The sequence below is a fragment of the Candidatus Pelagibacter sp. HIMB1695 genome, assembly GCF_052047655.1.
Classification (GTDB): domain Bacteria; phylum Pseudomonadota; class Alphaproteobacteria; order Pelagibacterales; family Pelagibacteraceae; genus Pelagibacter.
Genome location: NZ_JBNAJT010000001.1, coordinates 1,030,199 through 1,145,541, shown reverse-complemented (window position 1 = coordinate 1,145,541; position 115,343 = coordinate 1,030,199). Strand labels below are relative to the sequence as shown.

Below are 115,343 nucleotides of genomic sequence, written 5' to 3'. Positions count from 1 at the left end.
AGTAGAAGCATATGAAAAAAATGAACCCATCATGGGAAAAATTACATCCAAGTGCAAAGGTGGTTGCATAGTCGAACATATTGATACTGGCTCACTTATGTTTTTACCTGGTTCACAGATTAGTGATAAACCTTTAAAAGATATAAGTCATTTAATGAATGAGCCACAAAAATTTGCACTAATCAAACTAGACAAAGTTAGAGGGAACGCCTGCGTATCCAGAAGAGAAATAATTTCATCCTTCAAAAAGGAAGATAAAGCAAAAATAATTGAAAAATACAAAGTTGGTGACATTATAAAAGGTGCTGAAGTAAAAGGATATAGTTCATTTGGTTGCTTCTTTAATGTAAACGGTGAATTAGATGTATTGGTACATTTACAAGAAATTTCTTATTCAAGAGTAAATCATCCTGATGAAGTATTTAATATAGGTGAAAAACATGACCTGAAAGTTATCAGTGTTGATAAAGAAAAATTACAAGTTGGATGTTCGGTAAAACAATTATCTCCAGATCCTTTTGAACATATTGAAAATTACGAATTAAATAAAATTTACAAAGTTAAAGTAGTAAAATTAATGGACTTTGGAGCTTTTTGTGAGCTAGAACCAGGTTTAACAACCTTGCTTCATTCAAGTGAACTAAGCTGGACCAAAAAAAATATTTCAGCAAAAAAAATGTTTAAAGTTGGAGATGAAATAGATTGTATAATTACTGAAATTGATAAAGACAAAAGACGTGTTGCAATATCACATAGATTAACTCAAGATAATCCTTTTGAAACATTTGAGAAAAAATATCCTGTTGGTACAATTGTTGATGGAGAAGTTGTAAATAAAAATGAATATTCTTTATTTGTTAAAATTGAAGATTTAGATATTGATGCTTTTTTACATTGCAATGATTTAACTTATTTAAATAATGGTGAAGAAGAGCTGTCTAAGTATAAAAAAGGTGATAAGCTTAAAGTTAAAGTATTGGAATTAAAATCTTCAGAACAAAAGATTAGAGTTGGTTTAAGACAAACTCAAGCAGATCCATTTGACTGGTTTAAAGATAAGTCAAAAAATCAAATAATAACTGTTAAAGTTGTTTCAACTGATAACAAAGGGCTTATAGTAAGACCAGAAGGTTGTGAAATGGACTTCCAGATTAAAAAATCTGCAATAGCAATTAATGCTGCTGATGCTAGACCGAGTAGATGGACAGGTGGTGAGAAACTAGACTGTGCGATCGCAGATTTGGACATGAATAAGAGAAAAGTAACATTAAGCATTAGGTTACTTGAAGAAATTGAGAAAAAAGAAGCTCTTGAAAAATATGGATCTGAAGGTTCTGGTAAAAACCTACCTTTTTCATCATTATCTGAGGATTTAAAGAAAAAAGAAGAAGAGAAAGAATAATTGAAGAAGTTATAAATTGGCTATTGTAAAATCAAAGCTTTTAAAACAACTCTCTCAAAATTACCCAAATTTCTTAAAAAAAGATTTAGAAAAATTCACTGATATAATTTTAAATGAAATAAAAAGATCACTTCGTAGAGGAGATGGAGTTGAATTAAGAAATTTTGGAACGTTTAGAGTTAAGGTTCAAAAAGCCTCCATTAGAAGAAATCCAAAAACTGGCGAAAAAGTTGCAGTTCCTGAAAAGAAAGTAATATCATGGAAAATGAGCAAGGAAATGTTTAAAAAGATCAATAATGAAGAATAAAATTATATTCGTTGCATGTGATACTTCAAATTCAGATCAAATAAAGAAAATTCTTAAAAATATTAATACAAAAAAATTAAAAATTATTCCAAAATTTGGATTACAGTTTTTTTACTCAAAAAATGGAAGAAAATTTTTAGAAAAATACAAATCAGATTTTTGGTTGGATTTAAAAATAAATGATATTCCACAAACAGCTCTCTCTGCAGTTGATAGTTTGAAGGATTTAAAAAAATGTAAATACATTACTGTGCATGCAAATGGTGGACTTAATATGCTTAAAGCTATCAAAAAAAAAACTAAACAAATTAATAAAAATTTAAAAGTACTCGGTGTTACTGTGTTGACTAGTCTTAACAACAAATCGTTAAAAGAAATTGGTCATACTAAAACAGTTGACCAACTAGTTTTAAAGCAAGCTGGTATTGTTAAAAAATCAGGATGTGATGGGATAGTTTGTTCTGCAAAAGAAGCAAAAATGATTAGAGAAAAATACAAAAATTTATTTATCATCACACCTGGTATAAGATTGCCAGGTGACAGTACAAATGATCAAGCTAGAGTAATGACGCCAAAAGATGCTTTCAAAAATAAAGTTTCAGGAGTTGTAATTGGAAGATCTATTACAAAAGGTAATATTAAGAATAATATAAAAAAATTAATTAATCATTTATACTGATGATTAAGGGTTGTAAAATTTGTGGGATTTCTGATCCTGATACTTTAAATTTTTTAATTAATCACCCTCATCCACCAACATTTATAGGATTTATTTGCAACTATCCAAAAAGTTCTAGATATGTTGAATATGAAAATTTAAAAAAACTTTTAATCAAAAATCCAAAACAAAGTTACTATGTTGCTGTTCTGGTAAAACCAAATATAAATATTTTAGAGAAAATTAAAAACTTACCTTTTGATTACTATCAATTATATGATTGTACACCAGAGGAAATAAAAAAGATAAAAGAAAAATATCAAAAGAAAATTATTACAGCTTTCACAATAAAATCAAAGTCTGATTTGAGTAATTACAAATTATATTCTGATCATACTGATATTTATTTATTTGATAGTAAGGGCTACGAGAAAAGTCAGTCTTTTGATCATGACTTAATTAAAAATATCAAATTAAATAAGGAATTGATGATAGCTGGGAATATTCAATACAATGAAGAGCTTAAAAATTTCAAAAATTTGGCAAATTTTATAGATTTATCTGGTGGTGTAGAAACATCTGGATTAAAAGACCTATCCAAAATAGAATTTTTTTTAAATAAAGTTAATGAAATTAAAAATGAAGCTTAAAAAAGGTGTTCCATTAATTGATCAACACGATCAACAAGGTTTTTGGGGAGGAAAATTTGGAGGAAGTTTTATACCTGAAACTTTAAAAAAACCAGTAGAAGATTTAACAAAAGAATTTAAGAAACTTAGAAAAAATAAAGCCTTTTTAAAAAAAAGAGATTATTATTTTAAAAATTATATTGGGTCTCCAACCTCTTTTGTGAAATTAGAAAATTTGTCCAATCATTTAGGTGGAGCTCAAATTTGGGCAAAAGTAGTTTCTGAAGCAAATGGAGGTGCGCATAAAATCTATAATGCCACTGTTCATGCACTAATTTGTAAAGCTATGGGTAAAAAATATATCGTTGGCGATACTGGTGCTGGATATGCGGGAAAAATGTTAAGTATGGCAGCTAAAAAATTTGGGCTTAAATGTAAAATTTTTATGGGTGCTAAAGACATTAAAAGACAAAAACCAAATTGTGACGCAATGAGAAAAAACGGTGCAGAAATAGTACCAGTTTATTCTGGAAGTCAGACTTTAGTTGATGCAGTGAGTGAATGCATGCGATATTGGGTATCTAATTGTGATAATACACATATGTGCGTTGGTAGTACTGTTGGACCAAATATCTTCGTAAAAATATGTGGTTGGTCAACAGCACAAATTTCTAGAGAATTAAGAACACAGCTTAAAGAGGAGTTTAAAAAAATTCCAAATAAAATTAAGTTAGTTAATTGTGTTGGAGGTGGCAGTTCTGCATATGGGTTTTGGAGTGAGTTTATTGATTTTGATAAAAAACAAATAGAATTAATTGGTGTAGAAGCTGGAGGTCCTAAAAAATCTAAACTTCATGCAGCACCACTAAGTAGAAATGCAAAAGTTGGAATTTTGCACGGATCAGCTTCGTATGTTTGCCAAAATAATGAAGGACAAATTAATGACACAGAATCTATAAGTGCTGGTTTAGATTATCCTGGAGTTAGTCCTATTCATTGCTTTTTAAAAGATACTAAAAGAGCACGATATACTTATGCAACAGATGAGGATGCACTTAATGCACATGTAATGGTTACTAAATTTGAAAAACTTAATCCAAGTTTAGAACCAAGTCATGCTTTTGCTGAGGCAATAAAAATTGCTCCAAAATTAAGCAAAGATACAATTATAATTGTTAACTCTTGTGGTGATGCAAAAAAAGATAGAGATATTTTAAGAGAGAGATTAGGAAAACATTAATGAGCTCTTTACTTAAAAAAGCTTTTTTAAATGCAAAAAAAGAAAACAGACCTGCCTTACTGACTTATACAGTTGCAGGTGATAATACTAAAAAAAAATCTTTAGAAATTCTTAAATCTATTTCAGACTATGCTGATATTTGTGAATTGGGCTTTCCTCACAACACGCCCATAGCTGATGGAGGCCAAATCCAGACTAGTGCCTATAGAGCAATTAAAAACGGTATAAAAATTAACGATGTATTTTCAATTGCAAAAAATTTTAAAAAATCAAAAAAAAATACTCCAATTATACTAATGGGTTATTACAATATGATATTTCAGTACAATGAAAATAAATTTTTAGATAAATGTAAAAAATCAAAAGTAGATGGACTGATTGTTGTTGATTTACCTTATCCAGAAAACAAAAGTTTTGCATCAAAATGTAAAAAGAATGGAGTAAATTTTATACAGCTGGTCTCACCTACTACTTCACAAATTAGATTAAAAAAAATAATAAAAGACTCTCATGATATGGTTTACTATATAAGTATGTTGTCAACTACAGGAGGAAAACTAAAAGTATCTCCAAAAAAGATTCTAGAAAGATACAACAAAATTAAAAATCAAAATAAATCAAAAAATGTAGTGATTGGCTTTGGTATTACAGAAAAGACAATTAAATCTCTTAAAAAAGCTGATGGTTTAGTAGTTGGTAGCGCAATATGTAGAGAAATATCTAAATCAATTGAAAGAAGACAAAATACTGTCACAAATGTTACTAATATCGTTAAAAGATTAAGAAATAAAATTCAATGAACTGGATAACCAAAATTATTAAAGCAGGTGAAAAGATAAAAACTGCTATACGTGAACGAGCTACTAAAGAAGATATCGCAAAAAGTGAATGGACAAGTTGTTGTCGTGGACCAATTCTAAAGAAAGATTTAGAAGCAAACCTTTGGGTATGTCCAGATTGTAATAAACATCATAGAATTAAACCTAAACAAAGATTTGATATTTTATTTGGAAAAAATAATTACGAAGTTTTTAAAACACCTATTCCAAAAGATGATCCTTTAAATTGGACAGACTCTAAATCATACAAAGATAGATTAAAAAGTGCTCGTAAAAAAACTGGATTAGATTGTGGAATGATGGTTGCATCTGGGACAATCAATAATATTAAAATAACAGCTGTTGCATCTGATTTTGACTTTTTAGGAGCTTCAATGGCTGCTGCAGAAGGTGAAGCGTTTTTATATGGAATTCAACATGCAATAGAAAATCAAACACCATTTATATGTATAAGCGCTGGTGGAGGAATGAGAATGATGGAAAGTTTAATTTCACTGTCTCAAATGACAAGAACTACACTTGCAATTAATGAATTAAAGAAAAATGGTTTACCCTACTTAGTTTGTATTACAGATCCTACCGCAGGAGGAATAACTGCTTCCTATGCAATGTTAGGAGATATTCATATCGCTGAACCTGGCGCCTTAATTGCATTTGCAGGTGCAAGAGTTATTCAAGGAACAGTAAAAGAAGAATTGCCTGAAGGTTTTCAAAAAAGTGAGTATGTTGAGAAAACTGGGTTTGTTGATTTAATCGTAGAGAGAAGAGATCTAGCATCTAAAATAGGAACTTTATTATCAATATTGTTAAAACAAAATTCTGCTATAAGTTCTGAGCAAAATGAAACTTCAGAAAATACTCAGCAATTTTCAAAAGTTGCATCCTAAAGAAATAGATTTATCTCTAGATAGAATTCAAAATCTTTGTAAGAAATTAGGAAACCCTCAAGATAAAATTAAGGCCATATCAGTTGTAGGAACTAATGGAAAGAACTCTACCATCCAAGCTATGTATGCAATTCTTAAGGAAGCAAATTTAAAATGCAATGTTTATACAAGCCCACATATACAAAAAATTAATGAAAGATTTGTATTTAATAATCAGGAATTAAATGACGAGGAATTAGCTGATTTATTAGAAGAGGTTGAAAAAGTTAATAATAACGAACCAATAACTGTTTTTGAAATTTTATCAGCTTGTTTTTTTTATAAGGCTGCCCAATATCCTGACAATATCAACTTAATAGAAAGTGGTTTATTCCACCGTTTTGATGCTACCAATATTTTAAAGAGTAATCTTGCAAGTATAGTAACATCTATAAGTAAAGACCATCTCGACTGGCTTCCAAAAGAAAATCAAACAATTGAGCAAATTGTTTTTGAAAAAACATCAGCCTTACTTAATTCAAATATTATTATCGCAAAACAAAATAAAAAAGAGACAATGGAATGTATTAAAAAAACTATTAAACATAACTCTTCAAATAAGTTATTTTTTAATGAAAACTATAGTTATTCAATTCAAGAAAATGGTTTTTTTTACTATGAGGATAAATTGGGAGGTTTGAAACTTCCTCTACCGAACGTTCTTGGTCAGTTTCAACTAGAAAATATATCGACTGCTATTGCAACTATAAGAACTTTAAATCTTGGAATTCAAAGCAATGAAATAGAAAGTGGTATTCAAAATATTAATAATCTTGCAAGATTACAGGAAATTAAATCTGGAAAACTAAAAGAACTTGTAAAAAATAATACATTATTAGTTTCTGGGGATCATAACCCTGATGGAGCTAGAGTGGTAAATGAATACCTCCAAACTTTAGATTGTAATAAACACATAATCTTAGGTATGATGTCCAACAAGGATCATAATGAGTATATTAGTTATTTTAAAAATATCTCAACCTTGACCACTATTGATATTCCAAACCAACCTAATTCAATTGGCGGAAAAGACTTAAAAAACAAACTAAATTCATTCAAAAATGTTCAGTACAAAGAAGATATATTTGATGCAATCAAGTCTATTTCGGTCAAGAAAAACGATATAATCTTAATTACAGGTTCTCTTTATCTAGCTGGAGAAATACTTAATTTGAATTAGATATTTTTTTCTAAAAATTCTTTCATGTGGCTTTCAGGTACCCCACCAACTTTTCTATCTACTTCAACACCTTTTTTGTAAATAATAACAGTTGGTACGCCTCTTATGCCAGCAGCACTTCCAGTGTTTATTCCACCATCTTCTACATCAGCATAATAAAAACCAGCTTTGCCTTTGTATTCATCAGCTAATTTATCCATCACTGGTTTTAAAGCTTTGCAAGGTCCACACCAAGCAGCTGAAAACTGGATTACTGAAACATCTTCATTTTTGATTTTACTATCAAAATCTTCATCTTTAAAATCTATAAGCATAAATCCTTTCTATAAATTAAAGTTTTAAAGTCAACTATGCAATTTCATATTTTTTTTCAATAGACATAATAAATTCATTTATTTCATCCAATTTTTTTAGTTCTTCTTCATCATCTCTATTAGATGCTTGGTCTCTCAAGGTGTCTATTTCAGTGTAAGCCATTGCTATAGTTTGCCACTTTTCTCTGTTTTTACTTAAAATTCTTCTAGCTATCTCACTTTTAATATTTTTATATAAATCAGGTGGCAATACGTGAGGTGCTTCTTGGTAAATAATTTTTTGCCCAAACCATGCACATCTTTTATCTTGAAATTTATCTAATAATCTTAATTTATCTTCCCATGACGAGCTGTGCCATGTTTTAAATAAAGCAGTATCTTTGTTTGGAACAAATTTCTCATACAAAGTCTCCTCAGGAAGTAAATCTTCTTGATTTTGAGTTTGTGCCTTTTCTTCTGCAGCTTCTCTATTAATGATTTGAATATTTTTGCATAAGTTTTCACTAGATCTAACTAATTTAGCTCTTTTTTGAATTGTTTCTAAATCTAGATCTGCATAGGCTTTTTCTTTTAATGCAAATTTTTTATCTAATACAACAGGCGCTTTATTTGTTTTTATAACTCTTAGAGCCTTTGGACTGATTTTTTTAAGATTAGCTTTAAGCTCATTAACTGACATGTTTAGAAAAGGCTCTGGATCTCTTCTTAAATCCCATAGATATCCCCAAGAAGCATAAGATGGATGAAAACAATGCTCTGGATGTAATGTTGATACTAAATACATCATATTTCTTCCTTTAACATTTTCAAAAATTGAATAAATACCCTCTCCTTTTAAAATAGATTCAACACTACTCTTTGTAGAGGTAGTTAAAAATTTTTCCCAATTATCATTATGCTTTTCTTTTATAATTCTTAAAATTTTTAAACTTGTAAACGCATCATGATATGCGGTGTGTTGTTGTGAAGTATCAAATCCTTGTTGTCTTGCTAAACCTTCAAGAGCAAGACTTTCATTTCCAGCATCTGTTAGTTCAGTTTTTAAAGTTTCAGAATTAATTGTTTGTGCAGCTCTTGCAACATGAAGACCGTCGTGTTCTTTATTTGGGGACGAGTGAGTAATATAAGGATATCTGTTACCTTTAAAAAAATTAAAATGGAACATACGTCTGTCAAAATTTAAATTACTCCAGCCCATAAATAATGCTGGTGCAGCTTTTGAGAAGAAGTTTTCAACTGCTCCTAAGAATTCATAATGAGAATAATTTCCTTTAGTCAATAAATCTATACTTGTAGAGTTTACCAATAAAGCCTTAGCACTTGGTACTTCTCCTTCTGGCATTCTACCTCTGATATTTAACTTACCAATTTCATTTAAATTTTTATCAACAACAACTGCTCCAACCTCAATAATTGATCCCCAAATAGTGCTATTAGTCGTTTCAGTGTCGTAGATTACAAATTTGTCCATATTTTCTTATATATTTTAAGTTAAATTAGATAATTCATGAAATTTTTTTAATCTTCCTAAAAACAAATTTTGATAGATGACTAAATCATGTCCTTGAATTTTAAATTCTTGGAATAATTTATCTACAGTGCAGACCAATATAACACAAGAAGTGATATTAGAGTTATACACAACATTATGAGCCAGAGAATAAGCACTGGTTTGTAACAACCACGAATCGATATACTCAGCTTTCTTTGGTTTATTGCTTTGTTTAAAATCTATAATTGTTTCTCTTCCTTCATAAACTCCAACACAGTCCGCAGTGCCAGCATACTTATCTGGATAGTACAATGTACACTCAACACCCCATATTTCTTCCAATCTATTTTTTAAACCATGATCTATTATTTCTTTTGCCATCAATTTATATTGTTCATTATCATCAAAAAAACTTAAATTTTCTCTTCCAAGTAAATAAGATTCTAAGTAGTTATGCATTTGTGAACCTCTACTACTTGCAGCTTTTGTGATAGCTTCAGCTTCTTTATATCCTGTTCTCTCTCTCCAATTTGCTAGTGCTGCTTTATCCTCCTCAGATTTAGTAACATCTAAAATTGAAGTAACACTTGGTAATTTTTCTTCTCCCAAAAGGTATCTTCTAATACCATCAACTGTTGCTCTTGAAGATTTTGGATAATCATATTTACGATTCCATTGCATGAGATTTCTTATAAATGGTATTATCAAAAAAAAGAAATTAATTTTTAATTTGTCTTTGTTTATCAACAAATTTTTCAACGTTGTCTGTTTGTACAGCTTTCTCTACCTGCTCTGGATCTTTTATGCTTTCCAAAGTTCTATTTATTGATCTTGCATCTGTACCAAATTTATCAACCACACCCATAGCATCTTCTAATTTTTTTCTAAGAACTACTATATTGTCAAAGTGTTTTGAAAATCTTGTGCTTATTGTTTTTAAATGATTATAGATTTCAGTTGCTCCCTTTTGAACTTTCAAGGATTGGAAGCCCATGTGTAAAGATTGCAAATATGCTGATAAAGTATTAGGGCCACAAATTACAACTTTATATTTTTTCATTAGTTCTTGGGTTAATAATTCTTTTGTACTTGGGTCTTGATATTCAGTTAATTCTTTGTACAAACTTTCTGTAGGAGCATACACAATTGCAAAGTCAGTAGTTTTTGGTGGTACAATATATTTTTCATTTACACTTTTAGCTTTTGCTTTAAATGCAGTGGCTAATTTTGCTCTAGCATCGGCAACTAACCTTTTATCTTCCGCGTCATGACCATCGGTAATTGCTTTAAATTTCTCCACCGGAAAATGACTATCAACTGGAACTAAAACATCACCTTGTAGCTTGATTGCAAATTCTACATTCTCACTTGTATTTTCTTTCATTTTCACATTTGTCATGAATTGAGAAGCTGGTAGTAAATCTTTAATCAGTGCATCCAAGCTAAACTCTGCAAGAGTTCCATATTTTTTAACCCCAGCTAAAATCTTAGTTATTCCTTCTTGGCTTTGGTTTAATAATTGAACTTGCTGATTAAAATTTCCAACTTTTTCATCTACTTTAGTTAAAGCTTCTGTCATATCTTTTGTTACTCCAGTTGACAGATTGTTAAATGATGTGGACATTGCACCAAGTGAGCTATTGATTGTTGTATTTAAGGTATCCTTTAAACTTGAGATTTCGGATTTTAAATTAGCTATTTCTTCAGCTTCTTTATTTTCCTTTTGATCTTCATGCTTAGATCTCAAATTTAAGTAAAGAATTACCGAAACTACTCCAAGCAACAGAATTAAAATAACTAAAAATATAGCTTCCATGAATCACTTTATATCATATATAAAATATGTAATGGAATTATTATTAATATTTAAAATTATTATTGGTTTAGGGATACTAGTTGGTGTTTATGCAATCCTTCGAAACCTAGATATTATTAAAATTATTCTTATTTATTGGAAAGATTTAATTCTTAGAAAGTAATCTAGCTAAACTTTGAAGAGATTTATTTTTAGAGGATGATTTAGATATCATCATACAAGCCTCTGATTTTAATATTTCACCATCTTTTAAAACTCTTAGATTATTAGCTTTTAAAGTTTCTCCTGTTGAAGTGATGTCAGTAATTATTTCTGATGAACCAGTAAAAGGATATGCCTCTGTAGCACCTAAACTATCTACTAATTTAAATTGAGTAACCCCTTTAGAAAATAAAAATTCTCTAGTTAAATTTGGATATTTGGTTGCAACTCTTAATCTTTTCTTTTTCTTATCTCTAAACTCAAATGCTATTTCTTCTAAATCAGCAATAGTTTGGACATCAATCCAAGGATCTGGAATGGCAACTACCAATGTAGCCTTCCCAAAGTCATATTTTTTAATCACATTAATTTTCTTTTGAATATTTATTTCACTCTCTTTCAACAAATCAAAACCAGAAAAACCTAGATCTAATGAACCATCTCCAAGTCTTTCAATAATTTCTCTTGCATGAAGATATAAAATTTTGAAATTTTTCTTTTGTTTAATTGAACCTAATAAATCTCTTTCTCCTCTTTCTGAAATTAGATTTAATTTATTTTTTTTAAAAATGTTTAAGACATCCTTTCTGAGTCTGCCTTTACTAGGAATTCCAATATTTATCATTTCTTTAGTATTCATATTTTTTAATTTGTTCTTTGAATAAAAAATTCATTTTTTCAATTAAATCTTTTTCTAATAATTTTTTGTAATTATTATCTTTTCCAAGATTAAAGAATTTTATTTTTTCACCTGTAAGTTTGCTTGAAATAGCTTCATTAAAACCAAGTTCATTTTCCATTTTTTTTAATTTATTGAATTCACAGCTTGAAATTGTTTTTTTTGCTTTTTCTCTTTGAAATGAATTTTTTTTATTTGTTAATTTGCTGATAAAACTAATTACTTTTTTTAAAGTAACAAAAGTCTCTAGTTGTAAATCTTCGTATCTAATAGTTAGAACTGGAAATTTTTTACATTCAGACCAACTTTTTTCATGCATAGACCAAGAAAAAAGTGGGTTGAAACCAAGGTATCTATTATCCTTTTTTTCAACAATTGCTTTTTGCTCTTGCAACATGAATTCTAAGGCATCTAATTTTTTAATCTGATAATGATTAGATAAAGAAGTTAACACGTTTCTTGGATCTCTAACTATATGTATTGCTCCTATTGAATTATTTTCATCAGTAAAACTATATCCATCTATTTTGCATAAAGCGTTATGTGTTTTTAAAAATTTAATTCTTTTATCTAAGTTAATAGATCTTTGTTCGCTAATCCAATATTTAGCGGTACTTTCAGGTTCAGAAAAATTGTCTGAATATTTTTCAAAATAAGATGAGCTTGGAAATGATTTAATATTATTTAAAATTTGAAAACTGAAGTTACCATCTTTAGTAAAATAATATGTTGATAATAAAGAACGTAACCACGTGTTTCCACTCTTTGGATAAGATGCAATCCATATAATCATAAGTTTAATGCCGCTCCCACTGCTGGTATTTGTTTTTTTGACCCAAGATCAGAAATTAATCGATCATAACGACCACCATTAATAATATTTTTTAATTTATTTTTTGATTTAATATCAATTTTAAAAACCATTCCTGTGTAATATTCCAATTGTCTTCCAAAAGAAGTTGAAAATACTACGTTAAGTTTTGAAACTTTGTTGTTAGAGACAGGAAAATATCTTTGATCAACTACTAAATTAATTCTATTTTTCTTAAAAAATTTATTTAACTCAGATGCAGCCTCATTGATTGGGCATTTGATTTTTAAAAAGTCTTTAATAATTTTTGAAACACCTTTACCTTTACTAGCTCTCCTTGGATCTTTAATTTTGTTATCAAACCTATTTAATATCTCATTAATAGTTCTACCTGCTATTACTTTTGATAGATCTTCTTTTAGCATTTTTAAATAACGCTTTTTATCAATTTCAACGATAGTTGGATCTACATCAGAGTTTGTCTCTAATCTTTTTAAAAGATCATTAAAGTAATCTTCTCTCCAAAAATGTCTTGATAATCTTAACTTCCATCTTTTCGGGATATCTAATTTTGAAATTAATAAATTAAATATCTCAACATTTCCTATTGTTAATTTACCTGAAGAATATTTAATATTTTGAAGAGATTTCAGTGAGGTATTGATAATTTCTTTATCATCATTTTTTTCATCTTTAGAACCTAAAATTTCAAATCCAATTTGATCTCGAATAATAGAGTCACTTTTATTTTCAGATTTTCTGTATGCTTGACCACTATAAAAAATTTTTTCTTTTCCTTTTAAATTATTCTCTAAGTATCTCAAACAAGATGCAATTGTTAAATCTGGTCGAAGACACAGTTCACTTCCATTTTGATCAGTAAATGAAAAAATAAATTTTCTAAAGTTTTCACCTGACCTTTGAACGATATGATTAGCCTCAATAACTGAGGGTAAATCTATATATTTGTAACCCTTAGATCTTACTGATCTAAGAATGTTTTCAGATAAGTTTTTTGATTTCATCTATTAAATTTGTTTTTGGAAATGTTTTGTTATTTTCACCTTTAACACCTTTAAGATTTTTTATAGTTACTGTGCCTTCATTAAATTCATTATCACCACATATAACTGCTACATTTAATTCACGTTTATTAGCTAAGGTTAATTGCTTACCTAAATTTTTCTTTGTATCTAAAAATATTTCTGCATTAATGTTATTTTCTCTTAATTGATCTACAATTTCGTAATAATTTTTTAGATATTTTTCATCCATCACGCAGACTAAAACTGGCTTTTCATCATCGACCTTAATCTGATCCAATTGTAAAAGTGCAAATAACAATCTATCCACGCCAAAACTAATCCCTGTACCTGGAATATCTACCCCTTTAAATCTTGAGATAAGTTTAGCATAAGAACCTCCTGAACAAATGCTGCCAATATCAACTTCTTTTCCTTTATTATTTGTAACTTTAAAATTTAAGTTAGTTTCAACAATAAAATCAGAATAATAAGCTAGACCTCTAACAATAGTAAAATTGGTTTGTACTTGTTCTAAATTAGAACCAAATCCTAAAATTTCAAAAACTTCCTCAAGCTCTTTAATTCCTTCTTGAGACAGTGGATTTTTTAAATTTTCTTTTAATTGTTTTAAGTCTTTTATTTTTAAAAAATTTAATATTTGTGATGCTTGTTCGTCTGTTAGATCAGCACCTTTTGTAACTGCACCGCTTGCATCTTTTCTCTCTTTTTTAAGAAGATCTTCAACACCTTTTAAACCAAATCCAGGTTTATCTAATTTATCAATAGCTCTAATTACTTTTAATTGCTTATCTTCAGATATTTTTAAATCATCAATTAAACCTTGTACTATTTTTCTGTTACTAATATTGATTGTGAATTGATCTTTATTCAAACCACAATCTAAGAGTGTACTTGAGATTAAATTACAAAGTTCTGCATTAGCTTGAGCTGAATTAACATTTCCAACAATATCAAAGTCAGCCTGCATGAACTCTCTGTATCTTCCATTTCCTGCTTTTTCATTTCTAAAGACATTTTGAATTGCATATCTTTTGTAAATTGATGGAAGCTCTTGGTTGTTTTGAGCAACAAATCTAGCTAAAGGACTAGATAGATCATATCTAAGAGTAATATTTTTATCACCATCTTTGAATGAGAATACATCAGACATAGGGTTATCCTCGTCCTCTGCTAAAAACGAACCAATATTTTCACTGATCTCAAAAGAAGGGGTTTCTAATGGTTCAGCTCCAAATTTTAAAAAATTTTTTTCAATCACTTTTAAAAGTTGTTTTTTTAAAACTAACTTTTTATTCCAACGATCTTCAAATCCAGATGGTAAGGAAGGATTGAGTTTTTTATCTTTTTCCATTTTAGTGGTACTTTGGGTAGGTTACGCTCCTACGACTTCGGATCCACAAACCGACGTGATACTATTTCACCACCAAAGCTTATCCTTTAGTTATTATCTTATTTTATGTGGAATGAAAATTATAATATAAATAAATAGCCTAATGGCTATGGAAACAGTTTCTGTGAGTACTTCTATAAGTAATTCTGTATGTAATATTTATATTCATGGGCAGCTTTTTAGACAAAAATTATTAATATTCAAGACTTAAATAAAAAAAGGACGTTAATCTACTAAATGTAGAAATAACGTCCTTTAGAAATTTTACGAAAATTAGTCTATTTTTTTTAAATTTACTGCTGAAGGACCTTTAGGACCGTCTTCTAATGTGAATTCAAGTTTATCACCTTCATTAAGAAATCTCATTCCAGCAGCTTTTACAGCTGAAGCATGTACAAAGGCATCTTTCTCTTTGTCGTCTCTCTCTATAAAGCCATATCCCTTTTTACCATTATACCATTTTATTTTACCTTGTAGTGTACTCATCTTATTTCTTCGTCCTTTTGTTATTTATTATATTAATTAAGTTAATTTCTTTTACAGGTATTTCAAGATCAAACTTTGTGGTGGTGGCTGAGGAAGGATTCGCACCTCCGACACAAGCCTTTTCAGGGCTCTGCTCTACTCCTGAGCTACTCAGCCTTATTTATCCTCTAAAGATAATTCTTCCTTTAGTAAGATCGTAAGGTGTCATCTCCACAGTTACATTGTCACCTTGAAGAACTCTAATTCTGTTTTTTCTTAACTTACCTGCTGTGTGAGCTGTAACCGTATGACCATTCTCTAGCTTAACTCTAAACATTGCATTCGGAAGTAGGTCTATCACAGTCCCCTTGAATTCAAGTAAGTCTTGTTTTGACAAATTTATTTTCTCCTTATTCTTTTTAATACTGATTGAGCATGCCCAACCAGGCCTTCGTAATTTGCAAGTGTTATAACTGATGGTCCAAGACTTTCAATACCCTTTTTTGATAGGTTTATGTATGAAATTCTTTTGTAGAATTCGTTTACACTTATACCACTTGAATATTTTGCTGATCCGTTAGTTGGTAAAACATGGTTTGAACCAACATTATAATCCGTCATAGCCATAACAGCATATTTTCCTAAACAAATTGATCCTGAATTTTTTATTTTTGAAACAATAGATTTATAATTTTTAACATTTAACTCTAAATGCTCTGGAGCTATTTTGTTAACAATATCGATAATTTTTTTATCTGAATTTACATGCATTAAAATTCCATTATTTTGCAAACTTCTCTTTGCAATAGATTCTCTTGGAATTTCTTTTAATTGTTTAATTATTTCAGATTTAACTTTATTTAATAAGTTTTTATCTTTTGAAATTAATATGCACTGTGCAAGTTTATCATGTTCTGCTTGTCCTATTAAATCACTTGCAACCCATTCTGGATTAGAATGCTTGTCACAAACTATTGTAACTTCAGAAGGACCAGCAGTCATGCCCTCAATTCCAACATCTCCAAAAACTTCTTTTTTTGCAGCTGCAACGTAAGCATTTCCAGGCCCTACAATTTTATTAACCTTTTTAATTTTTTTTGTTCCATAAGAAACTGCAGCAATGGCAGATGGTCCACCAATTGAATAAATTTCATTAATTTTACATTTTTTGGCAGCATATAATACTGCAGGATTTTGTTTTCCTTTATAGCCTGGGTTGATCATAACTATTCTTTTTACACCAGCAACAATAGCTGGAATTGCATTCATCAATACACTAGATGGATAGGATGCAGTTGAACCAGGTACATAAATTGCAACCGACTCTAAAGGTAAATATTTATACTCAAGTTTATTTTTAAATTTATCAGTGTAAGAAATATTTTTAAACTTTTGTAATGAATGAAATTTATAAATCCTGTTGTAAGCAGTATCGATAGATTGTTTTACAATAGAATTTAATGATTGAATTGATTTTTGAATTTGATTTGAGCTAGGCTTGATTACTGAATTTTTATTAAATTTTTTCTCATATTTTAATAAAGCTTTATCACCATTTTTTTTAACATCTTTAATAATGTTAGTGACTGAAACAGAGCTTGATTGAACTTTTCTCTTTCTTTGCAATAACAAATTATCTAATAATTTACCAAAATTTTTCTTACTGCTATCTAAAACCTTCATCTCTAATTTATTTCGCTTTGATCCTCTAATATTGCTTCAATCGTTTCAGCGGTCAAAGCGATATGAGCATTATTACTAAAGAAGAGATTTATTTCATAAACATCGTTATTTTTCAAATAATCTATTCCTACTAATTCTAAAACCAATTCTTGATTTGATTGATCAATATTTTTTGACTTTACCTTATCAACAAAATCAAATCTGCAGATACTATTGACTTTTTTGTCCTCATTTTCATTTTCTACTTTAATACGCTCAATTGATAATAAAAATACTTTATTAGATTCTAGATACTTAATATCTGAAACTTTTACTTTGGCTCCTGAACTACAAGCTGAAATCATCTGTAATCCCTCTTTATCTGTGGCAATAATTTTAGCTAAATATTTGTTCATCTTTTTAATCTTTTTATTTTAACACCAATATTTTTTAATTTATTTTCAATTTTTTCATAACCACGATCTAAATGATAAATCCTATTAATTACAGATTTCCCTTGTGCAACTGAAGCTGCTAAGACAAGTGCCACTGATGCTCTTAAATCACTAGACATTACTTCTGCACCAATAAATTTCGTATTACCTTCAATATAAGCTTTATTATTTTTGGTCATAATATTCGCACCTAATCTCTGTAATTCAGCAACATGCATAAATCTATTTTCAAAAATATTCTCTGTAATTGAACTTTTTCCTTTTGCTTTACACATTAAGACCATTAATTGCGCCTGCAGATCTGTTGGAATTCCAGGAAACTCTTTTGTTTTAATATTTTTAATAGATTTAATTTTTTCTGGTCCATTAATATGAATTTTATTTTTGCTTACTTTTATTTTGGCTCCTGTTTTTTTTAATAAATTAAGTTCTGTATTTATTATTTTTGGGTCTAAATTATTTATTTCTAAATTCCCTTTAGCTAAAGTTGCAGCTACACAAAAAGTACCACCTTCAATTCTATCAGCCATCACTGAATAATTTGTTGAATTTAAAGAACTTACTCCGTTAATAGTGCATGTTCTTCCTTTCCAACTTATTTTTGCACCTGCTGAATTAAGAAAGTTAGTAAGGTCTTTTATTTCTGGCTCGACAGCGCAATTTCTTAATACTGTTTTTCCTTTTGCCAAGCATGCAGCAATTATAGAATTTTCAGTTGCGCCGACAGTAATTTTTGGAAATCTAATTAACCCTCCTATAAGTTTACCAAAAGATTTTGCTAATATGTAACCATCCTTAATTTCATAATTCATCCCAAGTTTTTCTAAAGCTGACAAATGATAATTAACTGGTCTCGCACCAATTAAGCAACCACCAGGTAGTGATGTTTTTGACTTATGATATTTTGCAACTAATGGTCCTAATACTAAAATTGAACCTCTCATTGTTTTAACTAATGAATAACTAGCAAAAGTTTTCATATTTTTATTGTTTGAAATTTTTGCAGTTTTTTTATCTTTAGAAAGTTCGATTTTTGATCCAAGAGATTTAAGTAAATTAAGCATAGTGCTTATATCTTTTACTCTTGGAAGGTTATGAATAGTTACCGGTAAATCAAAAAGTAGTGTAGCTGCTAATATTGGCAATGATGCATTTTTCGAACCTGATATTGAAACTTTGCCCTTTATTTTGCTAGGACCATCAATCAGAAATTTGTCCATAACTTACTTTTTAATTTTAGCAACCTGAATAGTAGTTTGTCCCTGATATTTACCGTTCTTAGATTTATAAGTTGTCTCTGGTTGAGTTTCTGATTTAAAAAATAAAAATTGAGCTATACCTTCATTAGAATAAATTTTTGCTGGATTAGGTGTAGTGTTGCTTAACTCTATAACTATATTTCCTTCAAATTCGTTTTCAATAGGAGTTACGTTACAAATTATACCTGTTCTTGCATAAGTACTTTTACCAACACATATACAAAGTACATCTTTTGGAATTCTGAAATATTCTACTGTTTTAGCTAAAACAAATGAGTTTGGAGGAATAATGCAATGTGGTCCCTTTTTCTCAATAAAATTATCATCAGAAAAATTTTTTGGATCGACTAAGGAATTATTTACATTAGTAAATATTCTATATTCATCAGAGATTCTAACATCATAACCCATGCTACTTAATCCATATGAAATTTTCCCCTCCGCAACTTGATGATCTAAAAATGGTTCAATCATGTTGTGCTCTTTGCACATCTTCTTAATCCACGAGTCAGGCTGAATAGACATTACTTAGATTTTTTTTTATTTTTTTTTTGAAATAGTTTTCTTTTTTTTAAGTTTTTTCTTAAAGCTAAGCTCAAACGCTCATTTTTGTCTTTAGAACTCATTCTTTATTGGGGTTAGTCAAAAAATCTAAAGATATTGGTTTGTTAGGATCTAAGGGTTTTGATGTGGGCTCTTCTTTTTTTGGGCCTTCTTTAGCTAAACGTTTAGCTTTTTTTTCTGCAAGCTTTCTTTCTCTTTTAGCTTGCTTCTCCATAAGCTTGTTGCCTTTTGTAGATTTATAATCGTAGTGAATTCCCATAACATTTTTTTTAGTAGATATAGATCATTATGGTCAAAAAATTAAGGCAATAATTTGAAAAAAATGCTTTATTATCAATAAATTACTAAATGTATTTTAGCTCCTGTAGTTAAATGGCATAACAAGTCATTGGTAATGACTAGTTCCCTGGTCAGTACAGGGTGGGAGCACCATTAATTTCTGTAAAATTTTTTTCTAAAAATAATTGAAATCACAATTAATATAAAAAACGCTAAAAGAGGAACATAGATATCTGGAGAAAAGATAATATCCATTATTCCAGGAACTTCTGAATTTTTATCGATTACTTTTTCAATCCCACTTCCAATTGAAACTGCCAAAAAAATCTGAGGTATTATTCCTAAAAAAGTTGCAAATAGAAAATTTTTTACTCTTACATTAAATAATGTTGGCAATAGACAACTTATTTGCCAAGGAACTCCTCCAATAAATCTGTAAACGAGTAAATAAAAAAATTCAGATTTTTTAAATTTAATTTCAAGATTTTGAAATTTATTAAGAAATTTTTCTCTAATTAAATCTCTTAAAAAATAATTTCCAAATATATATAAAAAAGTTGCACCTACACTTAAACCAGTCACCACAACTAGTGTTCCAATCCATTTGCCAAAGATAAAGCCGCCCATTAAAGCTACAGGAGATCCAAAGCCTAGAAAAGGAAATACCCAAAGCACTGTTAGAAACAAGAAAGAAATTGAAACTAAAAATAAATTAGAATTCTTCAACTCAATTAAATAAGATCTGTTATTTCTCAAAAAATCATAAGATGTAATCTCCTGAAGACTGAATTTTGAAAAGAAAAAATATAAAAATAAACTAACAATTAATAAGTAAGATAAACCTATAAATAGTTTAATTTTTTTTGTTTTTTCCATGAATATTGTTATTTTATTCCTAAATCTTCTATTTGCTATTTTTATTATTGCTAATATAAAGGTGCAAAATTTATAAAATTTAATCAATTTATTTATGAAAAGAACATACCAACCTTCAAATAAAAAAAGAGCAAGAAAACACGGCTTTAGATCAAAAATGAAGACTAAAGGTGGAAAGAAACTTTTAGCTAGAAGAAGAGCCAGAGGAAGAAAATCTTTAACTGTATCAGTGTAAATTAATGAAAAGCAAAATTGTTGCTCTTTCAAAAAACGAAGAATTTAAAAATTTACTTAAACAAAAAAAGTTTTCAAATAAATACGTGACTATATTTTTTGGTAAACTAATAAATAAAGATAATAAAAAGCTCAATATTAGCTTTGTAACGAAAAAGAAATTGGGGAATGCAGTTAAGAGAAATAAGATTAAAAGAAGATTAAGGAATATTTTAAATGAAGCAGTTAAAAAAATATCAATAAATTTTAACTATTCATTCCTTGTTATCGCTAAGTCATCTATGCTAAATAATGAATACAAATTAATAAAAGAAACTCTTTTTCAGGATTTTGAAAAAATAAAATAATGAATATTTTTACAAATATATTAATTAAAATTATCAAAGGTTATAAATATCTGATTAGCCCTCTATTTGGACATTCTTGTAGATATTTACCTACTTGCTCAGAATACAGTATTGATGCACTTAAAGAATTTGGTCTGTTAAAAGGATCTTTTTTAAGTATTAAAAGAATCTTATCTTGTCACCCAATCAAATTTTTGGGTGGTGGTGAAGGTTTTGATCCTGTTAAAAAAAACACAAAATTAAAATAATATGGATACTAAAAATATAGTAGCGGCAATTTCATTATCAGCAGCAGTTATAGTTTTGTATTCACTATTTTTTGCTCCTCCACCAATTACTAAAGAAAATATGGCTGAAGGAAATAAAGTTGAACAAAACAGCGATACACCTTCACTAGATCAAAAAGAAAATGTTGCTGAAATTTCTAGAGAAGAAGCTTTAAATCAAAGTGAAAGAATTAATTTTGAAAATGAAAGTATTGTTGGTTCTATTTCGCTTAAAGGTGGTGTAATTGATGATCTAACTTTCAAGCAATATAATGTCAGTCTAGACTCACAGGAAAAAGTTATACTTCTTTCACCAAGAAATTCAAAAGATGGTTATTTAATTGAAAGTGGTTTTATTACATCTGATAAAAATGTTGAAATTCCAAATTCAAATTCTATTTGGAAAGTTTCAGGAAATAATAAATTAACAGATCAATCTCCTATAAAAATATCTTGGACAAATGATCAAGGTATTACATTTGAAAAAGAGATTGCCTTAGATGACAAATATTTATTTTCAATTAAACAAAGTGTAATCAATCCTACAGATAAAAAGTATGATTTTTATACTTATGGGCAAATCATTAGAAATGAAATGCCTGATATATCTAACTTCTATATCCTTCATGAAGGATTAGTGGCAACACTTGATGATGAACTTATTGAAGAAGATTACGATGATATACAAGAAAAGAAATTCTCAAGAACAGCTCAAAAAGGATGGTTAGGAATTGGAGATAAATACTGGGTAACTTCGCTAATTCCACCTAGAGAAAAAGAATTTAAAACAACATTTGATTATAAAGACAAGTTCAGAGCAAATTTTGTATCAACAGAACCATTAGAACTTAATGAAAATTCATTAATTGAAGAAACCTTACAAATCATTGTTGCTGCAAAAAGAGTTGATGTAATTGATGGATATGCTGAATCTTTAAACATTGATAAATTTGACTTAACAATTGATTGGGGATTTTTATACTTTATTACCAAGCCATTATTTTTTGGAATAGATTATTTCTTTAAATTACTTGGAAATTACGGCTTAGCTATCATAGCAATTACGATTTGTATAAGATTAGCATTTTTTCCACTTGCAAACTTTTCGTTCAGAAGCATGGCAAAAATGAAAGCCTTACAACCTGAAATGGCGAGACTGAAAGAGCTACACAAGGACGATAAAATGAAATTGCAACAAGCGATGATGGCTCTATATAAAAAAGAAAAAGTAAACCCAATGTCTGGTTGTTTACCAATACTTGTGCAAATTCCAGTTTTCTTTGCTTTATACAAAGTTTTATTTGTAACGATTGAAATGAGACAAATGCCTTTTTATGGCTGGATACAAGATTTATCTGAGAGAGACCCTACCTCTTTGTTTAATCTATTTGGATTATTGCCTTATGATGTACCATCATTTTTAGTCATTGGAGCATGGCCTGTTGCAATGGGTGTTTCTATGTGGGTTCAACAAAAATTAAATCCTGCACCAACAGATCCGATGCAAGCAAAAATATTTATGTTCTTTCCATTATTCTTAACAATAATTTTGGCACCTTTCCCAGCAGGGTTGGTAATATATTGGACAGTAAATAATATTTTAACTATGGCACAACAGGTTTTTATAATGAAACGAACCACTGTTAAAACAACAACTTAATGTTGGATATTAAAGAAGAAGAATTAAAAACAATTCTACCACTCGATGGTCCTTCAACTGAAGAAGTAAAAAAATATTTAGAAAAATATAACGATGAATATATTGTTATTAAATGCGGTGGTAGTGTTTTAATTGATCAAAATCTCTTTGATATTTTTATTAAAGATATTTCAACACTAAATAAACTAGGATTTACTCCTATTATTGTTCATGGTGGTGGAAAAAGAATAAGTAATAAACTTAATGAGATAGGTTTAGAAAGTAAATTTATAAAAGGATTAAGGGTAACCGACAAAGAAACTATTAAAGTTGTAGAAGAAGTATTAATTGATTTTAATAAAGAAATTATCAATGCTCTAGATCAGCAAAATTGCGAAAGTCAGAGTATTAATTCCAAGGAAAATAATATTTTAACAGTTGTACAAGAAAATGAAGAGCTTGGTTTTGTGGGCTCTCCTACAAATGTAGATCAATCAATAATAGATAAAATTATAGCAGATAAAAAAGTGCCTATTATTGCCCCCTTAGGTTTAGATAAAAATGATCAAACTTATAACGTCAATGCAGATACTGCAGCTGGCTTTATTGCTAAAAAAATTAACGCAAGAAGGTTAATTATATTGAGTGACGTAGAAGGTGTTTTGGATAACAATAAAAATCTAATTCCAGAAATTAATTCAGTGTCTATAAAAAACTTAATCGATAATGAAACAATTACTGGTGGTATGATTCCAAAAATAAATAATTGCTTAGATGTAGCTAGTAATGGAGTAAAAGGAGTTGTTATAATAGATGGAAGAAAAAATCATTCTGTTCTATTTGAACTTTTATCAGATGAGGGATCTGGAACTTTAATTAGACAATGAAAAATTTAAGCTATATTAAAAATATTCTATTTGATTGTGATGGTGTACTTTATAGTGACCTAGAGGCAGTATTTGGCCAAGTAAGTCGAAAAATGACTGAATATATTTCAAGTAAACTTAATGTAGATTTAAAAAAAGCCAAAGAACTTCAGACAAATTACTTTCACAAATATAACACAAGCTTAAATGGTCTAATGATACATCATGAAATTGATCCTAAAGAATTTTTAGATTTTGTTCATGATATTGATTTATCTTTTTTAGAAAAAGATACGGCATTAAGATATGAGTTAGAGAATATAAATTTAAGAAAATTTGTCTTCACTAATGGTAGCTACAATCATGTAAAGCACATCACTACAACACTAGGAATTGATGACCAATTTGAAGGCATATTTGATATCGTAGATGCAGAATATCACCCAAAACCAGAAGCTAAAGCTTTCGATTTAATGGTAGAAAAATTCAAAATTGATCCAAAAGAAACTTTGTACATTGAAGATATAGCAAAAAACTTATCGATAGGTAAAGAGCGAGGAACAATTACTGCTTGGTTAATTAATGATGAGGAATGGGGCAAAAAAGAATCTAATAAAGAATATATTGATTATAAAATTGAAAATCTTACTTTATTTTTAAAAGAAATAAGGTTATTAAAAAACCAATAAAACTATGAGTATAGAAAACATTATAAATGAAGCTTGGGAAAACAAAGATCAAGTTAATCAAAATTCAGATCAAAAATTAAAAGATACTATTAATCAAGTAATAGAAGATCTAGATAGTGGTAAATCTAGAGTTGCTGAAAAAATTGATGGTGAATGGGTAACTCATCAACACCTAAAAAAAGCAATTATGCTAAGTTTTAGAATTCATGGAATGGAAACTTTAGATGGTCCCTACTCAGCTTGGAGAGATAAAGCTCATTTGTTAAAAGGAAAAACAGCCGGATGGTCAAACGATGATTTTGAAAAAGCAGGTTTTAGAATGGTACCAAATACTGCAATGAGAAAAGGATCATATGTTGCTAAAAATGTTGTTCTAATGCCAAGTTATGTAAATATTGGTGCTTACATAGATGAAGGAACAATGATGGATACATTTAGTCGTGCAGGTAGTTGCTGTCAGATTGGAAAAAATTGTCATATTTCAGCTGGAACTGGTATTGGTGGAGTTTTAGAACCAGCACAAGCACTTCCGACTATTATTGAAGATAATGTTTTTGTAGGTGCTATGTCAGAAGTTGTAGAAGGGGTAATAGTTGGTGAAGGTTCAGTGCTAAGTATGGGTATGTATATTGGCCAATCAACTAAAATCGTTAATAGAAAAACTGGTGAAGTAACTCACGGTAAAATACCTCCTTACTCAGTCGTTGTTCCTGGATCATTACCAGACAAAAACAATCCTGCTGCGCCCTCATTGTATTGTGCAGTGATCATCAAACAAGTAGATGAAAAAACAAGATCTAAAACATCGGTAAACGATCTTTTAAGAGATTAAAATGCAAACCATTAATGAATTACAATTAGCCAAAGAGCTAATTCGTTACCCTTCTATAACACCAATAGATGCTGGGGTAATGAAATTCTTAGAAAAACAATTAAAAAAACTTGGTTTCAAAACTAAAATATTAGAGTTTAAGGAAAAAAACACTAAATCAGTAAAAAATCTTTATGCAAGACTTGGAACCAAAGGTCCAAATTTTTGCTACGCTGGTCACTTAGATGTTGTACCTGCTGGAAACTTAAAAGATTGGACTGTAAATCCTTTTAGACCCTCAATTAAAAAAGGACATTTAATTGGTAGAGGAGCAAATGACATGAAAAGCTCTATTGCAGCCTTTGTTTCTGCTGTCAGTATTTTTGTTAAAAATAACAAAAAATTTAATGGCTCTATAAGCCTACTAATTACAGGTGATGAAGAAGGAATTGCTATTAATGGTACAAAAAAAGTTGTCGAATACTTATTGAAAAGAAGAGAGAAAATTAATTTTTGTTTGGTTGGAGAACCAACTAATCCAAATAAATTGGGAGAAATGATTAAAATTGGTCGAAGAGGAAGTATGAATGGTAGACTTTCAGTCATAGGTGTTCAGGGTCATGTTGCTTATCCTCATAGGGCTAACAATCCATCAACTGCTCTTGTTCAAATATTAAAAGAATTGAAGGAAATTAAATTTGACAAAGGAACAAAAGACTTTCAGCCAACAAACCTGGAAGTTACGAAAATAAATATTGATAATACAGCTGATAACGTAATTCCAGGTTTAGCTAAAGCAACTTTTAATATTAGGTTTAATAACAAACATTCATCGAATTCAATTAAGACAAAAATAAATAAAATATTGAAGAAAATTTGTAATAAAAATAATTCAAATTACAAAATTGAATATAGTGTATCTGGTGAAGCTTTTTTGACTAAACCAAACCAAACCACATATATGATACAAGATATAATTAAAAAGATTACTAAAATTAAGCCTGAACTCTCAACCACAGGAGGCACCTCTGACGCAAGATTTATTAGAAAGATTGCTCCATGTTTAGAATTTGGTTTAGTTGGAAAAACAATGCATAAAGTAGACGAAGCAGTTTCTTTAAGTGATTTAAAAAAATTAACTTTAATTTATTCAAATATTTTAAAGAATTACTTTAAGTGAAAACAGCTTTAATTACTTCTGATACATACAAAAATCACAATACGGGAGATGGACATCCTGAAAAAATTGATAGAGTTACAGCTGTTATTGATAACTTTAAAAAATTAGATAACAAAAATTTAATTTGGAAAAAGCCTTCAAAATTTGAAAAATCAATATTAATAAAAACTCACTCATCTGAATATATTGATCATGTCGATCGATCTTACCCTCAAAATGGATTTAATTTTTTAGATGGAGATACAGTTGTCTCCCCTGGTAGTAGAGAAGCAACAATGGACGCTGTAGGATCAATTATTGCAGCGATCGATGGTGTGGAAGAAAAAAAATTTAAAAATGCTTTTTGTGCAGTGAGACCCCCAGGTCATCACGCAGAAAAAGAGAAGGCCATGGGCTTTTGTATTTACAACAATGTTGCAGTTGGGGCTAATTATTTAATTGAAAAATATGGTTATAAAAAAATAGCTATAATTGATTTTGATGTCCATCATGGAAATGGGACACAAGATATTTTTTTCAACAATGAAAAAGTTTTATATATTTCCACTCATCAATTTCCATATTATCCAGGTTCAGGTTCGGAAAAAGAGATTGGAAAATTTAATAATATTTTAAATATTCCACTTGAAGCTGGAACAAGTGCTAGAGAATATTTAAATGCATATGAACTGGTATTAAAAAAATTAAATGAATTTAAACCAGAATTTCTTTTATTTTCTGCAGGTTTTGATGCTCATATTGATGATCCTTTGGCACAATTAAAACTTAATGCTGAAGATTATTATACAATTACAAAAAGAACTTTAGAAATTTCAAAATCATTTTGTAGAGGTAATGTAGTATCTATACTAGAAGGTGGATATGACTTAAAAGCACTACAAGATAGTACACAAAGACATGTTGATGCTTTAATAGAATTTAATTGATAATTCCTAATAAAAAACTAAATAAAACTCAATGAAATTATATAAAATTAAAAAATCGGATATCGATAAAAAAGGTAGAGGACTTTATGCAACTAAAGATATCAAAGAAGGTACAAAGATAATCGATTACGTTGGTAAACTAATTACAAAAAAACAAACTGAAGAGTCTGATAAATATGACAATAGTAAACCAATCTATTTATTTACTATCAACAAAAGATATGACCTTGATGGAGATTTTTCATGGAATACTGCAGGATTAATTAATCATTCTTGTGACAATAATTGTGATTATGATGGTAAGGGTCTAAAAATTTGGGTTAAAGCAATTAGAGATATCAAAAAAGGTGAAGAATTTACCTGCGATTATGGTTTTGGTTATGATGAAAATTACAAACAATTTCCCTGTAAGTGTAAGTCAAAAAATTGTTGTGGATACATTGTAAGAGCAGAATCTAGATGGCGAATAAATAAAAAATTTGCCATGAGTAATAAAAAAAAACTAATAAAAAACTCTAGATAAAAATAATCCAGTAGGTGGTGCTGGTGGAGCGCACAGCGACCTTTTTTTAGATTTTAGAGCTTTGTCAAATTTTTTTAAATCCCATTTCTTTTCACCTAAATATTTTAAACAACCAACCATAGATCGTACTTGCTGTTGAAGAAAAGATTGAGATTTAAACTGAATTTCTATTTTATCATTTAAAGATTTTAATTTTACAAAATCCATCGTTCTAATTGGACTCTTAGCATTACAACTTGAGGCCCTAAATGTTGAGAAATCTTTAGTACCAACTAATTTCTTTGCCCCTAATTTCATCAAATCTAAATCTAATTTTTTTCTTACATGCCAGACTTGGTTTTTTTCAATTACAGGTGAACTTGTTCTATTTAAAATGACATATTTATAAACTCTCTTTTTTGCAGAAAATCTTGAGTGAAAGTTGCTGGTCCTTTTTCTTATTTTAAGGATTGCAATATTTTCATTTTTTAAAAAGTGATTAATTGAGTTAATAAATTTATCTAAGCTCAATAATTTATTTTTTAAATCAAAATGCGCGGACTGCTCGATAGCATGAACACCAGCATCTGTTCTACCCGATCCAACTATAGTAATGTTTTCTTTTAATAACTTTCTAATTTTGTCTTGAAGTATTCCTTGAATGGTTTTGTTTTTTTTTTGAATTTGCCAACCTTTGTAATTTGTGCCTAAATATTCTATCAAAAGCTGATATCTAAACATTTATATCTTTAAGCCTTTTTTTATCTGCGAACCTTGAATAAATTCAATAATATTTTGAGGTCTTTTCCCTTGCCTCTGAATTTCCTTAATAATTATCGATTGATTATTACCACATGCAATTTCAAGATTATCACTCAATACTGACCCTGGATTTCCTTGAGCTCTTCCAACTTGAGCTTTTAGAATTTTATATCTTTCTCCATTAAACATAAAAAATGCTCCTGGTGATGGGTATAAACCATTTATCTTACCAATAATTTTTTCAGCATTTTCATCCCAATTAATTTGACCTTCAGTTTTTTGAATTTTAGATGCATAGGTTGCATTCGAATGATCTTGCTCAATAAAACTTGCTTTATCCTCTAAAATATCATCTACGTTATCTAAAATTTTTTCTGCTGCTAAGTTAGAAAGCTTTTCACTAATTTCTAACGCATTCAAATTTTCATTAAGTTGAATTTTATAATTATTACAAACTGGTCCTGTATCTAATTTTTCAGCAATTCTCATTATACTTATTCCAGTCTCTTGATCTAAATTCATAATTGATCGTTGAATTGGTGCAGCACCTCTCCATTTAGGCAGTAAAGATGCATGTATATTTATAAAACCTTTTTTAATTAGGTTTATAAATTTTTTAGGTATGATTTGTCCGTAAGCAACCACTATTGCTAAATCAGCATCTAAAGAATTTAAAAAATTATACTCCTCTTCATTATTTAAAACTGGCGGCGTTCTATATTCTAAATTTAAAGTTTCAGAAATACCTTGTATTGGAGACTTATTAATTTTTTGCCCTCTTTTTGATTTTTGAGGTGGCTGTGTATACACACAAGAAATATTATATCCATTTTGATATAAAGATTTTAAAATTGGTACAGCAAACATGGGTGTACCCATAAAAACTAACTTTTTTGACATTTTTTAAACTTCAACTGTATTTGATTTTAATTTTGAAAGTTTCTTTATGATCATTGATTTTTTTAGTTTTGAGAGATAATCGATAAATAATATCCCTTCCAAATGATCCATTTCATGCTGTATGCATGTTGCAAGTAATCCATCTGCCTTTAGTAGCTGTTTTTTTCCATTGTAATCTAAATACTCTACTTCACATTTACTTGGTCGATCTATTTCAGCAAATTGATTTGGTACAGATAAACATCCTTCTTCATAAGTTGCCTTGAGTGGATCTTTATTTTTTATTACAGGATTTACAAAGTATCTAGGCTCTTTTTTATTTTCATCCTTGCTTATATCCATAACTATAATTCTTTTTGGTATACCAATCTGAATTGCTGCAAGACCAATGCCATTTGCATCATACATTGTATCGAGCATATCATTCATTAGTTTTTGCTCTTCACTTCCAACAGCTTCTACAGATTTTGATACTTGTCGAAGTAATTTGTTTGGTTCTGTAATAATCGTTCTTATCGCCATAAAATTTGCATGTTATTATAATTTTTATACTTTTAAAGGAAGAACTTTTAGCAATAGTTTATTTCTTATTAAATCAGCATTTATTTGATTTAGTGTATTCGAAATTAAATAAAGTCTTTTTTCATCAATATTTTCTATTTTGTTATTACCTATTATCTCAATTAAAGACAATAAAACTGTTCCAACTTCGTTTGCCTCTATCAAGTCCACTAAACTTTCATCTAGCTCATAAGGCTTTTGTGAAAATAAACTGTCATACTCGCTAGGTATTTCTACTCCGTCTGATTTCAGACTTTCTATAAAAATTATATCTTTAGTGGACAAAGTTTCATTACTAAAAATTATTCTATCAAGAAATTTTTTTAAATCTTCTTGTATTTCAGATTTTGAATAATCTCCTCTAAAATAATTTACCCACTTAGATTGATGTAAAATATTATTATTGTATTGAATTTTTTTGAACTCTGAATTCTGATTTTTTGAAAAGTTATTGTAGAAACTTAAATAATCTGAGGGAACATTATCTACTTCAATTTCGTTCAAAAAGTTATTTAGCTCTATATCAAAAGCTAATCCAATGTTGTTGTCCTCAAATAGCTGCTTCAACAATTGTAAAAATTCCAATTTCAATTCTGGTTCACTCGTTAAAAGTGCTCTTTGATAAATTAATGCTCTTGCTTCTAACGGAGACAACAACTTGTAAGTATCAGTTGCACTTAACAATTGATCAATATTAAATTGAAATTTTTTATAATATTCAAATAAATCTTTTTCTGAGAAAATTTTATAATTTGCAGCTTTCTCAATAATTAAGATTTTATCTTGATCATTTATGTCAACATTACTTAGATCTGGTAGTAAATTTGAATTTGATAGATATTTCCAAATTAATTGAGGCGTATTTTCATTGGGCTCAAATGAAAATTCTGGATTTGTTCTATGAGCTAAGTGAAACTCAAATACTGAACTTTCAGAAATTTCTTTGGATGCTTCCTCAATATAACCAAACAGGTAATTCATTTTATTTTCAAAATATTCATCTTGAAATCCTAACTCTTTTTTAAGATCTAGAATTAATTGAGCTTCTTCATTTTTTCCATAATTAACCAAACAATATAAATTTAATTTAGATAAATATTCATCTTCAACTGGTTCTTTAATTTTTGTAAAAAATTCACAGGTCTTTTTTATATCTTGGCCTGATAAATAGTTGTCTAATAAATGTCTGGTTAGTTTAGGATGAGAATTTACAATTTGATTATTAACCAAAAATTCTTCAATGAGTTCTAAATTAGAATTTTTAATTAACCAATCAGATTTAAATTTTAAAAATTCATTTTCAGTAATATTTTGATTAGGATAATGAGCGTTTGTTAATAATGAGACTTCCATAATTTCTAGGGCATCATTAGAAAGATTAATTTTCTCTAAACTGTTAAATAAATTTTTTAACTTTTGACCATCAGAATTAGTCCACATATCAATAGTCAAACCATGTTCTTCAGGATCATATAATCCTACAATTTTGATTTCTTTTGATATTAAATTTTCATCTAATTCTATTGAGCCAGTATTTTTATCTGACTGCATATCAAAAACACTTATTTGATTGTTATTATTTTCACCTTCAGTAATAACTGCTTCCTCAATAGTTTCATTTTCTTTTTTTTCGAGATTCCATATATCAATTGGATTATCTTCTGCGTGAATAGGATTTAAAATAATTAGATAGCTTAAAAAAATAAAAAAGAATTTTTTATTTAACAATTTTAAAATTTTCATTTGGAATAATTTTTTCAATTTCTTTTTTAGGAGCGGGAAAATCAATTGAATTGAGAATTAAAACAACGCCAAGAACAATTACTAGTCCAAAAATAGATTTAACAACTAGTCCAATTATACTTTTTTTACCTGAACTTGTATTTTTGTTGAATTGCATATAACTTTAGATAATTTCAAATTAAGACATATTTGTGTTTTTTCAATATTTAAACTTATGAAATCAAAAAAAAATCTTGTTTTTTTAGGTATGATGGGTTCTGGTAAGAGTTCAATAGGCTCTTTGGTAGCGAAAAAATTTAAATTAAATTTTGTAGATGTAGATAAAGAAATAGAAAAAAATTTAAATACTACAATTCGAAAAATATTCGAAACAAAAGGAGAGGAATATTTTAGAAAAATTGAACAAAAAATTACACTTAAAAAATTAAAACTTAGCTCTACAGTTGTCTCTCTAGGAGGGGGTGCTTTTGCAAATAAAAATATTAGAAATGAAGTTTTAAAAAATCATTATTCATTTTGGTTAAATTGGAATGAAAAAATTTTAATTGAAAGAATTAAAAATAGCAAAAAAAGACCTTTAACAATTAATGCTACAGATAATGATTTAATTGATTTAATTAAAAAACGAACTAACATTTATTCTAAAGCCTTATATGAAATCAAGTGTGATAATCTTACTAAAAATGAAATAGTAGGCAAAATTAAAGAAATTTATGAAACCAATTAAATTAAAAATTAAAACAAAAACACAAAAATATCCAATAATAATTGGATCAAATCTAATTACTAACTTTTCAAAAATAATTAAAAATAATTCCTTAACATTCAATCAATGTCTTCTTGTAGTTGATAAAAATGTACCAAAAAAATTTATCACTAAAATAAAAAATTCATTAAATAAAAAGCAAATACATATATGTTTTTTTAATGCCAGTGAGGCCAATAAAAACTTTAATATTATTAATAAGATCCTAGAAATTTTATTAAATAAAAACTTTTCTAGAGATGACTGTTTAATATCAATAGGTGGGGGTATTACAGGTGATATAAGTGGTTTTGCATCTAGTATCTTTAAAAGAGGTATGAAATTTATAAATATACCAACAACACTTCTATCCCAAGTCGACTCTTCGATTGGTGGCAAAACTGGCATAAACTCACATTATGGAAAAAACCTAATTGGTAGTTTTTATCAACCAAACTTAGTTATATCAGATGTTGATTTTCTTAAATCGCTGCCAAAAAGAGAGATTGTTTGTGGATATGGTGAAATTTTAAAACATTCTCTAATAAGAGATAAAAATTTCTTCAAATTTTTAAATAAGAATGTGAATAAAATTACTAAACTGAGTTCTCCATTTATTGAAAAAGCAATTTATGAAAGCTGTAAAATTAAAAAAAGTGTGGTTGAAAAAGACGAGAAAGAAAAAAATTTAAGAAAAGTTTTAAATTTTGGACATACATTTGGCCATGCTTATGAAGCAACCCTAAATTACAACAAGAAATTAAATCACGGTGAAGCAGTAATTCTAGGGATAAGGACGGCACTAAGTTTTAGTTTAAATTTAAAAATACTTAAAAAAAGCGATTACAACCTAATATTAAATCATATCAATAATTTAAATCTATCAATATCTGTTAATAAATTTTTTAAAAAAAAAGATATAAATAAAATATTATTTTTCATGACAAAGGATAAAAAAAATAAATCTCAAAAAATTAATTTAGTACTTTTAAAAAAAATTGGATCTCCACAAATTAATATTGAATATACAAAACAAAGACTGAAAAAATTTTTTAATGATTACTTAAGATAATTGAATTTGAATTGAGTGAATAGTTTCTTTCAATTCTTTATCTAATACTTTATAAATTTTTTTATTGCTTTCAATTCTGTTCATATTTTTTAACTCATCAGAAACTATACTTAATTTTAAATGATATTTGCCTTCCTGATTACCTTTGTGATTTTTATGAAGAAAAGATTTATCTTCTATATCTATACTTTGAATATTTATTTGATCTGATAATTTTTTTTTTATAATTGCAATTAATTCATTTATATCCATATAGTAAATATTATATCATGAAAAATATTTGTGACTGGAATAATTGTAATGAAATTGGTGAATACAGAGCGCCAATTGAGAAGGATAATAGCAGGAAATATAGAATGCTTTGTCTGGAACATGTTAAAGAATTTAACAAAAACTGGAATTATTTTTCTGGGATGAGTGATAATCAAGTAATCAATTTTTTAAAGTCAGATATGACTTGGCATAAACCCACTCAAAATTTTAGTTCTTCAGATAATTTTTTTAAAGTCCTATGGAACACAACCTTAAAAGATGAATTTGATAAAGATAAATTCAATGGGGACTATAATCATATGCGTCAATTTAAATTTGATCATAAAGATATTAAAGCATTTGGAATATTAGGAATATCTGTAGGTCTAAAGTGGCAAAAAATACAAGAAAAATTCAAAGTGCTTGTTAAAAAATTTCACCCTGATATGAATGCCGGAAATAAAAAATACGAGGAAAAATTAAAACTGATAACTTTAGCTTATACGCAGCTAAAAAATACTTATAGGGAAAAAATTGACTCCAAATCTTAACATCCAACCTGACATAAAAGTTTCTTTAAAACAATCTTTTGGAATAGATTCCGAAATGGAAGTAGATGCCTTTTCAAAAAGAAGTGAATATGTACCTGAAATAGATAAAAATTATAAATTTGATAGAGATACTACTCTTGCAATCATTTCAGGATTTGCGTTTAATAAAAGAGTATTGGTACAAGGATATCATGGTACTGGAAAATCAACACACATAGAGCAAATAGCTGCAAGATTAAACTGGCCTTGTATTCGGGTAAATTTAGACAGCCACGTTAGTAGAATAGATTTAATTGGTAAGGATGCAATTGTACTTAAAGATGGAAAACAAGTAACACAGTTTAATGAGGGTATTCTCCCATGGTCAATTCAAAATCCAGTTGCTTTAGTATTTGATGAGTATGACGCTGGAAGACCCGATGTTATGTTTGTTATTCAAAGAGTGTTGGAGGCTGAAGGTAATTTCACGCTACTAGATAAAAACAAAGTAATTAGTCAAAATAAGTATTTTAGGTTATTTGCTACATCTAATACCGTTGGGCTTGGTGATACTACTGGGCTTTATCACGGAACACAGCAGATCAACCAAGGTCAAATGGATAGATGGAATATTGTAACAACATTAAACTATCTAAGCCTAGATAGAGAAATGGATATAGTTTTATCAAAAAATAAAAATTTAAATAATGCTAAGGGAAAAGAAAAAGTTGCTAATATGATTAAAGTAGCATCCTTAACTAGAAAAGGTTTTATTGCTGGAGATATATCTACTGTAATGAGCCCAAGAACAGTTCTTCATTGGGCTGAGAACTCTGAAATTTTTAAGGATACCGGATATGCATTTAGAGTAACTTTTTTAAATAAGTGCGATGATATTGAGAAAAATACAATCGCAGAATATTATCAAAGATGTTTTGGTGAAGAATTGCCTGAGTCTTTGATCAATATTCAAATTTAAATGAGCAATAAAGAAACAAATTTAAAAGAAAAATTTAGAATTGCTTTATCTTCAACAGCAAAAGTTATCGCAGACGATATTGATATAAACAACAAATCTTCTGAAGATAAAAAGATTAAAGATATTTCGTCTTTTGAAATAAATGATCTAACTAGTCCAAGTGATTTTATAAAATTAAGGGCTGAAACAGACTCTACGGCACTTAAAAAAAGGTTTTCTAATGAAAAAATTTATAGAAAAAATTTGCCTTCAAACACTTCCTCTAGATCTTTATATAATATAGCTGAAAAGATTAGATATGAAGCCCTAGGAGGCAAAATGTTAAAAGGAATTCAAAAAAATTTTTCTGAAAACTATTCACAAATAATTAATCGTAAAAGAAAAGATCAGCTTAAAACGAAAGAAGACGTTCCTGTTGCTGAAGCGTTTGAGCTATATATGCTTAAAAATTTTCATAATATAGACCTTAATCCTTTAACATCTAGAATGCTTAATTTCTGGGAAAAAGATTTTGAGCAATCAATTAAAAAACATAAAGAGTTTTTATTAAATAATTTAGAAAATCAAAACACATACAGTTCTAAATTTTCCGAAATACTAGAAGAAATGGATATTTTTCAAAGTGATGAGGAAGATCAAGAAGAGGAAAAAAATCAAGATCAAGGTCAAGATAATCCCTCAAATGATGATCAAAATAAAGATAATGAAGATAGCAAAGATGAAAATGATGAACAGCAAACAGAAGCATCTGTTGATGCTGATTATAGTATAGATGAGTTTAATTTAGATGAGCAGTTATCTGATGTTGAGTCTGATGAACAAAACTCAGAGCAGGTAATTCAAAAAAAAATTGATAGTATAAATATTGATTATAAAATATTTACTACACAATATGACGAAGTTGTTAAAGCTGAAAATCTAGAAAATGCAGATGAAGCTACTAAACTTAGAAAAAATTTAGATCAACAATTAATTGGTTTCCAAGATGTAATTACCAAGTTAGCTAATAAACTTCAAAGACAATTACTAGCAAAGCAAAATAGAGCTTGGGAATTTGATTTAGAGGAAGGCTTACTTGATAGTTCAAAGTTACCAAGAATAATAATGGATCCATATAACTCTTTGTCATTTAAAAAAGAAAAGGATTTAGATTTTAAAGATACAGTTGTAACTTTACTTATTGATAATTCTGGTTCTATGAGAGGAAGGCCAATAACGATTGCTGCTATTTGTGCAGATATCTTATCAAGGACACTCGAAAGATGTTCGGTTAAAGTAGAGATTTTAGGATTTACAACAAAAAACTGGAAAGGTGGACAGAGTAGAGAATTTTGGACTAAAAATTCAAAACCAAAAACACCTGGGAGGCTTAACGATCTAAGACATATAATTTATAAAGGTGCGGATACACATTGGAGACAAGCAAAAAATAATTTAGGCCTGATGTTAAAAGAGGGTTTGTTAAAAGAAAATATTGATGGAGAAGCTATATCTTGGGCATACAACCGTATTAAAAAAAGAAAAGAAGAAAGAAAAATTTTAATGGTAATTTCTGATGGAGCCCCAGTTGATGACTCAACACTTTCAGTAAATTCAGGAGATTTTTTAGAAAAACATTTGAAGAAAATGGTCAAATTTATTGAGAATAAATCTGATATTGAAATTTTAGCGATTGGTATTGGACATGATGTTTCGAGATATTACAACAGAGCTATAAAAATTACTGATGTAAATGAGTTAGGAGATGTAATGATATCTCAACTTAGCTCATTGTTCGAAACAAAGAAAAAATTTCATTAAATATTAAATAAATCTGTATTTCTCCATTTAATTATTACTTCTGCACCAGATCTTGTTTTAGAGTTTCTACAAATCACATTAGCGAAATTTTTTTCTAACAGTGTTTTTCCTATAAACAAACCTAAACCAAGTCCTGTTTTTGATTTATCTTGAGGATTATTTGATTTTAAATATGGCTCTCCTATTTTTGATAAAATATCTTTTGGATAACCTGGACCATCATCCTCAATACTGATTTCGGTAATTTCACTATCACTCTTTAAATTTATGAAAATATTTTCATCAGAAAATTTATTAGCATTACCTATAAAATTTCTTAGTCCATAAACAATTTCTATAGATTTAACTATTTTTTTCGAATTAGAGTCTTGATCAAAATTAAAAATAAACTTCTTAGTACTTATCTCTTTAAATGAATTTAAAATTTCATTTAGGTAATCTCTAACTGTAATATCTACATCAATAAACTCATCCTCTTCGTCTGGATTTAAAGTTAATTTTTTTAGTATTTCATTACATCTTTCAACCTGACTAGATAATAAATTAATATCTTTTTCTACGTCTTTGTTGCCCTCAAATTGTTTCAGTAATTCTTGTGTAATTATTTTTATAGTTGAAAGCGGTGTTCCTAATGAATGAGCAGCTGCTGCTGCTTGACCGCCTAAGGACAATAGTTCATGTTCTTTGGCCATTACTTCTTCCATTTTCGTAAGAGCTTCTTTTCTTAACCTAGATTGAGTTCCAAATGTCATTGCAAAATAATTTAAAAAAACAAGAGCAATAATCAAAGCAATCGGGATAGAATAATAATAATAAGGACTTACATGAAAATGATCTCCAAGTGGAGAGGGTAATTCTGTTGAGTAAAAAGTTAAAAATATAATTGATAAAGCTGTTAATAACACAAGCATAGTATTTGTTCTAAAACTTAAATTAGATGATGAAAATACACTTGGAATAATTATAAAAATAACAAATGGATTAAGAATCCCACCTGACAAATAAAGTAAAATAGCTAATTGCAAAATATCAATAACTAAAAAAATGAAAGCTGATCTGTCAGATAATTGAGTTTTTTTATAAATAAAAATTAAATAAAAATTACTTATAATACCAATAAATATAATTAGATTAGAAGTTATAAAGTCAAATTTAAAATCTAATGCAAAGTATACAAAATTAACTGCAATTAACTGTCCAATTATACCAATCCATCTTAAGGTAATATAAGTGGATTTTTTGAATGAATGGTGTTTCGAAGTTTCAAAAAACTTCATTTTTAAATATCAAGATTTTTTACATTGATAGCATTTGAGACTATGAAATCTTTTCTTAATGCAACATCACTTCCCATTAGTGTATGGATAAGACTTTGATCTTTTTTAAGATCTTTAGAGTACTGCACTTGAAGTAAATTTCTAGTTTCAGGGTCTAAAGTTGTATTCCACAACTCTTCTGGATTCATTTCACCAAGACCCTTGAACCTTTGTATATTCATTTTTGATTTTTCTAAATCTAATGCATTTAAATAGTCTTTTGAGCCTCTTTTTAATTTCTTTAATTCCTTGTTATTATTTACGATATAATCCTCTAATTCTTTTTCATCTTTAATATAAATCCCTTTTGAACCTTTATTAATTTTAAACAATGGTGGTTGGGCTAAATAAACATGACCATTTTCAATTAATTTATTAAATGGTTTGTTATTAAAAAAAGTTAACAACAATGCTCTTATGTGAGAACCATCAACATCGGCGTCGGTCATTATAATTATTTTACCGTATCTTAAGTCTTTTAAATCTATTTCGTGAGATTTAGGATCAAGTCCCAGTGCATTAATTAATGTTACTATCTCATTTGAAGATATCATTTTTGCAAGAGCTTTTGTTCTTAGATCTGAACCATTGCCATTGCCATTGCCATTTTTTTTTAAATTTATGTCCTCAACATAAGTATTTAAAATTTTACCTCTTAAGGGCAAAACCGCTTGATTTGCTCTATTTCTTCCTTGTTTAGCGGAACCACCTGCTGAGTCTCCCTCAACAATAAATAATTCTGTACCCTCTTGTTTTCCTATCTGACAATCAGCCAATTTTCCAGGTAATCCACTTAATTCAAGAGCTCCCTTTCTTCTTACATTTTCTCTAGCTTTTCTAGCAACATCTCTGGCCATTGCCGCTTGAATGACTTTAGCCAAAACTATTTTGGCAATCGATGGATTTTGATCAAACCATATTGATAGTTTTTCATTAACTAAAGTTTCAACAATCATTCTTACCTCGGATGAAACCAGTTTGTCTTTAGTTTGTGAAGAAAACTTAGGATCAGGTATTTTAGTTGAAAGCACACATGTTAAGCCTTCTTTAATATCATCTCCTGAAATAGCTAATTTATTCTTTTTTAATAAATTATTTTCATTGGCATATTTGTTTACGACCCTTGTAAGAGCACTTCTAAAACCTAATAAATGTGTTCCACCATCTTTTTGATAAATATTATTTGTGTATGGAAATATATCTTCTGCATAACCTGCATTCCATTTTAATGAACACTCTATTTCAATGCTATCTTTTTTACCTTCAATATAAATTGGTTTTCGAAACAAATCATTACCATTTTTATTTTGTAGTTTTTCTCTTTTCTCATCTAAAAAATCTACAAACTCTAAAACACCACCATCAAATTTAAATTCAGATGTTTTTTCTTTTTTTTGACTTGCGTCAGTAAAGATTATTTTTATACCTTTATTTAAGAATGCTAACTCTCTCATCCTTTTAATTAAAATATTTGCACTAAATTTAATTGATGAGAAAATATCTTTCGATGGTAGGAATGTTATTTGAGTTCCTGTATTTTTAGATTTTCCAACTACTTTAAGAGGAGATTTTGCTTCACCATTATTAAATTCTATAAAATGTTTTTTTCCATCTCTATTTATTTCTAATTCTAGTTTTTCCGACAATGCATTTACTACAGAAACACCAACACCATGTAATCCTCCAGAAACTTTATATGAGTCATGATCAAACTTACCACCAGCATGAAGTTGAGTCATAATTACCTCGGCTGCAGATTTTTTCTCCTCTTTATGCATATCGACAGGTATACCTCTTCCGTCATCATTTACTGTAATTGTTCCGTTAGAATTTATTTTTACATTAATATTTTTACAATGACCTGCTAATGCCTCATCAATCGAATTATCTACAACCTCATAAACCATGTGATGTAAACCGGTACCATCATCAGTATCCCCTATATACATCCCAGGTCTTTTTCTGACTGCTTCAAGACCTTTTAAAACTTTAATTGAATCTGCTTGATATGTATTTTTGCTTGTCATTTTTTAAAATTTGGAAAGAAAAAATTATAACATTTTTTTGAAAAATTGCTGATTTATCTTAATAATTTAACAGTTAAATACTCAAATTATTGTTGAAAAACTTAACGAATTTAATGGCGGAGAGGATGGGATTCGAACCCATGAAAGAATTGCTCCTTTACACGCTTTCCAAGCGTGCGCCTTCAACCACTCGGCCACCTCTCCAGTTATTTTTCTTTCGAAATTTTAAGAACACCAATAAATGCTTCTTGAGGTATTTCCACTCTTCCAAATTGTTTTGATCTAGCCTTACCCTTTTTTTGTTTTTCTAATAATTTTCTTTTTCTATCTGTAGCTCCACCACCATGAATTTTTGTTAAAACATCTTTTTTAAACCCTTTGATAGTTTCTCTAGCAATAATTTTTCCTCCAATTGCAGCTTGAACAGGGATCATAAAATTATGTCTTGGAATCAAGTCTTTTAATTTTTCACAAACTTCTCTCCCTGTTTTTTGTGCAAAATCTTTATGTATCATCATAGCTAAAGCATCAACGGGTTCAGCATTGACTAAAATACCAAGTTTTACTAGATCACCTTCTCTATGCTCAATTATTTCATAATCAAAACTTGCATATCCACTTGTCATTGACTTAAGTCTATCGTTGAAATCAAACACAACTTCGTTTAAGGGAAGTTCATAATTTACTACTGCTCTACTTCCAGAATAACTAAGGTTGGTTTGTACTCCTCTTTTGTCTTGACACATTTTAATTATTGAACCTAAGTACTGATCTGGAGTAATAATGGTTGCCTTAATCCAAGGTTCTTCAATATATTTTATTAAGGTAGGATCTGGTAAACTTGATGGATTTTGTAAATCCATCGTATCACCATTATTCAAATGAACTTTATAAACTACCCCAGGGGTTGTTGTTAATAAATTAACATCAAATTCTCTTTCAAGTCGCTCTGTTACAATTTCTAAATGAAGCAAACCTAAAAACCCACATCTAAAACCTAACCCTAAAGCTGAAGATGACTCTGGTTCAAAAGAAAAGCTTGCATCATTTAATTGTAACTTTGCTAAACCATCTTTTAATTTTTGAAACTCTGAACTATCTACAGGAAACAATCCACAAAATACTACAGGTTTACTAGGTTTAAAACCTGGCAAAGCTTCATTTAATGGCTTTGTCGCATCACAAATTGTATCTCCAACTTTTGTTTCTGATAAAACTTTTATTCCTGTTGTTATAAACCCTATTTCTCCTGTTTTTAATTCAGTGATATCAACTGGCTTTGGTGTAAAAACACCAACTTTTTCAACGATATATTCTTGATTTGTAGACATCATTTTGATCTTCATATGTTTTGAAAGTTTCCCATCTATAACTCTAACTAATATGACAACTCCTAAATAAGTATCGTACCAACTATCAACTAGTAAACATTTTAAATCTGATGAACTTTCTCCTTTTGGTGCTGGTAATGTAGTTATAATTTGCTCTAAAATATCTCCTATTCCTTCGCCAGTTTTTCCAGAACACGGAATAGCATTCTCAGTATCTATCCCAATAACTTCCTCAATTTGCTTTTTTGTTCTCTCTAAATCAGAAGCTGGCAAATCTACTTTATTCAATACTGGGACAATTTCATGATTTGTATCTAATGCCTGGTAAACGTTTGCCAAAGTTTGGGCCTCAACTCCTTGTGTACTATCCACAATCAAAATTGAACCTTCGCACGCATATAATGATCTACTAACCTCATAGCTAAAGTCTACATGGCCTGGGGTATCTATAATGTTTAAAATATATTCTTTTCCATCTTTAGCTTTATAATTTAGCTTTACTGTTTGAGCTTTAATGGTGATACCTCTCTCTCGTTCAATATCCATTGAATCTAAAACTTGCGCTTTCATCTCTCTTTCTGTTAGCCCCCCACAACTATGAATTATTCTATCTGCAATAGTAGATTTTCCATGATCAATGTGTGCGATGATTGCAAAATTTCTTATATTATCGATTGAACTCATTGGCTTTAGGATCGAATTTTAGCGCCAGTTTTATTTTCGACTGTTTCTATAATTGACTTATTTATTTGATCTAAATCGGCTTCTTTAAGAGTTTTTTCTTGAGATTGAATTGTAACATTGATCGCAATTGATTTTTGGTTTTCAGGAATATTATCGCCCTCATAAACATCAAAAACTTTAATGTTAGAAATCAAATTTTTATCAACATTTGATACAACATTTACCAAATCTTGAACCTTAATTTTCTTATCAACTATAAAAGCAAAATCTCTTTCTGACTTTTGATAATCTGAAACAGAATATTTTGTTTTTTGATCTTTCAATGATTTTTTTGGTAATTTTAAATTATCAAGAAATATTTCAAAACCTACTAAAGATTCGGTTTTCATATCTATTTGCTTAATGATATTTGGATGAATTTCACCAAAGTATGCAGCCACACTTTCTTTACCTCTGTTCAAAAATAATCTTCCTGATTTACCTGGATGATAATAATCAGGAGTTTCGTCATCAATAAAAAATTTTTCTACATCGTAACCTGCTTCAACTAAGGTTTGAACTACATCTTTTTTAATATCAAAAACATCAACATTTCTTTCTTTTTCCAACCAAGAAAGACGAGATTTTTTTCCAGCAGATAAACCACAGACTACTATATTTTGTTCACCTGGTTGTTTTCCAAAAAATGTTGGTCCTATTTCAAAAATAGATAAATCTTTAAATCCTCTATCTATATTTTTGCTCATATACATAATTAAATTTGAATATATTGAATTTCTTAAAACTCCTAATTCTGAACTTATAGGGTTTACAATTTTTAATTCATTATTTTGTCCTTTGAAATAATCATTATATTTTGCATCTGTAAAAGACCATGTAATTGCCTCCAAATAACCCTTTGAGGCAACAGATCTTTGCAAGAAATGAAATAATTTTTGAGTTTGTGTTAAAGTAGATTTTTTTCTCTCTTTGATTGGTTCTTCTATTTTAATTTTATCATATCCAACTATTCTTACTAATTCCTCAACTACATCTATTTCCTGAGTGATATCTGGTCTCCAAGATGGGATGGTTAATTTAAAAACTTTTTTATCTTTTTTACACGTAAAACCCAGGTTATCTAAAATTTTTAACATATCTTTTGTTAAAATTTTAAAACCTGTTACTTTTTCAAATGAATTTGGATCAAATTTAATTATTGGATTTTTAAATGTACTAATTTTTTGGATATCAATCTTACTAATTTCACCGCCACAAATTTCTTTAATTAAAAATGCTGCTTTATTTAAACCTTCTTCGATCGACAATTGATCTATTCCTCTTTCAAATCTAAATTTTGCATCTGTATCAATATTTAATCTTTTTGCTGTTCGTCTAATTGATCTTGGATCAAAATAAGCTGACTCAATTAAAACGTTTTGTGTATCCATTTCTGTCCCAGATCTAGTGCCTCCAATAATACCACCTAGTCCTAACACACCTTTATTATCACTAATTACACACATGTCATCTTCAAGCTTATAGGTTTTATTATCTAATGCTGTGAACTCTTCACCGGATTTTGAGTTTCTAACAATTATACCCTTTTCAATTTTATCAGCATCATATGCGTGTAATGGACGATTAATATCAATCATTACATAATTTGTAATATCAACAATTGCTGAAATAGGTTTTTGACCTATAGAAATTAATTTATCCTTTAACCATTTTGGACTTTCAGTATTTTTTACATTTGTTACCAAACAGCTTCCAAAAGAAAAACATCCTTGGTTTTTTTCGTTTATAATTTTTACTTTAATTGTTTGAGATTTTTTCGATTTTATTTTTTGTTCTTTAATCTGTTTTAATTTACCAAATCCTGAAGCTGCTAAATCTCTAGCTATTCCTTTAACACCAAGACAGTCAGGTCTATTAGGTGTGATTGATAAATCAATTAAATTAGAACTGGATTGTGTAAAAAAACTTTTTCCAATACTTTTGTTGTATTTCGCAGATGAAAGCTCGGTAATTCCATCACTTTCTTCAGACAAATTTAGTTCTGATTCAGAACAAAGCATACCATAAGATGTAACATCTCTAATTTTTGCTATAACTAATTTAGTTTTATTTTTTGGAATAACCGCACCAGGTGGAGCATAAACAGTAATTAAACCTTCTCTAGCATTTGGTGCACCACATACGACCTTCTTAATTTCTTTTTCACCCACATCAACATCACAAACTTTTAAACGGTCTGCATTAGGATGTTTTTCTGTTTTTAAAATTTTTGCTACTTTGAATAAATCTAAACCTGCAGATAAATTTTCAACACCTTCAACTTCAAGTCCAATGTCAGTTAATCTCTCAAGTAACTTCTCTTCATTAGCACTTACAGATAAATGATCTTTTAACCAATCAAATGTTATCTTCATCGACTTAGACCTCTATAATTTGTTGGTACATCAAGTGGATCAAATCCAAAGTGATTTAACCATCTATAATCACAGTCAAAGAAAGCTCTTAAATCATTAATACCGTATTTTAGCATAGCCAACCTGTCTATACCTATGCCAAATGCATATCCTTGGTATTTAGCAGGATCAACTTTGACATTTTTTAAAACGTTTGGATGAACCATTCCACATCCTAAAATTTCAAGCCACTGATCTCCTTCTCCTATAACAATTTTACCATCCTTAATTTCGTAACCAATATCTACCTCTGCAGATGGTTCTGTAAAAGGGAAATGACTTGGTCTGAATCTCATTTTGATTTTTTCCACTTCAAAGAACTCTTTAATAAAATAATTTAAACATCCCTTTAAATGACCCATATTAATATTTTTATCTATATGAAGGCCCTCAACCTGATGAAACATTGGTGCATGTGTTTGATCACTATCTGATCTATATGTTCTACCTGGCGCAATAATTTTAAATGGCGGCTTGTCTTTTAACATAGTTCTAATTTGAACTGGTGAAGTATGCGTTCTTAACAAAAATTCCTTATTTTCGTCCAAATAAAAAGTGTCATGCATGTCACGAGCTGGGTGATTATCTGGAGTGTTTAATGCAGTAAAATTATTATATTCGTTTTCTACATCTGGTCCTTCTTCAACACTAAAACCTATTTCTGAAAATATAGATGAAATCTCATCTATCGTTTGAGATACAGGATGAATTTTACCTCTAACAAAAGATCTCCCTGGTAAAGTTATATCAACTCTTTCTTTTTCAAGTTTTTGATTAATTTCTTTTGTCTCAATTTCTTTAATCTTTTCCGAAATTAAAGATTGAAGTTCATCCTTTATTTTATTTAAATCAGCTGCAAAAGTTTTTCTATCAGACTCTGGTATTGATCCTACAGTTTTAAATAAAGATGAAATTCGACCGTTTTTTCCAAATAACTCTGTTTTGATTGAATTGATTTCATCCAAGCTTAATTCATTTTTAAGCTTTGATATAAATTGATCTCTAATATTTTTTATGTCTGACATATTAGTAGATTATTTCCTTAAGAAATAAAAACAATAGAGATTAATTTAAAGCGGATTGAGCTTTTTGTACAATTGTTTTAAATGCTTCTGGACTATCGTAAGCAATTTCAGCTAAAATTTTTCTATCTATTGCGACACCACATTTACTTAAACCATTAATGAATTTCGAATAAGTCATACCCTCTGCTCTTACACCAGCATTGATTCTTTGTATCCATAATGATTTGAAATCTCTTTTTTTATTTCTTCTATCTCTGTAAGCATACTGCATGGATTTCTCCATAGCTTGTTTAGCAACTCTGATAGTATTTTTTCTTCTTCCCCACTGACCTTTTACAGCTTTCAAAACTTTTTTATGTTTTGCTTTACTTGTTACGCCTCTTTTTACTCTTGCCATTATTACCCTCTTAAACTGTAAGGCATGTATGATTTAACAATTTTGCCATCTTGTTTGGACAAAGTCGTAGTGCCTCTTAATTTTCTAATTTGTGAATTCGTTCGTTTAATCATACCGTGTCTTTTACCTGCTTGAGCAGATATAACTTTACCCTTAGCTGATATCTTAAATCTTTTTTTTGCTGAGCTTTTTGTTTTTAATTTTGGCATAATTCTGCGGACTTATACAAAGAATGTTGAAATTTTACAACCTCTATTAAGGCTTATAAAGGTTGAATTACCATGATCATTTGCTTCCCATCAAATTTGGGTTGTAACTCTACTCTACCAATATCCTTCATATCCTCTTTAATTTTACCCATCAGTTCATTGCCTAAATGAGAGTGCTGGAGTTCTCGCCCTTTAAATCTGATAGTAAATTTAACTTTATCTCCTTTAGAAATAAATTTTTTTGCATTTTTGACCTTAAATTCATAATCATGAGTTTCTGTTACAGGTCTCATTTTAATTTCTTTTAATGAAATTATTTTTTGTTTCTTTTTTGCAAGATTTGCTTTTTTTTGTGCATCATATTTATACTTTCCCATATCCATGATTTTACAAACAGGTGGGTTTGCATTAGGTGCAATTTCAATTAAATCCAAACCTTGGTTTTTTGCCATTGATATAGCTTCATTAGTACTAATGACACCAAGATTTTCACCATCACTTGCAATGACTTGAACATCCGGTGAAGATATTCGGTTATTAGACCTTGGACCTCTATCCTTTGTTCTTCTTTGAAAGTAGTTTTGTTTGAAATCTGCCACTTAATTTGATGATGCTTTATTTAAAGCAGAGAAAGTTTTTAAAAATAAATCTATATCCATATTTTCTTGTTTATTAGAGTCTAACCTTCTAATCGTTACTGAATTGGAGTCAACTTCTTTTTTACCACAAATTAATAAAAGAGGTATTTTTGCTAAAGAATGATCTCTAATTTTATAGTTTAAGTTATTATTTTTAATATCAACTGCAGAACTTATGCCTGCCTCTTTAATTTTTTTAGAAACTTCTATTGCATAATTATTAAATTCTTCTGAAATTGGAATTACCATTGTCTGTAAAGGTGAAATCCAAAAAGGAAATTTTCCAGCATAATTTTCAATCAATATTCCTATAAATCTTTCTAAGGAACCAAACAGCGCTCTATGAAGCATAACAGGAACTTTTTTTGTTCCATCTTTATCAACATATGATGCATCTAATCTTCCAGGTAAATTTAAATCAACTTGTAAAGTTCCACATTGCCAATCTCTTCCGATAGCATCTCTTAAAACAAATTCAATTTTTGGCCCATAGAAAGCACCTTCACCTTTATTAATACTATACTCTAACTTAGAAGCCTTAACCGCTTCAAGAAGTGAGGCTTCTGCCTTGTCCCAAACCTCATCATCTCCAACTCTAACCTCCGGTCGATCTGCATATTTTAAAATTACATTTTCAAAACCAAGATCTTTATAAATATCTAAGATTAAATTTGTTACATTTAAACACTCACTCGTAATTTGATCTTCCGCACAAAAAATATGCGCATCATCTTGTGTAAAAGCTCTTACTCTAAGCAAACCATGTAAAGCACCCGATGGTTCGTAACGATGAACCTTACCAAATTCTGTGATACGTAATGGAAGATCTCTGTAACTTTTTAATCCTTGATTAAATACTTGTATATGACCAGGACAATTCATTGGTTTTATCGCAAACACTTTTTCATCAGGAGTTTCTGATGTGTACATATTCTCTCCATATTTTTCCCAGTGACCAGATTTTTCCCACAATTGTCGGTCTAAAATTTCAGGTGTATTTACCTCTTTGTATCCAGCAGCATCCTGTCTGCTTCTCATATAATTAATTAATTTTTGAAATAATGCCCATCCTCTCTCATGCCAAAAAACTGAGCCTGGACTTTCTTCTCTAAAATGAAACAAGTCCATTTCTTTTCCTAATTTTCTATGATCTCTTTTTTCTGCCTCTTCTATTCTTTTTAGATGATCATCTAAATCTTTTTGAGAAGCCCAGCTTGTACCATAAATTCTTTGTAGCATTTCATTATTTGAATCACCTCTCCAATAAGCTCCTGAAACTTTCATTAATTTAAAGTATTTACCTATTTTACCTGTTGAAGAAAGATGTGGTCCTCTACAAAGATCATGCCAATCTCCATGAAAATAAATTGAAACATCTTCATTCTCCGGTATTGCCTCAATTAACTCAGCTTTATAGATTTCACCTTTTTTTTTAAAATGATCTATGGCTTTATTTCTATCCCAAACTTCCCTTTTAGTAATCTCATCTCGATCAACAATTTCTTTCATTTTATTTTCAATCTTTGTTAAATCATCTTCTGTAAACGGATCTTTTCTAGCAAAATCATAATAAAATCCATTTTCAATTACAGGTCCAATTGTAACCTGTGTTCCTGGAAACAATTCTTGTACTGCCATTGCTAATATGTGAGCAGTATCATGTCTAATGGTTTCTAGACCCTCAGGATTTTTAGATGTAAAAATTTTTATGGAACAGTCTTTCTCAATTAAATGTTCTAAATCTTTCAACTCGCCATCTACACTTATTACCATTGCTTGTTTAGCTAATGATTTGCTAATTTTTTCTGCTACTTCTAATCCAGTAACTTTATTTGGGAAATCAATATTATTTCCATCAGGTAATGTAATTATAGGCATTTAATTTATTAATCTTTTATACTCTGAATAAGTAGAAAAGCACATTTTTTCAACATTAAATTTTTGAACTATATTTTTTCTTCCTTCAACTCCAATTAATTTTAATTGAATTTCGTCAATTGTAAGCGTTTTTAAAATTTTCTGACTTAAAGACTTTGCATCACCCGCTTTAAATAAATAGCCTGTTTTTTCATCAACGACAGTCTCGTTAGAGCCACCAATATTACTCGCAATAATTGGTTTCTCCATAGATTGGGCCTCCACAGAAACTCTACCAAAAGCTTCTGGTTCAATAGAAGATGAAACAATTATATCAGAAACTTTGTAAGCTAATGCCATATCTTTACAGTGATCGATAAATCTTAACTGTTTAGTCAACCTATATTGTTCTGAAAGCCTTATTAGTTTTTTTTTATACAAATCTCTTCCTTGATCACTTCCAAGGATAACAGCATAAAATGCCTCATAACCTAATTCAATATTTACCAGATTGATTGCTTCAATAAATACCTCTTGTCCCTTCCAGGTAGTTAATCTACCAGGCAAAAGTATAATCTTTTTATCTTTTTCTATTTCCCATTGTTTTAATAATTTTTTCTCTTCAGTTTCAAGTTTTGTGGTAGGATCAAAATAATCAACATTAATTCCTCTAAATATTACTAATAATTTTTTTTTTTGATTTAAGTAATTTGAATAATTTTCTTTGATGTGCGAAAAAATAAAGTTTGATCCTGCAATAATTAAGTCAGATCGAACCATTACTGAATTATATAATTTTTTCAAATTACTTTTAAAATTATACGTTCCATGAAATGTAGTCACAAACTTTCTACTTGTTATCTTGGAGGCTATTAAACAAGACCATGCAGGCGCTCTACTTCTGGCGTGTATGATCGAAATATTATTAAATAAAATAATAAAAGTTAAAATTATCGCATTAATTAAAATTAATATTGGGTTTTTACTATGAACTGGAAGTCTAAAAACTTTTACTTTACTTTTATCTACAAAGTTAAGTAAATCACCACCACTAGTAACTATAAATGATTTGCAACCGTTTTCTGGCAAATAGTGAGCAATATCATAACAACCAGTCTCTGCACCACCATATCCAAGTTTTGGGATTACTTGCAAAACTTTTAAATTAGATGACATTTGATATGATTATATATTAATTAGCAATTCTTATAAACGATTATGGCAAATTTCAGATTCCACAAAACTTCAAAGACTAAGAAAATTAGACATATTTGTAAAATTTATAAAAATGCTCCATTCATAGTTTTCTTACATGGATTTATGTCAGATCTTGAAGGAAAAAAGCCAGAAGCTTTTTTGAAATTTGCAAGAAAAAATAAAATAAGTTTTCTCGCTTTAGAATATTCAGGTCATGGAAAATCTACAGGTAAATTCACAAATGGTAATATTTCAAAATGGACTAAAGAAACCTCTACATTGATAAATAAATATATAAAAAATAATAATTTTTATATCATTGGTTCAAGTATGGGCGCTTGGATTGCTTTAAGACAATTCAAAATATTTAAAAAACAAATTATGGGATTTTTAGGAATTGGGTCGGCACCTGAGTTTTTAGAAAATTTGATGTGGAAAAAATTTACCAAGAAAATAAAACAAGAAATAATCCAAAAAGGCATACATCACCTAAAACATGGGAATTATGAGTATCCAATCACTTATCAGCTTATAAAAGATGGAAGAAAAAATAGAGTTTTAAATAAAAAAATAAACTCAAAAATTAATGTTACCATGTTGCATGGTGAATATGATGAAGCTGTACCGGTAAGTTATTCTAGAAAAGTTTTAAAACTATTTCCAAAAGCAAGAAAGAAATTAATCATTGTAAAAAAAGGTGACCATAGCTTATCAAATAAGAAATGGCTTAATAAAATCTTAAAAGAATTAAAATTATTGATTAACTAACTTCTTTTATAACTTTTTTTAAACTGATAGGGTTTTTAAGTTTATCTAACATTTCTTTAGGACAAACCTGAATGAAATTGTTAATTTCATTATCATAATTTTCAATTATTTCTTTAGATAACAAAGATCCTGTCTCTTCATGGTGTTCTTTGATTAAATTTTTTAAATTTTCTTTCCAATAATCTGTTTCAACATTCTGCCAAACTACTGACTCTGGGTTTACTTTTTTTTCAAATTCTTGTGATTTGTCATAGATAAATGCCATACCACCTGTCATACCAGCAGCAAAATTATCTCCAACATCTCCAAGAATTACTACAGTTCCACCTGTCATATACTCACATCCATTAGAGTCACATCCCTCAATAACCGTAATTGCACCTGAATTTCTTACAGAGAATCTTTCACCAGCTTGACCAGCTGCAAAAAGTTTTCCAGATGTTGCTCCGTATAGAACTGTATTTCCTAAGATAGTATTTTCATTTGAAACTAAATTACTTTCCTCTGGTAGTCTTATAGAAATTGTAGCTCCTGAAAGACCTTTACCGACATAATCATTTGCATCCCCTTTTAATACCAACTTCAAACCTTTGGATGAAAAGGCTCCAAAAGATTGGCCAGCTGACCCTTTAAAGTTTAATACTAAAAAATTATCATCAAGTTTTTCATAACCATATTTTTTATATAAATGATGAGAAATTCTTGTCCCAACTGCTCTATGAGTATTTTTAATTAAATATTCTTTTTCAATTTTTTCTGAATTATCTAAAGCCTTTTCAATCTCAGGCCATATTTCTTGGTCTAGAGTATCTGGCACCGAATTAATTTCTTGGTATTCACAGTATCTAGTATTGTTCCCAGTATCTGCTTGAACAAATAAAGGGTTTAAATCTAAATCATCTAAATTATCTGAACCCTTGCTAACTTGTCTAAGTAAGTCAGTTCTACCAATAATATCATTTAATGATTTAAAACCTAATTTAGCTAAAATTTCTCTAACCTCAGTTGCTATAAACGTAAATAGATTAACAACCTTATCTGGAGTTCCAGTGAATTTTTCTCTTAATTTTTCATCTTGAGTACAGACACCAACGGGGCATGTATTCGAATGACATTGTCTTACCATTATGCATCCCATTGCAACTAAAGCGGTTGTTGCAACTCCATACTCTTCTGCTCCCATCATAGCAGCTATAACTACATCTCTACCTGTTTTAATTCCCCCATCAGTTCTAAGTGTAACTGTATGTCTAAGATTATTTAATGTTAAAACCTGATTAGCCTCTGTTAATCCCATCTCCCACGGGATACCTACGTATTTTACACTTGTTTGCGGAGTAGCTCCAGTGCCACCGTTATGTCCTGAAATTAATATTATGTCTGCTTTTGCTTTGGCAACTCCTGCAGCAATAGTCCCAACTCCTGAGGATGCAACTAGTTTTACTCCAATTCTTGCTTTTGGATTAATCTGTTTTAAATCATAAATAAGCTGCGCAAGATCTTCAATTGAATAAATATCGTGATGTGGTGGAGGAGAAATTAGTGTTACTCCAGGCGTTGAGTGTCTTAACCTTGCTATTTCATCAGTGACTTTGAAACCTGGGAGTTGTCCACCTTCTCCTGGCTTTGCACCTTGTGCAATTTTTATTTCAATCTCATTGCAATTGTTTAAATAATTAACTGTTACACCAAATCTTGCTGAAGCTATTTGTTTTACTCTTGAGTTTGCACTATCTCCGTTATCTAAAACTTTAAATCTTTTTTCATCTTCTCCGCCTTCACCACTACAAGAAGCTCCTTTAATTCTATTCATACCTGTAGCCAAAGTTTCATGTGCTTCTTTAGATAAAGCGCCATGAGACATACTTCCGCTTCCAAATCTTTTTAAAATATTTTCTATTGGTTCTACTTCTGAAATGTCTATAGCTCCCTTTAATTTTTTTTCTCTAAAATCAATTAAGTCCCTTAAATTTATTGGTGGTAAATTATAAATACCTTCTGCATATCTCTTATAGGCGTCATAAGAATTAGAGCCGACTGCACTTTGAAGTAAATGTATAAGTTTTCCTTGATATTGGTGTGTTTCTCCATTTTTTCTATATCTATAAATCCCTCCAATAGGAAGAATTGTATCTGTACTTTCAAATGCTTCTTTATGAATTGCTCTTATTTTTTTTTCAATTCCAGTAAGTCCAATACCAGAAATTTTAGATACAACTCCTGGAAAATAATCTGAAACAATAGTTCTGCTCAATCCAACAGTCTCAAAATTGCATCCACCTCTGTAAGAACTTAAAACAGAGATACCCATCTTAGACATGATTTTTAATAAACCAGCATTGACAGATTTAATGTATCTTTCAACACATTCTTCAAAGCTAAACTTTCCAAATAATTTTTTTTCAAATCTTTGATATAAACTATCGAACGCCAAGTAAGGATTGACTGTTGTTGCTCCAACACCGATTAAAGTTGCAAAAGAGTGTGTATCTAATGCTTCTCCAGATTGGACATTGATTGATACATATCCTCTTAATTTTTTCTCAATTAAAAAAGAGTTGATTGCACCTACTGCAAGCAGCATTGGAATTGGAAGTTTTGAAATTGATAAATCTTTATCGCTAAGAATTAATTGTGTAACACCCTGTCTTACAGCAATTTCTGCATCTTTTTGAATTTTTTTAATAGCTTCGTACAAACTATTACTTTCTTCAAAGGTACAATCAATTATTGTTGAATTATTTCCAAAAAAATTGATAAATTTTTTAAACTGAGAATTAGATAAGATTGGGCTATTTAGAACATAAATATTCTGTTTTGTTAAATTATCAAAATCTAGAATATTGCCTAGATTTCCAAATCTTGTTTTTAAACTCATCACTTTGTTTTCTCTCAAAGAGTCTATTGGTGGATTTGTAACTTGGCTAAAATTTTGTCTAAAAAAATGATACAGAGGTCTATATTTATCTGATAACACAGCTAAAGGGGTGTCATCACCCATAGACCCTGTGGCCTCTTTTGCTTCCTCAGCCATAGGGTGTAATATTAATTCAAGATCCTCTAAGCTAATTCCAAAAGTATACTGTCTTCTTCTTAGATCATCCCCTGAAAAAGAATTTTTTTCATCCTCAATCGTTAGCTTGTCATCTAAATCAATAATTTGTGAATTAAAATGTTTATACTCCTTTGCTAAGTAATCCTTAATTTGTTTATTAGTAAATACTTTACCTTTTTCAATTCTTACTCCTATAATTTCTCCAGGACCTAATCTTCCTTTTGATAAAATTCTTTTTTCATTTAGCTCGATCATCCCAGTTTCTGAGCCTGCAAACAATAACTTATCCTTTGTGATTGCATATCTTAGAGGTCTTAATCCATTTCTATCGTTTGCTGCAATAACCCACTCATTGTCAGTTCCAGCTATAGCGGCGGGTCCATCCCAAGGTTCCATTGTGCTATTTAAAAAATTGAATAATTGCTGATGATCTTTTGGTAAAGTCTTATTCTTCTTAGACCATGCATCAGGAACTAACATTAATTTAGCTAATGGTGCAGGTTGACCTGAAATGTTTAATAATTCAAAAACATTATCTAAAGCCGCAGAATCTGAGGCTCCTTGTTGAATAACCGGCTTAAGATTTTCTATATCATCAAATAATGGACTATTCATTTCTTGCTCATGAACTTTCATCCAATTTTTGTTTCCTCTATAAGTATTAATTTCTCCATTATGTGCAATTGCTCTGAATGGTTGAGCAAGATTCCAACTTGGAGCTGTGTTGGTTGAAAACCGCTGATGAAATATTGCGTATCTTGATACAAATCTTTCATCATTTAAATCTAGATAAAATTCTGAAATTGCTTCGGCTAAGAACATTCCTTTGTAAATAATTGACTTTGAACTTAAGGAACAAATATAAAAATTATTTAATGATTTTTTGAAAGCTTCGTTTTCGATTTTTCTTCTTGTCTCATAAATTTTTCTCTCCAAATCTTTATTTATAAGTTCTTTATTATGAGGTTTGAAAAGTACCTGAATAATTTCAGGCATAGTTTGAAAAGCTTTTTCACCTAAAACCTTTGGATTAACGGGAACTTGTCTCCAACCATAAATATTAAAATCATTTTTCGTTAGTTCGCTTTCAACAATTGTTTTACAGCTCTCTTGTGCTGCATAGTCATTACGTGGAAGAAAAATCATTCCTACGCAGATTTCAGAATTATCGTGCGTGTGTCCTGTAACTTCAATTTTCTCAATAAAAAAATCTTTTGGAATTTCTACGTGAATTCCAGCTCCATCTCCTGTTTTCCCATCAGCATCTACAGCACCTCTATGCCAAACAGCTTTTAAAGCTTCAATTCCATATTCAACTACATTCCTGGATTTTTTTCCCTCAGTGGAAGCTATTAAACCTACTCCACACGCATCATGCTCCATATCCTCAGAATAGACATTGTTTTTCTTAAGTAGATCAAAATTTTTTTTATAAGTTTTCATTAAGCAACTTTTTTCTCATTTTTGGATTTTGTTTCTAAATAATTTTTTATGGAATCTGCTGCGTCCCTACCATCTTTAATTGCCCAAACAACTAATGAAGCTCCTCTAACTATATCCCCAGCAGCAAAAACGCCACTTAGATTAGTTTCCATAGTATCAAAATCAGTTTTTATTGTTCCCCATTTTGTAACTTGAAGTTCATTGCTATCGAATAAATTAGGTAAATCCTCTGGATCAAATCCAAGAGCTTTAATAACCATATCTGCTTTTATTTCATAACTTGATCCTTCTTGTACTTCGGGTTTTCTTCTACCAGTTTCATCTGGTTCACCTAACTTTATTTGATCTACAAGTAAATTTTCTACCTTATTAGTTCCTTTAAATTCTTTAGGACTAGATAGCCATACAAACTCAACACCTTCCTCTTCAGCATTTGCAACTTCTCTTGCTGAACCGGGCATATTTTCTTTATCTCTTCTGTATAAGCATTTTACTGATTTTGCTTTTTGTCTTACTGAAGTTCTCACACAATCCATTGCGGTATCACCTCCACCAATTACAACAACATCTTTTCCCTCTGCATTTAGAATTCCCTTATCAAATAATTCAACCTCATCACCCAATCCTTTTTTATTTGATGCTGTAAGAAAATCCATTGCTGGAAAAATATTGTCTAAATCATTACCTGGTAAATTAACTTCTCTAGCTTTGTAAACTCCTGTTGCAATTAATACTGCATCATGTTTTTTTCTTAATTGCTCTAAGCTTGCATCCTTGCCAACTTCGAAATTTTGTATGAATTCTATTCCACCATCTCTTAAAAGCTTTGTTCGTCTTTCAACTATTTCTTTTTCTAATTTAAAATTTGGAATTCCATATATTAATAATCCTCCAGCTCTATCATAACGATCGTAAACTGTAATTTTATACCCATTTTTTCTTAACTGTTCTGCCGCTGCTAATCCCGCAGGACCAGCTCCTATAATTCCGACACTTTGATTTTTTTCATTTGTAACTTCGATTGGTTTAACCCAACCTTGTTCCCAAGCATTATCTGTTATATATTTTTCAACGGAACCAATTGTAACTGTTCCGTGACCAGACTGTTCAATTACACAATTTCCCTCACACAATCTATCTTGCGGACAGATTCTTCCACAAACCTCGGGCATATTATTAGTGCTTTGGGAAAGCTCGTATGCTTCTTTTAATCTTCCTTCAGCAGTTAACTTTAGCCAATCAGGAATATTATTACTTAAAGGACAATGAACCTGACAGAAAGGAACTCCACACTGAGAACATCTACTTGATTGTTCTTTAGCTTTTTCGTTGATATATTCGTCATATATCTCGTTAAAATCCTTTTTTCTTTGATCAACTTCCCTTTTAGGTGGAGTTTGCTGACCTATTTTTACAAATTTTAACATTTTGTCAGTCATAAAAAATATAATTTTCGGCAAATTATATAATGATTTTATAAAATAAAGCATTTAATAGGTCATATTTATTGACCTTTAATCTTTCATTTTTGTTATAAACAAACGGGTTTCTAATAAATGCATAGCTACTATGATCAAATCGTATTGTTTGAAATATAAGCTTTATAAGCTACGAAGAAATTATGTTTCAGAATATTATAGAAGTTTTAATCCTTTCAGCAATTCAAGGGATTTCAGAATTTCTTCCAATAAGTTCTTCTGCACATTTAATTTTAGTTTCAAGTTTGTATGAATTTAAATCTAGCTCATTACTAATTGATATTAGCCTTCATCTAGGATCTCTTTTTGCAATAGTTTATTATTTCAAAGAAGAGTTATTAAACATTAATAAAAATAAAAGACTAATAAGTTTAATTATTATTGGATCTATTCCATTAATAATCTTTGGATATATTTTATACACTACAGGGCTAATTTATAGTTTACGAAACATTGAAACTATTGCATGGACAACTTTAATATTTGCAATTGTTTTATACATTTCTGACAAAAGTCGTTTTGATAAAAAAATTTCTACAAATTTAAATATTCAATCAATTTTATTTATAGGAGTAATGCAAATTTTATCATTGATACCTGGAGTAAGCAGAGCAGGCGTTACAATAACAGCTGCGAGGATTTTAAAGTTTAATAGAGTGGATTCGAGTAAAATATCTTTTTTACTATCTATCCCAGCATTAACTGGTGCAAGTGTACTTAGTTTAAAAGATATTTTTAATCAACCAACAGAATTTAATTATTTGGTAATAATTGCAATTATATCTTCTTTTATTCTTTCTTTTTTAACAGTTAAATATTTTTTAATTTTTATAAATAAGTTTTCTATGAATGCATTTGTAATTTATAGAATAATAATTGCTTTAGTATTGTTTAGTTTAATTTATTAAATTTTTTTTCTTTTTATAAGTGGGAGTAATTGTGATAATAAAACTCCAGACAAAATAAAAAAACATCCAAGTATATTATTTATATCTAATACTTGATTTAAAATAAACCATGCAGCTACAGTTGCAAATACACCCTCAAGGGAAAAAATAATTGCTGCTGGTGCAGGTGTAATATTTTTTTGTGCATAAATCTGTAATACAAATGCAAATCCTCCAGATAATATTCCAGCATATAATATAGAATACATTTCCATTAGAATGTTGTTCCAAACAAATTCTTCATAAAGAATTCCAATGAAAAAAGACAAAATAGCTACGATTAAAGTTTGAATTGCTCCAATTGTAAGTGGAAGATTGTATTTAGAAATAATAATTCCAGTAAATATAATATGTGTGCTCCAAAATAAAGCTCCTAGTACAACCAAGGTATCTCCCAACCTAACAGTTGCATCGTAAAAATTTGTTAATAAATATCCTCCAATTAAACATAAAATTACTGAAGGCCATACACTCCAATGTATTGATTTTTTTCCAAACAAATAAATTATGATAGGCACCATAGGTACGTAAAAGATCGTAAAAAAGGCTGCATTTGCAACATCTGTATAGAGCAAAGCAACCTGTTGTAATGCAGAACCTAAAAATAAGGACAATCCTATTAAAGACACATAAATTACAAATGTTTTTTTATCTGTTTTTAATTCTGGTTTAAAATTTTTTAATTCAAATAAAATTACGAGTGGGGTAATAGCTAAAAAACCAACAAAAAATCTAACAGCATTAAATGTAAAAGGACCAATATTGTCCATGCCAGTATCTTGAGCAATAAAAGTTGTGCCCCATATAAAAGTGCATAACAAAGCACTTAATAGGGAAATAGGCTTAGACATTTTTGATTATACAGCTAGCTTATAAGCAAAATTTTTGCCTAAGTTTTCTTTAAGATCATTGTTAAATCTTGCTGCCTCAGCTCCATCAATAATTCTATGATCATAAGACAAAGAAATCGGTAGCATTGTTCTAGTTTGAAACTTTCCATTTATATAAATTTGTTTTTTCTCTGATCTACCTACTCCTAAAATTGCTACTTCAGGATAATTTATTATTGGTGTAAAAAATGATCCACCTATTCCACCCAAACTAGTAATAGTCATTGAACCACCAAACAATTCTTTTTTGTCTATTTTTAAATTTCTACAAAGCTCACTTACCTCTCTCAACTCTCTACTAATATGAGAAATTTTTTTATTATTAGCATTTCTAATTTTTGGAACCATTAGTCCATTTGGAGTGTCTACAGCTATACCTATATGGTAATATTTTTTCATTGTCATTTTACCTGTTTCAATTTCATCAATTGAAGAATTAAAACTTGGAAATTTTTTTAACGAAGCAACTAAAGCTTTTACAATAAATGCTAAAGGAGTAATTTTAATTTTTTCTCCCGTATAAATATCAGTCAAAGAATTTCTGAAGTTTTCCATTTCTGTAATATCAGCCTCATCATGATTTGTAACATGAGGTATAGTGGTCCATGAATTTGTTAAATACTTTGATGATAATTTTTTTACTCTTGGTATATCTTTGATCTCTATTTGACCAAAATCTGAATGCTCAAATTCACTTTTGATTTTGCTTGTTTTTTTTTCCTCAACAACCTCAGTGTTATTGTTTGATCTTAATGCTACAAATTTTTTGATATCATCTTCAACAACTCTTCCATCTCTCTCACTTCCTAAAACTTTATTTATATCTACACCGAGTTCTCTAGCAAATTTTCTAGCTTTTGGGCTTGCTGATGAAATATTAGATACATTATTTAAAACTTTAGTTTCTTGTTGAACTTCAGGTTTTATTACTTCAATTTTTTTAAATTCTTTTTCTATTATTGGCTTCTGTTCAACTTTTTGATTTATCTGTGATGACTTTTCTAAAGTTAAAATTAAATCTCCTTCAGATACTTTATCTCCAACTTTTATATTTAAGTTAGAAATTTTACCTTCAAAACTAGATGGTATTTCTACGCTAGACTTATCACTTTCTATTGTAATTAAAGGGTCATTTTTTTTTATTGATTGGCCTTTTTTTACCAATACTTCAATAACCTCAACATCTTTAAAATCTCCTATATTTGGTACCTTAATTTCAATATCTGACATTATAATTTTGTTGGCATAGGTTTATCGCCATCAATTTTGTATTTTTTCATAGCATCTTTTGCATATTTTGAAGCTATCAATTGTTCTTTTGCTAAAATGCTTAATCCATAAGCTACTAAATGTTCTTTATCTACCTCAAAGAATTTTCTTAAATTTTTTCTAGTATCACTTCTTCCAAAACCATCTGCACCTAGAGAATAAAAGCTCTTATTGTTTGTGTAAGGTCTTATTTGATCAGAGTTCATTCTCATATAATCAGATGCTGCCATAATTGGTCCTTCAGTACTTCCAAGACATTGCTCTACATATGATTTTTTAGGAGTTTTGTCGGGATTTAGAAGGTTATATCTTTCAACTTCCATCCCATCTTTTCTTAACTCATTAAAACTTGTAACACTCCATATTTCACTATCAATTTGATAGTCGTTTTGTAAAATTTCAGCTGCTGACATCATCTCTCTTAATATCGTTCCTGAGCCTAAAAGTTGAAGTTTTGTTTTTTTATATTTGTTAAATTCCTTAATCTTATACATTCCTTTAAGAATTCCCTCTTCACAATTTTTATCTTTAGGCATTTCAGGATGTGAATAATTTTCGTTCATTGTTGTAATATAATAAAAAACATTTTCTTTCTTCTCATGCATTCTTCTTAGACCCTCTCTAAAAATAGTTGCTAATTCATAATGAAATGTAGGATCATAAGTTACACAATTAGGAATTGTTGATGCAATCAAATGGCTATGTCCATCTTGATGTTGTAATCCTTCACCTGCTAATGTTGTTCTTCCAGCTGTTGCACCAACTAAAAAACCTCTAGCCTGGCTATCACCAGCAGCCCAAGCTAAATCTCCAATTCTTTGAAATCCAAACATAGAATAAAAAATGTATATCGGAATCATTTCAATATCGTGATTTGTGTAAGCAGTTGCAGCTGCTATCCAAGAAGACATCGCCCCTGCCTCATTAATTCCTTCTTCAAGTACCTGTCCACTTTTATCTTCTCTATAAGAACTTAATTGTGCAGCATCTTCGGGCTCATATTTCTGTCCTTCATGAGCGTATATTCCAATTTTCTGAAAAAATCCTTCCATACCAAATGTTCTTGCTTCATCTGGGATAATTGGAACTAATCTAGGTGAAATATTTTTATCTCTTAACAAATTAGTTAACATTCTGACCAGTGCCATTGTAGTAGACATTTCTTTTTCACCAGTTGAAACTTTCATAAAATCAAAAATATCTTTTGATGGTGCTTTAATAGGTTTTGCAAAGGTTGATCTCTCTGGCAAATAACCTCCCAATTTAAGTCTTCTCTCCTTTATGTATCTAATCTCTGGAGATTTCTCATCAGGTCTAAAGTATTCTATGTTTCTAACTTGTTCATCAGTTAGAGGAACATCAAAGCGATCTCTATAATACATAAGATCATCCACATCTAATTTTTTAGTTTGGTGAGTAGTGTTTACACTTTCACCTGTTTTTCCCATTCCATATCCCTTGATTGTTTTTGCAATAATAACTGTTGGACTTCCTTCGTTTTTAATTGCTTTATCATAAGCTGCGTATACTTTATGGGGGTCGTGCCCTCCTCGATTTAATCTCCAAATATCTTTATCTGACATAGATGAAACCATCTCCAAAGTATCTGGATTTTTTCCAAAAAACTTTTCTCGCACATATGCACCATCTCTTGCTTTCATAGCTTGGTATTCACCATCTACAGTTTCATTCATAATTTTTACTAATTGACCAGTTTTGTCATTAGCTAATAATGAGTCCCAATATGAACCCCAAATAACTTTTATTACATTCCATCCAGCGCCTCTAAAGCTACCTTCAAGTTCTTGTATAATTTTTCCATTTCCTCTTACAGGTCCATCAAGTCTTTGAAGATTACAATTAATTACAAAAATTAAATTATCTAGTTTTTCTCTAGCTGCTAATCCAATTGCACCCATGGACTCTGGTTCATCCATTTCACCATCTCCTAAAAAAGCCCAAACCTTTCGTCCCTCATCTTTAATCAATCCTCTATTGATTAAATATTTCATGTATCTTGCTTGATAAATTGCAAGCATTGGTCCTAACCCCATCGAAACAGTCGGAAATTGCCAAAAATTTGGCATTAGCCAAGGGTGAGGGTATGAAGATAATCCTCCAGGTTTTACTTCCTGTCTAAAACTATCTAGTTGTTTCTCAGTTAATCTACCCTCTAAAAATGCTCTAGCATACATTCCAGGTGCACTGTGTCCTTGAAAATATACTAGATCACCTCCAAATTTATTGTTTTTTGCTCTCCAAAAATGATTCATTCCAACATCATATAAAGTTGCAGCAGATGCAAAGGTTCCTATGTGTCCACCTAATTCTGGAAATTTTTTGTTAGCTCTTACTACCATTGCAGCTGCATTCCATCTGATCAGAGATCTTATTCTTCTCTCAATATTTTGATCTCCATTTGATTTTATTTCAGCCTCAGGAGGAATGGTATTTATATACGGAGTATTTTGGGTGTAAGGAATATTTGCTCCTTCACGATAGGCTTTGTTAATTAATTCCTTAATTAAAAAATGAGCTCTTTGATTTCCATCTTTTGAAATTACTGCAGATAAAGATTCTAGCCAATCTTGAGTTTCTAAAGGATCTGTATCTAATCCATTTGTAACTTGAATTATAGATTGTTTTTTTTCTTTAGCTGGCTCTGGAACATTCACCAGCTCCTCTTTTTTATTTACAGCCATAGCTTCCTCAGCTTGTTTAATAATATTCTCTGTATCTTTAGGAAGATTGCTCTCTGGGAGACTTTTGGTTGAATTGCTTAAACTTAAAAGTAAATCACCTTTTGAAACTTTATCACCTACTTTGACATTAATAGTATCAATTTTTCCTGAAATAGTTGATGGAATTTCAACACTAGATTTATCACTTTCAATTGTAACTATTGGATCATTTTCCTTGATTGTATCTCCAGGCTTCACAAGTAATTCTATCACCTCAACATTCTCAAAATCACCGATGTCAGGAACAAGTAGTTTTTCGCTCATTATTTAAAAGGCTTATACACTCAAATAAAATATATTTTTATGTTATTTTATCACATTAATTAATCTTTTTATGCAAAGCTGTGTTTTAATTGAACAAAATTTGTTAATAAAACCTGAAAATACAGTATCTTTAATAAAATTAATTTTGGACCGCTGGCCAAATTGGATAAGGCGCTCGGCTACGAACCGGGAGATTCCAGATTCGAGTTCTGGGCGGTCCACCAAAAAAGGATAAAAATGATTAATTGGCTTTTAAAAGCATCTTTACAAAAATCAGTAATTTACTTTTTTATAATTATCGCATTGTTATTATTGCTATTAACAATTGTATTGTAAATTTTATGAGTAATGAATTTGAACAAATAAGCTTAACACCTGGTTTTATGAAACACAATGGAGGTGTTTTGTTTAGAAACATTTCTGAAACTGAATATGAATTTAAATCTACTATAAATGAAAATCACTTAAATGCTGCTGGTATAACTCATGGAGGCTATCTATCAGCATTAATAGATGCAGGTGCCGGAACCGCTGCTCACAGATCTGCGAGTAATGCTCCATGTGTAACTATTTCATTAGATATCAAGTTTATTGGTGCCTCAAAAGTTGGTGATGAAATTATTGGACATACAAAAATTTTAAAAAAAACTAATACATTAATATTTTTATTTTGTGAGCTTAAATGTAATAACAAAATTATCACATCAGCAACAGGTGTTTGGAAAATTTTAAAAGTTAAACCTTCAAACTTAGGTCCAGGTGGTTAATTTATTCTTTTCTTCTGATATTAAAATATCCACAAATAACTAATAAAATTAAAGCGATTGGATAAACTATATTTTTGGACGGTCTATCAAAGTTTTCAATTTTGAATTCACTAATATAATCACCCATTTCAAAACCATTTTTTTTTGCCTCTCCATTCCATTTTAAATTATCAACAATTATTTTTTCATCTTGCGCCAATAAAGTAATCCCATAATCCTCTAGAGTAAAATGATCTTCAAAGGTATTTTTTGATATTACAAAAAGTTTATATCTTTCTCCATATAAACTGGGTCTTGTTACTTTAATTTGAATTTCTTTTTTTGAATCAAATTTTAATGAATTGATTTTATTAATTTCTTGATAATTATATTTTGGGTAAAATTTATTTAGAACAAAATCTGGAGACAATAAAGAAATAGAAATGATTAAAAAAATAATTATCTCATACCATTTAAGTCTATTTACAAACCAACCTTGAGTTGCTGATGTAAAAACTAAAATTCCGATTAATGATGTTATAATAACAATAAGCCCATGCCAGATATTCTCAATACCAATAAGTAAAAGTTCATGATTAAACAAAAAGACTATTGGTAATATTCCTGTTCTTAAACTATACCAAAATGCTTGAACTCCAGTCCTTAATGGGTCTCCTCCAGATATTCCTGCAGCTGCATAAGAAGCTAGTCCTACTGGCGGTGTTACATCTGCCATCAGTCCAAAGTAAAAAACAAATAAATGAACTGCTATAAGTGGAAAAATAAACCCAGATGCATTTCCAACATCAACTAAAACAGTTGCCATCAAAGATGCAACCACAACATAGTTTGCTGTAGTTGGTAAACCCATTCCTAACAACAAACATAAAATTATTGTTAAAAATAATAGTATTGTGACGTTATCTTTAGCAATAGATTCGATAACAATAATTAAGTTTGTACTTAAGCCTGTTGAGCCAACTGCACCTACTATGATACCAGCTGTAGCAATTGCTATACCAACTGCTACCATATTCAATGCCCCTTTTTCAAAACCAACGATTGTTTGATTAAACCATTCTTTAAAAGAATCTTTAGAGTAATTATTTTTAATAATTAAGTTAATTAGATTTACTAAAATTAAAGTAATTGTTGCATAAAAAATTGAATACGAAGCAGTGAACCTTAAATAAACAAGAGTATAAATTAAAACAAAAATAGGAATTAAAAAGTGAATTCCAGATAAAAATGTTTTTTTCAAATTAGGAACATCGGCATCGTCCATTCCTTTGAGATTTAATTTTAGAGCTTCTAGGTGAGATATATAAAATAGAGCAATATAAGAAATAATTGCAGGTAAAAAAGCATGTTTAACTATTTCAAAATAAGTAACCCCAATAAAACTTGCCATTACAAATGCTGCAGCACCCATCACAGGCGGCATTATTTGTCCATTTACAGATGATGAAACCTCAATTGCACCTGCCTTTTCTTTGGAGAAACCTGTTTTTTTCATTATTGGAATTGTAAATGTTCCGGTAGTTACAGTATTAGCAATTGACGATCCTGAAATTAAACCAGTCATTCCTGAACCTAGAATTGCAGCTTTGGCTGGTCCACCTCTCATTTTACCAACCATTGCGAAGGCTAAATCTAAAAAATATTTACCACCACCTGCTGTTTCTAGTAAGGCACCAAATAAAACGAATAGAAAAATAAAATCTACAGAAACCCCAATAGGTATTCCAAATATTGCCTCTTGATCCAACCATTGAAATCCTACCAATCTATTTAAAGACAAGCCTCCGTGAGATATTATTTCTGGTGCATACCTTCCAAAATATGAAAATAATAAAAAACAAGTTGCAATGATTACCAAAGGTAATCCAATTGCTCTTCTTGTGGCCTCTAAAAGAATTAAAATACCGCATCCTCCTAAAATTAATTCTACTGGAAAATTAAATGTATCAGTGATTTCTAAACTTAAAAGGACACCACCTCTCTCTACTAATTGATCATAAAAAAAATAAATGTAGAGACAAGAAAAAGCACCTACAAAACTTATAATAATATCAAAAAATGAAATTTTTTTTCCTTTTGCTACCGGGTAAATTAAAAATGCTAAAGTTAATGCAAATCCTAAATGTATTGCTCTCGCAGGTAAACCTTTAAACATTCCAATATTCAACATAAATGGAAATGGTGATGCGTACCAAAGTTGAAATAAGGACCAAATGATAGCTATTGCAGAAACTAGCTTTAAATGAAATCCAGTAATGTTTCTGGTTGGTGATAAATCTTCGCTTATTTTATTTTTTATATCGGTACTAATTGAACCACTCATAAGAAATATTCATACCATAAAAAAAGGCCCGGTAAAAATTACCAGGCCTTTTAAAAACTAAAAAACTTAGATTACATTAATCCAGCTTCTTTATAATATTTAATTGCACCAGGATGTAGTGGAGCAGATAAACCATCTTTAATCATGTTTTTCTTTTCCAAAAATCCAAATGCTGGATGTTGTTTTTTGAAATCGTCAAAGTTTTCAAAAACTGCTTTTGTAACTAAGTACACTAGTTCTTCAGAAACATCTGCTGAAGTTACCACAGTTGCTTTAACACCAAATGTAGTAGCATCTTTTTTCTGTTTAGTATAAGTGCCTTTAGGAATTACAGCCTGTGCATAATAATCAGCACCATCAATTAAGCCTTGAACTTCTGGTCCAGTCAAATTGATTGGAGATGCTTTAGCAGCACAAGTTGCGGCTTGTTCCATTGCACCATTTGGAAATCCAACCGAATAACCAAATGCATCAATTTTACCATCACATAAAGCTTTCACTTGCTCTGAAGAAGTTAACTCTGTCGTTGATTTAAAGAAACTATTATCAACACCCATAGCTTTCATTAGTTCTTCCATAGTTCCTCTCTGACCAGAACCAGGGTTACCAATGTTTACTACTTTGCCTTCTAAGTCTGCAAAATCTTTTATTCTTGCTTTTTTTCTAGCCCAAATTTGAAAAGGCTCGTTATGTACTGAAAATACAGCTCTCAAATCACTATACTGTTTTCCTTCCCATTTACTTGAACCATTTACCGCATGATATTGCCAGTCTGATTGAGCAACACCAAACTGGAATTCTCCAGCTGCTATTTGTCCAATATTATAATTTGATCCTCCAGTTGATGGAGCAGTACATCTATAAGCTTTAGCTGTACCCTTGCTTCTTCCATGCTCAGCACTAATTGCTGATTTGTGAAGCATTTTACATATAGCGTTACCTGTTTGGAAATATACTCCAGTAGGTCCACCAGTTCCTATCGTGAAGAACTCAGCTGATTTAGCAACAGTAGTTAATGACAGTGATGCAAATAAAATCAGTAAAGCACTTGATAGAGATGTGATTATTTTTTTCATTATTTTTTCCTCTCTATAATTATATGTCGTTATTTTTTATAAATTAATATTACCAAAAAATTATAATAGATGTATAGGCTGATTTTAAAGACTTTCTGACCATTTTTTTAAATTATCAACACCTTCTACAATCTTTGGTGCTAACTTTTCAATTATATCAAAATCAATAGACTGATCCTCCTTAATACTACTCATAAATTTTTCTCCATCAAAATCAGTAAAGCTTAATCTTGCTAGCATTTTACTTTCATTAAATCCAAAATCTGATCCAGGTAATAATGCAACACCTGTTTCTTTTAAAATATTTTCACACATTTCTGATGAAGTTTTAAATTTAGAATTTAAAAATTCAGGCATTAAATAGAAACCTCCTTGAGGTTCATTAATTAAAATTTTGTTTGATTTTAAATTTTGATAAACATAATTGCCGACAGCCTTTAAAATATTTTTAGATTTATTAATATATTTACTATGATTGTTTTCATAAGCTTTTATTGCAGCATATTGGATAGGCGCACTTACTGCTGAAAAGGTTTCACTGGCTAAAACATTAATCATATTTTTTATGTCATTTAAGCTCTCTGGAACAATAAAATATCCCAATCTCCAACCACCAGCTCCACACCATTTACTTAGGCCGGTACTGATAATTGTTTTTTCAGGACAAAAATTTGAAATAGACTTATAATTTTTTGTAAAAGTCAGTTCTGAATAAATCTCATCAGATAAAATTATGAGATTATGTTTATTTGCAACATTAGAAATCTCTTCCAAATTTTCACAAACTTGTCCTGAAGGATTATTGGGGGAATTTAAAAATAATAAATAATTTTTATTTTTATCTTTTAATATTACTTCCTCTATTTCTTGAGCTGCAGGGAACCAATTATTTTCTCTTTTTGTTTGTAAAATTTGAATTTTGTTTCTTCCTAATATTGCTTGTGGCGCGTAAGAAACCCAACTTGGTGCAGGTAATATAATTTCACCATCGAATATTACATGAAGTAAAAACATCAACTCTTTAGAGCCTGGTCCTATGATGACATTTTCAGAATTATATTCATAATTTTTTTTCTTTGATGTGTATTTTGCAACAGACTGTCTTAGCTCTGAAAGACCTTGCATGGGCAAATATTTGTTTTGATACGCATTATTTTTAAGCTCCTCTACTACGTCTTGTGGAACTTTAAAGGGTGATTGTCCAAAACCAAATTTAAATATTTTTTTTCCTTCATCTTCAAGTTTTTTTGAAGCTTCATTAATTGCTAGCGTAGAAGATGGTTTTAAATCTTTAACTATATTTTTTAACATTTAATAACTTAACTGTTTCAAATTTTTGTATTGTTTTAAAACTTCTGGGTTTGCTAAAGCTTCTTTATTTTTAACAACACTTCCTTCTATAGTGCTTTTAACTGCAAGCTCAACAATTTTACCACTTTTGGTTCTTGGAATATCTTTTACAACAATTACTTTGCTAGGGACATGTCTTGGTGATGCATTTATTCTTATTTGAGTTTTTATTCTATTAAGCAAAGAATCATTAAGTATGTATTCATTACTCATTACAACGAAAAGAATTATTCTGATATCATTATCCCAAGATTGACCAACTACTAGTGCTTCTTTAATTTCTTTAAACTTTTCAACCTCAGAATATATTTCAGCAGTCCCAAGTCTTACACCTCCTGGATTAAGGGTAGTGTCAGATCTTCCATGTATAATAAAACCATCGGTATTTCTTCTTTCAGCATAATCCCCATGATGCCAAGTATTTTTATATCTATTGAAGTAAGCTTTTTTAAATTTTACGTCATTTTTATCATTCCAAAATTTAAGAGGCATTGATGGAAATGGATTTTTACAAACTAGTTCACCTTTAGAATTTTTTAAAGATTTGCCACTAGCATTAAAGACATCAACATCTAAACCTAAGCCTGAATTTTGTATTTCACCAATATTTACTGGCTGATATATATTTCCTAAAACAAAACAGGATACGATATCTGTACCACCCGAAATAGACGAGAGATGAACTTTCTTTTTAATATTTTTATAAACATATTTAAAACCTTCACTTGATAAAGGAGAACCTGTTGAACATATTGTTTTTAGTTTTTGAAGTTTATATTTAAATTTAAGATTAGGTTCTAATTTTCTTAGAGCATCAATATACTTAGCACTAATTCCAAACAGAGTAATTTTTTCTCTTTGTGCTATTTTTAAAAGTAAATCACTTGATTTATACATTGGGGAACCATCAAAAAGTACTATTGATGCCTTTGAAGCTAACGAGCTTACTAACCAATTCCACATCATCCAACCACAAGTGGTAAAATAAAACACGTTATCATTTTCTTTTATATCGCAATGTAATTGGTGTTCTTTCTTATGTTGAAGAAGAACTCCACCAGTTCTGTGGCAAATACATTTTGGTTTTCCAGTTGTTCCACTTGAATATAAAATAGTCAACTCACTTTCGAAATCATACTTTTTAAAATTTATTTTTTCAGATTGATTTTGAATAATCTCACGCCATTTAATTAAATTTATTTTCTTATATTTACTTTTATTAGTGACATAATTTTTTCCAGGATAATTAACAATCACAACATTTTTAATTGATGGAATAGATTTTAAAATTTCAGATAATCTCTCTAATACATTAATTTTTTTCCCGTTGTAAAAATACTGGTCTGTAATGAACAAAACTTTTGGATTAATTTGAGAAAATCTTTCAACAACACCTTTAATACCAAAATCAGGACTGCATGATGACCAAATACTTCCTATAGTACTCGCTGCTATAAACGCCTCAACTGTCTCGATAGTATTAGGCATATAAGCTGCAACTCTGTCTCCTTTTTTAATTTTAATTTCCTTTAAAAACTTTACAATTTTACCTGTACTTAAATTTAATTCTCTCCAAGATCTTTCTTCTCTAAAGCCATTTTCGCTTATAAAAGTGATTGCCTTATCATCATTATTTTTTGACAATAAATTCTCACCAAAATTTAACTTACTACCTGGTAAGAATAAATTTTTATAAAATATTTTAGATTTTTTAATTTTTTTTTTACTTTTCAATCCTTTAATTTCTGAAAATTCCCAAAAATAATTCCAAAACTCAGGAGAATTTTTAACAGTCCAATTTAAAAAAGTTTTGTAATTTAAATTAAATTTTTTTTTGATTTTATTTGAAATAAATTTCTCAAAAGCATAAAGATTTGAATTTTTTTTCTCTTTTGAAGATGCTTCCCAAAGTTTATTGGTCATTTTTATTTTATTAAATTACTATTATAGAATTAATCTCAATTATGATATTCTCATTAATATTAATATAAAAATGAGAACTTTTTACCCTCCGATTCGGTCATGTTTTAGTCTATTTTTGTTCTTTAGCATTAACAATATCTGGTAGGTAAAAAAAATTATACACCAAAGATAGAAATGCCTAAAAATAAAATTACAGCTGTTCTTGGTCCAACAAACACAGGTAAAACTCACCTTGCAATTGATACAATGCTATCTTTTGACAGCGGAATGATTGGGTTCCCATTAAGATTATTAGCAAGAGAGGTTTACGATAAAGTAATAAAAAAAATTAGTATAGACAAAGTTGCTTTAATTACTGGTGAAGAAAAAATAATTCCTACAAACGCAAAATATTATTTATGCACAGTCGAATCAATGCCTATTGAAAAACATTTAGAATTTGTGGGCATAGATGAAATCCAAATGTGTGCAGATCATGAAAGAGGTCACATATTCACAGATAGATTATTAAATTTAAGAGGTGAAAAGCTTACAATGCTAATGGGTTCTAGTACTATTAAAAACATCATATCTAAATTAAACGAGGATTTAGAATTTATTAATAGAGATAGATTGTCAAAACTCACTTATGCCGGACATAAAAAGATATCAAGGATAAATAGAAAAACTGCAATTATAGCTTTTTCAGCGGAGGAAGTTTATGCAATAGCAGAACTAATAAGAAGACAAAAGGGTGGGGCAGCTATAGTTATGGGTTCATTAAGTCCTAAAACGAGAAACGCTCAAGTAGAACTTTACCAATCTGGAGATGTCGATTTTTTAGTAGCCACTGACGCTATTGGAATGGGAATAAATATGGATCTAGATTATGTATATTTTTCAAATCTTAAAAAATTTGATGGAAAAAAATTAAGAAAATTAAATTTATCTGAAATAGGTCAAATAGCGGGAAGAGCTGGAAGATATTTAAATGATGGTGGTTTTGGAATAACTGGTGATTGTAAAGAAATTTCACCTGAGGAAGTGGAATTAATTGAAGGACATAAATTTGAAGAAATAAGAACTTTATTCTGGAGAAATTCTGATCTTAATTTTAATAACCCAAATTCACTGATTAAAAGTCTTGAAGAAAGACCCCAGATGGAATGGTTAAGAAAAGTTCACGAATGTGAGGATGAAAGAGCGCTAAAATATTTTATAAAAGATGAAAAAAATAATCTAGAATTTAACGAAAGAACTCTCAAATTATTATGGGAATGTTGTCAGATACCTGATTTTGTTAAAAAAACCTACGGCAATCATTATGAAGTGATCAGAAATGTTTTTAAATTTTTAAACAGTGAAAAAGGTCTAATTTCACAAGATTACATGAGATTACAGCTCATGAAGCTTGATAAATTAGAGGGAAATGTAGATTCTTTATCAAATAGAATTGCAAATGTAAGAACTTGGTCTTATGTTTCAAATAAAAATAATTGGGTAGAAAATCAAAATTATTGGATAGAAAAAACAAAACATTTAGAAGATAGACTTTCTGACAGACTTCATGAAGAACTTACCAAGACTTTTATCGACAAAAGAGCAAGTATACTTGCAAGAGGTTTAAAACAAGACATGGAATTCAAAACTGAAATATTACAGAACAATGACGTTAAAATAGATGATCAGTTTATTGGTAAAATCAAAGGTTTGAAATTAGAATTAGATTTAAAAAAAGGCTCTCTTGAAACTGATATCAAGTCATTAAAAAAAGCTGCTAGACAATCAATTGGACCTGAGTTTGATAAAAGAATTCAATCAATTATAGATACGGGATTAATAGATTTAAAAGAGGATTTTAAAATATATTGGAATGAATTTCCAATTGCTAGACTGTTACCAGGAAATGATTATTTAAGTCCTAATTTTACTTTAGTTGTTGATGACATTATTGAACAAAATCCAAAACAAAAACTAAATGATTTTATTCAAAAATGGCTAAACTCTAAAATAAGCGATGTCTTAAAAAGTTTAATAGATTTAAAAAACATTAAAGAAGATAAGTCTTCAATTAAGGCTTTGGCTTATCAGCTTTATGAAAATAATGGTGTTTTAAAAAGAGAACAAGTTTCTGATTATTTAAAAAATCTTGAGCAAATAGATAGAAAAGTACTTAGAGAATTGGGTGTAAAATTTGGAAGATACCATGTATTCCTTTATCAGCTTATAAAACCAGATGCTGTATCTTTAAGAACCTTATTGTGGAAAAATTTTCATCAAAAATTCTATAATTTAAAACCACCAACTTTTGGACTAAATTTTTTAGAAGATAAAGATTCTCAAAATAAAAACTTTATGCTTCTCTGTGGATTTGAAAAATTTGATAATCTTTTTGTAAGAATAGATATTCTTGAAAGACTCTTTGTACAAATTATTAATGCTACTTCAAAAGAAAGTAATGAAATAAAAATGATACCTGAAATGTTAAATCTTTTAGGGTGTAGCAAAGAAAACTTTAAAAGATTATTACAAAAAATGGGTTATAAAACTTATGAGAAAGAACAAGACATGTTTTTTAAATATAATCCTGTTAAAAAATTTAAAAAGATACAGAACAAAAAAGTTTCGAATGAAAATCCATTTAAAGTTCTTAAAAATCTCAAGTTAGGTTAATTTTATGTTTTTTAAAAAGACAGACAAAAAAGAAGAGAATAATTTTATAGTAAATGTTTGTGCTTTATTAATCCATGCTGCAAAAATAGATGAAAATTATACTGACAAAGAAGAGGAAATAATTAAAAAAACACTTCTAGAGTTGGGCCTTGAAAGTGAAAAAATCACAAAAACTATACAAGATGCAAAAATTATTGAGGAAAATTCAAACCAAATTTTAGACTTCACAAGAGAAATTAAAAATTTACCTGAAAAAGATAAAATTAAAATAGTGGAAGCTCTTTGGTCAATTATTTATTCTAATGAAGATGCAGATATGTATGAAACAAATCTTATGAGAAGATTGGCGGGACTTTTATACATTGACAGTAAAACTATGGGGGATATTAAGCATAGATTAAAAGAGGAAAGTAAAGAGTGACTTATATTGTAAACGAAAATTGTATTAAGTGTAAGCTTACTGATTGTGTAGACGTTTGTCCGGTTGATTGTTTTTATGAAGGTAAAAATATGCTTGTAATTAAACCGGATGAGTGTATAGATTGTGGCGTTTGTGAGCCAGAGTGCCCCGTTGATGCTATAAAAGCAGATACAGAACCTGGAAGCGAAAAATGGTTAGAGATCAATAAAAAATATTCAGAAATCTGGCCAAACATAAGTGAGAAAAAAGATCCCCCTGCGGATCACGAAAAATTTAAAAATGAGCAAAATAAGTACGAAAAGTATTTTAAAGAAAATCTTTAAAGGCAAATCAGATAAAGAAATGACAAAAAAAGTTAAAAAGAAAAAAGTAATTAAGGTTAAAAAAGTTGTAAAAACTAAAACTAAAAAAGTCAAAAAAGTAGTAGTAAAAAAAGCTAAAAAAGTATTAAAAAAAATTCCAAATAAATCTCCTAAAATAAAAAAAATTTCAAAAACTACTGAAACGTCAGATGAACCGAAAGTAGATAATTTAAGAATATCAAAAACTAATGAGGTTAAACCTGAGATAAAAAAAGTTAAAAAACAAGAAACTGAAAAAAGAGAATTTAAAATTAAAGACTATGTTGTTTATCCAAAACATGGTGTTGGTCAAATTACAGAATTTAAAAAAATAAATATCGGTGGTATTGATGTTGAAACATACGTTATCAAATTTGAAAAAGATAAAGCTAACGGTATGGTACCCGTTAACAAACAGTCTCATCTAAGGCCTTTAGCAACAATTAATCAAGTAAACAAATGTATTTCTATATTAAAAAGTAAACCAAAAATCAAAAGATCAATGTGGAGTAGAAGAGCACAAGAATATGAGGCAAAAATTTCATCAGGTAAAATTTATGAATTAGCTGAAGTTGTAAGAGATCTAAACAAAGGTGATGATCTTATGGTTGATCAATCTTATAGTGAAAGACAACTTTTTGAAAAAGCTTATGAAAGAATGCAATCAGAATTTCAGATAATTTTAAATTTATCACCAGAAGACACTCAAAAAAAATTAGATAAAGCATTAAAGAGAAATGTTGGTGGACAAACGCAAGCTATCAGCGCTACTCCTAAAACTCCAACTGCTGATTATCCTGTCGAAGAACCTATTTCTGAAACTGACGAACCTTTAGAAGAATAAAAAAAAACGCCTCTCACACAAAAAGTTATGAGAAGCGTTTTTTGTAAAGAATACTAAGTTATTATTTTCTTCTTTTCTTAGCCTTTTTAGCTTTTTTCTTAGCTTTTTTCTTAGCTTTTTTCTTAGTTTTCTTTGCCGCTTTTTTTCTTTTCTTAGGCATCTTTAGCTCCCTTTTTAGTTTAACGAATCAAATTGATTCGTTGTTAACTTATTTTTATTTTTTTATACAACTTATGTCAAATCATTAATTAAAAGCGAATTGTAAAAAAAAAAATTTTGTATTTTTTATTTTTTATAAAAAGTTTTTTTATTAATTTAGTTAATGTTTATGCGATAAATAAACTCTTAATTTAAAGAAATTTAATAAAGTTTTTCTATTTCACTTTTATACTTTTCAATTATTTTATATCTTTTTAACTTTAAAGTTGGTGTCATTAATCCATTTTCAATTGTAAATTGATCTTTAATTACAAAAAACTTTTTAATTTTTTCTATCTTAGATAAGTTTTTATTTATTGTTTCTATTTCTTTTAAAATGTTTTCATCCGACACATTACTTTCATTATTATTTAAAACTAAAATAGCTATTAAATATGGTTTGTTATCTCCATAAACTAATGCTTGCTCTACAAATTCAATCTTGAGTAAATCATTTTCAATCTTCACAGGAGAAATATTGTCACCACCTGGAGTAATTAAAATATCTTTTTTTCTATCAGTGATTTTTAAGTAACCATTTTCAAAATGTCCTATATCACCAGTATATAGCCAGCCATCCTTTAAAACTTTTTCTGTCTCTTCCTTTTTATTCCAATAGCCTAACATAACATTTTCACCTTTAACCAGAATTTCACCATCGTCAGCAATTTTCACTTCATTGCCACTAAAAGCAGGACCTACTGTATCTATCCTTATATCTTTTATTGGGTTACAACTTACAACTGGAGAAGTTTCAGTTAACCCATACCCTTGCAAAGTCGGTAAACCTATCGAATTTAAAAAAACACCCACTTCTTTATCTAGCGCTCCTCCTCCAGAAATGAATGCTTTTAGAGAACCTCCAAATTGAGCTTTTATTTTTTTTCTAACTATTTTTTCGCAAATTTTATTTTGCACCTTTTCAAAAAAAGTAAGTTTTTGATTTGTTAGTACTTTTTCTCCAAGATAAAGCATTTTATTTATTAGAAATTTTTTAAAACCAGTAGCTTTATTAAAAGTCGAATTAATTTTTTGATACAGATTCTGATAAAATCTTGGAACAGCTGTCATAATATCTGGACTACATTCACCCATATTTTTAATTAGCTTATCTATACTTTCTGCATAGTAAACTTCGGCTCCTATGGCTATTTGGACAAACTGAACGGTGTGTTCATAAGAATGCGATAATGGTAACCAAGTTAGGAATTTAGGTTTGTAAGATATTATCTCTTTTAAAAGTGAGATAGAACCTTCACAATTATTTAAAATCCCCCCATGACTAAGCATTACTCCCTTAGGGTTACCTTGGGTTCCTGATGTATAAATAATACAAGCTACATCTTTTCTTGAAATTTCTAATTTTAAAAAATCGATCTCTTCGCAATCGTTCTTTAGAAAAATATCTTTAATACATATAGTATCTGAATGACTGTCAATTTGATCAAAGGTGATAATCTTTTTTATAAATGGCTTTGTAGAAATTATATTTTTAATTTTATTATATTGGACTTGATCTGAGACAACTATTACTGATGGATTACAATCATCAATTAAATATTCATAATCTCTTTCGGTGTAGGTGGTATAGGCTGGCACGGTAATTCCACCTGATAACATTATCGCTAAATCAGATATCATCCATTCAGATCTATTTTCTGAAATTAATAAACATCTATCTTTTTTTTGAATTAAAGATTTAAGCTCATCGCTTAATTTTAAAATATTCAAATAAGTATCTCTCCAAGAAAATTTATCGTTTGGATTTTTTAATGATTTTAGAAAAATTTGATCTGCTTTTTCTTTTGTATACTGATTATAAAATAGTTCTAAAAGATTATTATAGTTTTTTATATCCATAAACTTTGGTGGGCGAAGAGAGAATCGAACTCTCACTTCTTGCGAAACACGATTTTGAGTCGTGCGCGTCTACCAGTTCCGCCATTCGCCCATTATATTAAATTATAATTAAATAGTATAAGAACTAAAATTATATTAAAACTAAAAAATGTTCCAAAGTCTTTATAAATATTGTTTAAATTTAGCTGCTCACAAAAGTTCAAAATTATACTTAGGAATTGTTTCCTTCACTGAAAGTTCATTTTTTCCTATACCTCCAGATGTAATGATTATTCCCATGGTGATTGCTAAAAAAAAAGAATATTTTAAAATATTTTTAATCGCATCTATATTTTCAGTTTTAGGTGGAATTTTTGGATATTTGCTAGGTTATTTGTTTTATGATTTAGCTATTCATGTAATTGAATTTTATGGTTATGAAAATAAAATAGAAAATTTGAAGACAAGTTTATCTCAAGGATCAGGTTTTTTTGCCTGGCTAAGTATTCTTTTTCTAGCAGGATTTACTCCACTTCCCTATAAAGCATTCACTATTGCTAGCGGTGTTGTTGGTTTTAGTTTGCCTGTATTTATTGTTGTAAGTTTAATCTCGAGAAGTCTTAGATTTTTTATTGTTGCTTATTTATCTTATAAATTTGGTGACTTATTTACTGAATTCATGGAGAAGCATGGTTCAAAATGGTTCACTATAATTGGAATTTTAATAGTTATAGTATTAGGAATTATATTTTTAATTTTTAAATTTAATGTTTAATAACAAATCATTGTTTCTTAACTTAATTTTATTTGTTAGTTTTGTTGCTTTATTGTCAGCGTTCTTTATTGAATATGTTTTGGGTCATCAACCATGCAATCTTTGTATCTTAGAGAGAATTCCATATGTAATTGCAATAGTAATTATACTCTTGAATTATAAATTTTCTCAGTTTGAAAAAATATTTTTGGTTTTATTGGTAATTGTTTTTTTAACGGCTACTATCTTATCAGTTTATCATTTTGGTATTGAACAAGGGTTTATCGAGGAATCACTAGTTTGTGACCTAAAAAATGGCTCTGAGGCAACTTCCAAAGAAGAAATTTTAAAACAATTGCAGGAACAAAAAGTGAGCTGCAAAGATGTAACATTTAAAATTTTTGGATTATCACTTACAACCTATAATATTGTAATTTCTATACTAATTACAATCAATGCATTAAAAATTTATTTAAACTATGCCAAAAGTAAGTAAAAAAAAAATTGAAGAATTTATAAGGGTAGATCATGCTGGTGAGCGTGGAGCAGTTAAAATATATGAAGGTCAATTGTTAGCTTTAAATACATTTGTTAAAGATGAAAATTTGAAAAAAATCATAGAAGATATGAAAATTCATGAAAAGGAACATAGTGAATTCTTTGAAAATGAAATTAAAAAAAGAAACATTGCTCCTACAAAACTTTTACCACTATGGGATTTACTAGGTGTTGGTTTAGGATTTGGTTCTACTTTATTAGGAAAAAAAGCAGCCATGCTATGCACAGCATCTGTAGAGGAAGTAATTGATGAACACTACTTAAATCAAATTAATCAATTAGATGAAGATGAAAAATTTCTCAAAAATAAAATTACAAAATTTAGAGAAGATGAGCTTAATCATAAAGATATTGCTTATGAAAAGGGTGCAACTAAAAAAGGACCTTATAGTATTTTAGATAAAATAATTAAAACTGGTTCTAAAATTGCAATTAATATTTCTGAAAAAATTTAAGTTTCTAATTCAACATCCCAATACAAATAATCCATCCAACTTTTGTGTAAAAAGTTAGGAGGAAAATTCTTACCATTTTTATGTAAATCTTCTGTTGAAGGTCTAAATGGATATTGATTTAATTTCATTCCTGAATGTTTTAATAATTTTCCACCTTTTTTTACATTACAAGCTGAACAAGCTGTAACAACATTATCCCAATTTGTTTCTCCACCTTTAGATCTTGGAAGCAAATGATCAAAAGTAAGTTCCTCATTACTTCCACAATATTGACAAGAGAATTTATCTCTTAAAAAAACGTTAAATCTAGTAAAACTTGGTTTCGTTTGAGGAACAATATAGTCCTTCAAAGCTATAACACTTGGTAGCTTCATATTAAATGAAGGACTTCTAATAGTTCTATCGTAATGACTTACAATGATAACTCTATCAAGAAAAACTGATTTCACAGTGTCTTGCCATGACCATAATGATAGTGGGTAATAGCTTAGAGGTCTGTAATCAGCATTAAGAACTAATGCAGGACATTTTTCTAATGATACATCTTGTTCAATAAAGTTGTTCACATTAAAACATTAACTTAGTTTAGCATCATAATCAATATGATCAGATGTTAAATTTTTTTTAAAATATAATTTAATGCTGTACTTGATGCCTCGATAGGAATGTGATGGTCACAATTTTTTATTAATAACGTTTCAACTGGAATATTATTTCGAATTAAAAAATCTTTAGCTTCAAGTAAATGTGTTGATGGAACAATTTGGTCCACATCACCATGTATGAGTAATGTATCTGTGCTATTTTTGATTCTATCTTTCAAATTAATTTGATCTATTATTTTTCCTGAAAATCCTACGACACATAAAAATTTTTCATTTGAGGTAAGACCAACATTCAAAGACATCATGCAGCCCTGGCTAAAGCCTGATAAACAAATTTGTTGATTTGATAAGTTGTATTCAGTTTTAACTTCCTCAATAAATTTTTTAATAACATTTTCAGCTTTAATTGACTCTTCAAGAATATAAGATGGATCTTCTTTGGTTAAATCAAACCATTGATATCCTGATGGATTAATTGCACACTTTTCATGTCCATTAGGACAAATAAAAATAGTGTTTGGCAGATGTCTTTTCCAATTTAAAGTTAACATACTTATGTCTTTTCCATCTCCACCATACCCATGAAGTAAAATTATCGCATTCTTAATTTCTGTTCCTTCTTCTGGTTTGATGATGATTGAATTAAGGCAAAATGTCATAGATGATTTATTATGTTTTTTATTTTTAAAAACACACTACAATAATAATATGTTTTCTGGAATATTAGTTAAAATTTTATCTATAGCTCTTTTAATAGCTGTTGGAATAGTTTTGGTTTTGGGTATTGGAACTTTATTTAAAGGTGGAGAAACAAGTAAAAAATATTCAAATAAACTAATGCAGCTTAGAGTTCTGCTGCAATTTGTGGCTATACTTGTTTTGGTAGCTTTCGCATATTTTTTTAAAAACTAATTATATTTCTCAATCCACTTTAAAAAATCTTTGTCATTAAAGTCTATGTCACCAAGAACCCTTGCAAATTCCTCACCTTCTTTATTTATAAATATTGATGTTGGAACTCCTCTTAGAGAAAATGTTTTAGCTAAAGTTACTTCTGGATCAAAAAAAGGTTCCAAATTTTTTAAGTCTAATTTTACAAAAAATTCTTCAACTTTATTTAGTTTTTCTTTTCCAATATTAATAGGAAAAACTTTTAAATTATTAAGTGATAAATTTGTCTGCATATTGTCTAATGAAGGCATCTCTTCTTTGCATGGAGGACACCAGGTAGCCCAAAAATTTAAAACTAACAATTTTCCTTTGAAATCATTAATTTTAATTTTTTCATTTTTCTTATTTAAAAAAAATACATTTTCATACGTTTTTGGAACTTTATGAATAACAATATTTTTAATGTTCGGTAAATCACTAGCTTCTGCAGTTGTAATTAAAAAAATAAATAATGCTAAAATTCTCATATTAATTAGGTATAACTAAATATCATGGCAAAAAATAAAAACAACCAAGCAATATGGAACACGCGAATACAAAAGGAAGCATCAAACTTATTTCAAAAAGTTGGTAATTCTATTGATATAGACAAGAGACTTTACAAAGAAGACATCCAAGGATCCATTGCACACGTTGAAATGCTTTTTAGACAAAAGATAATTTCCTTTAAAATAAAAAATAAAATTATTTATGGTCTTAATAAAATTTATAAAGAAATAACTTACAAAAAATTTGAATTTAACAAAAAGTATGAAGACATTCACATGAATATAGAGAAAAGATTATTTCAAATAATTGGTGATGAAGCTGGATACATTCATACAGCTAGATCAAGAAATGATCAGGTAATAACTGATTTTAAAATTTGGATTAAAACCGCAACAAAAGATATTAATAACAATATAGATAAAGTAATCAAAAGCATAATTAAACTGGCTGAAAAAAATATAGAGACTATCATGCCAGGTTTTACTCATCTTAAAAATGCTCAAGCTATATCATTTGGCCATTATTTAATGGCTTATGTGGAAATGTTTACCAGAGATAAAAAAAGATTTTTAAACAATTTAGATAATTTAGATGAAAGTCCGTTGGGTGTAGCAGCTCTATCAGGCACTTCATTTAATATAGATAGAAATTTTACATCTAAAAAACTTGGATTTAAAAGACCAACAAATAATTCAATAGATACAGTTTCAGATAGAGACTTTGTGCTAGATTTTCTTTATGCTGTTTCAGTATGTTCAATGCATATTTCTAGAATTGCAGAGGAATTAATTATATGGAATTCAGATGGATTTAACTTAATTAACTTATCAGATAAAGTTGTTACAGGCTCTTCAATTATGCCTCAAAAAAAGAACCCTGATCTCTTAGAATATCTAAGAGGAAAAACTGGTACTTCTTACGGAAATTTTTTTTCTATGTTAACGATACTAAAGGGCTTGCCACTTTCTTATTTTAAAGATTTACAGGATGATAAGGAATTAGTTTTTAATTCTAATGACACTCTAATAAATTGCTTAAAAATATTTGATGAAGTTTTAAAAAATTGCAGTGCGAATAAAAAGAAAATGCTTGAGCTTGCAAATACAGGTCATATTACGGCAACAGATCTAGCTGATTATTTAGTTAGAGAACATAGCATGTCATTTAGAAAGGCATATCAAAAAACAGCTGCTATTGTTAACATGGCTGAAAAAAGAAAGAAAAATTTAAACGAATTAAGTTTAAATGAACTTAAAAAAATTGAGCCAAAATTGACAGAAAAGGTTTTAGAAATTTTCAATTTAAAAAACTCTATAAATTCAAAAAAATCATTTGGGGGAACTTCTTTTGAAAATATTAAAAAAATGATAACTAAATATAAAAAATTAAAATGATAAAAAAAATCACATTTACGTTAGTTATGTTACTACTGTTATTTTCATGTGGCAAGAAAGGTGACCCTGTATACAAAGAGGACAAAAACCAAGTTTATTTAAATCTATTCTCTAAAAATAGAGTGTAATGAAATACATAAATAAAAAATTATCTATTGATAAAGTTAACTTTTTAAAAATTGCAAAAAAATATGGTACTCCAACATATTGCTATTCTTACTCAAGGTTAAAAGAAAATATTTTAAATTTTAAAAAAAATTTTAAATCAATATCACCATTGATATGTTTTGCAGTTAAATCAAATACCAATGTAAATTTAATAAATGAGATATCAAAATTTGGTTTTGGAGCTGATGTAGTATCTGTTGGTGAAATGATGATGGCTCTTAAAGCAGGTGTTAGTCCAAATAAAATTGTTTTTTCAGGAGTTGGTAAAACTACAAATGAAATAAGTTACGCAATAGATAAAAAAATTTTACTAATAAACGCAGAATCGAAAAGTGAAGTAGTAGAAATAAATAGAGTGGCTAGACAAAAAAATAAAATTGTAAAAATTGGTTTAAGATTAAATCCTAATACTGATGCAAAAACATTAAGCCAAATTTCGACTGGTAAAAAAGAGAATAAGTTTGGTGTAAATGAAAAAACATTTTATGAAATAATTGAATATTGCAAAAGTTCACAAAATATAGATCTTAATTGCTTAAGTGTTCATATTGGAAGCCAAATTTTAGATCATAAGCCTTATGAAAAGATGCTTAAAGTAGTCGATAATATTTTAAAGAAAACATCTCATGAATTTGAATACATCGATTTAGGTGGTGGTATGGGAATTTCTTATGCAGATAAAAATAAAAAACTTAATTATAAAAAATATAATTTAGCTATTAAAAAATTTTTAAAAAATAAGAAATGTAAAATTATATTTGAACCAGGAAGATCTATAATAGGAAATTCTGGAACATTGATTACAAAAGTAATTTATATAAAAGACAGTGAAAGTAAAAAATTCATTATATTGGATGCAGCAATGAATGATTTAATGAGACCAGCATTATATGGTGCAATTCACAAAACTTTACCTGTTATTAAATCTGGAAAAGTTTCCAAAAAAACTTATGAATTTGTAGGACCTATATGTGAAAGCACAGACAAGTTTGTAACTATTAAAAACTTTCAGGAACTTCAAGAAAAGGATTATGTTGCAATATGTGATGTTGGTGCTTACGGAATGTCACTAAGTTCAAATTATAACTTAAGAACAAAACCATTAGAAATATTAATTAAAAACAACAAAATAAAAATAATTAGAAAAAGACAAAAGCATAAAGATTTAATTTAGCTTTTGAGACAATGATAAGAAACATTTTATTTTCAATAATTTTTTTTACTGGAATTATTTTTATTTCTATAATTTTTTTACCTTCTTTTTTTCTACCAAGAAAAATTGTTTTAATTGGTGGTAAATTAATGGGCTATTGGACTGGTATTTGCTTAAGGTTTATCCTTTCAGTAAAAATCCTTATCAAAGGTGAAGAAAATATAATCAAAGAGGATAAATTTTTTATTGCTGCATCTCATCAATCAATGTTTGAAACTTTTTATTTGCAAACTATTTTTAATTCACCAGTTTTTATTTTAAAGAAAGAGCTTCTTCAAATTCCAATATTTGGTTGGTATTTAAAAAAAATAGGATCAATTTCAATAAATAGAAATAAAACGACTAAAGATAATTTGGGTTTTTTTAATGATATTTCAATAACAATATCACAATCAAATCGTCCATTAATTATTTTTCCTCAAGGTACCAGGGTATTACCTGATGATAGAACTCCATTTAAAAAAGGAGCCTCAAGGATATATGAAGAATTAAAAATAAATTGTTTACCAGTAGCCATAAACTCTGGTTATGTATGGCCAAAAAAAGGTGGAAAAAATAGTAATAGAACAATTACTATATCAATATTAAAACCTATTTCAGCTGGCCTAGAAAAAAATGAATTTTTAAAAACTCTAGAAAAAAATATCTATCAAGAATTAGATTTAATAAATTAACCCTTCATTGGCATCACAACATAGATACTATCAAAATCGCCTGGATCTTTTATTAAAGCTGGTGAACCCGTATCATTAAAGAAGATTTCGACTCTATCACCATCTAATTGTGAAGCTACATCAATCAAATATCTGGAGTTAAAACTTATTTCTAAGTCATGATCAAATTTAACATTTAATGTTTCTTTTCCGTCTCCACTATTAGTATTATTTACCGAAAGATCTAGAGTATCATTTGATAAATTAAATTTTACACCATCTTTTTTATCCAGAGATACAGAAGCTACTCTATCAACTGAGTTTAAGAAAAGTTTTAAATCAATTTCTAATTTTTTTTGATTATTTTTAGGTATTACTTGAATATAATTCGGAAATTTTCCATCGATAAGTTTTGAAATTAAAATACTATTATTCAGTTCAAACTTAATTTTTGACTTTAGATTTGATACTTTTACATCACCATCATAACTATCTAACAGTGAACAAAGTTGAAAAATTGTTTTTTTAGGAAGTATAATAGGGTCAAATTCAATTTTTTCATCTAGCCTGATTTTTGAAATCGACATTCTATGACTGTCAGTAGCAACAGCTGTTAAATAATTTTTATCTTCAACTTCGGTTTGGTGAAAATAAATACCACTTAAATAATGTCGAGTTTCATCATTTGAAACAGAAAACTTACATTTATTTAGAAGCTTCAATAATTGTTTTGATTTTATAGTAAATTCATTTTCATTAAAATTTTCATCAGTTAATGGGAACTCGGTAGCACTAATACAATTCAAATTAAAAATAGATTTTTCCGATTCTACTTGTAATTTACTTACATCGGTAAGAGTAAGGTTAATTTTTTTTCCTGATGTTAATTTTCTGATTATGTCATACATAATTGACGAGGTTGTTGTTGTTTTTCCTTCTTCAAGAATTTCAACATTATTTAGCTGGTGTATAAAAATTAAATCAAGATCTGTAGCAGTAATTGTTAATTTAGAATTACTAGCATCTAATAAAATATTAGATAAAATTGGTAACGTGCTTCTCTTTTCAATTACACCCTGACAATAATTTAGTGCTTGCTGAAGGTCTTGTTGGTTGACGTTAAATTTCATTTTCTTTGTTATTGTATAATATCTGATTTTTAAGTTTATTGATATTATCTACCATTTCTGGATCTTTTTCTTTGATTTTCTCAATTGTTTTAACAGAATGGATAATTGTTGTGTGATCTCTATTCGAGAATTCTCTGCCTATTTCTGGTAATGATTTTGAAGTTAAAATTTTAGTTAAGTAAATTGCTGTCTGTCGAGGTCTTACAAGATATCTTGATCTTCTTGAAGAAAGCATTTCATTTTTGCTTATCTTAAAAAACTTACACACAATAGTCTGTATTAAGTCAATTGTTACTTTATTTTCTGAGATATTTAAAAGATCTTTTAATACCACTTTAGTTTCAGGTAAATTTGGAACTTTGTTATAAATTCTTGAAAAGGATACTATTCTATTAACTGCTCCAACTAATTCTCTAACACTTCCTGAGATCTCATTACTGATAAAATCTTGTATATCTTTTGATACTTGAAGCTGATCTGAATATAAATTGTTTAATTCTTCTGTTTTTTTTTGAACTATTTTTTTTCGTAATTCTAAATCAGGTTTTTGAATGTCAACAACCAATCCACCTGAAAATCTGGATTTAATTCTCTCTTGAATACGCATTAATTTATTAGGTGCTCTATCAGCTGATACTATAATTTGTGATCCTTTATCTAACAAAGCATTGAATGTATGAAAAAATTCTTCCTGCATTGCTTCTTTGCCGCTAATAAACTGGATGTCATCTATTAATAAAATATCAGTATTTCTAAAATATTCTTTAAACTTAACCATATCATTTGATTTAATTGATTTTACAAACTGATACATGAAACGTTCCGCTGAAATGAACATCACTTTATTTTTTTTCTTCATCTCAAAACCAATAGAATTTAATAAGTGAGTTTTCCCCATTCCTACACCACCATAAATATAAAGTGGATTATAATGAGAGATAGTTTCTGTAACCTTTAAAGAAGCTTCATATGCAAGTTTATTGCTTGATCCAGTTATAAAGTTATCAAATCGTTTGTTTGGATCTATTCTGTTATACTGAAGGTACGAGTCTTTTATAAATGAAACATTTTCATTTTGGGTATTTTCAATATTTGTTGTGTCTTTTAAATCCTTATCAACTTTTTGATCAATAATTTTAAATTCAATTCTAATTATATCTTTTTTATACAATTTAATTATTTTCAGAATTTGGTCTAAATACCTCGAAGTAATCCAGTCTCTGATAAATCTAGTTGGAACAGATAAAAGTAAATAATTATTATGCTCCTCAAGAAATGATATTTTTTTTAACCAACTTTCATAAATTTCCAAACCTAATTTATTCTTCATTTCAGATTGAATTTGTTGCCAATCGATCTCTTCTGAAGCAAAATTATTAATATTTTTATTTGTAAAAGTTTTATTCATAACTTAAGGGAAGATCTCAGTTAGAACGATTTAAAAAATTTTGCAACAAGTATTAAATTTAAAATTAAAAAAAAATTAAATCTGCAATTGTAGAATTTATTGTCACAATCATTTTTTTTTATGGACATAAATTTTTAAATTAGTTTTAAATTTTCTTAAAAATAAAATTTTTGATTGAATCAAATACAGATTGAATCAAACATTGATTGTATTGTTTGAGATCAAAGATTTACTAAATCTAAATATAGTAATTTGAAAATATTTAGATCTTATATAATGTGTGTGTGAAATTTATCTTCGAAACAACTTAAGGTTTTTAAATTGCTGCAATCTTTTTAGTTATTCTTGAAACGTTTCTTGATGCATTTTGTTTTTTAATTACACCAGTCTTTGCAATTTTCATCAACTCAGAGTTTAATTTAGGTAAGAATTTTAACGCCTCATCTTTCTTTTTGGTATCAATTAAAGCGTTCATTTTCTTTAATGCATTTCTAAATCTACTTTTTCTAGCTTTATTAACTGCTGTTTGCTTAGAAATACGTCTTATACGTTTAATAGCTGATTTTGTATTTGCCATGCGCAGGGGTATAGCTTGAGAACTGAAAACGGTCAACTAAATATTTGGCTAATTTTGGCAGGAATTACAAAAAAAAGTAGATCTATTTGATACAATTTTTTTCTGTATAGTATCTGTACATCCTATAGTTTTACATCTTAATCCTTCTTGCTGATATACTTTAAATTCTTTTTGATAGTTTCCAGAAGATCCCAACGTATCCTTAAAATCTCTAATACTTGAACCACCTTTTTTAATTGCTCTTAATAAAATTTTTTTTGAATAGTAAATAATTTTTTTACAATCTTCTCTAGTTAATAAACTTGCTTTTTTAAATGGATAAATCTTACTTAGAAATAAAATTTCACTTGCATAAATATTCCCAATTCCAGAAACAAATTTTTGATCTAATAAAAATGTTTTAATATTTTTATTCTTTCCTTCGAAGTAATTAAAAACATAATTCAAATTAAAATTTAAATTGAATGGTTCTGGTCCCAAATTTTTAAATCTATTTTCTAATTTTTCACTATTTTCTACTAACTCAAAAAAACCAAATCTTCTTGGATCATTATAAATTACTTTCAAAGAATTAAATATTAATTCAATATGATTATGTTTTTTTGGTAATATAGGGGAATGATAAAAACTAGCATTAGTAAATTTTAATTTTTTTTTAATATCAATGATGTGTATGGTTCCAGACATACCCAAATGTATCAAACAAAACTCTCCACTTTTAAAATTCAATATTAAATACTTGGAAAATCTATCTACTTTAATAATTTTTTTATTCATTAAAAAAGAACTAAAATTTTTTGGAAGTGGAACCCTAAGATTTTTATTTCTAATAATTACTTTTTTAATACTTTTTTGTTTAATTTTTTTGTCTAAAGATTGTCTAACAATTTCTACTTCTGGTAATTCTGGCATTTCTCACTATATTCAATATATATTTTTTTATGCAACAATATCTTCAAAATAAAAAAGGCCTTGTGGAAGGTGTTTTCGATCAAGTTTATAGTAAATACGACTTGATGAATGATTTCATGTCACTGGGCATTCATAGATTTTGGAAAAAAAGTCTAATCAATATAATGAAACCATCTCCAAATAGAAAGTTAATAGATGTTGCTTGTGGAACTGGAGATATTGGTAAATTATTTTTGAATAGTACAAATCAAATGTCAGAAGTCACTTGCATAGATCCAAATAAAGGTATGATTAATCAAGGCAAACAAAAATTATCTAATTATAAAAATATAAAATGGATCAATGCAGCTGCTGAGAAGCTTCCACTTCAAGACAACGAATTTGATTATTACACAATAAGTTTTGGTCTTAGAAATACAAAGAATTTAGATAAAGCTCTATCTGAAGCTTATAGGGTATTAAAACCAGGGGGAAGATTTCTATGTTTAGAATTTTCAAAAATTCAAAACTCTAAACTAGATTTTGTTTATAAAAACTATTCAAAAATAATTCCTCATATTGGTCAATTTATTGTTGGCGATAAAAAACCATATGAATATTTAGTAAAAAGTATTGAAGAATTTATTAATCAGGAAGAATTAATTGACTTAATGAAAAAGCATAATTTTACGAAATGTAATTATAGGAACTTTTCAGGTGGTATAGTTTCTATCCATAGTGGTTGGAAAATATAATGCTAAGAAAATTAATTACTTTATTTAAATTAGGAAGAAAAATTGCAAAATCTGATATTTTAGATATTGCCTCTAAATTTAAAAAACCGCCGGTCGCAATCACAATTTTATTTCAGCTATTAGCAATATCTTTTGAAAAAAAAGAATTGAGTCATCATGCGCTAGATGATGGTGAAAGACTTTCAAAATCATTAGAGTCGATGGGTACAACTTTTATAAAATTAGGTCAATTTTTAGCTACTAGACCTGATATTATAGGAGAAGAACTTTCTACAAAGCTGGAAAAATTACAAGATCGTGTACCACCATTCTCTATTAATCAGGCAAAAGAAATAATTAAAAATGATTTAGGCAATGATGCTTACAATTCTATTATTGATTTAAGTGAGCCAGTTGCTGCTGCATCAATAGCACAAGTTCATAAAGCTAAAATAAATGACAATGGTACAATTAAAGATGTAGCAATAAAAATTATAAGACCAGACATAAAAAAAATATTTAATGAAGAAATTGATGCGATGATGCTATTTGCATTTATCATTGAGTCATTTTTAAAAAAAACTAAAAGATTAAAACTTGTGGAAGTTGTTTTTTTGTTGAAAGAAATAACCAACCTAGAAATGGATTTAAGGTTCGAGGCAGCAGCTGCAAATGAATATGCAGAAAATACAAAAAATGATGCTGGGTTCAAAGTTCCTGAAATATATTGGAACTTTACTAGTGAAAATGTAATGACATTAGATTGGATAGATGGAGTATCTATTCGTGAAACAGAAGAACTGAAAAAAAGAAATTTAAATACTAATAAAATTGCTGAAGATATTATCCAGCATTTTTTAAGACATGCTGTAAGGGATGGTTTTTTTCATGCTGATATGCACCAAGGAAATATATTTATTGATGATAGCGGTCAAATAGCTCCAATAGATTTTGGCATAATGGGTAGATTAGACAAAATGAGTAAACGTTTTTTAGCTGAAATTTTATTTGGATTTATACAAAGAGATTATAAAAAAGTTGCTGAGGTTCACTTGGTAGCAGGATTAGTCCCTAAAAATGTGCCAATAGATGATCTTGCGCAAGCATTAAGGTCAATAGGAGAGCCAATATTTGGTCAAGAGGTTAAAGATATTTCAGGTGGAAAATTATTAAAACAGCTTTTTGATGTTACAGAAAAATTCAATATGCAAACTCAACCTCAATTGTTGATGTTACAAAAAACAATGGTTGTAGTTGAGGGTGTTGCAAGAAAATTAAATCCTAACACTAATATTTGGACAACCTCTAAACCAGTTCTTGAAAGTTGGTTAAGAGAAACAAAAGATCCCATAAATAATTTTAACGAAACACTTAAAAATAGTACTGAAGTAATTAAAAGATTACCTGAGTTACCTGAAATCATGGACAAAGCAAATCAAGCTCTAACATTTTTAGCTAGCGGACAAATTCCTCAAAACTCCAATTCTTATACAGCTTTAAACGATAAAAAATCTGAAATGATAGCATTTAGAAACCAATCTATTATTGGTTTATTACTTCTTGTAATTTTTGGTCTTATAGTATTTTAATTCTGCAAATGAAAAATCTTAATAACAAAAAAATTCTTTTTATTATTTGTGGTGGTATTTCAGCTTATAAAAGTCTTGAAACGATTAGATTATTAAAAAAAAATGGTGCAGAAATAAAAACTATACTGACTTCTAGTGCTAAAGAATTTGTAACTCCATTATCAGTAGCATCATTATCTCAAGGTAAAGTTTATAGTAATTTGTTTAGTTTAGAAAACGAAACTGAAATGGATCACATTTCACTTTCTAGATGGGCAGACATAGTTATCGTTGCACCAACTACAGCAAATACAATTTCAAAATTAGCACAAGGTACTACAGATGATTTGGCTTCTACTGTAATACTTGCTTCAAATAAACAAATTTATTTAGCACCAGCGATGAATGTTAGAATGTGGGAACATAAATCTACAAAAATTAATTTAAAAAAATTAAAAGATTTTGGTTATAAGTTTATTGGTCCAGAAATAGGAGATATGGCATGCGGGGAATACGGAGAGGGTAAGATGTCAGAACCATCAAAAATTGCGGATGAGTTAAACCAATTTTTTTTAAACCAAAGTCAAAATAAAAAATTTAAAGCTTTAGTTACTGCGGGTCCAACAAATGAGTATATCGACCCTGTGCGTTTTATAACAAATAAATCAAGTGGCAAACAAGGATATGAACTAGCTAAATGTCTATCGAAAAAAGGTTTTGATACAACACTCATTTCAGGACCAACTAATCTAGAAGTAGAAAAAGATATTAAGCTCATTGAAGTTGAAACAGCAGATGAAATGTTTGCTGCTACACAAGAGAATTTACCTGTAGATGTAGCAATTTTTTCAGCAGCAGTATCAGACTTTAAAGTAAAAAATAAATCTCAAACAAAAATAAAAAAAGAAGAAGCATTAAATTTAAATTTAGAAAAAAATATTGATATTTTAAATTACATATCAAATCATAATTCTATGAGGCCTGAAATTGTGATTGGTTTTGCGGCAGAAACAAACGAAGTTTTAAAAAATGCAGAAGAAAAATTAAATAAAAAGAATTGTGATTGGATAATTGCTAATGATGTTTCTAAAAAAAATATTGGATTTAACTCTGATTATAATGAAGTTGTAATCCACTACAAAAATAAATCTTTAAAAAGTGAAGTCTTACCATACAAAAGAAAATCTGAAATTTCTGAAGAAATAGTTGATAGAATAATTGATCAATTAAATTAATGGCAAAAATTCTTGTTAAAAAATTAGATCCTTCAATAGAACTACCTGCTTACAAAACAGAAGGGGCTTCGGGTATGGATCTTATGGCATTTATAAAAGAACCTATTATACTTAAATCCCAATATTCTTGTTTAGTTCCAACTGGAATTGCCGTTGCTTTTTCAAATGAATTTGAAATTCAAATACGACCTAGATCAGGTTTAGCAGCAAAAAATAATATTAGTGTTTTAAATACACCAGGAACAATAGATAGTGATTACAGGGGTGAGATAAAAGTAATACTTTACAATCACGGAAAAGAAGATTTTTTAATAAACAATAAAGACAGAATAGCTCAAATGGTTCTTGCACCAGTAATAAAAATGAATTTTGAGGAAACAGATGAGCTTCCAGAAACAATTAGAGGCGAAGGCGGATTTGGCTCAACAGGAAAATGAGCAAAAAATTAAACAAAAAACAAATCGAACGTTTTTCAAGACAGATCATATTAAAAAATATTGGTATTTTAGGTCAAAATAAAATTACAAATGCAAAAGTATTAATAATAGGCATGGGTGGTCTTGGGTGCCCAGTAGCAGAATTCTTGACTAGGTCAGGGGTTGGTTTATTAGGAATTGTGGATCATGATCGAATAAGCCTTTCAAATATTCATAGGCAGAGTTTATTCGATGAGAAAGATTTAAATCAATTAAAAGTCAAAATAGCTAAAAAAAAATTAAACAACATTAATTCTTTAACAAAAATAAAAATTTTTAATTACAAATTAAATAAATCTAATTTTCAAAAAATTATTAAAGATTACGATTATATTGTTGATGGAACTGATAATTTTGAAAGTAAATTTCTAATTAATGATTTAAGTTTAAAGTATAAAAAGTTTTTGGTAACTGGTGCTATAAGTAAATTTGATGGTCATATCTTTACATTTAATTTTAAAAATAAAAAAGAACCATGCCTTCGATGTTTTTATCAAGAGGAAAAAATATCAGATGAAATACTCAATTGTGAATATGAAGGAATCCTGGGAACTGTAGCAGGAATAGTTGGCACGATGCAAGCTAATGAAATTTTAAAAAATATTTTAAATATAGGCCAAAGTTTGAATAATTATATTTTAATTATTGATTTATTAAATTTAAATTTTAGAAAAGCAAAAATTAAGAAAAGAAAAAACTGTCTATGCAATTAATTATAAGAATAATTTTAATTTTTATCTTATCAATTTCAATAAGTTCAGCTGATGAAATATTTGTTTCTTTAAAAAAAAATAAAGTAAACGTTAGGTACGGTCCAAGTTTTGATTCAGATGTAAAATATGTTTACAAAAAAATTAATCTTCCTTTAAAACAAATAGATAAAAAAGAAAACTTTAGAAGAATTATAGACCTTAAAAATAATGGTGGGTGGATACATATATCTCAATTAAAAAAAAATAATTCTGCAATAGCAACAAAAGATAAAATTTTATTTAAAAACCCTACATCTTTTGCAAAACCAATAGCTCTTATTAAGGAAGGTAGGTTATTAATATTAGAAAAGTGTGAGCAAGAATGGTGTCAGATAACATCTGGAAAATTTCAAGGTTGGGTTAAAACAGATAATATCTGGGGATTTAATTAATTAAAATCGGCAGAAAGTGACTTTTTGTTCTCTAAAGACAGCTTGGTAGTATGGGAATATTCTTTATGATCTATTCCTATTTCAACTTCAATTTCTTCAGATTTAAATTTAGCTATTTGGTCATCTGAAAAATTAAAATGAATAAATTGAACTGAAGAAGCTTTTCCTTCAGCTGATGTTCTATCAACATCTTCCTCTGGTATAGCTTTTATTTTTTCTCCATTAATTTTCATAAACACTGTTTCTTCTATTCCACCCACTTTTCCTAGAAAAGCTGCACGTGATATAGGATTGTCTATTTCAAACATCAAAGTAGCTGTTAATTCTTTACCATTTGGTATTAGAGGATTGTATGCTGACAACTCATCTTTAAGTTGTTCATCTCCACCTTTTTCAATATATAACATTTCTTGAACTTGAGCCAACATTGTCTCGTAACTTTCAAAATAAAAAGTTGCATAAGGACCTAATGCAATTCTTCTATTTTTTTTAAAATCAACAATATTTTTTCTCAGTTCTCTTCTATTTTTTGTGTAGACATCCAATGGCATGATGTCTTCTTTTTGTATCTCTCTTTTTTCTCTTGGCATAATCATAATTTATAACTTTTAGCCATCAATTCGATAGGATGTAGTGCCTCATCATTGGAGATGTTAGTATCCACTTCAAGCTGCTTCAAGTGCTTACCTGCTAAAGGACAATCAGAAGCCATGTACTTGTTATTTTTTGTTTTAATTTGTCTTGCAGTTGGTCTTCCTACTTTATTGGCCAGATCATGTGTTTCTTTCATCACACCAAAAGTTCCACCATGCCCAGCACATTTCTCCACAACATCAATTTTAACATTCGGGATAAGTTTAAGCATATCTCTGGCTTTGATACCCATGTTTTGTGCTCTTGCGTGACACGCATGGTGCACTGTCACTCCACCATCTATTTCTTGTAAACCATCTGCTAATCCCTCATTGTTTGCAATATCAACAACATACTCATCAATATCCATAACGTTTGCAGATAATTTTTTTATTTTATCATCATTAGGTAAAAGCAATGGCCATTCAAATTTTAACATTAAACCACAACTAGCGGTTAATGTAACAACTTTGTAACCTTTGTTAATCCATTCAACTAAATCTTTAGAAACTTTTTTAGCCTGTTCCACAACTTTAGGAAGATCAGCTTGCTCTAAGAATGGCATTCCACAACATCCAGGATAGGCTTCTTGAACTTCTACACCATTTTTCTTTAGAACTTTTAAAGCTGCAACACCCGTATTTTTTTTATTAAAGTTAACAAAACATGTAGAATAAATTACAACTTTTCTATCATTAGTTTTTGTCTCGTAGTTTATTTTGTCATTATTTTTCTTAAAAAAGTTAGAAAAAGTTTCTGAATTGTATTTTGGAAGTTGAACCCTTTTATCGATACCAGCAACTACCTCTAATATTTTTCTGAACAACTTATTTTTTATATCTGATGCCCAATTAATTATTTTAGAAAATAAAACCCCAATTTTTGCGTTTCTATCTATTTGGGCTAATTGCATTGGAACACTTGGTAATTTACCTAATTTTTTCTGTGCCGTTCTGTACCTCAACATTAAATGAGGGAAATCAAGATCAAAATCATGAGGAGGTACATAAGGACATTTGGTCATAAAACACATGTCGCAAAGAGTACAGGCATCAACAACCGGAGCAAATTGCTCACTTTTTAAACTTTCTACGTCTTCATTTTCAGACTCATCAATCATATCGAACAATTTTGGAAAAGAATCACAAAGATTAAAACATCTTCGACATCCATGGCAAATATCAAACACTCTTCGCATTTCTGCATCTAATTTTTCAGGATTTAAAAAATCTGGATGCTCAAAATCAATAGGGTGACGAATTGGGGCGTCTAGACTTCCTTCTTTGCTCATACGATTATATTAGAAATTATAATTAATGATAAAGAAACTAATACCACTGGTTCATTAAACCAATCTTTTATTAATTGTAAAAGTTGCTCTTTCATTTTTTTTGATTTTAGAAATTTTGTTAAATTTAGTGGGCGGTAAACGCCCACTAATGAATATTATTTAGGCAATAGATTCTAAAGTTTTTTGAAATTTACCAGCATGAGATTTTTCAGCTTTTGCTAAAGTCTCAAACCAATCTGCAATTTCTTCAAAACCTTCTTCTCTTGCAGTTTTAGCCATACCTGGGTACATGTCAGTATATTCATGCGTTTCTCCCTCAATTGCTGAAGCTAAATTTGCTTTAGTTTCACCAATTGGTTTCCCAGTAGCTGGATCTCCAACTTGTTCAAGGTATTCTAAGTGACCATGTGCGTGACCAGTTTCACCTTCTGCTGTTGATCTAAATACTGTAGCTACATCATTATAACCTTCGATGTCAGCTTTTTGTGCAAAATAAAGATATCTTCTATTTGCTTGACTCTCACCAGCGAATGCTGCTTTTAAGTTCTCTTCTGTTTTACTTCCTTTTAAAGACATTTTTTTCTCCTTAATTTAACTTTATAGACCATATAGTGTCTAAAACTTTAATGTCAATAGTTTAGAATTATTATAATCTAGATTTTATATAATTGATTTAATTGAATTATTTTTGAGTTTGATTATCACTCGCAACTTTAACCAGAACTTCAACTGAATTTATTTTTTTTCCTGTAATATTTTTTTTAATATTTACTGGATCTATATCATTTTCATCACAATCTATTAGCTGATGAGTATCTTCATCATAAAAATGATGATGAACAGATGTGTTTGTATCAAAATAACTTTTATCGCTGTTAATCGAAATTTCTTTTAAGTAACCTTTTTTCTTAAATGCATGAACAGTGTTGTAAACTGTTGCTAAAGAAATTTTTTCATTCATCTCCTCAGAAATCATTTTTACGAGATCATTGATTGTAAAATGAAAAGTTTTTTCTCTATTAAATAGAACTTCGCACATTTTAACTCTTTGTTTAGTGGGTCTAAGTCCTAAATCTCTTAATTTTTCAACAAAATTACAGTTTTTTACCATTGTATTTTATAATTATTCTAATGTATGAATAAAAATATACAGTTTTATTATATTATATTGGCATTAAATCAAGTAATAAGGTTTCTCAAAAAATATGAAAAAAAATTCCTACTCATATGACGATCTAATAAGTTGTGGAAATGGTGATCTTTTTGGACCAGGTAATGCAAAATTACCACTTCCTCCAATGCTGATGTTTGATAGAATAACTGAAATCAACGAGAATAATGGAGCTTTCAATAAAGGCTCTTTAAAGGCTGAATTAGATATAAAAAACGATCTATGGTTTTTTGACTGTCATTTTAAAGAGGATCCAGTCATGCCTGGGTGTCTCGGTTTAGATGCTATGTGGCAACTAGTTGGATTTTTTCTGGGCTGGCTAGGAAATCCTGGCAAAGGTAGAGCTCTAGGAGTTGGTACTGTAAAATTTACTGGTGAAATTTTACAAAATGTTAAAAATGTAAGGTACGAAATAGATATGAAAAAAATTATGTCGCCAGGTGGAACAACTGTCGGTCTTGCCAATGGAATTGTACTTGCTGATGACAAAAAAATATATTCAGCAGAAAGTTTGAAAGTGGGGTTATTTAAATAATGAGAAGAGTAGTAATTACAGGATTAGGAATTGTCTCTTGTTTGGGAAACAACCAAGAAGAAGTTCATCAATCATTAATTAATTCAAAATCAGGAATTTCTTATGCTGAGGAATATAAAGAACATAATCTTAAAAGTCATGTTCATGGCAAACCAAATATAAAATTAGAAGATCATATCGATCGGAAAACAATTAGATTTATGGGCTCAGGTTCAGCTTATAATTATATAGCAATGAAAGAAGCTATTGAGGATTCTGGATTAGAAGAAACTGAAGTTAGCAATTTTAAAACTGGAATCGTAATGGGTTCTGGTGGTCCATCAATTGAAAATGTTATTTTAGCTGCAGATAAAACGAGGGCTAAAACTCCAAAATTAATGGGACCATTCATTGTTCCAAGAACTATGGCAAGTACAGCTTCTGCAACACTTGCTGTTCCATTTAAAATTAAAGGAACCAACTACACAATGAGTTCTGCATGCGCCACAAGTGGGCACTGTATTGGTAATTCAATGGAATTAATTCAAATGGGTAAACAAGATGTTGTTTTTGCAGGTGGAAGTGAAGAAGTTCATTGGGCTATGACGGCGATGTTTGATGCGATGACCGCTTTATCATCAAAATATAATGATGCTCCTGAAACAGCATCAAGAGCATATGACAAAACAAGAGATGGTTTTGTAATTGCAGGTGGTGCAGGTGTGCTAGTGCTTGAGGAATATGAACATGCTAAAGCAAGAGGTGCTAAAATATACGCAGAATTAACTGGTTATGGAGCAACTTCAGATGGATACGACATGGTAGCACCATCAGGAGAAGGTGCTGTCAGATGTATGCAAATGGCAATGTCTACTGCTAAAAATAAAATTGATTATATCAATACTCATGGAACTTCTACTCCAGTTGGAGATATCACGGAGCTAAATGCAGTTAAAAATACTTTTGGAGACAATATCCCAAAGATTAGTTCGACAAAATCTTTATCGGGACATCCACTTGGTGCGGCTTCAGTTCATGAAGCAATTTACTGTTTGATAATGATGAAGAATAATTTCATAGCTGGCTCTGCAAACATAAGTGAGATGGATGAAGAAGCTAAGAAATTTCCAATCGTTGCAAAAACTGAAACAGGGGCAACTTTAAATACAGTTATGTCAAATAGTTTTGGGTTTGGTGGAACTAATGCAGCTTTAATTTTTGAAAAGGTTTAGTTAATGAGTTTGATGAAAGGTAAAAAAGGATTGATCATGGGCGTTGCAAATGAAAGATCTATTGCCTGGGGTATATCTCAAAAACTTGCAGAAGCTGGAGCTGAATTAGCATTTACTTATTTAGGTGATGCTTTAAAAAAAAGAGTAGTTCCTTTAGCAGAAAAATTAAATTCAAAAGTTACGTTTAGTTGTGATGTTGAAAAAAAAGAAGAAGTTGTAAAATTATTTGAAGATATCAAATCTCAATGGGGTGAAATTGATTTTGTAGTACACGCAGTTGCTTTCTCTGATAAATCAGAGTTATCAGGTGAATATTTAAATACGACTAGAGAAAACTTTTTAAGAAGTATGTTAATTTCTTGTTTTTCATTTACTGAAGTAGCAAAAGAAGCTTCAAAGGTAATGAAACAAGGTGGAAGTTTATTAACTTTAACTTACGAGTCTACTAAAGCAATTCCAAATTATAACGTAATGGGTGTTTGTAAATCAGCTTTAGAAGCTAGTGTTAAGTATCTAGCTCGAGATTTAGGTGCCAAGGGCATGAGAGTAAATGCAATAAGTGCGGGCCCTATCAAAACATTGGCTGCCTCAGCGATTGGAGATGCAAAATTCCTATACAAATGGAATGAAGACCATTCTTTTCTGAAAAGAAACGTAGATATCCATGATGTTGGAAATTCAGCATTATACCTACTAAGTGACCTTGCAAACGGAGTTACTGGTGAAATTCACTACGTAGATGCTGGATATAACAAAGTTGGAATGCCAGATCCTAAGAATATTTCTTAAAATATAGTTAAATTTAGTTAAAAATATTAGGGCGCTCTGTTGCCAAATTGCCAATAAAAAACCCCCAGAACTCTCATTCCAGGGGTTTAGAATTTTAATTTAGGCTATTACTCAGCGGCTTGTTTCATAGAAAGTTTAACTTTACCTCTATCAAAGCCAATCACTTTAACTTTAACTTCGTCACCCTCTTTGACAACATCAGTTACTTTAGCAACTCTTTTATCTGCAAGTTCTGAGATGTGAACAAGTCCGTCTTGTTTTCCCAAGAAATTAACAAATGCGCCGAATTCCATAATCTTCATTACTTTACCTGAATAAATTTTATTCAGTTCAGCTTTTGCAGTTATGTCTTTAATCATCTGCATTGCGATATTTCTAGACTCTTCATCTGGAGCAGCAACTGTTACTACACCTTCGTCGTTTACATCTACTTTCGCACCTGATTTTTCAACTATCTCTCTGATTGTTGCGCCACCTTTTCCAATGACAGCAGCAATGTCTTTTTTATCAACGTTAACTTGCTCCATTTTTGGCGTATGTTTTCCAACATCAGATCTTGAAGCTGATAATGCTTTATTCATTTCTCCTAAGATATGAACTCTTCCATCTTTAGCTTGGCTTAATGCTTGCTCCATGATTTCAAATGTAATACCTGTAATTTTGATATCCATTTGGAGAGAAGTAATTCCATCTTTGGTTCCAGCAACTTTAAAGTCCATATCACCTAGGTGATCTTCATCACCTAAAATGTCTGACAAAACACTAAAATCATCACCTTCTTTAATTAGACCCATTGCAATACCTGCAACTGGCTCTTTAATTGGCACTCCAGCATCCATTAATGCTAAAGACGTTCCACAAACTGTAGCCATTGAAGAAGAACCATTAGACTCTGTTATCTCTGAAACTACTCTAAAAGTATATGGAAATGCTTCTTTTGTAGGTAATGAAGAGTTGATTGCTCTCCAAGCTAATTTACCGTGTCCGATTTCCCTTCTACCAGTTCCAATTCTTCCCGTTTCTCCAACTGAAAAAGGAGGAAAATTATAGTGAAGCATAAATCGTTCTCTTTGCAATCCATCTAAGCTTTCAATTCTTTGTTCATCATCAGATGTTCCTAAAGTTGCAACAACAATTGCTTGGGTTTCTCCTCTAGTAAATAATGCAGAACCATGAGCTCTAGGTAAAATACCCACTTCACACTCGATAGGTCTTACATCAGATAAACCTCTTCCATCAATTCTATTTTTATTTTTTAGGATATCAGTTCTAACAATTGATTTTTCTAGACTTTTTAGCTGACTGTTAACATCAAGATCTGTGTAGTTTTCATCTTCCTCATAAAGTTTTTTAGCTTTATCAGTAATTTCAGAAATTTGATTTGATCTATCTTGTTTATCTCTTGTAGCAAAAGCTTTTTTAAGATCTTCAGTAAAAGTTTCCTCAAGTTTTTTCTTAACTTCAGATAAATCTTTTTTCTCAACTGTCCATTCAGGTTTTCTACATTCTTTTGCAAGCTCCTCGATCATTTCAATCACTGGAACAAAGCCTTCATGACCAAATTTGACTGCGTTTAACATTTCTTCTTCAGTTAAACCACTTGCTTCGGACTCAACCATTAAAACAGCGTCTTTTGTACCTGCTACAACTAAATCTAATTTCGATTTTTCTAGCTCTGCTTTAGATGGGTTTAAAACATATTTTCCATCAATAAATCCAACTCTTGACGCTCCTACAGGTCCCATAAATGGCATTCCTGATATAGCTAATGCTGCCGATGAAGCAGTGATTGATAAAATATCTGGTTCGTTTTCTTTGTCGTATGAAATTACAGTTGGTAATAACTGTACTTCATTTTTAAATTCGTCAGGAAACAAAGGTCTGATTGGTCTATCAATTAATCTAGAAATTAATGTTTCACTCTCAGTTGGTCTTGCTTCTCTTTTAAAATATCCACCAGGAATTTTTCCAGCTGCATAATATTTCTCTTGGTAATTTACAGATAATGGAAAGTAATCCATATCAGGATTTACTTTTTTTGCCCCAACTACTGTTGCTAATACGACTGTCTCTCCACATGTTGCGATTATTGCACCGTCTGCCTGTCTTGCTACTTTACCTGTCTCTAAACTTATCTTTTTTCCCGCTACTTCAATTTCCTTCTTATATACTTTAAACATTTCATTTCCATTTCGTTTCGTTCGTTTCGTTCCATTCCGTTCTATCTACCTTGACTTCTATTTTCTTAAATTCAATTTCGACAGTACATTTTTGTAAGAATCCATTTTGTTTTTCTTTAGGTATTCTAACAATTTCTTTCTTCTATTTACCGCTCTCAACAATCCAACAGATGAATGTTTATCCTTCTTGAATTGCTTAATATGCTTAGAGAGAGTTTCAATTTTCTCTGTTAGCAAAGCGATTTGGATTTCTGAAGATCCAGTATCTTTATCATGCATTGCTAATTCTTGTGCCTTTTTATTCATGCCTCTTTCTTCCTATTTATTTGTTTGTTTTATTAAGTTTTCTATTTTTTCCGCATACTCAAAAGACTCATCTTTTCTAAAAAGTAATTTTGGTAAAAATTTCATAACCACTTTTTGTGATAAAATTTTTCTTATTAAGAATGAGTATTCTTTCAAAATATTAATTGTTTCCTCAGCATCTTTTCCGCCCAATGGAAGAACATATGCTTTAGCAATTTTTAAATCAGGGCTCATTCTAACCTCAGTAACTGTTATAGTATTTGTTTCTAAATTCGGCACCTTAGCCTCATTTCTTATAAAAATCATGCTTAAAGACTGCTTAATCATCTCTCCAACTCTAAGCTGTCTTTGTGATACTGGTTTTCCTATTCTATCAGCCATTAAATCGATCTCTCTGTAGATGTAACACTAAATGCCTCTATTGTGTCGTTTTTTTGGAAATCCATATAATCTTTAACAGTAATTCCACATTCTTGACCATCACTAACTTGTTTTACTTGGTTTTTTTCTCTGAAAATTGTTGAAACTTTTCCTGTGTAAATTATTGCTCCATCTCTAATAATTCTTACATCAGAATTACTATTTATTTCACCTTCTGTAATTTTTGAGCCTGCAACTTTTCCAGCGCCCGAAACTTTGAATATCTCAAGAATTTGTGCTGTTCCAGTAATTGTTTCTTGAACATCAGGAGATAATAGCCCAGACATTTTTTGTTTAACATAATCCAACACTTCATAAATGATATTATAAGAAGAGATTTTTATTTTTTCATTTTCAGCAAGTTTTTTAGCCTCTTTGCTCGGTTTAACATTAAAGGCTATTAGAACAGCATTAGATGCTTTGGCTAGTGTAACATCAGTTTCGGTTACCATTCCTATGTCTGCTAAAATTATTTTTGGTTTCACTTCTTCATGTTTAATTTGAGCAATTGCATTTTTGATAGCCTCAGATGATCCTTGTACATCGGATTTAATAATTAAATTTAATTCCTCAGAAGACTTGTCTGAAAAAGCAGAATCTTGTGTTGCAAACGTTAATGGATTTTTTCCATCTTTGCTCTCTTGCGCTCTATTTTCACTCAGAGTTTTAGCTTCTTTTTCAGTGTCTAAAACAATAAAATCATCTCCAGCTTTAGCAGCACCATTTATACCCAAAACTTCTATGGGAGTTGAGGGTGGAGCCTCGCTAATATTTTGACCTTTATCATTAATAATAGCTCTAACCTTTCCCCATTTTAAACCACTTACAAAAAAATCGCCCTTTTTGAGAGTACCTGTTGTTACAATAATATTTGCAACTGGTCCTCTGCCAACATCTATTTTTGACTCTAATACGATTCCTGTAGCCTTAGACTCATAATCAGTTTTAAGATCTAAAATTTCAGCTTGTAAAATTATAGACTCAACTAACTTATCTAAGTTTTGTTTTGTTTTTGTAGAAACTTCAACCATTAATGTATCACCAGATAAATCTTCTGCGATTAACTCATGTTCAAGCAATTGATTTTTAATTTTCTGTGGATCAGCTTCAGGAAGATCACACTTATTTATTGCAACTACAATTGGGACATTCGCAGCTTTTGCATGTTTTATAGACTCGACTGTTTGTGGCTTTACTCCATCATCAGCTGCAACAACCAAAACTACTACATCTGTTAATTTTGATCCTCTAGCTCTCATTTCAGTAAAAGCTGCATGACCTGGAGTGTCTATAAAAGTTAATTTATTATTTTGACTTTCAATTTGGTATGCTCCGATATGCTGAGTAATTCCACCAAACTCTCCTGAAACTACATTTGCACTTCTTAAAACATCTAAAACAGAAGTTTTACCATGATCGACATGGCCCATAACCGTAACAATAGGTGGTCTATTTTTTAAATTTTCTACTCTAGTAGCCTTTATTTTTTGAATAATTTCTTCTGCTTTTTCTTCTCTTATTGGATTATGTCCAAATTCTTTAACTAAAAATTCAGCTGTGTCAGCAGCTAAAGTTTGATTGATTGTTACAGTTACTCCCATTCCGAATAAATATTTAATTACATTGCTAGATTGCTCCGCCATTCTGTTAGCTAGCTCTCTAACAGTTATCGCCTCTGGAATATTGATGTCACGTTTTACTGGTTTTGAATTTTCTTGCGTCTCTTCTTTAGAAGAGTTTTTCATTTCTTTTTGTCGAGCTCTTTTAACTGATGCTAAACTTCTTTCTCTTGCCTCTATTTCATCGCTTAATGCTCTTGAAACAGTTAATTTTAATTCTCTTTTTTTTGTCCCGGCTTTTAATGTTTTTTTATCTTTTTCAGTATCTCCCTTAAGTCTTTTAGTGGCTCTTTGCTCTGCCAGTTTTCTTCTTTCAAAATCGCTTGTAATTGGAGGAGATTTTGGCGCAAAAGACGATTTTAATGGAGCACCTCTATTAAATGAAGTAGTAGATTTTGGTTTCCCTACACCAGGTCTAAACGATCCACCTCTATTAGCGAATTTTCCGCCTTGTTTTTCAATTACTCTAGAATTTTTTCCTTGAGATTTAGCTATCTCAATAGTTCTTATAGATTTCTTTGCAGAGCCGGATATTGTTAATTTTGTTTTTTTCTCCATTGCTCATCTCTCAATCTTTATAAATTATATTTCTAGCAGACATAATTAATTCATCTGCCTCTTCTTTAGATAAAGCAAAATCTTCTAGATAACCCTGAATTTTAACTCTCTCTCCTTTAACTACATCGTAGCCACCAGTAAGTTCATCAGATGCAAGATCTGCAAAATCTTCTAATGTTAATATTTTTTGTTCACCCAATGTAACTAACATTCCTGGGGTAAGACCCTTAAGGTTGATAAGAGCATCTTGTAGACCGAGCTCTTTAATTCTTTCCGATATATCTTCTTGATCTTTTTGATGAAACTCTTTTGCTCTTTCAATTAACGCAATAGCTGTTTCTTCCTCAATTCCCTCTATTTTCGTTAAATTTTCTGGCAAACTGTCTTTAATATCGTCTATTGTTGAAAAACCTTCAGCAACTAATAACTGACCTAAAGTTTCATCTAATTCTAAGTTTTTAACAAAGTTATCTGTCTTTTCTTTAAATTCTGATTGTCTTCTCTCAGAGTCTTCTGCATCAGTCATAATATTAATTTCATAATTTAATAACTTGGTTGCTAATCTTACATTTTGACCCCTTCGACCAATCGCTTTACTCAAATTTTCTTCAGTTAAAATCACATCAAGTTTTTTTCTTTCTGCATCAACATTAACTCTTTGAACTTCTGCAGGCGACAAAGCATTTGATACTAATATTGCAGCATCCTCTGACCAATTCACAATATCAATTTTTTCTCCTTGAAGTTCATTTACAACTGCCTGAACTCTAGAACCTCTCATACCAACACAAGCTCCTACAGGGTCTAATGATGTATCCACTGCTTTAACACAAATCTTTGCTCTACTTCCAGGATCTCTTGAAGAAGATTTAATTTCGATTAACCCGTCATATATCTCTGGCACTTCTTGAACAAAAAGTTTCTCCATAAATTTTGGGTGAGCTCTAGACAAGAAGATTTGTTGACCTCTTGGCTCTCTTCTTACATCATAACAATAAGCTTTTACTCTATCACCAGCTTTAATATTTTCTCTGGGAATTAATTCATTTTTTTGAATGATTGCTTCTGTTCTACCTAGATCAACAATGACACTTCCAAATTCTAATCTCTTAACAATACCACTTAAAATTGTATCTTTTTTATCAATAAAATCATTAAATTGTCTTTCTCTCTCTGCTTCTCTAACATTAAAACTTATAACTTGTTTTGCAGTTTGAGCAGCTATTCTACCAAAATCAAAAGATGGTAATGGCTGAAGAACTTCATCACCGATTGATTTATCTTTATTATTTTCATTAAGACTTATTGCATCTTCTAATTTTATTTCTGTATTTGCATTTTCAGGATTTTCAGAAATAACAAGTTTTCTGAACAATTCTATGTCTCCATTATCTCTGTTAATTGAAACTTTAATTTCATTTTCTTGACCAAACTTAGATTTGGCTGCTTTAGCTATTCCTGTTTCCATAGAACTAATAATAAGTTCTTTATCTATCGATTTCTCCAAAGCTACTGCTTCAGCAATTCTTAATAATTCTAATTTGTCTGCTCTTTTATTTAACATTTTTTATCTGCTCCAAAAAAAAATGGGCCAAAGCCCATTTTGATAATTCAACAATGTAAGGGCAATATAGTAAAGTTTTTTTTTAATTCAACTGAAACTATTTAGAAAAAACGTTGATTTTATCAGTTTTTTCCCAAGAAAATGATCCATCATCTCCTGGAGTTCTACCGAAGTGGCCATAGGCTGCTGTTTTTTCATATATAGGTCTATTAAGGTTCAACATCTCTCTAATTCCTCTAGGACTGAGATCAAAATTTTCATTAATCTTTTCAACAACAAATTTGTTTTTATCTAAATCATTATCAAACAAATCAACATAAATTGATAAAGGTTTTGAAACTCCTATTGCATAAGCTAACTGTATCAAACATTTATCTGCTATTTTTGAAGCAACAACATTTTTAGCAATATATCTTGCCGCATAAGCAGCAGATCTATCTACTTTTGTAGGATCCTTACCTGAAAATGCTCCTCCTCCATGGGGTGCTGCTCCACCATAGGTATCCACAATAATTTTTCTTCCTGTTAAACCACAGTCACCATCTGGACCACCTATTACAAAATTACCAGTTGGGTTTACATAAAACTCTTCCTCATTAAAGTCTTTAAGAAATTTTTCTGGAATTGATTTTAACATATACGGTCTTAATAATTCTCTTACCTGAACTTGATTAATATCAGAAGAATGTTGAGATGATATAACAACAGATTTTACTTTGGTCGGTTTACCATCAACATATTCGAATGTAACTTGGCTTTTTGAGTCAGGTTCAATATTTTTTAATTTACCAGATTTTCTATCCTCGGCCATAAGTCTTAAAATTTTATGCGAATAATGAATTGGTGCAGGCATATATACATCTGTTTCATTACATGCATAACCAAACATTATACCTTGATCTCCAGCACCCTCATCTTTATTTCCAGATGAGTCTACACCCATTGCAATATCAGCAGATTGAGAATGCAAATGACTTTCTATTTTTGTTGCTTCTTTCCAGGTAAATCCTTCCTGATCATATCCAATATCTTTTACACAATTCCTTACTTTTTCGATTAAATCATCTTTTTTAATCTCAGGTCCTCTTACTTCACCTGCAAGCACAACTTTATTTGTTGTCGTTAAAGTTTCACAAGCAACTCTTGAATAAGGATCTCCAGAAATGTAACTGTCAACAACCATATCAGAAATTCTATCTGATACTTTATCTGGATGTCCCTCTGAAACTGACTCGCTTGTAAATAGGAAATTTTTTAAATTACTCATTTTTAAATCTATTAAATGAAAATATTAAAAAAATATACAATAAAATTATTAAAGCAAAAATTTTATTCCCATATTTAGAAAAGACTGTTGGTTGAATTTTTCTCATTTTCGTAAAATCAATATATCCAACTTCATTAAAGTTAATTCTTTCCTCAACGATACCGAGAGGATTTACTATCGCAGCTATTCCGTTATTAGCTGATCTAATTACATATTTTCCACTTTCTATAGCTCGAAATATACTGTGAACAAAGTGCTGTTCTGGTCCTATTGATTGACCAAACCATCCATCCTCTGAAATATTCACTATTATATCAAAGTCATAGTTTTTATATAATTTTCCAGAATAAATTATCTCATAACAAATTAATGGTAAAAATTTTATAGAAAAATTTTTTTGATTTAACTCTATAATTTCCCTTTTTTGACCTTTTGAGTAAGATTGATAATTGTTGGTTAAAGATTTGAGACCTAATTTTTTTAATAAATTTTCCATGGGTAAAAATTCGCCAAACGGTACAAGATTTATTTTATTATAATAATTCAATAAATTAAGATTATGATCATAAACAGATAAAGAATTGTAATACTTAATTTGATCATTAACTTTTGATTTGTTGTTGATGCCTAAAATTAGTAAATGATTTTCGTCAAAACTTTCGTTAAATAAATAATCATAACTTTGAATTTGATCCTGAGAAATTCCAGGCAATATACCCTCTGGCCAAATGAAAATTATTTTCTCTTTCTTAATTGGTGAACTAATATTTATAAGATCTTCTATAGTTGATAAAGGGCCCTCTCCTGAATAAAACCTATCCAAAGAAATATCTGTACCAACTAATCTTATTTTATAATCAAGTTTTTCAACATCATTATTGTAAAAATCCTGCTTATTTGAGTATCCAAAGAAGTAAAATAATAAAAATATTAAAGGTAAAATTAAGCAAAAAATTAAATCTTTTTTATCATTCCGTAAAATGAAGAGTGCAGGGCTTAGAAACAAAGTTATACAAAATAAGTTGAAAGAATATGTGCCTATTAAAGATGTTATGCTTAGAATTTCTAAATGATTTGAAAAACTATATGCAATTAAGTTCCAAGGAAAACCTGATAAAATCGAACCTCTAATGAATTCTAGAAAACCAAAGATTACAGAAAATAATAAAATTGAACTCAAAGTTTTATTTGGTTTAAAGAAAATAAACAAATAACAAACAAAACCGTAAAATAACGCAATAAAAGAAGGAACTAAAATTAGAGCAAATGGAATTAAAAATTTAAAATTTTCATCAAATGTTAATGAAATAGAGATCCAATATATATTTGTTAGAAAATATCCAAATCCAAATAACCAGCCATAGAAAAAAAATAATTTATGTTTATTCTCTTTTTTTTTAATTAAAAAAATAAAAAATAAGCTAAAAGATAGAAAATTAATTATTAAAAAATTGAAAGGTGGTAAACTTAATGAAGTTACCGCTCCAAGAAACAATAAATAAACTATATCGATATATGAATTTTTTTTCAATTTACTTAATTTTTGAGATAACTGATTTAAATATTTTTTCTTCTTCTTTTAACATTTTTAAATAATCTTTATTTTTTACATGATCAAATCCTAACAAGTGTAAAAAACCATGAATAAAAGTTTTAATAATTTTTTCTTTAAATTGTTTATCTGTTTGTGATTTCGGTTTATTCATAAAATTAAAACTAATAATTATATCCCCTAAGTAAGTTTGCTTTGATATTTTTAATATTTTACTAGATGGGAAAGATAAAATATCAGTAGATTTATTTTTATTTCTAAATTTTTTATTTAAAATTTTAATTTTTTTATTGTTTGAAAGAAGTAAAGATAAACTTATTTTTTTATTTAAAAATTTAAATTTTTTTGGAAAAGCATCACAAATACTTTTAAAAAAAAAATCTTTTTTTTTAAGTTTTTTAGACCAAGCCTTCTCTTCTGAGAAGACATTTAAATTAATCATTTTTAGAATAGGCTTTTACAATTTTAGAAACCAGTGGATGTCTAACTACATCTGAATGATCAAAGTCTACAACTGAAATTTCATTGAGATGCCCCAATAATTCTTTTGATCTAACTAATCCTGACATACTTTTGTTAGGTAGATCTATCTGAGTAGGATCTCCATTAACTACAATTTTTGAATTTTCACCGATCCTTGTTAAAAACATTTTTATTTGTGTATCTGTTGCATTTTGCGCTTCATCTAATATAGCAAAAGAATTTTTTAGTGTTCTACCTCTCATAAATGCCAAAGGAGCGATTTCAATATCACCAATTTCGATCATTCTTTGTATTTTTTCAAAATCAAATAGGTCGTACAAAGAGTCATATAAAGGTCTTAAATACGGATCTACTTTTTCTTTCATATCTCCGGGTAAAAAGCCAAGTCTCTCTCCTGCTTCAACAGCAGGCCTAGATAGAATAATTCTTTCTATTTTTTTTTCTAACAACATAGTCAAACCAACTGCTACAGCTAAAAAAGTTTTTCCTGTTCCAGCTGGACCTGCTGAGATTACAATATCACTTTGTCTTAGAGCTCTGACATAGCTTTTTTGTTTTTCAGATCTGGGAATAATTGATTTTTTTGGTGTTTTTATAATGTCAGTTACATTATTATTTTTAACTTTCTCTTTAATCATAAATTGATCAACTGATGATATAAGATCTTTATTTTCGATTGAACCATTATTTATAAATTGATTAGTTAAAAATTGAATTGCGTTTTTTATTAATTCATTTTTTTGTGGATCTGATTTTATCATTATTGAATTTCCCCTAGAATACAAACTAGAGTTAGTCATCTTTTCTAATTCTTTTAAATTTTTATTAAATTCTCCAGCAACACCCATGAGTAATTCATTGTTGTGAAATATTACACTTAATGAATTATTGTCTGAGTAAACAAATTTTAGAGTGGTATCGATTTTTTTTTTAATTGTATTATTCAAAGATTATGCCACCTTTTGATCTGGGTTGCTTAACAATTCTCCAAACAATGTAGTTCTATTACTATTTGTAATTTTTACTTTCACAATTTTTCCAATATGCTCTCTTTTACCATTAAAAATTACTGATGTCATATATTCAGTTCTTCCAAAAGCTTTGGATTTATCTTCAGTTAAATTTTCAACCAAAACATCGATTGTTCTATTTTCTAATTTTTTGTTCATTTGAGTTTGATTTTCAGATAATAAATTTTGAATAAATTCTAACCTTTTCATTGAAATTTTTTTATCAATTAAATCTAAACCTTCTGCCTTTGTCCCAGGCCTTGGACTAAAAATAAATGAGTAAGAATTTATAAAATTAACTTTTTTAATTAAATCGACTGTACTTTTGAAGTCTTCTTCAGTTTCACCAGGATAACCAATAATAAAATCACTTGAAAATTCAATTGATTGATTAATTTTTTTCAATTCATCATAAACTTTTAAATAACGATCTATTTTATGTTTTCTATTCATCAACTTTAAAATCCTATCGGATCCACTCTGAACTGGAAGATGGACTAAAGGCATTAACTTTTTAGAGACTTTGTATACTTCAATTAAATCATCAGTCATATCTTTTGGATGCGAAGTTGTGTATCTAATTCTTTTTATGTCTTTAATCTTTTCAGTTTCTAAAATTAAATCAGATAGTCTTTTGCTATTATAATTGTAAGCATTTACATTTTGTCCCAAAAGTATGATTTCTTTTGCTCCATTATCAGACAAATAATTCGCCTCCTCAATTATTTGATTGAATGGTCTAGAATATTCCGGTCCACGAGTATATGGAACCACACAAAAATGACAAAACTTATCACATCCTTCTTGAATAGTTAAAAAAGACGAAACTTTACCTGACTCATTCTTTATTTTACTAAAATATTTAAATTTTGAAACAGCATCAAAATCTGTTTGTTCAATTTTTTTTCTTTTTTCAATATGATCCAGAATTGTTTCGTTAATCTTATGATAGGCTTGAGGGCCAATCACTAAATCTATATAGGGCTCACGTTTAAGCATCTCTTGGTTTTCTGCTTGAGCAACACATCCTGCTATTATTACTAATGGTTTCTTTTTGTTTCTAAAGCTTTTTTTAACTCTTCCTATTTCAGAATAAACTTTTTCTTTTGCCTTATCTCTAATGTGACAAGTGTTTAATAAATAACAGTCAGCCTCTTCTAGTTTTTCACTTTTTTGATAACCAATTTTCTTTACAGAATCAAAAATTCTATTTGAATCATATTCATTCATTTGACAACCAAAGGTTTTAATAAATATTTTCTTTTTTAAAATTAAATTATTTAAGTTTTGCTGCATGTTCATCAATCTTTGCATTAAATGATACTGATCTTCTTTCTTCTATTGTACCGGAAAAAGGATAAACAATATGCATCATGTAACTTGGGAAAAAATAAAAATCACCCACTTGTGGTGTTATTATGTAAGTTGGTGTACAAACAAATCTTTTTGAACCATCAATAAGTACCAACTTTCCATTATGGTTAGTTTTTTTTGAATTTTGCACAGTATTACCCATATTTTTTGGCACTTTTAGGTAGCCTACACCAGAAATTTGACCATCATGAAAATGGATCGGATTGTAATCATTTTTAAATTGTTTCACGACCCAAGAGTCAATTATATCAAATTTTTTTATTGAAATATCGTGACCTTCTAGGAGCCATTTTTGACAAGACTTCCCCAAAAATTCTGCCCATTTAATTTTTTTCATGAATTCAATGTCTAAACGAAATTCTTGTGCGACGTTGCCTATTAAAAAAGGGCCATGATCAAATTTTTTTTCATCTTCTTTCGTTAAATCATCTATAAACTTGTTCATTTCCATTATAATTTCATTTGGAATGACGGTCTTGACAATTGATGGTCCAAAAGGTTTTAAAATTTCAAAGCTCATATTTTTTTTTTAATTCCGTATAATTCTAATTTATGATCTACTAAAGTGTACCCATATTTATCTGCTACCTTTTTTTGAAGTTTTTCGATTTCTTCATCAACAAATTCTATTATTTCACCTGACTTCACATCTATTAAATGATCATGATGTCCTTCATTAAGCTCTTCATACCTTGCTTTTCCACCTTTAAACTCATGCTTTGTAAGTATTCCAGATTCTTCAAATAATTTTACTGTTCTGTAGACGGTAGCAATACTTATTTTATTATCAATCTTTGAAACTCTATTGTAAAGTTCATCAACATCAGGGTGATCAGTAGACTCGGACATGACCTGAGCAATTATTTTTCTCTGATCTGTCAATTTCACACCTTTTGCTAAACATTTTTGTTCAATTGTTTCTGACATAATTTAATTTTAACTTATATAAATAGGGTTAATCAAATTTTTTTTAATTTTAAATTTATCGCACAAATAAGGGACATTTTCATATTTTACATCTTTTTCACCTTTAAAATCGTCTAAGCTATAACAATAATAATCAATATTTTTTGCTAATTTGAGAGCCTTTACAACAGAAATAGAATTCCTAATCCCTGCAAAACTTCCTGGACCTCTATTAATGTATATTTTGTTAATATCCTTCAATTCAAATTTATTTAATTCTAAAAATTCTTTTATTATTAAAGTTAATTTTTCATAATTTATTTTAGTATTCTCATGAGTAATATTGTAAATATCGTTATTAGCTATGATCATTAAAAAAATTTTATCTCCAGCTACATCAATTATAAGTTTATTCATTTTATCTTTATTTTTAAATTTAAGTTCTAAATCAGATGAAAATAATATCAAATTATATTCAGAAGATAATGGAATTTTATCAATAATGTACCATCGTTTTAATGAAACAAAATATCCATCCACAAACATTAAAATGGATGTTTTCAAAGAACATATGAAAATAATAAAAAACTCAAAATATGAGTTCCTTAATCCTAATGAATTTGAAAATAAATTTAAAATTTCTAAATCGAATAAAGAAATTTTATTAACTATTGATGATGGATTTGAGTCTTTCTACTTAGAAGCATGGCCTTTCTTAAAAGAAAATAATATTCCATTTATATTATTTGTATCAACAGAAGCTGTTGGAAAAAGAGGATATATGACATGGGACCAAATTAGAGAAGTTGAATCAAAAAACTTCTCTTTAATTGGACATCACTCTCATAGTCATGAATACCTTATAGATGAAGGTGAGAATAATTTTATTTTAGATATTGCCAAAGCAAACGTTATATTTCAAAAAGAATTAGGATATATACCAAATTTTTTTTCATATCCTTTTGGAGAATATTCTAAATTTATGCGAGATTATATATCCAAAAATTTTAAATTTGCATTTGGACAACATTCAGGTGTAATTGATCTCAATAAAAACAAATTTGAACTACCTAGATTTCCAATAAATGAAAAGTATGGAGAACTTAAAAGATTTAAATCTATAATAAATTACTATCCCTTAGAATATAAAAATTTATATCCAAGTGAAAAACAACTTACAATAAATGATAATCCTCCAAATTTTAAAGTTGAATTTTTTAAAGAACAAAAAAACTTAAGTAAAATTACTTGTTATTCCAACGAAGGAGACAAGTGGGATAAATCTAAAACTAATTTATCTAATCAAATCCTAACTATTGAATTTAGAGAACCTTTTAAACCTAGAAGAGGTAGGATAAACTGTTCTTTAAACGATAATGGTAAATGGAGATGGTTTGGAGTTCAATTTCCTATCAAGAAAAATTAAATCAAGCTTTCTAAATCCTTACTAGATGGCAACAACCTTGCCTCATCAAAATCCTTTAATTTATTTTGAGTGATTATTTTTTGTAATACTTCAATGTACTGACTTCCAGTTTCTGCATACTTATCTAAGTGTTTAGATAAAATTAAACTATCAAGTGGTTTATCATCACCTCTCAATTCACTTCTAGCTTTTCTCAGATTTATATAGGATTTATGAGTATTTAAATTTCTTAAGTATGCTCTTACAGATAATTGTAAACTATTAAATTTCATTACTTTGTGAGTTTCGCCTTTCTCAGCTTCTTTGGGCTTTAAACCTTCACCTGACCATGTCCATTGACCAAATAAAGCATTTCCTTTTCTTGCAAATCTTGAAGTTCCCCAACCTGTTTCTTTTGCTGCTTGTGCAATTGCTAAGGAAGCTGGAATTTCATCCATTCTTACCTTTAATGATGAAAAATCATTTTGCCTAACGCCATATTGCTTAAATTTTTTTTCAAGCCATTTTTTTTCGATGTCGGTATTGCTACTTTTATTTAAAATCGTAAAGAGTCTTTTTCTATCTATTCTTATTTTAGTGTTTTCTTTAACAATCAATGGGAGAATTATTTTAATAAACATCTCCTTTTTTCTCTTTGAACTAGAGATGTCATTTATTTCGTTTGGAAGAAGTCCTATATCGATAGGTTTTACAAGTTTATTTTCCCTCACATCTTTTAAATTATAATTTACCTCCTTAAATAATGAATTAATTTCTGAGGTTGTGTATCTGACTAAATTAATTTCTGAATTATTTTCCTCTAAAATATCATAAAGTAAATCCATCTCATCTACTTCATCTATAATATCTTCTTCTATTAAATTGTTTGCATTAAGTTTTTTTAATAAAAGATTTTTAGAATTATTGGTAAATTCTTTATGATTAAAATTTTTTTCAGCAAAGTTAAAAAACGCAGGAGTTATATAAAAAAATGAAATTAAAAAAATTCCACTTAACATAAATCTAGAAATAGAATTAATGCTTTTATTTTTAGTAAATTGAAATTTAATTGAATTTTTTTTCATAAAGTTTTATATCGCAACAACTTCTTTTACCTCTGGAAGGTAATGACATAAAAGATTTTGTACCCCTTGCTTTAAAGTCATTGTTGAACTTGGACAGCCTGAACAACTTCCTTGTAATTGCACTTTTACTATTCCATCTTTAAATTCTTTAAATTTTATATCACCACCATCTCTTGCAACTGCAGGTCTAATCTTTTGATCTAAAATTTTTACAATTTTTTCCTCAATTTCACTTAGATCGTTATTTTTTTCTTCTTCATTTTCATCAATAACATATTCTTTACCATCTAAATAAAAATCGTTTATTAATGAAATAACAATATGTTTAATTTCGTCCCATTTAATTTGGTCATTTTTATTTACTGAAATAAAATCTTGTCCTAAAAAAATACCTTCAACCCCATTAACTGATAAGATATTTCTGACCAAATCATTATTTATTTGATCTTTATTTGTGATTTCATAAGGACCACTATTTGATACTTTCTTCCCAGGAAGAAATTTCAAAGAATTAGGATTTGGCGTTATTTCAGTTTGTACGAACATGTTGTAAATATATATAGA

At 29.1% G+C, this 115,343-nt stretch carries 116 protein-coding genes and 4 tRNA genes (1 of these 120 cut by a window edge); 49 read left to right on the top strand and 71 right to left on the bottom strand.

The genetic code is table 11. The features are described 5' to 3' along the window. The 8 genes in view from ACTTAX_RS06220 to ACTTAX_RS06185 are tightly spaced (at most 16 nt apart) and all read left to right on the top strand, a layout consistent with a single transcriptional unit that may run on beyond the window. Positions 1–1,402 carry the 3' portion of a S1 RNA-binding domain-containing protein gene (locus ACTTAX_RS06220; protein ID WP_440693679.1) on the top strand. Its footprint begins 326 nt before the window's first position, so 1,402 of the gene's 1,728 nt are visible here — the last part of the coding sequence; its start codon lies beyond the left edge, outside the window; its stop codon occupies positions 1,400–1,402. Between the two features lie 16 nt (positions 1,403–1,418). Next, the gene (locus ACTTAX_RS06215; RefSeq protein WP_440693677.1) at positions 1,419–1,709 is read left to right on the top strand and encodes an HU family DNA-binding protein; all 291 of its coding nucleotides are present in this window, start codon (positions 1,419–1,421) and stop codon (positions 1,707–1,709) included. Beyond that, positions 1,699–2,388 (top strand): orotidine-5'-phosphate decarboxylase, encoded by a 690-nt coding sequence (gene pyrF / locus ACTTAX_RS06210; RefSeq protein ID WP_440693675.1) that lies wholly within the window; start codon positions 1,699–1,701, stop codon positions 2,386–2,388. The genes ACTTAX_RS06215 and pyrF overlap by 11 nt, the downstream gene beginning before the upstream one ends. Further along, positions 2,388–3,017: a phosphoribosylanthranilate isomerase gene (locus ACTTAX_RS06205; RefSeq protein ID WP_440693673.1), complete on the top strand. Its 630-nt coding sequence runs from the start codon at positions 2,388–2,390 to the stop codon at positions 3,015–3,017. The genes pyrF and ACTTAX_RS06205 overlap by 1 nt, the downstream gene beginning before the upstream one ends. After that, positions 3,007–4,236 carry a tryptophan synthase subunit beta gene (gene trpB, locus ACTTAX_RS06200; RefSeq protein WP_440693671.1) on the top strand — a complete coding sequence of 410 codons (1,230 nt, stop codon included), beginning with the start codon at positions 3,007–3,009 and terminating at the stop codon, positions 4,234–4,236. The genes ACTTAX_RS06205 and trpB overlap by 11 nt, the downstream gene beginning before the upstream one ends. Further along, positions 4,236–5,036 carry a tryptophan synthase subunit alpha gene (gene trpA / locus ACTTAX_RS06195; RefSeq protein ID WP_440693669.1) on the top strand — a complete coding sequence of 267 codons (801 nt, stop codon included), beginning with the start codon at positions 4,236–4,238 and terminating at the stop codon, positions 5,034–5,036. Before trpB ends, trpA begins: the two co-directional genes overlap by 1 nt. After that, entirely contained in the window at positions 5,033–5,962 is a 930-nt protein-coding gene (locus ACTTAX_RS06190; protein ID WP_440693667.1) for an acetyl-CoA carboxylase carboxyltransferase subunit beta, read from the top strand. The genes trpA and ACTTAX_RS06190 overlap by 4 nt, the downstream gene beginning before the upstream one ends. Further along, positions 5,916–7,181, top strand: coding sequence for a bifunctional folylpolyglutamate synthase/dihydrofolate synthase (locus ACTTAX_RS06185; RefSeq protein ID WP_440693665.1), 1,266 nt, complete (start codon positions 5,916–5,918; stop codon positions 7,179–7,181). Before ACTTAX_RS06190 ends, ACTTAX_RS06185 begins: the two co-directional genes overlap by 47 nt. Here the strand turns inward: ACTTAX_RS06185 and ACTTAX_RS06180 are convergent. The 4 genes from ACTTAX_RS06180 to ACTTAX_RS06165 are packed head-to-tail and all read right to left on the bottom strand — an operon-like array spanning position 7,178 to position 10,803. Then, complete coding sequence (locus tag ACTTAX_RS06180) at positions 7,178–7,495, bottom strand: thioredoxin family protein (protein WP_075505964.1); 318 nt, start codon at positions 7,493–7,495, stop codon at positions 7,178–7,180. The genes ACTTAX_RS06185 and ACTTAX_RS06180 overlap by 4 nt on opposite strands. A gap of 34 nt (positions 7,496–7,529) precedes the next feature. Continuing rightward, the gene (locus ACTTAX_RS06175; RefSeq protein ID WP_440650600.1) at positions 7,530–8,966 is read right to left on the bottom strand and encodes an exonuclease domain-containing protein; all 1,437 of its coding nucleotides are present in this window, start codon (positions 8,964–8,966) and stop codon (positions 7,530–7,532) included. A 15-nt stretch (positions 8,967–8,981) separates the two neighbouring features. Beyond that, on the bottom strand, positions 8,982–9,668 hold the full coding sequence (locus ACTTAX_RS06170; protein WP_262590152.1) for a hypothetical protein: 687 nt from the start codon (positions 9,666–9,668) through the stop codon (positions 8,982–8,984). Between the two features lie 37 nt (positions 9,669–9,705). After that, positions 9,706–10,803, bottom strand: coding sequence for a DNA recombination protein RmuC (locus ACTTAX_RS06165; RefSeq protein WP_440693663.1), 1,098 nt, complete (start codon positions 10,801–10,803; stop codon positions 9,706–9,708). Between the two features lie 31 nt (positions 10,804–10,834). On the opposite strand from ACTTAX_RS06165, the gene ACTTAX_RS06160 reads away from it, so the two are divergent. Beyond that, positions 10,835–10,966: a hypothetical protein gene (locus ACTTAX_RS06160; RefSeq protein ID WP_256998081.1), complete on the top strand. Its 132-nt coding sequence runs from the start codon at positions 10,835–10,837 to the stop codon at positions 10,964–10,966. Here the strand turns inward: ACTTAX_RS06160 and hisG are convergent. From hisG to ACTTAX_RS06095, 13 genes are all read right to left on the bottom strand, one after another. Beyond that, complete coding sequence (hisG, locus tag ACTTAX_RS06155; RefSeq protein WP_440693661.1) at positions 10,949–11,644, bottom strand: ATP phosphoribosyltransferase; 696 nt, start codon at positions 11,642–11,644, stop codon at positions 10,949–10,951. The two genes, ACTTAX_RS06160 and hisG, sit on opposite strands and share 18 nt — an antisense overlap. Then, a complete protein-coding gene (locus ACTTAX_RS06150; protein WP_440693659.1) occupies positions 11,634–12,476 on the bottom strand; it encodes a sulfotransferase domain-containing protein in 843 nt (280 codons plus the stop codon). The genes hisG and ACTTAX_RS06150 overlap by 11 nt, the downstream gene beginning before the upstream one ends. After that, positions 12,473–13,519, bottom strand: coding sequence for an ATP phosphoribosyltransferase regulatory subunit (locus ACTTAX_RS06145; RefSeq protein ID WP_440693657.1), 1,047 nt, complete (start codon positions 13,517–13,519; stop codon positions 12,473–12,475). Before ACTTAX_RS06145 ends, ACTTAX_RS06150 begins: the two co-directional genes overlap by 4 nt. Beyond that, a complete protein-coding gene (gene hisS, locus ACTTAX_RS06140) occupies positions 13,497–14,891 on the bottom strand; it encodes a histidine--tRNA ligase (protein ID WP_440693655.1) in 1,395 nt (464 codons plus the stop codon). The genes ACTTAX_RS06145 and hisS overlap by 23 nt, the downstream gene beginning before the upstream one ends. A gap of 312 nt (positions 14,892–15,203) precedes the next feature. Beyond that, positions 15,204–15,416, bottom strand: a complete 213-nt coding sequence (locus tag ACTTAX_RS06135; RefSeq protein ID WP_075505957.1) for a cold-shock protein — start codon at positions 15,414–15,416, stop codon at positions 15,204–15,206. 81 nt (positions 15,417–15,497) lie between these two features. Then, a tRNA-Phe gene (locus ACTTAX_RS06130) sits at positions 15,498–15,572 on the bottom strand. Between the two features lie 4 nt (positions 15,573–15,576). Then, complete coding sequence (infA, locus tag ACTTAX_RS06125; RefSeq protein ID WP_023854397.1) at positions 15,577–15,792, bottom strand: translation initiation factor IF-1; 216 nt, start codon at positions 15,790–15,792, stop codon at positions 15,577–15,579. 2 nt (positions 15,793–15,794) lie between these two features. Next, entirely contained in the window at positions 15,795–17,078 is a 1,284-nt protein-coding gene (gene hisD / locus ACTTAX_RS06120) for a histidinol dehydrogenase (protein WP_440693653.1), read from the bottom strand. Between the two features lie 2 nt (positions 17,079–17,080). Then, on the bottom strand, positions 17,081–17,473 hold the full coding sequence (locus ACTTAX_RS06115; protein ID WP_440613489.1) for a DUF2948 family protein: 393 nt from the start codon (positions 17,471–17,473) through the stop codon (positions 17,081–17,083). Further along, positions 17,470–18,732 (bottom strand): UDP-N-acetylglucosamine 1-carboxyvinyltransferase, encoded by a 1,263-nt coding sequence (murA, locus tag ACTTAX_RS06110; protein ID WP_440693651.1) that lies wholly within the window; start codon positions 18,730–18,732, stop codon positions 17,470–17,472. The genes ACTTAX_RS06115 and murA overlap by 4 nt, the downstream gene beginning before the upstream one ends. 3 nt (positions 18,733–18,735) lie before the next feature. After that, entirely contained in the window at positions 18,736–19,296 is a 561-nt protein-coding gene (gene dcd / locus ACTTAX_RS06105; protein WP_075505953.1) for a dCTP deaminase, read from the bottom strand. Positions 19,297–19,393: 97 nt separating this feature from the next. Next, entirely contained in the window at positions 19,394–19,594 is a 201-nt protein-coding gene (locus tag ACTTAX_RS06100) for a hypothetical protein (RefSeq protein ID WP_075505952.1), read from the bottom strand. A gap of 173 nt (positions 19,595–19,767) precedes the next feature. Then, positions 19,768–20,490, bottom strand: coding sequence for a TVP38/TMEM64 family protein (locus tag ACTTAX_RS06095; protein WP_440678918.1), 723 nt, complete (start codon positions 20,488–20,490; stop codon positions 19,768–19,770). 94 nt (positions 20,491–20,584) lie between these two features. On the opposite strand from ACTTAX_RS06095, the gene rpmH reads away from it, so the two are divergent. From rpmH to ACTTAX_RS06045, 10 genes are read left to right on the top strand one after another with little or no spacing between them, the layout of a single operon-like run. Beyond that, positions 20,585–20,725 (top strand): 50S ribosomal protein L34, encoded by a 141-nt coding sequence (gene rpmH, locus ACTTAX_RS06090; protein ID WP_023854404.1) that lies wholly within the window; start codon positions 20,585–20,587, stop codon positions 20,723–20,725. A 4-nt stretch (positions 20,726–20,729) separates the two neighbouring features. Then, entirely contained in the window at positions 20,730–21,071 is a 342-nt protein-coding gene (gene rnpA / locus ACTTAX_RS06085; RefSeq protein ID WP_440693649.1) for a ribonuclease P protein component, read from the top strand. Next, on the top strand, positions 21,071–21,319 hold the full coding sequence (gene yidD / locus ACTTAX_RS06080) for a membrane protein insertion efficiency factor YidD (RefSeq protein WP_075505949.1): 249 nt from the start codon (positions 21,071–21,073) through the stop codon (positions 21,317–21,319). Before rnpA ends, yidD begins: the two co-directional genes overlap by 1 nt. Before the next feature lies 1 nt (position 21,320). Further along, complete coding sequence (yidC, locus tag ACTTAX_RS06075; protein ID WP_440693647.1) at positions 21,321–22,997, top strand: membrane protein insertase YidC; 1,677 nt, start codon at positions 21,321–21,323, stop codon at positions 22,995–22,997. Then, on the top strand, positions 22,997–23,863 hold the full coding sequence (argB, locus tag ACTTAX_RS06070) for an acetylglutamate kinase (RefSeq protein WP_440693645.1): 867 nt from the start codon (positions 22,997–22,999) through the stop codon (positions 23,861–23,863). The genes yidC and argB overlap by 1 nt, the downstream gene beginning before the upstream one ends. After that, a complete protein-coding gene (locus ACTTAX_RS06065) occupies positions 23,860–24,531 on the top strand; it encodes a pyrimidine 5'-nucleotidase (RefSeq protein WP_440693643.1) in 672 nt (223 codons plus the stop codon). Before argB ends, ACTTAX_RS06065 begins: the two co-directional genes overlap by 4 nt. Before the next feature lie 4 nt (positions 24,532–24,535). After that, complete coding sequence (dapD, locus tag ACTTAX_RS06060; protein ID WP_440693641.1) at positions 24,536–25,363, top strand: 2,3,4,5-tetrahydropyridine-2,6-dicarboxylate N-succinyltransferase; 828 nt, start codon at positions 24,536–24,538, stop codon at positions 25,361–25,363. Position 25,364: 1 nt separating this feature from the next. After that, positions 25,365–26,522 carry a succinyl-diaminopimelate desuccinylase gene (gene dapE, locus ACTTAX_RS06055; protein ID WP_440693639.1) on the top strand — a complete coding sequence of 386 codons (1,158 nt, stop codon included), beginning with the start codon at positions 25,365–25,367 and terminating at the stop codon, positions 26,520–26,522. After that, positions 26,519–27,448 (top strand): histone deacetylase family protein, encoded by a 930-nt coding sequence (locus tag ACTTAX_RS06050; protein WP_440693637.1) that lies wholly within the window; start codon positions 26,519–26,521, stop codon positions 27,446–27,448. Before dapE ends, ACTTAX_RS06050 begins: the two co-directional genes overlap by 4 nt. Before the next feature lie 31 nt (positions 27,449–27,479). Further along, the gene (locus ACTTAX_RS06045; RefSeq protein WP_440647315.1) at positions 27,480–27,971 is read left to right on the top strand and encodes an SET domain-containing protein; all 492 of its coding nucleotides are present in this window, start codon (positions 27,480–27,482) and stop codon (positions 27,969–27,971) included. On the opposite strand, the gene truA is transcribed toward ACTTAX_RS06045, so the two are convergent. Genes truA through ACTTAX_RS06020 form a run of 5 tightly spaced genes read right to left on the bottom strand, consistent with a single transcriptional unit; the run spans position 27,951 to position 32,073 of the window. Continuing rightward, a complete protein-coding gene (truA, locus tag ACTTAX_RS06040; RefSeq protein ID WP_440693635.1) occupies positions 27,951–28,691 on the bottom strand; it encodes a tRNA pseudouridine(38-40) synthase TruA in 741 nt (246 codons plus the stop codon). The genes ACTTAX_RS06045 and truA overlap by 21 nt on opposite strands. Continuing rightward, positions 28,692–29,612, bottom strand: a complete 921-nt coding sequence (gene fmt, locus ACTTAX_RS06035) for a methionyl-tRNA formyltransferase (RefSeq protein WP_440693633.1) — start codon at positions 29,610–29,612, stop codon at positions 28,692–28,694. A gap of 3 nt (positions 29,613–29,615) precedes the next feature. Next, on the bottom strand, positions 29,616–30,134 hold the full coding sequence (gene def / locus ACTTAX_RS06030; protein ID WP_440693631.1) for a peptide deformylase: 519 nt from the start codon (positions 30,132–30,134) through the stop codon (positions 29,616–29,618). Between the two features lie 24 nt (positions 30,135–30,158). Further along, positions 30,159–31,916 (bottom strand): hypothetical protein, encoded by a 1,758-nt coding sequence (locus ACTTAX_RS06025; protein WP_440693629.1) that lies wholly within the window; start codon positions 31,914–31,916, stop codon positions 30,159–30,161. Next, a complete protein-coding gene (locus ACTTAX_RS06020; RefSeq protein ID WP_075505937.1) occupies positions 31,891–32,073 on the bottom strand; it encodes a hypothetical protein in 183 nt (60 codons plus the stop codon). The genes ACTTAX_RS06025 and ACTTAX_RS06020 overlap by 26 nt, the downstream gene beginning before the upstream one ends. A 57-nt stretch (positions 32,074–32,130) precedes the next feature. Between ACTTAX_RS06020 and ACTTAX_RS06015 the strand changes: the two genes are divergently transcribed. Both ACTTAX_RS06015 and aroB read left to right on the top strand, forming a co-directional pair. Beyond that, positions 32,131–32,643 (top strand): shikimate kinase, encoded by a 513-nt coding sequence (locus tag ACTTAX_RS06015; protein WP_440693627.1) that lies wholly within the window; start codon positions 32,131–32,133, stop codon positions 32,641–32,643. Next, entirely contained in the window at positions 32,630–33,733 is a 1,104-nt protein-coding gene (aroB, locus tag ACTTAX_RS06010) for a 3-dehydroquinate synthase (protein WP_440693626.1), read from the top strand. The genes ACTTAX_RS06015 and aroB overlap by 14 nt, the downstream gene beginning before the upstream one ends. Here aroB and ACTTAX_RS06005 read toward each other — a convergent pair. Next, positions 33,725–33,985 carry a BolA family protein gene (locus ACTTAX_RS06005; protein WP_440650634.1) on the bottom strand — a complete coding sequence of 87 codons (261 nt, stop codon included), beginning with the start codon at positions 33,983–33,985 and terminating at the stop codon, positions 33,725–33,727. The genes aroB and ACTTAX_RS06005 overlap by 9 nt on opposite strands. A 17-nt stretch (positions 33,986–34,002) precedes the next feature. Here ACTTAX_RS06005 and ACTTAX_RS06000 point away from each other — a divergent pair, with 17 nt between their 5' ends. From ACTTAX_RS06000 to ACTTAX_RS05990, 3 genes are read left to right on the top strand one after another with little or no spacing between them, the layout of a single operon-like run. After that, a complete protein-coding gene (locus tag ACTTAX_RS06000) occupies positions 34,003–34,536 on the top strand; it encodes a J domain-containing protein (RefSeq protein WP_428079254.1) in 534 nt (177 codons plus the stop codon). Continuing rightward, positions 34,520–35,494, top strand: a complete 975-nt coding sequence (gene cobS, locus ACTTAX_RS05995; RefSeq protein ID WP_440635164.1) for a cobaltochelatase subunit CobS — start codon at positions 34,520–34,522, stop codon at positions 35,492–35,494. Before ACTTAX_RS06000 ends, cobS begins: the two co-directional genes overlap by 17 nt. Continuing rightward, positions 35,495–37,294, top strand: a complete 1,800-nt coding sequence (locus ACTTAX_RS05990; RefSeq protein ID WP_440693624.1) for a cobaltochelatase CobT-related protein — start codon at positions 35,495–35,497, stop codon at positions 37,292–37,294. On the opposite strand, the gene ACTTAX_RS05985 is transcribed toward ACTTAX_RS05990, so the two are convergent. From ACTTAX_RS05985 to ACTTAX_RS05935, 11 genes are all read right to left on the bottom strand, one after another. After that, entirely contained in the window at positions 37,291–38,571 is a 1,281-nt protein-coding gene (locus ACTTAX_RS05985; RefSeq protein ID WP_440693622.1) for an ActS/PrrB/RegB family redox-sensitive histidine kinase, read from the bottom strand. The genes ACTTAX_RS05990 and ACTTAX_RS05985 overlap by 4 nt on opposite strands. 2 nt (positions 38,572–38,573) lie before the next feature. Then, positions 38,574–40,637, bottom strand: a complete 2,064-nt coding sequence (locus ACTTAX_RS05980; protein ID WP_440693620.1) for a DNA gyrase subunit B — start codon at positions 40,635–40,637, stop codon at positions 38,574–38,576. Positions 40,638–40,751: 114 nt separating this feature from the next. Beyond that, a tRNA-Ser gene (locus tag ACTTAX_RS05975) sits at positions 40,752–40,841 on the bottom strand. A 2-nt stretch (positions 40,842–40,843) separates the two neighbouring features. Beyond that, positions 40,844–42,652, bottom strand: coding sequence for a translation elongation factor 4 (lepA, locus tag ACTTAX_RS05970; RefSeq protein ID WP_440693618.1), 1,809 nt, complete (start codon positions 42,650–42,652; stop codon positions 40,844–40,846). Positions 42,653–42,657: 5 nt separating this feature from the next. Further along, positions 42,658–45,066 (bottom strand): phenylalanine--tRNA ligase subunit beta, encoded by a 2,409-nt coding sequence (gene pheT, locus ACTTAX_RS05965; RefSeq protein WP_440693616.1) that lies wholly within the window; start codon positions 45,064–45,066, stop codon positions 42,658–42,660. Next, positions 45,063–46,130: a phenylalanine--tRNA ligase subunit alpha gene (pheS, locus tag ACTTAX_RS05960; RefSeq protein WP_440693614.1), complete on the bottom strand. Its 1,068-nt coding sequence runs from the start codon at positions 46,128–46,130 to the stop codon at positions 45,063–45,065. The genes pheT and pheS overlap by 4 nt, the downstream gene beginning before the upstream one ends. Before the next feature lie 40 nt (positions 46,131–46,170). Then, entirely contained in the window at positions 46,171–46,527 is a 357-nt protein-coding gene (rplT, locus tag ACTTAX_RS05955) for a 50S ribosomal protein L20 (protein ID WP_440633264.1), read from the bottom strand. Positions 46,528–46,529: 2 nt separating this feature from the next. Further along, entirely contained in the window at positions 46,530–46,736 is a 207-nt protein-coding gene (gene rpmI, locus ACTTAX_RS05950) for a 50S ribosomal protein L35 (RefSeq protein ID WP_023854436.1), read from the bottom strand. Between the two features lie 53 nt (positions 46,737–46,789). After that, complete coding sequence (gene infC, locus ACTTAX_RS05945) at positions 46,790–47,335, bottom strand: translation initiation factor IF-3 (RefSeq protein ID WP_075505925.1); 546 nt, start codon at positions 47,333–47,335, stop codon at positions 46,790–46,792. Further along, the gene (gene thrS / locus ACTTAX_RS05940) at positions 47,336–49,252 is read right to left on the bottom strand and encodes a threonine--tRNA ligase (RefSeq protein WP_440693612.1); all 1,917 of its coding nucleotides are present in this window, start codon (positions 49,250–49,252) and stop codon (positions 47,336–47,338) included. It lies immediately after the preceding gene. Continuing rightward, on the bottom strand, positions 49,253–50,407 hold the full coding sequence (locus ACTTAX_RS05935) for a glycosyltransferase family 4 protein (RefSeq protein ID WP_440693610.1): 1,155 nt from the start codon (positions 50,405–50,407) through the stop codon (positions 49,253–49,255). It lies immediately after the preceding gene. A 42-nt stretch (positions 50,408–50,449) separates the two neighbouring features. Between ACTTAX_RS05935 and ACTTAX_RS05930 the strand changes: the two genes are divergently transcribed. Next, positions 50,450–51,196, top strand: a complete 747-nt coding sequence (locus tag ACTTAX_RS05930) for an alpha/beta hydrolase (protein ID WP_440693608.1) — start codon at positions 50,450–50,452, stop codon at positions 51,194–51,196. Here the strand turns inward: ACTTAX_RS05930 and gltB are convergent. Together gltB and ACTTAX_RS05920 are read right to left on the bottom strand one after the other, a co-directional pair. Next, on the bottom strand, positions 51,189–55,694 hold the full coding sequence (gltB, locus tag ACTTAX_RS05925; RefSeq protein ID WP_440693606.1) for a glutamate synthase large subunit: 4,506 nt from the start codon (positions 55,692–55,694) through the stop codon (positions 51,189–51,191). The genes ACTTAX_RS05930 and gltB overlap by 8 nt on opposite strands. After that, positions 55,694–57,133 carry an NAD(P)-dependent oxidoreductase gene (locus ACTTAX_RS05920; RefSeq protein ID WP_075506061.1) on the bottom strand — a complete coding sequence of 480 codons (1,440 nt, stop codon included), beginning with the start codon at positions 57,131–57,133 and terminating at the stop codon, positions 55,694–55,696. Before ACTTAX_RS05920 ends, gltB begins: the two co-directional genes overlap by 1 nt. A gap of 182 nt (positions 57,134–57,315) precedes the next feature. Here ACTTAX_RS05920 and ACTTAX_RS05915 point away from each other — a divergent pair, with 182 nt between their 5' ends. Further along, positions 57,316–58,080 carry an undecaprenyl-diphosphate phosphatase gene (locus tag ACTTAX_RS05915; RefSeq protein ID WP_440693604.1) on the top strand — a complete coding sequence of 255 codons (765 nt, stop codon included), beginning with the start codon at positions 57,316–57,318 and terminating at the stop codon, positions 58,078–58,080. Here the strand turns inward: ACTTAX_RS05915 and ACTTAX_RS05910 are convergent. Genes ACTTAX_RS05910 through aceE form a run of 3 tightly spaced genes read right to left on the bottom strand, consistent with a single transcriptional unit; the run spans position 58,077 to position 63,283 of the window. After that, positions 58,077–58,970, bottom strand: a complete 894-nt coding sequence (locus ACTTAX_RS05910) for a DMT family transporter (RefSeq protein WP_440633257.1) — start codon at positions 58,968–58,970, stop codon at positions 58,077–58,079. The genes ACTTAX_RS05915 and ACTTAX_RS05910 overlap by 4 nt on opposite strands. 6 nt (positions 58,971–58,976) lie before the next feature. Continuing rightward, on the bottom strand, positions 58,977–60,239 hold the full coding sequence (locus tag ACTTAX_RS05905; RefSeq protein WP_440693602.1) for a 2-oxo acid dehydrogenase subunit E2: 1,263 nt from the start codon (positions 60,237–60,239) through the stop codon (positions 58,977–58,979). Further along, positions 60,239–63,283 (bottom strand): pyruvate dehydrogenase (acetyl-transferring), homodimeric type, encoded by a 3,045-nt coding sequence (gene aceE / locus ACTTAX_RS05900; protein ID WP_440693600.1) that lies wholly within the window; start codon positions 63,281–63,283, stop codon positions 60,239–60,241. Before aceE ends, ACTTAX_RS05905 begins: the two co-directional genes overlap by 1 nt. A 147-nt stretch (positions 63,284–63,430) precedes the next feature. On the opposite strand from aceE, the gene ACTTAX_RS05895 reads away from it, so the two are divergent. Both ACTTAX_RS05895 and ACTTAX_RS05890 read left to right on the top strand, forming a co-directional pair. Next, a tRNA-Arg gene (locus ACTTAX_RS05895) sits at positions 63,431–63,507 on the top strand. Between the two features lie 117 nt (positions 63,508–63,624). Continuing rightward, positions 63,625–64,050: a PaaI family thioesterase gene (locus tag ACTTAX_RS05890; RefSeq protein WP_440653399.1), complete on the top strand. Its 426-nt coding sequence runs from the start codon at positions 63,625–63,627 to the stop codon at positions 64,048–64,050. A gap of 1 nt (position 64,051) precedes the next feature. Here ACTTAX_RS05890 and ACTTAX_RS05885 read toward each other — a convergent pair whose 3' ends face one another. From ACTTAX_RS05885 to ACTTAX_RS05870, 4 genes are all read right to left on the bottom strand, one after another. Then, on the bottom strand, positions 64,052–66,373 hold the full coding sequence (locus tag ACTTAX_RS05885) for a TRAP transporter permease (RefSeq protein WP_440693598.1): 2,322 nt from the start codon (positions 66,371–66,373) through the stop codon (positions 64,052–64,054). A gap of 71 nt (positions 66,374–66,444) precedes the next feature. Next, a complete protein-coding gene (locus tag ACTTAX_RS05880) occupies positions 66,445–67,449 on the bottom strand; it encodes a TAXI family TRAP transporter solute-binding subunit (protein WP_440693596.1) in 1,005 nt (334 codons plus the stop codon). Positions 67,450–67,533: 84 nt separating this feature from the next. Further along, positions 67,534–68,760, bottom strand: coding sequence for a pyridoxal phosphate-dependent aminotransferase (locus ACTTAX_RS05875; RefSeq protein WP_440693594.1), 1,227 nt, complete (start codon positions 68,758–68,760; stop codon positions 67,534–67,536). Further along, the gene (locus ACTTAX_RS05870; RefSeq protein ID WP_440693592.1) at positions 68,761–70,722 is read right to left on the bottom strand and encodes an acetoacetate--CoA ligase; all 1,962 of its coding nucleotides are present in this window, start codon (positions 70,720–70,722) and stop codon (positions 68,761–68,763) included. It abuts the gene before it with no gap. Between the two features lie 174 nt (positions 70,723–70,896). Here ACTTAX_RS05870 and ACTTAX_RS05865 point away from each other — a divergent pair, with 174 nt between their 5' ends. From ACTTAX_RS05865 to ACTTAX_RS05850, 4 genes are read left to right on the top strand one after another with little or no spacing between them, the layout of a single operon-like run. Continuing rightward, positions 70,897–73,374 (top strand): helicase-related protein, encoded by a 2,478-nt coding sequence (locus ACTTAX_RS05865; RefSeq protein ID WP_440693590.1) that lies wholly within the window; start codon positions 70,897–70,899, stop codon positions 73,372–73,374. Positions 73,375–73,378: 4 nt separating this feature from the next. Beyond that, a complete protein-coding gene (locus ACTTAX_RS05860; RefSeq protein WP_440693588.1) occupies positions 73,379–73,795 on the top strand; it encodes a TerB family tellurite resistance protein in 417 nt (138 codons plus the stop codon). Further along, the gene (gene fdxA / locus ACTTAX_RS05855) at positions 73,792–74,118 is read left to right on the top strand and encodes a ferredoxin FdxA (RefSeq protein ID WP_440693586.1); all 327 of its coding nucleotides are present in this window, start codon (positions 73,792–73,794) and stop codon (positions 74,116–74,118) included. The genes ACTTAX_RS05860 and fdxA overlap by 4 nt, the downstream gene beginning before the upstream one ends. Beyond that, on the top strand, positions 74,075–74,980 hold the full coding sequence (locus ACTTAX_RS05850) for a CarD family transcriptional regulator (RefSeq protein WP_440693584.1): 906 nt from the start codon (positions 74,075–74,077) through the stop codon (positions 74,978–74,980). The genes fdxA and ACTTAX_RS05850 overlap by 44 nt, the downstream gene beginning before the upstream one ends. A gap of 360 nt (positions 74,981–75,340) precedes the next feature. On the opposite strand, the gene ACTTAX_RS05845 is transcribed toward ACTTAX_RS05850, so the two are convergent. Continuing rightward, entirely contained in the window at positions 75,341–77,038 is a 1,698-nt protein-coding gene (locus ACTTAX_RS05845; protein ID WP_440693582.1) for an AMP-dependent synthetase/ligase, read from the bottom strand. A gap of 6 nt (positions 77,039–77,044) precedes the next feature. Further along, positions 77,045–77,129: transfer RNA gene (locus ACTTAX_RS05840), tRNA-Leu, on the bottom strand. 57 nt (positions 77,130–77,186) lie between these two features. On the opposite strand from ACTTAX_RS05840, the gene ACTTAX_RS05835 reads away from it, so the two are divergent. Genes ACTTAX_RS05835 through ACTTAX_RS05825 form a run of 3 tightly spaced genes read left to right on the top strand, consistent with a single transcriptional unit; the run spans position 77,187 to position 78,784 of the window. Then, complete coding sequence (locus ACTTAX_RS05835; protein WP_440693580.1) at positions 77,187–77,792, top strand: YqaA family protein; 606 nt, start codon at positions 77,187–77,189, stop codon at positions 77,790–77,792. After that, positions 77,785–78,267, top strand: a complete 483-nt coding sequence (locus ACTTAX_RS05830; protein ID WP_440693578.1) for a disulfide bond formation protein B — start codon at positions 77,785–77,787, stop codon at positions 78,265–78,267. The genes ACTTAX_RS05835 and ACTTAX_RS05830 overlap by 8 nt, the downstream gene beginning before the upstream one ends. Beyond that, positions 78,251–78,784 carry a demethoxyubiquinone hydroxylase family protein gene (locus ACTTAX_RS05825; RefSeq protein ID WP_262590095.1) on the top strand — a complete coding sequence of 178 codons (534 nt, stop codon included), beginning with the start codon at positions 78,251–78,253 and terminating at the stop codon, positions 78,782–78,784. The genes ACTTAX_RS05830 and ACTTAX_RS05825 overlap by 17 nt, the downstream gene beginning before the upstream one ends. On the opposite strand, the gene ACTTAX_RS05820 is transcribed toward ACTTAX_RS05825, so the two are convergent. Both ACTTAX_RS05820 and ACTTAX_RS05815 read right to left on the bottom strand, forming a co-directional pair. Continuing rightward, positions 78,781–79,350 carry an HNH endonuclease gene (locus tag ACTTAX_RS05820; protein WP_262590094.1) on the bottom strand — a complete coding sequence of 190 codons (570 nt, stop codon included), beginning with the start codon at positions 79,348–79,350 and terminating at the stop codon, positions 78,781–78,783. The genes ACTTAX_RS05825 and ACTTAX_RS05820 overlap by 4 nt on opposite strands. A 47-nt stretch (positions 79,351–79,397) precedes the next feature. Further along, positions 79,398–80,048 (bottom strand): alpha/beta hydrolase, encoded by a 651-nt coding sequence (locus ACTTAX_RS05815; RefSeq protein WP_440635135.1) that lies wholly within the window; start codon positions 80,046–80,048, stop codon positions 79,398–79,400. 49 nt (positions 80,049–80,097) lie between these two features. Between ACTTAX_RS05815 and ACTTAX_RS05810 the strand changes: the two genes are divergently transcribed. Then, positions 80,098–80,301 carry a twin transmembrane helix small protein gene (locus tag ACTTAX_RS05810; protein ID WP_262590092.1) on the top strand — a complete coding sequence of 68 codons (204 nt, stop codon included), beginning with the start codon at positions 80,098–80,100 and terminating at the stop codon, positions 80,299–80,301. On the opposite strand, the gene ACTTAX_RS05805 is transcribed toward ACTTAX_RS05810, so the two are convergent. After that, positions 80,298–80,807 carry a TlpA family protein disulfide reductase gene (locus ACTTAX_RS05805; RefSeq protein ID WP_440693577.1) on the bottom strand — a complete coding sequence of 170 codons (510 nt, stop codon included), beginning with the start codon at positions 80,805–80,807 and terminating at the stop codon, positions 80,298–80,300. The two genes, ACTTAX_RS05810 and ACTTAX_RS05805, sit on opposite strands and share 4 nt — an antisense overlap. A 24-nt stretch (positions 80,808–80,831) precedes the next feature. On the opposite strand from ACTTAX_RS05805, the gene argH reads away from it, so the two are divergent. From argH to ACTTAX_RS05790, 3 genes are all read left to right on the top strand, one after another. Further along, entirely contained in the window at positions 80,832–82,223 is a 1,392-nt protein-coding gene (argH, locus tag ACTTAX_RS05800) for an argininosuccinate lyase (RefSeq protein ID WP_440693575.1), read from the top strand. A 127-nt stretch (positions 82,224–82,350) separates the two neighbouring features. Next, on the top strand, positions 82,351–83,565 hold the full coding sequence (gene lysA / locus ACTTAX_RS05795; protein WP_440693573.1) for a diaminopimelate decarboxylase: 1,215 nt from the start codon (positions 82,351–82,353) through the stop codon (positions 83,563–83,565). 11 nt (positions 83,566–83,576) lie between these two features. Further along, a complete protein-coding gene (locus tag ACTTAX_RS05790) occupies positions 83,577–84,278 on the top strand; it encodes a lysophospholipid acyltransferase family protein (RefSeq protein ID WP_440693571.1) in 702 nt (233 codons plus the stop codon). Here the strand turns inward: ACTTAX_RS05790 and dnaN are convergent. The 4 genes from dnaN to mutM form a co-directional block, all read right to left on the bottom strand. After that, on the bottom strand, positions 84,275–85,387 hold the full coding sequence (gene dnaN / locus ACTTAX_RS05785) for a DNA polymerase III subunit beta (protein ID WP_440693569.1): 1,113 nt from the start codon (positions 85,385–85,387) through the stop codon (positions 84,275–84,277). The two genes, ACTTAX_RS05790 and dnaN, sit on opposite strands and share 4 nt — an antisense overlap. Next, on the bottom strand, positions 85,377–86,795 hold the full coding sequence (gene dnaA, locus ACTTAX_RS05780; protein ID WP_440693567.1) for a chromosomal replication initiator protein DnaA: 1,419 nt from the start codon (positions 86,793–86,795) through the stop codon (positions 85,377–85,379). Before dnaA ends, dnaN begins: the two co-directional genes overlap by 11 nt. A 316-nt stretch (positions 86,796–87,111) precedes the next feature. Next, positions 87,112–87,372, bottom strand: coding sequence for a 30S ribosomal protein S20 (gene rpsT, locus ACTTAX_RS05775; protein ID WP_262590084.1), 261 nt, complete (start codon positions 87,370–87,372; stop codon positions 87,112–87,114). A gap of 48 nt (positions 87,373–87,420) precedes the next feature. Beyond that, the gene (mutM, locus tag ACTTAX_RS05770) at positions 87,421–88,284 is read right to left on the bottom strand and encodes a bifunctional DNA-formamidopyrimidine glycosylase/DNA-(apurinic or apyrimidinic site) lyase (protein ID WP_440693565.1); all 864 of its coding nucleotides are present in this window, start codon (positions 88,282–88,284) and stop codon (positions 87,421–87,423) included. 29 nt (positions 88,285–88,313) lie between these two features. On the opposite strand from mutM, the gene ubiE reads away from it, so the two are divergent. Genes ubiE through ACTTAX_RS05740 form a run of 6 tightly spaced genes read left to right on the top strand, consistent with a single transcriptional unit; the run spans position 88,314 to position 93,420 of the window. Next, on the top strand, positions 88,314–89,018 hold the full coding sequence (gene ubiE, locus ACTTAX_RS05765; RefSeq protein ID WP_440693563.1) for a bifunctional demethylmenaquinone methyltransferase/2-methoxy-6-polyprenyl-1,4-benzoquinol methylase UbiE: 705 nt from the start codon (positions 88,314–88,316) through the stop codon (positions 89,016–89,018). Further along, positions 89,018–90,586 carry a 2-polyprenylphenol 6-hydroxylase gene (gene ubiB, locus ACTTAX_RS05760; RefSeq protein ID WP_440693562.1) on the top strand — a complete coding sequence of 523 codons (1,569 nt, stop codon included), beginning with the start codon at positions 89,018–89,020 and terminating at the stop codon, positions 90,584–90,586. The genes ubiE and ubiB overlap by 1 nt, the downstream gene beginning before the upstream one ends. Positions 90,587–90,594: 8 nt before the next feature. Then, positions 90,595–91,800, top strand: coding sequence for a bifunctional phosphopantothenoylcysteine decarboxylase/phosphopantothenate--cysteine ligase CoaBC (gene coaBC, locus ACTTAX_RS05755; RefSeq protein ID WP_440693560.1), 1,206 nt, complete (start codon positions 90,595–90,597; stop codon positions 91,798–91,800). Further along, the gene (gene dut / locus ACTTAX_RS05750; protein WP_440693558.1) at positions 91,800–92,237 is read left to right on the top strand and encodes a dUTP diphosphatase; all 438 of its coding nucleotides are present in this window, start codon (positions 91,800–91,802) and stop codon (positions 92,235–92,237) included. The genes coaBC and dut overlap by 1 nt, the downstream gene beginning before the upstream one ends. Beyond that, positions 92,234–92,989, top strand: coding sequence for a HesA/MoeB/ThiF family protein (locus ACTTAX_RS05745; protein WP_440693556.1), 756 nt, complete (start codon positions 92,234–92,236; stop codon positions 92,987–92,989). Before dut ends, ACTTAX_RS05745 begins: the two co-directional genes overlap by 4 nt. Then, complete coding sequence (locus ACTTAX_RS05740) at positions 92,980–93,420, top strand: SH3 domain-containing protein (RefSeq protein WP_440613543.1); 441 nt, start codon at positions 92,980–92,982, stop codon at positions 93,418–93,420. Before ACTTAX_RS05745 ends, ACTTAX_RS05740 begins: the two co-directional genes overlap by 10 nt. On the opposite strand, the gene ACTTAX_RS05735 is transcribed toward ACTTAX_RS05740, so the two are convergent. The 4 genes from ACTTAX_RS05735 to ACTTAX_RS05720 form a co-directional block, all read right to left on the bottom strand. Then, positions 93,417–94,010 (bottom strand): DUF3501 family protein, encoded by a 594-nt coding sequence (locus ACTTAX_RS05735; protein WP_440693554.1) that lies wholly within the window; start codon positions 94,008–94,010, stop codon positions 93,417–93,419. The genes ACTTAX_RS05740 and ACTTAX_RS05735 overlap by 4 nt on opposite strands. Positions 94,011–94,012: 2 nt before the next feature. Then, positions 94,013–95,344 (bottom strand): (Fe-S)-binding protein, encoded by a 1,332-nt coding sequence (locus ACTTAX_RS05730; protein WP_440693552.1) that lies wholly within the window; start codon positions 95,342–95,344, stop codon positions 94,013–94,015. A 159-nt stretch (positions 95,345–95,503) separates the two neighbouring features. Then, complete coding sequence (locus ACTTAX_RS05725) at positions 95,504–95,920, bottom strand: rubrerythrin family protein (RefSeq protein ID WP_262590070.1); 417 nt, start codon at positions 95,918–95,920, stop codon at positions 95,504–95,506. Positions 95,921–96,026: 106 nt separating this feature from the next. Beyond that, on the bottom strand, positions 96,027–96,455 hold the full coding sequence (locus ACTTAX_RS05720) for a Fur family transcriptional regulator (RefSeq protein WP_440675555.1): 429 nt from the start codon (positions 96,453–96,455) through the stop codon (positions 96,027–96,029). 94 nt (positions 96,456–96,549) lie between these two features. On the opposite strand from ACTTAX_RS05720, the gene fabA reads away from it, so the two are divergent. The 3 genes from fabA to ACTTAX_RS05705 are packed head-to-tail and all read left to right on the top strand — an operon-like array spanning position 96,550 to position 99,050. Next, the gene (gene fabA / locus ACTTAX_RS05715; RefSeq protein ID WP_440693550.1) at positions 96,550–97,050 is read left to right on the top strand and encodes a bifunctional 3-hydroxydecanoyl-ACP dehydratase/trans-2-decenoyl-ACP isomerase; all 501 of its coding nucleotides are present in this window, start codon (positions 96,550–96,552) and stop codon (positions 97,048–97,050) included. Beyond that, positions 97,050–98,261, top strand: coding sequence for a beta-ketoacyl-ACP synthase I (fabB, locus tag ACTTAX_RS05710; protein ID WP_440693548.1), 1,212 nt, complete (start codon positions 97,050–97,052; stop codon positions 98,259–98,261). The genes fabA and fabB overlap by 1 nt, the downstream gene beginning before the upstream one ends. 3 nt (positions 98,262–98,264) lie before the next feature. Further along, the gene (locus ACTTAX_RS05705; protein WP_440693546.1) at positions 98,265–99,050 is read left to right on the top strand and encodes an enoyl-ACP reductase FabI; all 786 of its coding nucleotides are present in this window, start codon (positions 98,265–98,267) and stop codon (positions 99,048–99,050) included. Positions 99,051–99,157: 107 nt separating this feature from the next. On the opposite strand, the gene pnp is transcribed toward ACTTAX_RS05705, so the two are convergent. From pnp to ACTTAX_RS05640, 13 genes are all read right to left on the bottom strand, one after another. Then, positions 99,158–101,230, bottom strand: coding sequence for a polyribonucleotide nucleotidyltransferase (pnp, locus tag ACTTAX_RS05700; protein WP_440693544.1), 2,073 nt, complete (start codon positions 101,228–101,230; stop codon positions 99,158–99,160). Positions 101,231–101,287: 57 nt separating this feature from the next. Next, positions 101,288–101,536: a 30S ribosomal protein S15 gene (gene rpsO, locus ACTTAX_RS05695; protein ID WP_075485648.1), complete on the bottom strand. Its 249-nt coding sequence runs from the start codon at positions 101,534–101,536 to the stop codon at positions 101,288–101,290. Positions 101,537–101,548: 12 nt separating this feature from the next. Further along, positions 101,549–101,917, bottom strand: coding sequence for a 30S ribosome-binding factor RbfA (gene rbfA / locus ACTTAX_RS05690; RefSeq protein WP_440693542.1), 369 nt, complete (start codon positions 101,915–101,917; stop codon positions 101,549–101,551). After that, positions 101,917–104,133 (bottom strand): translation initiation factor IF-2, encoded by a 2,217-nt coding sequence (gene infB, locus ACTTAX_RS05685; RefSeq protein ID WP_440693541.1) that lies wholly within the window; start codon positions 104,131–104,133, stop codon positions 101,917–101,919. Before infB ends, rbfA begins: the two co-directional genes overlap by 1 nt. 10 nt (positions 104,134–104,143) lie before the next feature. After that, a complete protein-coding gene (gene nusA / locus ACTTAX_RS05680; protein ID WP_440693540.1) occupies positions 104,144–105,697 on the bottom strand; it encodes a transcription termination factor NusA in 1,554 nt (517 codons plus the stop codon). Between the two features lie 97 nt (positions 105,698–105,794). After that, a complete protein-coding gene (gene metK, locus ACTTAX_RS05675; RefSeq protein ID WP_440693538.1) occupies positions 105,795–106,964 on the bottom strand; it encodes a methionine adenosyltransferase in 1,170 nt (389 codons plus the stop codon). Continuing rightward, complete coding sequence (gene lnt / locus ACTTAX_RS05670) at positions 106,957–108,495, bottom strand: apolipoprotein N-acyltransferase (RefSeq protein ID WP_440693536.1); 1,539 nt, start codon at positions 108,493–108,495, stop codon at positions 106,957–106,959. The genes metK and lnt overlap by 8 nt, the downstream gene beginning before the upstream one ends. A gap of 1 nt (position 108,496) precedes the next feature. Next, on the bottom strand, positions 108,497–108,958 hold the full coding sequence (ybeY, locus tag ACTTAX_RS05665) for an rRNA maturation RNase YbeY (RefSeq protein ID WP_440693535.1): 462 nt from the start codon (positions 108,956–108,958) through the stop codon (positions 108,497–108,499). After that, complete coding sequence (locus ACTTAX_RS05660; RefSeq protein WP_262590057.1) at positions 108,951–109,946, bottom strand: PhoH family protein; 996 nt, start codon at positions 109,944–109,946, stop codon at positions 108,951–108,953. Before ACTTAX_RS05660 ends, ybeY begins: the two co-directional genes overlap by 8 nt. A 3-nt stretch (positions 109,947–109,949) precedes the next feature. After that, positions 109,950–111,311 carry a tRNA (N6-isopentenyl adenosine(37)-C2)-methylthiotransferase MiaB gene (gene miaB, locus ACTTAX_RS05655; RefSeq protein WP_440693763.1) on the bottom strand — a complete coding sequence of 454 codons (1,362 nt, stop codon included), beginning with the start codon at positions 111,309–111,311 and terminating at the stop codon, positions 109,950–109,952. Further along, on the bottom strand, positions 111,286–111,903 hold the full coding sequence (locus ACTTAX_RS05650) for a putative 2OG-Fe(II) oxygenase (protein WP_440693533.1): 618 nt from the start codon (positions 111,901–111,903) through the stop codon (positions 111,286–111,288). The genes miaB and ACTTAX_RS05650 overlap by 26 nt, the downstream gene beginning before the upstream one ends. After that, a complete protein-coding gene (locus ACTTAX_RS05645) occupies positions 111,900–112,310 on the bottom strand; it encodes a Fur family transcriptional regulator (protein WP_440693531.1) in 411 nt (136 codons plus the stop codon). The genes ACTTAX_RS05650 and ACTTAX_RS05645 overlap by 4 nt, the downstream gene beginning before the upstream one ends. A 9-nt stretch (positions 112,311–112,319) precedes the next feature. Continuing rightward, positions 112,320–112,853, bottom strand: coding sequence for a peptidase M22 (locus ACTTAX_RS05640; protein ID WP_440693529.1), 534 nt, complete (start codon positions 112,851–112,853; stop codon positions 112,320–112,322). 7 nt (positions 112,854–112,860) lie between these two features. Between ACTTAX_RS05640 and ACTTAX_RS05635 the strand changes: the two genes are divergently transcribed. Continuing rightward, a complete protein-coding gene (locus tag ACTTAX_RS05635; protein WP_440693528.1) occupies positions 112,861–113,715 on the top strand; it encodes a polysaccharide deacetylase family protein in 855 nt (284 codons plus the stop codon). Here ACTTAX_RS05635 and ACTTAX_RS05630 read toward each other — a convergent pair. Together ACTTAX_RS05630 and ACTTAX_RS05625 are read right to left on the bottom strand one after the other, a co-directional pair. Continuing rightward, positions 113,712–114,779 carry a glucosaminidase domain-containing protein gene (locus tag ACTTAX_RS05630; protein WP_440693526.1) on the bottom strand — a complete coding sequence of 356 codons (1,068 nt, stop codon included), beginning with the start codon at positions 114,777–114,779 and terminating at the stop codon, positions 113,712–113,714. The genes ACTTAX_RS05635 and ACTTAX_RS05630 overlap by 4 nt on opposite strands. A gap of 6 nt (positions 114,780–114,785) precedes the next feature. Beyond that, positions 114,786–115,325, bottom strand: a complete 540-nt coding sequence (locus tag ACTTAX_RS05625) for a NifU family protein (RefSeq protein ID WP_440693524.1) — start codon at positions 115,323–115,325, stop codon at positions 114,786–114,788. Positions 115,326–115,343 lie beyond the last annotated feature (18 nt).

Bases quoted from the DNA above. Each gene is read 5' to 3' on its own strand.
- pyrF (WP_440693675.1), top strand. From the start codon at position 1,699: ATGAAGAATAAAATTATATTCGTTGCATGTGATACTTCAAATTCAGAT.
- ACTTAX_RS06205 (WP_440693673.1), top strand. From the start codon at position 2,388: ATGATTAAGGGTTGTAAAATTTGTGGGATTTCTGATCCTGATACTTTA.
- trpB (WP_440693671.1), top strand. From the start codon at position 3,007: ATGAAGCTTAAAAAAGGTGTTCCATTAATTGATCAACACGATCAACAA.
- trpA (WP_440693669.1), top strand. From the start codon at position 4,236: ATGAGCTCTTTACTTAAAAAAGCTTTTTTAAATGCAAAAAAAGAAAAC.
- ACTTAX_RS06190 (WP_440693667.1), top strand. From the start codon at position 5,033: ATGAACTGGATAACCAAAATTATTAAAGCAGGTGAAAAGATAAAAACT.
- ACTTAX_RS06185 (WP_440693665.1), top strand. From the start codon at position 5,916: ATGAAACTTCAGAAAATACTCAGCAATTTTCAAAAGTTGCATCCTAAA.
- ACTTAX_RS06180 (WP_075505964.1), bottom strand. From the start codon at position 7,495: ATGCTTATAGATTTTAAAGATGAAGATTTTGATAGTAAAATCAAAAAT.
- ACTTAX_RS06175 (WP_440650600.1), bottom strand. From the start codon at position 8,966: ATGGACAAATTTGTAATCTACGACACTGAAACGACTAATAGCACTATT.
- ACTTAX_RS06170 (WP_262590152.1), bottom strand. From the start codon at position 9,668: ATGCAATGGAATCGTAAATATGATTATCCAAAATCTTCAAGAGCAACA.
- ACTTAX_RS06165 (WP_440693663.1), bottom strand. From the start codon at position 10,803: ATGGAAGCTATATTTTTAGTTATTTTAATTCTGTTGCTTGGAGTAGTT.
- ACTTAX_RS06160 (WP_256998081.1), top strand. From the start codon at position 10,835: ATGGAATTATTATTAATATTTAAAATTATTATTGGTTTAGGGATACTA.
- hisG (WP_440693661.1), bottom strand. From the start codon at position 11,644: ATGAATACTAAAGAAATGATAAATATTGGAATTCCTAGTAAAGGCAGA.
- ACTTAX_RS06150 (WP_440693659.1), bottom strand. From the start codon at position 12,476: ATGATTATATGGATTGCATCTTATCCAAAGAGTGGAAACACGTGGTTA.
- ACTTAX_RS06145 (WP_440693657.1), bottom strand. From the start codon at position 13,519: ATGAAATCAAAAAACTTATCTGAAAACATTCTTAGATCAGTAAGATCT.
- hisS (WP_440693655.1), bottom strand. From the start codon at position 14,891: ATGGAAAAAGATAAAAAACTCAATCCTTCCTTACCATCTGGATTTGAA.
- ACTTAX_RS06135 (WP_075505957.1), bottom strand. From the start codon at position 15,416: ATGAGTACACTACAAGGTAAAATAAAATGGTATAATGGTAAAAAGGGA.
- hisD (WP_440693653.1), bottom strand. From the start codon at position 17,078: ATGAAGGTTTTAGATAGCAGTAAGAAAAATTTTGGTAAATTATTAGAT.
- ACTTAX_RS06115 (WP_440613489.1), bottom strand. From the start codon at position 17,473: ATGAACAAATATTTAGCTAAAATTATTGCCACAGATAAAGAGGGATTA.
- murA (WP_440693651.1), bottom strand. From the start codon at position 18,732: ATGGACAAATTTCTGATTGATGGTCCTAGCAAAATAAAGGGCAAAGTT.
- dcd (WP_075505953.1), bottom strand. From the start codon at position 19,296: ATGTCTATTCAGCCTGACTCGTGGATTAAGAAGATGTGCAAAGAGCAC.
- ACTTAX_RS06100 (WP_075505952.1), bottom strand. From the start codon at position 19,594: ATGGGAATTCACTACGATTATAAATCTACAAAAGGCAACAAGCTTATG.
- ACTTAX_RS06095 (WP_440678918.1), bottom strand. From the start codon at position 20,490: ATGGAAAAAACAAAAAAAATTAAACTATTTATAGGTTTATCTTACTTA.
- rpmH (WP_023854404.1), top strand. From the start codon at position 20,585: ATGAAAAGAACATACCAACCTTCAAATAAAAAAAGAGCAAGAAAACAC.
- rnpA (WP_440693649.1), top strand. From the start codon at position 20,730: ATGAAAAGCAAAATTGTTGCTCTTTCAAAAAACGAAGAATTTAAAAAT.
- yidD (WP_075505949.1), top strand. From the start codon at position 21,071: ATGAATATTTTTACAAATATATTAATTAAAATTATCAAAGGTTATAAA.
- yidC (WP_440693647.1), top strand. From the start codon at position 21,321: ATGGATACTAAAAATATAGTAGCGGCAATTTCATTATCAGCAGCAGTT.
- argB (WP_440693645.1), top strand. From the start codon at position 22,997: ATGTTGGATATTAAAGAAGAAGAATTAAAAACAATTCTACCACTCGAT.
- ACTTAX_RS06065 (WP_440693643.1), top strand. From the start codon at position 23,860: ATGAAAAATTTAAGCTATATTAAAAATATTCTATTTGATTGTGATGGT.
- dapD (WP_440693641.1), top strand. From the start codon at position 24,536: ATGAGTATAGAAAACATTATAAATGAAGCTTGGGAAAACAAAGATCAA.
- dapE (WP_440693639.1), top strand. From the start codon at position 25,365: ATGCAAACCATTAATGAATTACAATTAGCCAAAGAGCTAATTCGTTAC.
- ACTTAX_RS06045 (WP_440647315.1), top strand. From the start codon at position 27,480: ATGAAATTATATAAAATTAAAAAATCGGATATCGATAAAAAAGGTAGA.
- truA (WP_440693635.1), bottom strand. From the start codon at position 28,691: ATGTTTAGATATCAGCTTTTGATAGAATATTTAGGCACAAATTACAAA.
- fmt (WP_440693633.1), bottom strand. From the start codon at position 29,612: ATGTCAAAAAAGTTAGTTTTTATGGGTACACCCATGTTTGCTGTACCA.
- def (WP_440693631.1), bottom strand. From the start codon at position 30,134: ATGGCGATAAGAACGATTATTACAGAACCAAACAAATTACTTCGACAA.
- ACTTAX_RS06025 (WP_440693629.1), bottom strand. From the start codon at position 31,916: ATGAAAATTTTAAAATTGTTAAATAAAAAATTCTTTTTTATTTTTTTA.
- ACTTAX_RS06020 (WP_075505937.1), bottom strand. From the start codon at position 32,073: ATGCAATTCAACAAAAATACAAGTTCAGGTAAAAAAAGTATAATTGGA.
- ACTTAX_RS06015 (WP_440693627.1), top strand. From the start codon at position 32,131: ATGAAATCAAAAAAAAATCTTGTTTTTTTAGGTATGATGGGTTCTGGT.
- aroB (WP_440693626.1), top strand. From the start codon at position 32,630: ATGAAACCAATTAAATTAAAAATTAAAACAAAAACACAAAAATATCCA.
- ACTTAX_RS06005 (WP_440650634.1), bottom strand. From the start codon at position 33,985: ATGGATATAAATGAATTAATTGCAATTATAAAAAAAAAATTATCAGAT.
- ACTTAX_RS06000 (WP_428079254.1), top strand. From the start codon at position 34,003: ATGAAAAATATTTGTGACTGGAATAATTGTAATGAAATTGGTGAATAC.
- ACTTAX_RS05990 (WP_440693624.1), top strand. From the start codon at position 35,495: ATGAGCAATAAAGAAACAAATTTAAAAGAAAAATTTAGAATTGCTTTA.
- ACTTAX_RS05985 (WP_440693622.1), bottom strand. From the start codon at position 38,571: ATGAAGTTTTTTGAAACTTCGAAACACCATTCATTCAAAAAATCCACT.
- ACTTAX_RS05980 (WP_440693620.1), bottom strand. From the start codon at position 40,637: ATGACAAGCAAAAATACATATCAAGCAGATTCAATTAAAGTTTTAAAA.
- lepA (WP_440693618.1), bottom strand. From the start codon at position 42,652: ATGAGTTCAATCGATAATATAAGAAATTTTGCAATCATCGCACACATT.
- pheT (WP_440693616.1), bottom strand. From the start codon at position 45,066: ATGAAGATAACATTTGATTGGTTAAAAGATCATTTATCTGTAAGTGCT.
- pheS (WP_440693614.1), bottom strand. From the start codon at position 46,130: ATGTCAGACATAAAAAATATTAGAGATCAATTTATATCAAAGCTTAAA.
- rplT (WP_440633264.1), bottom strand. From the start codon at position 46,527: ATGGCAAGAGTAAAAAGAGGCGTAACAAGTAAAGCAAAACATAAAAAA.
- rpmI (WP_023854436.1), bottom strand. From the start codon at position 46,736: ATGCCAAAATTAAAAACAAAAAGCTCAGCAAAAAAAAGATTTAAGATA.
- thrS (WP_440693612.1), bottom strand. From the start codon at position 49,252: ATGCCTATAATTACATTACCTGATGGAAATAATATTGATTTCCCAAAT.
- ACTTAX_RS05935 (WP_440693610.1), bottom strand. From the start codon at position 50,407: ATGTCATCTAATTTAAAAGTTTTGCAAGTAATCCCAAAACTTGGATAT.
- ACTTAX_RS05930 (WP_440693608.1), top strand. From the start codon at position 50,450: ATGGCAAATTTCAGATTCCACAAAACTTCAAAGACTAAGAAAATTAGA.
- gltB (WP_440693606.1), bottom strand. From the start codon at position 55,694: ATGAAAACTTATAAAAAAAATTTTGATCTACTTAAGAAAAACAATGTC.
- ACTTAX_RS05920 (WP_075506061.1), bottom strand. From the start codon at position 57,133: ATGACTGACAAAATGTTAAAATTTGTAAAAATAGGTCAGCAAACTCCA.
- ACTTAX_RS05915 (WP_440693604.1), top strand. From the start codon at position 57,316: ATGTTTCAGAATATTATAGAAGTTTTAATCCTTTCAGCAATTCAAGGG.
- ACTTAX_RS05910 (WP_440633257.1), bottom strand. From the start codon at position 58,970: ATGTCTAAGCCTATTTCCCTATTAAGTGCTTTGTTATGCACTTTTATA.
- ACTTAX_RS05905 (WP_440693602.1), bottom strand. From the start codon at position 60,239: ATGTCAGATATTGAAATTAAGGTACCAAATATAGGAGATTTTAAAGAT.
- aceE (WP_440693600.1), bottom strand. From the start codon at position 63,283: ATGAGCGAAAAACTACTTGTTCCTGACATCGGTGATTTTGAGAATGTT.
- ACTTAX_RS05890 (WP_440653399.1), top strand. From the start codon at position 63,625: ATGAGTAATGAATTTGAACAAATAAGCTTAACACCTGGTTTTATGAAA.
- ACTTAX_RS05885 (WP_440693598.1), bottom strand. From the start codon at position 66,373: ATGAGTGGTTCAATTAGTACCGATATAAAAAATAAAATAAGCGAAGAT.
- ACTTAX_RS05880 (WP_440693596.1), bottom strand. From the start codon at position 67,449: ATGAAAAAAATAATCACATCTCTATCAAGTGCTTTACTGATTTTATTT.
- ACTTAX_RS05875 (WP_440693594.1), bottom strand. From the start codon at position 68,760: ATGTTAAAAAATATAGTTAAAGATTTAAAACCATCTTCTACGCTAGCA.
- ACTTAX_RS05870 (WP_440693592.1), bottom strand. From the start codon at position 70,722: ATGACCAATAAACTTTGGGAAGCATCTTCAAAAGAGAAAAAAAATTCA.
- ACTTAX_RS05865 (WP_440693590.1), top strand. From the start codon at position 70,897: ATGCCTAAAAATAAAATTACAGCTGTTCTTGGTCCAACAAACACAGGT.
- ACTTAX_RS05860 (WP_440693588.1), top strand. From the start codon at position 73,379: ATGTTTTTTAAAAAGACAGACAAAAAAGAAGAGAATAATTTTATAGTA.
- ACTTAX_RS05850 (WP_440693584.1), top strand. From the start codon at position 74,075: ATGAGCAAAATAAGTACGAAAAGTATTTTAAAGAAAATCTTTAAAGGC.
- ACTTAX_RS05845 (WP_440693582.1), bottom strand. From the start codon at position 77,038: ATGGATATAAAAAACTATAATAATCTTTTAGAACTATTTTATAATCAG.
- ACTTAX_RS05835 (WP_440693580.1), top strand. From the start codon at position 77,187: ATGTTCCAAAGTCTTTATAAATATTGTTTAAATTTAGCTGCTCACAAA.
- ACTTAX_RS05830 (WP_440693578.1), top strand. From the start codon at position 77,785: ATGTTTAATAACAAATCATTGTTTCTTAACTTAATTTTATTTGTTAGT.
- ACTTAX_RS05825 (WP_262590095.1), top strand. From the start codon at position 78,251: ATGCCAAAAGTAAGTAAAAAAAAAATTGAAGAATTTATAAGGGTAGAT.
- ACTTAX_RS05815 (WP_440635135.1), bottom strand. From the start codon at position 80,048: ATGACATTTTGCCTTAATTCAATCATCATCAAACCAGAAGAAGGAACA.
- ACTTAX_RS05810 (WP_262590092.1), top strand. From the start codon at position 80,098: ATGTTTTCTGGAATATTAGTTAAAATTTTATCTATAGCTCTTTTAATA.
- ACTTAX_RS05805 (WP_440693577.1), bottom strand. From the start codon at position 80,807: ATGAGAATTTTAGCATTATTTATTTTTTTAATTACAACTGCAGAAGCT.
- argH (WP_440693575.1), top strand. From the start codon at position 80,832: ATGGCAAAAAATAAAAACAACCAAGCAATATGGAACACGCGAATACAA.
- lysA (WP_440693573.1), top strand. From the start codon at position 82,351: ATGAAATACATAAATAAAAAATTATCTATTGATAAAGTTAACTTTTTA.
- ACTTAX_RS05790 (WP_440693571.1), top strand. From the start codon at position 83,577: ATGATAAGAAACATTTTATTTTCAATAATTTTTTTTACTGGAATTATT.
- dnaN (WP_440693569.1), bottom strand. From the start codon at position 85,387: ATGAAATTTAACGTCAACCAACAAGACCTTCAGCAAGCACTAAATTAT.
- dnaA (WP_440693567.1), bottom strand. From the start codon at position 86,795: ATGAATAAAACTTTTACAAATAAAAATATTAATAATTTTGCTTCAGAA.
- rpsT (WP_262590084.1), bottom strand. From the start codon at position 87,372: ATGGCAAATACAAAATCAGCTATTAAACGTATAAGACGTATTTCTAAG.
- mutM (WP_440693565.1), bottom strand. From the start codon at position 88,284: ATGCCAGAATTACCAGAAGTAGAAATTGTTAGACAATCTTTAGACAAA.
- ubiE (WP_440693563.1), top strand. From the start codon at position 88,314: ATGCAACAATATCTTCAAAATAAAAAAGGCCTTGTGGAAGGTGTTTTC.
- ubiB (WP_440693562.1), top strand. From the start codon at position 89,018: ATGCTAAGAAAATTAATTACTTTATTTAAATTAGGAAGAAAAATTGCA.
- coaBC (WP_440693560.1), top strand. From the start codon at position 90,595: ATGAAAAATCTTAATAACAAAAAAATTCTTTTTATTATTTGTGGTGGT.
- dut (WP_440693558.1), top strand. From the start codon at position 91,800: ATGGCAAAAATTCTTGTTAAAAAATTAGATCCTTCAATAGAACTACCT.
- ACTTAX_RS05745 (WP_440693556.1), top strand. From the start codon at position 92,234: ATGAGCAAAAAATTAAACAAAAAACAAATCGAACGTTTTTCAAGACAG.
- ACTTAX_RS05740 (WP_440613543.1), top strand. From the start codon at position 92,980: ATGCAATTAATTATAAGAATAATTTTAATTTTTATCTTATCAATTTCA.
- ACTTAX_RS05735 (WP_440693554.1), bottom strand. From the start codon at position 94,010: ATGCCAAGAGAAAAAAGAGAGATACAAAAAGAAGACATCATGCCATTG.
- ACTTAX_RS05730 (WP_440693552.1), bottom strand. From the start codon at position 95,344: ATGAGCAAAGAAGGAAGTCTAGACGCCCCAATTCGTCACCCTATTGAT.
- ACTTAX_RS05725 (WP_262590070.1), bottom strand. From the start codon at position 95,920: ATGTCTTTAAAAGGAAGTAAAACAGAAGAGAACTTAAAAGCAGCATTC.
- ACTTAX_RS05720 (WP_440675555.1), bottom strand. From the start codon at position 96,455: ATGGTAAAAAACTGTAATTTTGTTGAAAAATTAAGAGATTTAGGACTT.
- fabA (WP_440693550.1), top strand. From the start codon at position 96,550: ATGAAAAAAAATTCCTACTCATATGACGATCTAATAAGTTGTGGAAAT.
- fabB (WP_440693548.1), top strand. From the start codon at position 97,050: ATGAGAAGAGTAGTAATTACAGGATTAGGAATTGTCTCTTGTTTGGGA.
- ACTTAX_RS05705 (WP_440693546.1), top strand. From the start codon at position 98,265: ATGAGTTTGATGAAAGGTAAAAAAGGATTGATCATGGGCGTTGCAAAT.
- pnp (WP_440693544.1), bottom strand. From the start codon at position 101,230: ATGTTTAAAGTATATAAGAAGGAAATTGAAGTAGCGGGAAAAAAGATA.
- rpsO (WP_075485648.1), bottom strand. From the start codon at position 101,536: ATGAATAAAAAGGCACAAGAATTAGCAATGCATGATAAAGATACTGGA.
- rbfA (WP_440693542.1), bottom strand. From the start codon at position 101,917: ATGGCTGATAGAATAGGAAAACCAGTATCACAAAGACAGCTTAGAGTT.
- infB (WP_440693541.1), bottom strand. From the start codon at position 104,133: ATGGAGAAAAAAACAAAATTAACAATATCCGGCTCTGCAAAGAAATCT.
- nusA (WP_440693540.1), bottom strand. From the start codon at position 105,697: ATGTTAAATAAAAGAGCAGACAAATTAGAATTATTAAGAATTGCTGAA.
- metK (WP_440693538.1), bottom strand. From the start codon at position 106,964: ATGAGTAATTTAAAAAATTTCCTATTTACAAGCGAGTCAGTTTCAGAG.
- ybeY (WP_440693535.1), bottom strand. From the start codon at position 108,958: ATGATTAATTTAAATGTCTTCTCAGAAGAGAAGGCTTGGTCTAAAAAA.
- miaB (WP_440693763.1), bottom strand. From the start codon at position 111,311: ATGAACATGCAGCAAAACTTAAATAATTTAATTTTAAAAAAGAAAATA.
- ACTTAX_RS05650 (WP_440693533.1), bottom strand. From the start codon at position 111,903: ATGAGCTTTGAAATTTTAAAACCTTTTGGACCATCAATTGTCAAGACC.
- ACTTAX_RS05645 (WP_440693531.1), bottom strand. From the start codon at position 112,310: ATGTCAGAAACAATTGAACAAAAATGTTTAGCAAAAGGTGTGAAATTG.
- ACTTAX_RS05635 (WP_440693528.1), top strand. From the start codon at position 112,861: ATGAAAATAATAAAAAACTCAAAATATGAGTTCCTTAATCCTAATGAA.
- ACTTAX_RS05630 (WP_440693526.1), bottom strand. From the start codon at position 114,779: ATGAAAAAAAATTCAATTAAATTTCAATTTACTAAAAATAAAAGCATT.
- ACTTAX_RS05625 (WP_440693524.1), bottom strand. From the start codon at position 115,325: ATGTTCGTACAAACTGAAATAACGCCAAATCCTAATTCTTTGAAATTT.